At 43.9% G+C, this 115,343-nt stretch carries 98 protein-coding genes (2 of these 98 cut by a window edge); 51 read left to right on the top strand and 47 right to left on the bottom strand.

The features are described from left to right. From fecE to DFP75_RS14245, 9 genes are all read right to left on the bottom strand, one after another. A protein-coding gene (gene fecE, locus DFP75_RS14285; protein ID WP_110576727.1) for a Fe(3+) dicitrate ABC transporter ATP-binding protein FecE crosses the window boundary here: on the bottom strand, positions 1 to 288 show its 5' portion. The gene continues 480 nt to the left of window position 1, outside the view; 288 of the gene's 768 nt are visible here — the first part of the coding sequence; the start codon lies at positions 286 to 288; its stop codon lies beyond the left edge, outside the window. Between the two features lie 3 nt (positions 289 to 291). Further along, a complete protein-coding gene (gene fecD, locus DFP75_RS14280) occupies positions 292 to 1,248 on the bottom strand; it encodes a Fe(3+) dicitrate ABC transporter permease subunit FecD (protein ID WP_110576726.1) in 957 nt (318 codons plus the stop codon). Continuing rightward, positions 1,248 to 2,249 (bottom strand): iron chelate uptake ABC transporter family permease subunit, encoded by a 1,002-nt coding sequence (locus DFP75_RS14275; RefSeq protein WP_110576725.1) that lies wholly within the window; start codon positions 2,247 to 2,249, stop codon positions 1,248 to 1,250. Before DFP75_RS14275 ends, fecD begins: the two co-directional genes overlap by 1 nt. Then, the gene (locus DFP75_RS14270; RefSeq protein WP_110576724.1) at positions 2,246 to 3,139 is read right to left on the bottom strand and encodes a Fe(3+) dicitrate ABC transporter substrate-binding protein; all 894 of its coding nucleotides are present in this window, start codon (positions 3,137 to 3,139) and stop codon (positions 2,246 to 2,248) included. The genes DFP75_RS14275 and DFP75_RS14270 overlap by 4 nt, the downstream gene beginning before the upstream one ends. Before the next feature lie 111 nt (positions 3,140 to 3,250). Further along, positions 3,251 to 4,276, bottom strand: a complete 1,026-nt coding sequence (gene gntR, locus DFP75_RS14265) for a gluconate operon transcriptional repressor GntR (protein ID WP_110576723.1) — start codon at positions 4,274 to 4,276, stop codon at positions 3,251 to 3,253. A 174-nt stretch (positions 4,277 to 4,450) separates the two neighbouring features. Further along, positions 4,451 to 4,942: a gluconokinase gene (locus DFP75_RS14260; protein WP_110576722.1), complete on the bottom strand. Its 492-nt coding sequence runs from the start codon at positions 4,940 to 4,942 to the stop codon at positions 4,451 to 4,453. An 83-nt stretch (positions 4,943 to 5,025) separates the two neighbouring features. Beyond that, positions 5,026 to 6,342: a TRAP transporter large permease gene (locus tag DFP75_RS14255; RefSeq protein ID WP_110576721.1), complete on the bottom strand. Its 1,317-nt coding sequence runs from the start codon at positions 6,340 to 6,342 to the stop codon at positions 5,026 to 5,028. Further along, complete coding sequence (locus DFP75_RS14250; RefSeq protein ID WP_175404964.1) at positions 6,335 to 6,892, bottom strand: TRAP transporter small permease subunit; 558 nt, start codon at positions 6,890 to 6,892, stop codon at positions 6,335 to 6,337. Before DFP75_RS14250 ends, DFP75_RS14255 begins: the two co-directional genes overlap by 8 nt. An 85-nt stretch (positions 6,893 to 6,977) precedes the next feature. Beyond that, entirely contained in the window at positions 6,978 to 7,994 is a 1,017-nt protein-coding gene (locus DFP75_RS14245; RefSeq protein WP_110576719.1) for a TRAP transporter substrate-binding protein, read from the bottom strand. A 331-nt stretch (positions 7,995 to 8,325) separates the two neighbouring features. Here DFP75_RS14245 and DFP75_RS14240 point away from each other — a divergent pair, with 331 nt between their 5' ends. Further along, a complete protein-coding gene (locus tag DFP75_RS14240) occupies positions 8,326 to 10,203 on the top strand; it encodes a DUF294 nucleotidyltransferase-like domain-containing protein (protein ID WP_110576718.1) in 1,878 nt (625 codons plus the stop codon). Further along, entirely contained in the window at positions 10,204 to 10,866 is a 663-nt protein-coding gene (locus DFP75_RS14235; protein ID WP_110576717.1) for a 3'-5' exonuclease, read from the top strand. A gap of 90 nt (positions 10,867 to 10,956) precedes the next feature. Here the strand turns inward: DFP75_RS14235 and DFP75_RS14230 are convergent, their stop codons facing one another. From DFP75_RS14230 to DFP75_RS14215, 4 genes are all read right to left on the bottom strand, one after another. Then, a complete protein-coding gene (locus tag DFP75_RS14230) occupies positions 10,957 to 11,760 on the bottom strand; it encodes a UDP-2,3-diacylglucosamine diphosphatase (protein WP_110576716.1) in 804 nt (267 codons plus the stop codon). An 87-nt stretch (positions 11,761 to 11,847) separates the two neighbouring features. Continuing rightward, entirely contained in the window at positions 11,848 to 13,620 is a 1,773-nt protein-coding gene (locus tag DFP75_RS14225) for a GGDEF domain-containing protein (protein WP_110576715.1), read from the bottom strand. A gap of 301 nt (positions 13,621 to 13,921) precedes the next feature. Continuing rightward, the gene (locus tag DFP75_RS14220) at positions 13,922 to 14,107 is read right to left on the bottom strand and encodes an RSP_7527 family protein (protein ID WP_110576714.1); all 186 of its coding nucleotides are present in this window, start codon (positions 14,105 to 14,107) and stop codon (positions 13,922 to 13,924) included. 106 nt (positions 14,108 to 14,213) lie between these two features. Beyond that, positions 14,214 to 15,110: a helix-turn-helix domain-containing protein gene (locus DFP75_RS14215; protein ID WP_110576713.1), complete on the bottom strand. Its 897-nt coding sequence runs from the start codon at positions 15,108 to 15,110 to the stop codon at positions 14,214 to 14,216. Positions 15,111 to 15,456: 346 nt separating this feature from the next. Between DFP75_RS14215 and pobA the strand changes: the two genes are divergently transcribed. Beyond that, complete coding sequence (gene pobA, locus DFP75_RS14210) at positions 15,457 to 16,659, top strand: 4-hydroxybenzoate 3-monooxygenase (protein WP_110576712.1); 1,203 nt, start codon at positions 15,457 to 15,459, stop codon at positions 16,657 to 16,659. 104 nt (positions 16,660 to 16,763) lie between these two features. On the opposite strand, the gene DFP75_RS14205 is transcribed toward pobA, so the two are convergent. From DFP75_RS14205 to DFP75_RS14165, 9 genes are all read right to left on the bottom strand, one after another. After that, positions 16,764 to 17,096, bottom strand: coding sequence for a PBPRA1643 family SWIM/SEC-C metal-binding motif protein (locus tag DFP75_RS14205; protein WP_110576711.1), 333 nt, complete (start codon positions 17,094 to 17,096; stop codon positions 16,764 to 16,766). 108 nt (positions 17,097 to 17,204) lie between these two features. After that, entirely contained in the window at positions 17,205 to 18,233 is a 1,029-nt protein-coding gene (locus DFP75_RS14200; protein ID WP_110576710.1) for an LPP20 family lipoprotein, read from the bottom strand. A 2-nt stretch (positions 18,234 to 18,235) separates the two neighbouring features. Further along, the gene (locus DFP75_RS14195) at positions 18,236 to 18,862 is read right to left on the bottom strand and encodes a penicillin-binding protein activator LpoB (protein WP_217494976.1); all 627 of its coding nucleotides are present in this window, start codon (positions 18,860 to 18,862) and stop codon (positions 18,236 to 18,238) included. A gap of 64 nt (positions 18,863 to 18,926) precedes the next feature. After that, the gene (locus tag DFP75_RS14190) at positions 18,927 to 20,594 is read right to left on the bottom strand and encodes a COG3014 family protein (RefSeq protein WP_110576709.1); all 1,668 of its coding nucleotides are present in this window, start codon (positions 20,592 to 20,594) and stop codon (positions 18,927 to 18,929) included. 234 nt (positions 20,595 to 20,828) lie between these two features. Continuing rightward, a complete protein-coding gene (gene secB, locus DFP75_RS14185; protein ID WP_110576708.1) occupies positions 20,829 to 21,305 on the bottom strand; it encodes a protein-export chaperone SecB in 477 nt (158 codons plus the stop codon). A 92-nt stretch (positions 21,306 to 21,397) separates the two neighbouring features. Then, entirely contained in the window at positions 21,398 to 21,649 is a 252-nt protein-coding gene (gene grxC, locus DFP75_RS14180) for a glutaredoxin 3 (RefSeq protein WP_110576707.1), read from the bottom strand. Between the two features lie 11 nt (positions 21,650 to 21,660). Beyond that, on the bottom strand, positions 21,661 to 22,080 hold the full coding sequence (locus DFP75_RS14175; RefSeq protein WP_110576706.1) for a rhodanese-like domain-containing protein: 420 nt from the start codon (positions 22,078 to 22,080) through the stop codon (positions 21,661 to 21,663). A 197-nt stretch (positions 22,081 to 22,277) separates the two neighbouring features. After that, positions 22,278 to 23,081 carry a DUF1338 domain-containing protein gene (locus DFP75_RS14170; protein ID WP_110576705.1) on the bottom strand — a complete coding sequence of 268 codons (804 nt, stop codon included), beginning with the start codon at positions 23,079 to 23,081 and terminating at the stop codon, positions 22,278 to 22,280. A 118-nt stretch (positions 23,082 to 23,199) separates the two neighbouring features. Beyond that, positions 23,200 to 24,069 carry a LysR family transcriptional regulator gene (locus DFP75_RS14165; protein WP_110576704.1) on the bottom strand — a complete coding sequence of 290 codons (870 nt, stop codon included), beginning with the start codon at positions 24,067 to 24,069 and terminating at the stop codon, positions 23,200 to 23,202. A 178-nt stretch (positions 24,070 to 24,247) separates the two neighbouring features. Here DFP75_RS14165 and amaB point away from each other — a divergent pair, with 178 nt between their 5' ends. From amaB to DFP75_RS14105, 12 genes are all read left to right on the top strand, one after another. Then, a complete protein-coding gene (gene amaB, locus DFP75_RS14160; protein WP_110576703.1) occupies positions 24,248 to 25,792 on the top strand; it encodes an L-piperidine-6-carboxylate dehydrogenase in 1,545 nt (514 codons plus the stop codon). 46 nt (positions 25,793 to 25,838) lie between these two features. Further along, positions 25,839 to 27,110, top strand: coding sequence for an NAD(P)/FAD-dependent oxidoreductase (locus DFP75_RS14155; RefSeq protein WP_110576702.1), 1,272 nt, complete (start codon positions 25,839 to 25,841; stop codon positions 27,108 to 27,110). 225 nt (positions 27,111 to 27,335) lie between these two features. After that, positions 27,336 to 28,238: a LysR substrate-binding domain-containing protein gene (locus DFP75_RS14150; protein ID WP_110576701.1), complete on the top strand. Its 903-nt coding sequence runs from the start codon at positions 27,336 to 27,338 to the stop codon at positions 28,236 to 28,238. A gap of 111 nt (positions 28,239 to 28,349) precedes the next feature. After that, positions 28,350 to 29,879: a 2,3-bisphosphoglycerate-independent phosphoglycerate mutase gene (gpmI, locus tag DFP75_RS14145; RefSeq protein WP_110576700.1), complete on the top strand. Its 1,530-nt coding sequence runs from the start codon at positions 28,350 to 28,352 to the stop codon at positions 29,877 to 29,879. Between the two features lie 7 nt (positions 29,880 to 29,886). After that, a complete protein-coding gene (locus DFP75_RS14140; RefSeq protein WP_110576699.1) occupies positions 29,887 to 31,026 on the top strand; it encodes a murein hydrolase activator EnvC family protein in 1,140 nt (379 codons plus the stop codon). A gap of 51 nt (positions 31,027 to 31,077) precedes the next feature. Next, entirely contained in the window at positions 31,078 to 32,364 is a 1,287-nt protein-coding gene (locus tag DFP75_RS14135; protein WP_110576698.1) for a S41 family peptidase, read from the top strand. 43 nt (positions 32,365 to 32,407) lie between these two features. Beyond that, on the top strand, positions 32,408 to 33,493 hold the full coding sequence (locus DFP75_RS14130; RefSeq protein WP_245927067.1) for a divergent polysaccharide deacetylase family protein: 1,086 nt from the start codon (positions 32,408 to 32,410) through the stop codon (positions 33,491 to 33,493). Positions 33,494 to 33,924: 431 nt separating this feature from the next. After that, on the top strand, positions 33,925 to 35,037 hold the full coding sequence (locus tag DFP75_RS14125) for a branched-chain amino acid ABC transporter substrate-binding protein (RefSeq protein ID WP_110576696.1): 1,113 nt from the start codon (positions 33,925 to 33,927) through the stop codon (positions 35,035 to 35,037). Positions 35,038 to 35,144: 107 nt separating this feature from the next. Beyond that, positions 35,145 to 36,056 carry an ABC transporter permease subunit gene (locus tag DFP75_RS14120; protein WP_110576695.1) on the top strand — a complete coding sequence of 304 codons (912 nt, stop codon included), beginning with the start codon at positions 35,145 to 35,147 and terminating at the stop codon, positions 36,054 to 36,056. Beyond that, positions 36,057 to 37,328, top strand: coding sequence for a high-affinity branched-chain amino acid ABC transporter permease LivM (livM, locus tag DFP75_RS14115; RefSeq protein ID WP_110576694.1), 1,272 nt, complete (start codon positions 36,057 to 36,059; stop codon positions 37,326 to 37,328). Beyond that, the gene (locus DFP75_RS14110; protein ID WP_110576693.1) at positions 37,325 to 38,206 is read left to right on the top strand and encodes an ABC transporter ATP-binding protein; all 882 of its coding nucleotides are present in this window, start codon (positions 37,325 to 37,327) and stop codon (positions 38,204 to 38,206) included. The genes livM and DFP75_RS14110 overlap by 4 nt, the downstream gene beginning before the upstream one ends. Beyond that, on the top strand, positions 38,203 to 38,916 hold the full coding sequence (locus DFP75_RS14105; protein WP_110576692.1) for an ABC transporter ATP-binding protein: 714 nt from the start codon (positions 38,203 to 38,205) through the stop codon (positions 38,914 to 38,916). Before DFP75_RS14110 ends, DFP75_RS14105 begins: the two co-directional genes overlap by 4 nt. 134 nt (positions 38,917 to 39,050) lie before the next feature. Here DFP75_RS14105 and tsaC read toward each other — a convergent pair whose 3' ends face one another. The 5 genes from tsaC to glnA all read right to left on the bottom strand — a co-directional run bounded on the left by tsaC (position 39,051) and on the right by glnA (position 44,451). Further along, complete coding sequence (gene tsaC / locus DFP75_RS14100; RefSeq protein WP_110576691.1) at positions 39,051 to 39,608, bottom strand: L-threonylcarbamoyladenylate synthase type 1 TsaC; 558 nt, start codon at positions 39,606 to 39,608, stop codon at positions 39,051 to 39,053. 155 nt (positions 39,609 to 39,763) lie between these two features. Beyond that, a complete protein-coding gene (locus tag DFP75_RS14095) occupies positions 39,764 to 40,144 on the bottom strand; it encodes a DUF3461 family protein (RefSeq protein ID WP_110576690.1) in 381 nt (126 codons plus the stop codon). Positions 40,145 to 40,298: 154 nt separating this feature from the next. Further along, complete coding sequence (gene ntrC / locus DFP75_RS14090) at positions 40,299 to 41,732, bottom strand: nitrogen regulation protein NR(I) (protein WP_110576689.1); 1,434 nt, start codon at positions 41,730 to 41,732, stop codon at positions 40,299 to 40,301. After that, on the bottom strand, positions 41,729 to 42,814 hold the full coding sequence (gene glnL / locus DFP75_RS14085; protein WP_110576688.1) for a nitrogen regulation protein NR(II): 1,086 nt from the start codon (positions 42,812 to 42,814) through the stop codon (positions 41,729 to 41,731). Before glnL ends, ntrC begins: the two co-directional genes overlap by 4 nt. 230 nt (positions 42,815 to 43,044) lie before the next feature. Further along, positions 43,045 to 44,451 (bottom strand): glutamate--ammonia ligase, encoded by a 1,407-nt coding sequence (glnA, locus tag DFP75_RS14080; RefSeq protein ID WP_110576687.1) that lies wholly within the window; start codon positions 44,449 to 44,451, stop codon positions 43,045 to 43,047. Between the two features lie 356 nt (positions 44,452 to 44,807). Between glnA and thiI the strand changes: the two genes are divergently transcribed. From thiI to dtd, 3 genes are all read left to right on the top strand, one after another. Further along, positions 44,808 to 46,259, top strand: coding sequence for a tRNA uracil 4-sulfurtransferase ThiI (thiI, locus tag DFP75_RS14075; protein ID WP_110576686.1), 1,452 nt, complete (start codon positions 44,808 to 44,810; stop codon positions 46,257 to 46,259). A 249-nt stretch (positions 46,260 to 46,508) separates the two neighbouring features. Further along, positions 46,509 to 48,329 carry a translational GTPase TypA gene (typA, locus tag DFP75_RS14070; protein ID WP_110576685.1) on the top strand — a complete coding sequence of 607 codons (1,821 nt, stop codon included), beginning with the start codon at positions 46,509 to 46,511 and terminating at the stop codon, positions 48,327 to 48,329. Between the two features lie 141 nt (positions 48,330 to 48,470). Beyond that, complete coding sequence (dtd, locus tag DFP75_RS14065) at positions 48,471 to 48,905, top strand: D-aminoacyl-tRNA deacylase (protein WP_110576684.1); 435 nt, start codon at positions 48,471 to 48,473, stop codon at positions 48,903 to 48,905. 29 nt (positions 48,906 to 48,934) lie between these two features. Here dtd and tatC read toward each other — a convergent pair whose 3' ends face one another. From tatC to DFP75_RS14025, 8 genes are all read right to left on the bottom strand, one after another. Further along, the gene (gene tatC / locus DFP75_RS14060; protein WP_110576683.1) at positions 48,935 to 49,711 is read right to left on the bottom strand and encodes a twin-arginine translocase subunit TatC; all 777 of its coding nucleotides are present in this window, start codon (positions 49,709 to 49,711) and stop codon (positions 48,935 to 48,937) included. A gap of 71 nt (positions 49,712 to 49,782) precedes the next feature. Next, on the bottom strand, positions 49,783 to 50,175 hold the full coding sequence (gene tatB, locus DFP75_RS14055; RefSeq protein WP_245927066.1) for a Sec-independent protein translocase protein TatB: 393 nt from the start codon (positions 50,173 to 50,175) through the stop codon (positions 49,783 to 49,785). A gap of 3 nt (positions 50,176 to 50,178) precedes the next feature. Further along, the gene (gene tatA, locus DFP75_RS14050; RefSeq protein ID WP_110576682.1) at positions 50,179 to 50,391 is read right to left on the bottom strand and encodes a Sec-independent protein translocase subunit TatA; all 213 of its coding nucleotides are present in this window, start codon (positions 50,389 to 50,391) and stop codon (positions 50,179 to 50,181) included. Positions 50,392 to 50,407: 16 nt separating this feature from the next. Next, entirely contained in the window at positions 50,408 to 50,740 is a 333-nt protein-coding gene (locus DFP75_RS14045; RefSeq protein WP_110576681.1) for a phosphoribosyl-ATP diphosphatase, read from the bottom strand. 16 nt (positions 50,741 to 50,756) lie between these two features. Continuing rightward, positions 50,757 to 52,400, bottom strand: a complete 1,644-nt coding sequence (ubiB, locus tag DFP75_RS14040) for a ubiquinone biosynthesis regulatory protein kinase UbiB (RefSeq protein ID WP_110576680.1) — start codon at positions 52,398 to 52,400, stop codon at positions 50,757 to 50,759. A gap of 2 nt (positions 52,401 to 52,402) precedes the next feature. Then, positions 52,403 to 53,158 (bottom strand): bifunctional demethylmenaquinone methyltransferase/2-methoxy-6-polyprenyl-1,4-benzoquinol methylase UbiE, encoded by a 756-nt coding sequence (gene ubiE / locus DFP75_RS14035; RefSeq protein ID WP_110576679.1) that lies wholly within the window; start codon positions 53,156 to 53,158, stop codon positions 52,403 to 52,405. Positions 53,159 to 53,314: 156 nt separating this feature from the next. After that, positions 53,315 to 54,841, bottom strand: coding sequence for a GGDEF domain-containing protein (locus DFP75_RS14030; protein ID WP_110576678.1), 1,527 nt, complete (start codon positions 54,839 to 54,841; stop codon positions 53,315 to 53,317). A gap of 13 nt (positions 54,842 to 54,854) precedes the next feature. After that, a complete protein-coding gene (locus DFP75_RS14025) occupies positions 54,855 to 55,475 on the bottom strand; it encodes a thiol:disulfide interchange protein DsbA/DsbL (RefSeq protein WP_110576677.1) in 621 nt (206 codons plus the stop codon). A gap of 338 nt (positions 55,476 to 55,813) precedes the next feature. Between DFP75_RS14025 and yihA the strand changes: the two genes are divergently transcribed. After that, positions 55,814 to 56,458, top strand: a complete 645-nt coding sequence (yihA, locus tag DFP75_RS14020; RefSeq protein WP_110576676.1) for a ribosome biogenesis GTP-binding protein YihA/YsxC — start codon at positions 55,814 to 55,816, stop codon at positions 56,456 to 56,458. 85 nt (positions 56,459 to 56,543) lie between these two features. On the opposite strand, the gene gshA is transcribed toward yihA, so the two are convergent. The 4 genes from gshA to hisB form a co-directional block, all read right to left on the bottom strand. Further along, entirely contained in the window at positions 56,544 to 58,136 is a 1,593-nt protein-coding gene (gene gshA / locus DFP75_RS14015; RefSeq protein ID WP_110576675.1) for a glutamate--cysteine ligase, read from the bottom strand. A gap of 215 nt (positions 58,137 to 58,351) precedes the next feature. Then, a complete protein-coding gene (gene hisF, locus DFP75_RS14010) occupies positions 58,352 to 59,125 on the bottom strand; it encodes an imidazole glycerol phosphate synthase subunit HisF (RefSeq protein ID WP_110576674.1) in 774 nt (257 codons plus the stop codon). 51 nt (positions 59,126 to 59,176) lie between these two features. Then, on the bottom strand, positions 59,177 to 59,839 hold the full coding sequence (gene hisH, locus DFP75_RS14005) for an imidazole glycerol phosphate synthase subunit HisH (protein ID WP_110576673.1): 663 nt from the start codon (positions 59,837 to 59,839) through the stop codon (positions 59,177 to 59,179). 27 nt (positions 59,840 to 59,866) lie between these two features. Continuing rightward, complete coding sequence (hisB, locus tag DFP75_RS14000) at positions 59,867 to 60,460, bottom strand: imidazoleglycerol-phosphate dehydratase HisB (protein WP_110576672.1); 594 nt, start codon at positions 60,458 to 60,460, stop codon at positions 59,867 to 59,869. A gap of 605 nt (positions 60,461 to 61,065) precedes the next feature. On the opposite strand from hisB, the gene DFP75_RS13995 reads away from it, so the two are divergent. The 4 genes from DFP75_RS13995 to DFP75_RS13980 all read left to right on the top strand — a co-directional run bounded on the left by DFP75_RS13995 (position 61,066) and on the right by DFP75_RS13980 (position 66,771). After that, positions 61,066 to 63,354: an AsmA family protein gene (locus DFP75_RS13995; RefSeq protein ID WP_110576671.1), complete on the top strand. Its 2,289-nt coding sequence runs from the start codon at positions 61,066 to 61,068 to the stop codon at positions 63,352 to 63,354. A 289-nt stretch (positions 63,355 to 63,643) separates the two neighbouring features. After that, positions 63,644 to 64,693: an A/G-specific adenine glycosylase gene (gene mutY / locus DFP75_RS13990; protein ID WP_110576670.1), complete on the top strand. Its 1,050-nt coding sequence runs from the start codon at positions 63,644 to 63,646 to the stop codon at positions 64,691 to 64,693. Between the two features lie 17 nt (positions 64,694 to 64,710). Then, positions 64,711 to 65,886: a chromate efflux transporter gene (gene chrA / locus DFP75_RS13985; RefSeq protein WP_110576669.1), complete on the top strand. Its 1,176-nt coding sequence runs from the start codon at positions 64,711 to 64,713 to the stop codon at positions 65,884 to 65,886. 600 nt (positions 65,887 to 66,486) lie between these two features. After that, positions 66,487 to 66,771, top strand: coding sequence for an oxidative damage protection protein (locus DFP75_RS13980; RefSeq protein WP_110576746.1), 285 nt, complete (start codon positions 66,487 to 66,489; stop codon positions 66,769 to 66,771). Positions 66,772 to 66,877: 106 nt separating this feature from the next. Here DFP75_RS13980 and DFP75_RS13975 read toward each other — a convergent pair whose 3' ends face one another. Then, entirely contained in the window at positions 66,878 to 67,303 is a 426-nt protein-coding gene (locus DFP75_RS13975) for a flagellar basal body-associated FliL family protein (protein WP_110576668.1), read from the bottom strand. A 153-nt stretch (positions 67,304 to 67,456) separates the two neighbouring features. Here DFP75_RS13975 and DFP75_RS13970 point away from each other — a divergent pair, with 153 nt between their 5' ends. From DFP75_RS13970 to trmB, 5 genes are all read left to right on the top strand, one after another. After that, positions 67,457 to 67,960 carry a disulfide bond formation protein B gene (locus DFP75_RS13970; RefSeq protein ID WP_110576667.1) on the top strand — a complete coding sequence of 168 codons (504 nt, stop codon included), beginning with the start codon at positions 67,457 to 67,459 and terminating at the stop codon, positions 67,958 to 67,960. Positions 67,961 to 68,131: 171 nt separating this feature from the next. Beyond that, positions 68,132 to 68,602, top strand: a complete 471-nt coding sequence (gene rsd, locus DFP75_RS13965) for a sigma D regulator (RefSeq protein WP_110576666.1) — start codon at positions 68,132 to 68,134, stop codon at positions 68,600 to 68,602. After that, on the top strand, positions 68,574 to 69,557 hold the full coding sequence (locus DFP75_RS13960; RefSeq protein WP_110576665.1) for a WD40 repeat domain-containing protein: 984 nt from the start codon (positions 68,574 to 68,576) through the stop codon (positions 69,555 to 69,557). The genes rsd and DFP75_RS13960 overlap by 29 nt, the downstream gene beginning before the upstream one ends. Before the next feature lie 31 nt (positions 69,558 to 69,588). After that, entirely contained in the window at positions 69,589 to 70,011 is a 423-nt protein-coding gene (locus tag DFP75_RS13955; protein WP_110576664.1) for a DUF423 domain-containing protein, read from the top strand. Positions 70,012 to 70,153: 142 nt separating this feature from the next. Continuing rightward, positions 70,154 to 70,861 carry a tRNA (guanosine(46)-N7)-methyltransferase TrmB gene (gene trmB / locus DFP75_RS13950; RefSeq protein WP_110576663.1) on the top strand — a complete coding sequence of 236 codons (708 nt, stop codon included), beginning with the start codon at positions 70,154 to 70,156 and terminating at the stop codon, positions 70,859 to 70,861. Between the two features lie 105 nt (positions 70,862 to 70,966). Here the strand turns inward: trmB and DFP75_RS13945 are convergent, their stop codons facing one another. Next, positions 70,967 to 71,365, bottom strand: coding sequence for an H-NS histone family protein (locus DFP75_RS13945; RefSeq protein ID WP_110576662.1), 399 nt, complete (start codon positions 71,363 to 71,365; stop codon positions 70,967 to 70,969). Positions 71,366 to 71,715: 350 nt separating this feature from the next. Here DFP75_RS13945 and DFP75_RS13940 point away from each other — a divergent pair, with 350 nt between their 5' ends. Both DFP75_RS13940 and DFP75_RS18330 read left to right on the top strand, forming a co-directional pair. After that, the gene (locus tag DFP75_RS13940; RefSeq protein ID WP_110576661.1) at positions 71,716 to 73,878 is read left to right on the top strand and encodes a Tex family protein; all 2,163 of its coding nucleotides are present in this window, start codon (positions 71,716 to 71,718) and stop codon (positions 73,876 to 73,878) included. 422 nt (positions 73,879 to 74,300) lie between these two features. After that, entirely contained in the window at positions 74,301 to 74,489 is a 189-nt protein-coding gene (locus DFP75_RS18330) for a hypothetical protein (RefSeq protein WP_146219963.1), read from the top strand. Between the two features lie 70 nt (positions 74,490 to 74,559). Here the strand turns inward: DFP75_RS18330 and DFP75_RS13935 are convergent, their stop codons facing one another. Then, entirely contained in the window at positions 74,560 to 75,153 is a 594-nt protein-coding gene (locus DFP75_RS13935; protein WP_110576660.1) for an FMN-dependent NADH-azoreductase, read from the bottom strand. A gap of 165 nt (positions 75,154 to 75,318) precedes the next feature. Here DFP75_RS13935 and DFP75_RS13930 point away from each other — a divergent pair, with 165 nt between their 5' ends. Beyond that, positions 75,319 to 76,236: a LysR family transcriptional regulator gene (locus tag DFP75_RS13930; protein WP_110576745.1), complete on the top strand. Its 918-nt coding sequence runs from the start codon at positions 75,319 to 75,321 to the stop codon at positions 76,234 to 76,236. Between the two features lie 38 nt (positions 76,237 to 76,274). Here the strand turns inward: DFP75_RS13930 and DFP75_RS13925 are convergent, their stop codons facing one another. Beyond that, positions 76,275 to 76,829: an MSMEG_1061 family FMN-dependent PPOX-type flavoprotein gene (locus DFP75_RS13925; protein WP_110576659.1), complete on the bottom strand. Its 555-nt coding sequence runs from the start codon at positions 76,827 to 76,829 to the stop codon at positions 76,275 to 76,277. A 295-nt stretch (positions 76,830 to 77,124) separates the two neighbouring features. Here DFP75_RS13925 and glmU point away from each other — a divergent pair, with 295 nt between their 5' ends. From glmU to DFP75_RS13860, 11 genes are all read left to right on the top strand, one after another. Beyond that, entirely contained in the window at positions 77,125 to 78,486 is a 1,362-nt protein-coding gene (gene glmU, locus DFP75_RS13915) for a bifunctional UDP-N-acetylglucosamine diphosphorylase/glucosamine-1-phosphate N-acetyltransferase GlmU (RefSeq protein ID WP_110576657.1), read from the top strand. A gap of 348 nt (positions 78,487 to 78,834) precedes the next feature. Next, a complete protein-coding gene (gene glmS, locus DFP75_RS13910; RefSeq protein ID WP_110576656.1) occupies positions 78,835 to 80,661 on the top strand; it encodes a glutamine--fructose-6-phosphate transaminase (isomerizing) in 1,827 nt (608 codons plus the stop codon). Between the two features lie 133 nt (positions 80,662 to 80,794). Further along, the gene (locus DFP75_RS13905) at positions 80,795 to 81,613 is read left to right on the top strand and encodes a TnsA endonuclease N-terminal domain-containing protein (protein WP_110576655.1); all 819 of its coding nucleotides are present in this window, start codon (positions 80,795 to 80,797) and stop codon (positions 81,611 to 81,613) included. Continuing rightward, the gene (locus DFP75_RS13900) at positions 81,603 to 83,669 is read left to right on the top strand and encodes a Mu transposase C-terminal domain-containing protein (RefSeq protein WP_110576654.1); all 2,067 of its coding nucleotides are present in this window, start codon (positions 81,603 to 81,605) and stop codon (positions 83,667 to 83,669) included. Before DFP75_RS13905 ends, DFP75_RS13900 begins: the two co-directional genes overlap by 11 nt. A gap of 14 nt (positions 83,670 to 83,683) precedes the next feature. After that, positions 83,684 to 85,270 carry an ATP-binding protein gene (locus DFP75_RS13895; RefSeq protein WP_110576653.1) on the top strand — a complete coding sequence of 529 codons (1,587 nt, stop codon included), beginning with the start codon at positions 83,684 to 83,686 and terminating at the stop codon, positions 85,268 to 85,270. A 91-nt stretch (positions 85,271 to 85,361) separates the two neighbouring features. Then, positions 85,362 to 88,877 (top strand): type I restriction-modification system endonuclease, encoded by a 3,516-nt coding sequence (gene hsdR, locus DFP75_RS13890; protein ID WP_110576652.1) that lies wholly within the window; start codon positions 85,362 to 85,364, stop codon positions 88,875 to 88,877. Positions 88,878 to 88,916: 39 nt separating this feature from the next. Continuing rightward, a complete protein-coding gene (locus DFP75_RS13885) occupies positions 88,917 to 90,485 on the top strand; it encodes a class I SAM-dependent DNA methyltransferase (protein WP_110576651.1) in 1,569 nt (522 codons plus the stop codon). After that, a complete protein-coding gene (locus DFP75_RS18325) occupies positions 90,485 to 92,017 on the top strand; it encodes a restriction endonuclease subunit S (RefSeq protein WP_146219962.1) in 1,533 nt (510 codons plus the stop codon). Before DFP75_RS13885 ends, DFP75_RS18325 begins: the two co-directional genes overlap by 1 nt. Next, a complete protein-coding gene (locus tag DFP75_RS13870; RefSeq protein WP_110576650.1) occupies positions 92,014 to 92,814 on the top strand; it encodes a DUF3800 domain-containing protein in 801 nt (266 codons plus the stop codon). The genes DFP75_RS18325 and DFP75_RS13870 overlap by 4 nt, the downstream gene beginning before the upstream one ends. Positions 92,815 to 93,021: 207 nt before the next feature. After that, on the top strand, positions 93,022 to 94,740 hold the full coding sequence (locus DFP75_RS13865; RefSeq protein WP_110576744.1) for an AAA family ATPase: 1,719 nt from the start codon (positions 93,022 to 93,024) through the stop codon (positions 94,738 to 94,740). Next, a complete protein-coding gene (locus tag DFP75_RS13860) occupies positions 94,740 to 95,891 on the top strand; it encodes a hypothetical protein (RefSeq protein WP_110576649.1) in 1,152 nt (383 codons plus the stop codon). Before DFP75_RS13865 ends, DFP75_RS13860 begins: the two co-directional genes overlap by 1 nt. 33 nt (positions 95,892 to 95,924) lie before the next feature. On the opposite strand, the gene DFP75_RS13855 is transcribed toward DFP75_RS13860, so the two are convergent. Together DFP75_RS13855 and DFP75_RS13850 are read right to left on the bottom strand one after the other, a co-directional pair. Then, a complete protein-coding gene (locus DFP75_RS13855; protein ID WP_110576648.1) occupies positions 95,925 to 97,292 on the bottom strand; it encodes a DEAD/DEAH box helicase in 1,368 nt (455 codons plus the stop codon). Then, positions 97,286 to 97,822: a hypothetical protein gene (locus DFP75_RS13850; protein WP_110576647.1), complete on the bottom strand. Its 537-nt coding sequence runs from the start codon at positions 97,820 to 97,822 to the stop codon at positions 97,286 to 97,288. Before DFP75_RS13850 ends, DFP75_RS13855 begins: the two co-directional genes overlap by 7 nt. Positions 97,823 to 97,923: 101 nt before the next feature. On the opposite strand from DFP75_RS13850, the gene DFP75_RS13845 reads away from it, so the two are divergent. The 3 genes from DFP75_RS13845 to DFP75_RS13835 are packed head-to-tail and all read left to right on the top strand — an operon-like array spanning position 97,924 to position 101,368. Further along, entirely contained in the window at positions 97,924 to 98,232 is a 309-nt protein-coding gene (locus DFP75_RS13845) for a helix-turn-helix domain-containing protein (protein WP_245927065.1), read from the top strand. A gap of 54 nt (positions 98,233 to 98,286) precedes the next feature. Then, entirely contained in the window at positions 98,287 to 99,861 is a 1,575-nt protein-coding gene (locus DFP75_RS13840) for a TnsD family Tn7-like transposition protein (protein WP_181417035.1), read from the top strand. Then, positions 99,782 to 101,368, top strand: coding sequence for a Tn7-like element transposition protein TnsE (locus DFP75_RS13835; protein ID WP_110576644.1), 1,587 nt, complete (start codon positions 99,782 to 99,784; stop codon positions 101,366 to 101,368). Before DFP75_RS13840 ends, DFP75_RS13835 begins: the two co-directional genes overlap by 80 nt. A gap of 102 nt (positions 101,369 to 101,470) precedes the next feature. On the opposite strand, the gene DFP75_RS18450 is transcribed toward DFP75_RS13835, so the two are convergent. Both DFP75_RS18450 and DFP75_RS18445 read right to left on the bottom strand, forming a co-directional pair. Then, positions 101,471 to 101,608, bottom strand: a complete 138-nt coding sequence (locus tag DFP75_RS18450) for a hypothetical protein (RefSeq protein ID WP_181417034.1) — start codon at positions 101,606 to 101,608, stop codon at positions 101,471 to 101,473. Positions 101,609 to 101,626: 18 nt separating this feature from the next. Next, a complete protein-coding gene (locus tag DFP75_RS18445; protein ID WP_181417033.1) occupies positions 101,627 to 101,770 on the bottom strand; it encodes a hypothetical protein in 144 nt (47 codons plus the stop codon). A 166-nt stretch (positions 101,771 to 101,936) separates the two neighbouring features. On the opposite strand from DFP75_RS18445, the gene DFP75_RS13830 reads away from it, so the two are divergent. From DFP75_RS13830 to xylB, 6 genes are all read left to right on the top strand, one after another. Further along, positions 101,937 to 104,651: an ankyrin repeat domain-containing protein gene (locus tag DFP75_RS13830; RefSeq protein ID WP_110576643.1), complete on the top strand. Its 2,715-nt coding sequence runs from the start codon at positions 101,937 to 101,939 to the stop codon at positions 104,649 to 104,651. 144 nt (positions 104,652 to 104,795) lie between these two features. After that, the gene (locus tag DFP75_RS13825; RefSeq protein ID WP_110576642.1) at positions 104,796 to 108,641 is read left to right on the top strand and encodes an RNA-directed DNA polymerase; all 3,846 of its coding nucleotides are present in this window, start codon (positions 104,796 to 104,798) and stop codon (positions 108,639 to 108,641) included. Between the two features lie 570 nt (positions 108,642 to 109,211). Then, complete coding sequence (gene xylF / locus DFP75_RS13820) at positions 109,212 to 110,213, top strand: D-xylose ABC transporter substrate-binding protein (RefSeq protein WP_110576641.1); 1,002 nt, start codon at positions 109,212 to 109,214, stop codon at positions 110,211 to 110,213. An 80-nt stretch (positions 110,214 to 110,293) separates the two neighbouring features. Continuing rightward, positions 110,294 to 111,823 carry a xylose ABC transporter ATP-binding protein gene (locus DFP75_RS13815; RefSeq protein ID WP_110576640.1) on the top strand — a complete coding sequence of 510 codons (1,530 nt, stop codon included), beginning with the start codon at positions 110,294 to 110,296 and terminating at the stop codon, positions 111,821 to 111,823. Further along, positions 111,816 to 112,946 carry a sugar ABC transporter permease gene (locus DFP75_RS13810; RefSeq protein WP_110576639.1) on the top strand — a complete coding sequence of 377 codons (1,131 nt, stop codon included), beginning with the start codon at positions 111,816 to 111,818 and terminating at the stop codon, positions 112,944 to 112,946. Before DFP75_RS13815 ends, DFP75_RS13810 begins: the two co-directional genes overlap by 8 nt. Positions 112,947 to 114,149: 1,203 nt before the next feature. After that, positions 114,150 to 115,343, top strand: partial view of a xylulokinase gene (gene xylB, locus DFP75_RS13805; protein WP_110576638.1) — the 5' portion only. Its footprint extends 255 nt past the window's final position; only the first 1,194 of its 1,449 coding nucleotides appear in the window; it begins with the start codon at positions 114,150 to 114,152; its stop codon lies beyond the right edge, outside the window.

Raw genomic sequence — 115,343 nt, 5'->3', positions numbered from 1 at the left:
TAAATCTTTTACTTTGATTCCTTCTGGAATCGGTTGGGTTTGTGGCAATAAAGCGAGTTGCTGTGCCAGCTTTTTAGATGCGATGTTGTGAAGATTCTGACCTTGCCAATGAACTTGGCCATCCATTGGAGAAAGAATACGTGCCATGGCCTTTAGCAAAGTGGATTTACCGCAGCCATTTGGGCCAAGTAAGGCGATGATTTTCCCTGCAGGAATGTTTAGGTCGACCTGTTTTACGATGGCTTTATCATGGTAGCCAACAGATAAGTTATGAGTGCTAAGAGACATAAATCATTTCGTCCTAAGGAGTAGCCAAAGAAAATATGGCGCGCCAATAATAGCGGTCATAATACCGGCAGGTAATTCAATTGGTGGATCAATAGTGCGAGCCACAAGATCAGCAAGCAGCAACAAAATTGCGCCTACCAACATGGTGGCAGGCAAAAGGATTTGATGGCGACCGCCAACCAACTTGCGAGTGAGATGAGGCGCAACCAAACCAAGAAAACCAATAGGGCCGCAAATCGCTACACAAGATGCCGTCAGCCCAACAGCAAGGCCCAAGGAAGCTAATCGCAGTTTGTTTGCTTTTATCCCCAGGCTGATCGCGCTGTCATCGCCAAGGTGAATTAGGTTTAAAGGTTTAGCAAGCCAAAGAGCAAAGGGAATCAACAGCAGCCAAGGCAATAACATAGAAAGCTGATTCCAGCCACGTCCCCATAAACTGCCTGTTAGCCACAACAAAGCGTTGTTGATTTCCAGTGGTTTAATCAGCATCAGAAAATCGATGCAGCTGGCGTATAAGGCGGCTAACGCCACACCTGTAATGGCCAGCTTAATGGTGCTGCTGTGTGAACCACATAACCACCACAACATTAACGCTGCCACCAAACTGCCGACTAAGGCGACGGCGGGCAGCCAGCTAATATCGGCATTGGGAAAAAAGGTCATATAAAATACAGCGGCTAATCCAGCGCCATGGCTAACACCAAGTACATCCGGTGACGCCAGAGGATTACGAATCACCCCTTGTACCAAGGCGCCTGCCAGCGCCATCATGGCACCGACTAACATAGCGAGAATGGTACGCGGCAAGCGATATTCATGAATGGTGAAGTGGTGTTCGTTACCGGTTTGTAGGCCATCTAAAATCTGTTTGAAAGGAATGGAAACCGCACCAAACATGAGATTAGCGATCAGCAGTCCTATCATGGCAAGTACTAAAAAAGGCAGCGAGCGCGTGGCCATTATAAGGTTCTCTTACGGACGAGGTAGATGAAAAACGGTGCGCCGATCAAGGCCAAAATAGCGCCAGCCGGGGTTTCTGCAGGGTAGATAATGCCTCGGCTGATGGTATCGGATAAGACAACCAAACAAGCGCCTAATATCATGGCGATCGGCAAGAATTTCCGATGATCTTGACCCGCAAGCATTCGTGCCATGTGCGGTACAAGTAACCCGACAAAGCCAATTGCGCCGACGCTGCTGATGGCGCTCCCGACCAATAATAAGACGAGAAAGCTCCCGCCTAGTTTTACCCACATTAACGACACGCCAAGGTTTCGTGCATTGTCATCGCCAAGCTGTAATAGATTCAGCGTTGGGGCAATTAACATAGCGCCTAATAAGCCAACAAGACACAGAGGCCATAGGGCGTCGAAGGTTTGCCATCTAGCATCGCTTAAACTACCGGCGAGCCAAGTCAGAACGCCAGCGGCTTGGTCTTCAGCAATGATAATGACGGCCTTGGTTAATGCTGCACATAAAGCAGAAATTGCGACACCAGCCAACACCAGTCTGCCGTGTTCATTGCCGCCTCGCCAAGCACTGCCAAGCAACATAACGAAAGCCCATGCAATGCCACCGCCTATCATGGCTGCGATAGAACTGCCAAGTAGACCAAACCAAGGGGCGATTGTGGAAACACTTGCCATTCCAAGTGCTGCACCAGCGTTAATACCTAGCACGGAGGGTGACGCGAGAGGGTTTTGGGTTAGGCCTTGCATGATGACACCAGCCGCCGCGAGGTTGGCGCCCACCATGATGCCCACAAGCATTCTAGGTAGCCTTAAGTCATGAGCAATATGTTGGGCGATACTATCCTGATCCATATTGTATAAGGCCTGCAGAGCGTCGGCTGGCGTGACGGTGATCACGGACCAGCTAAACAAACTGATCCATGAACAGGTCAACAAAAGCAGTAGCAGCAATAGGCACTGTGCACAAAAGGAAAAACGTAACGGGATCATTTTTTCGCGTTGAAGACCTTGATCAGATCTTGCCCCATAGTTTCAGCGGAAATAATGCCGCGACAACGGGACCAGGTATTGGCATTAACCGCATAAATATGGTTATTTTTAGCGGCTTTTAAGATTGACCAAAGTGGCTCACTTTTCCATTTTTCGACGATGCTGGGTGTCACGTAATGACCGACGATAAAGTAATCTGGGTTGACCGTGAGCAGTTGCTCAAGGCTGGTCTGACGGTAAGCATCGTCGTTGCGCCCCGTATTGGCATTTTTTAAGCCTAATGCACGTATCACACCGCCGGCGTAGGAATTTGCGGTATGAAGAAATAATGCATCATCACGGGCAACACCAAATTGTACTTCTTTGCCCTTTGGTAATTGGGCCGCAAGTTCAGCCATCACTTCGTCATGTTTCTTCAGACGCGCTTGCATTTCTTTCTCTTTGCCAATGGCTTTACCAATAATAGCCGTAGCTTGAAGGTTTTCTTCATAGGTGGCTCGGCGGGAAGGCAGAATCAAGGTGGGTGCGATCTTTTGGAGATCTGCATAAACACCTTCATGGCGTGAAATATCGGCAATGATGAGATCTGGTTTTAGCGAAGAAATGGTTTCAAGACTAGGCTGAGAGCGCGTACCAACCGATGTCCAATCGCCAATTTCATCGCGAATTTCTTTCAGTATGCGATTTGAATCTTTGTCATCAGCAATACCGACAGGGCTGACACCAACGGCAGCTAATGCATCGACAAATGAAAACTCCAACACCACGATACGCTTTGGCGTGTAATCGATGCTAAATGTTCCTTTACTGTCTTCTACCGTGACAGCTTGAGCGAGTGAGCATAAACAGAGAGAAAGAGCGGTTAAGGCAAGATAGATCAAGCGTTTCATAAGAATATGTCTTTGTTATTGAAAAGTTTCGATAATAATAACACTTCTCATTTCAGTGTTAAGTGTTTTCTTTCCCATAATGAACTTTTGGCGCTTTTTATCGGCTAATGATTAAACACTCTCGCCCGCTTCAATTTGAAAGGGTAAATCGATAATGGTTTGCGAAACAGGATTGCCCTGTAAACGTGACAAAAGATGTTCGGCAGCAAGGCGTCCCATTTCTTCACGGGGCGTAATGACGGTAGCCAGTCTTGGTATCATGGCGCGGGAGATATCGTGGCCATGAAAGCCGGCGATGCTGATGTCTTGGGGAACCTTGATGCCCGCTTTTTGGCAAGCGTACAGCGCACCAATTGCTAAGTCATCGTTGGTGCAGAATATGCCATCGGTATCGGGTTGTTGCTGCAGGGCGTCGTGTAAAAAAGTGGCCCCTAGGGTGAAAGAAGAGGCGCTATTGGTTTTCAAACACAAAGGGGTTAGGCCATTGTCATGCATGGCGGTTTCGTAACCTTTGATTTTAAACAGAGTTCGCTGATCCATTCGCGCGGCAAAATAGACAATCTTTTGTCGGCCTCGTTTGATCATAAAATCCGTCATTGCATAAGCGGCGGCTTCGTTGTCTATGCCGATGGCTTGCTCGATGGGAGGAGAAACAGAGTCCATGATTTCAATGACAGGAATGCCAGCGACAGCAAGCATCTTTCTAACGCGTTCTGTGTGATAGCTTTCAGAAATGATCAAACCATCAACGTTATAAGACAAGAGTGTGGCGATGCGTGCTTCTTCCGCTTCTTTGCTGTAACCATAGTGAGCTAGCATGGTTTGATAACCAGCAGGCTCTACAATGGATTCGATGCCACGAATGACTTCTGCAAAGACCTGGTTGGTTAAAGAAGGCAGCAAAACACCAATCGCATGGCTTTTTGATTTAGATAAAATATCGGGTGCTCGATTAGGAATATAACCCAGTTCTTCTAATGCGTCGGCGATTTTTGTCTGTAAAGGTACGGAGACTTGATCGGGGTTTCTCAGAAAACGGCTTACTGTCATTTTCGTCACACCGACTAGGTCAGCAACATCTTGTAACGTCGGTCGTTTGTTTTTCATGCTGGGGCTTTTTATATCTGAGCTTTTCATACCAATGACGCATCCATGTTTTGTTACAGGTAACATTATCATAAGCCGTTCATGGCGAGAAAGAAAAAGTCGATGTTTTTTTAGGTAGATACTAACTATTGCAGGTTTTAAATTGGCAGTAAGCGCTTACTTATAATGAAGAGGCGCAATTGTATTATTACGCCTCTTAGATCTTTACTGATTGGCTAAAAGCGTCAGTGCTTCTTTTAATACTTGGTCGGCATCTTGAGAAATGTCGATCACCAGAGCTTCTTCGTCTGTTGGCTCAACCAAGGTGGCAAACTGACTCTCTAGCATTTCACGACCATTAAAATAATGACCGTCTCGCTTTTGATGGCGTTGCCAAATAGTATCGATACTGCCTTTTAGATAGATCATGGCGACATCGTCTAAACCCTTGCGCAGCATGGCGCGATATTCTGGCTTCAACCCTGAACAGGCTATGACCGCCGTTGGATTGTCGATCAAGATAGTGTTTAGAGTCGCCAACCAGTCTTTACGGTCGTCATCAGTAAGCGGTGTGCCCTGACGCATTTTGTCAACGTTTGCTTGGCTATGAAAATCATCGCCATCAAAAAATGGGTAGCCAAGTTCGTCAGCGATGCTTTTACCGATCAAGGATTTACCTGAACCTGATACGCCTAATACTACAATTTTCTTTGTCATCTTCTTAAGTCCTTATCGCCTTGCTGTTTTCAGCAAGGCTGTGTCGTTCAAAAAGCCGTGTTGAACGGCATGGTCTCAATGGGTTATTTCCACCAAAGGGCCAGCTCAGGGAAGAAAATGACCAATGCAAGAACCAAAACTTGTAAGCCAATGAAAGGCATGAGAGAGCTGAATATTTCGCCCAGACTAATGTCTTTTGGTGCCACAGATTTAAGGTAAAACGCCGCAGGACCAAACGGAGGAGATAAGAAAGACACCTGCATGTTCAAACAGAACACCACACCAAACCAGATCGGATCCAAGCCAAGGCCGATGATAATAGGGACGAAAATTGGCATAGTTAGTAGCGCGACACCAACCCAATCCAAGAACATACCTAAGACCAGCAAGATCACCATCATGATCATAATGGTGCCCATCACGCTGCCACCACTTAGGGCAAGAATGGTTTCTTCAACGAAACTGATACCGCCCATGAGGTTGTAAACGCCAACCAATGCTGTGGCACCAATACCGATCCAAATGATCATGCCACAGGTGCTCATGGTGGCTTTGGCACTGTCTATTAGCATAGCGAAATTCAGTTCGCCACGAATCGCCGCACTGATCAGGATACCCACCACACCTAATGCAGAGGCTTCAGTTACAGACGCCACACCAGTATAAATACTACCAAGCACCATCATTACCGTAAGTAACGGGAAGAGTAGGGCTTTGAAATAGTTAACGTCATTGTCCGTTGCCAGCTCTTCGTCGCTTGGCAAGGGTGCGTATTCTGGGTTAAGACGACAAATGATCAGCACATATGCCATGTAAGCGAAGGCAAGAATAAACGCAGGTAAAAACGCCGCTTTAAATAAGTCGCCAATAGACACGCTGGCGGTTAAGCCATAGATAATCAAGACGATACTTGGTGGCAACATGGTGCCCAACGCACCGCCAGCACAGGTAACACCAATGGCCAGTTTGCGGTTGTAACCAAGGCGCAACATTTGCGGCAAGGCCAAGATACCAAGCAACACAGTTTCACCACCGATCACGCCAGACATAGAGGCTAGAACAATAGCAACCAAAAGCGTTTGTACAGCCACGCCACCGCGAAGTTTGCGGCCAAAGACTTTCATGGCATCGAACAGGTCTCGGGCAATCCCCGACCTATCTAGTAGAGCCGCCATGAGAACAAACATGGGGACGGCTAGAAAGACATAGCTGCCAACAAAACTGTACAAACGGCTGGTGATTAAAGGCAACGCGCCCACGCCAAACCAACCAATAGCAAAAACAAGAGCGACTAACGCGGTAACAAAGGCTAATTGCATGCCCGTTAGTAGTAATAAAATCATTGAACCGAGCATGAGAAGGCTGCCGTAGCCTATGCCCATAGCGGATAAATCAAACATCTTTGCGTTTCCTTAAGCCATTTAATTCTTGTATTAAGTGCAAAGAGAACTGCACAAACATGATACAAAGCGTCATGAATATCATGCCTTTTACCAAGGCTGGGAAAGCAGGGTTCCAAGCGGATCCAGAGGTTTCTAAACGGATATCGCCAAAAGGTGTGAACCATGAATCCTGCACCATTTGATAAGCCGCCCAGCTAAGTAGGCCAGAAAACAAAAGCCCCATTAGGTGATGAAAAACATTCAGCCAGCGACGTGTTCGATCAGAAACAATATCGTAGATGAGCACCACTCGAACGTGCTTATTGATGGATAAAGCGTAAATGCCGCCATAGACAAACAAACATCCTCCTAAGAAAGAGGCCGTTTCGTGTACCCAAATGGTTGGGGCGTTAAATACATAGCGCATCAGTACTTCATAAAATGAAATGGCAACCGTAAAAACAAACAGCAAGCTGATGAGATTTCCAAACTTGAAAATCACACGATCTAGACCGTTTCTTGGTTGTTCTGAACTATCGAGAGTGTCTGGATGAATTTCGTCTTTCATGATCATGATCCAATGAAAAGCAGGCGCAGATGCAATAGGAATGCAGTGCGCCTGTTTTGCAGTTTTAAAAGGCTTCTAGGGGAGCTTAAAGAAGGCCATTCGCTTCTAGGTACGTCGTAATAGAGTCGTACACTTTCTGAGCATTGTCTGAACTTTTAGCAAACTCTTCCCACTGTGTACGAGCAATCGCACGGAATTTTTTACGTTCTTCCGCAGACCAATCGTGAATCGTAATGTTCGGATCCGCTTGCGCTGCTTTTACCGCTGCTTGGTCCGCAATACGTAACTGAGTTGTCATGTCTTCCGCAAAGTCACGAACAGAAACCGTTAGGATAGATTGGATATCCGCAGGTAGCTTGTCCCATTTTTTCTTGTTCATTGAAATATCAATCAATGGCAAAGAGTGGAAACCAGGCTGAACTGGGTGTGTTGCAATGTCGTTCATGCCAGCTTTCTGGTTTGTTGAGAAAACAGTGTAGTCGGCTGCGTCGATAACGCCTTTGCTAAGACCGGTGAATACTTCAGAACCCGGTAGGTTAACTGGCGCTGCGCCTGCGGCTGCAAATACGCGTTGAACCAAGCCTTCAGGAGCGCGAAGTTTTAGACCTTTCAGATCGGCAACGCTGTCCAGTGGAACACGAGAAACCAACGATTCAACACCTGTTGTAGAACCACCAATGAACTTCACGCCGTAAGGAGCGTACAGCTCATTCATTAGCTCGTAACCGCCACCGTAATTAACGTATTGCAGAAGTTGTTGAGTATTAGACCAAGCACCTACTGTGTTACCAATTAGGCCGAATGCTGGATCTTTACCAGAGAAAAACTCGGTAGCCGTAATATGGCCATCTAGGATGCCCATTTTGATGCCGTCTAGCGTTTCAGTGTGTTTGAAAATACTGCCAACAGGAAGTAACTCGATATGAACACGGCCGCCCGTCATCGTTTCGACGCGTTTCGTCCATTCTTTTTGAACTTGGAAGTTTTTGTCGCCCGCTGGATCAGAGGATTGGAATTTGAAATTGTAGTCCGCTGCGATTGCAGACGTAGATAGAATGCCAGCCATAGTGGCGGTCATTAGCGTAGTGCTGAATTTACTCATGATATCGCTTCCCGTTGATTATTTTTTTAATAACAGTTTTTAGGAACAGTGCTTTTGCTGATGTTACCGGTAACTAAGGCGGCAATGTTACCGATAACATTTGAATCCCGTCAAGTCCATTTCTAGATAAAATTCTGAGTTAATTATAGATGATTGATATGTAAGGGGATCTTTTTGTGCCTTGTTAGCCTTTGCTGGGCGAAGATAAGCGAATAGTTTGTTTTAGACATTGGTCTAAGAAGCATTTTGTTGTCTATGATAAAAGCGCACACTCTTTTGAATCGATAGACGACTATTCCGTCAATAAACGCACATCAGCGAGAATAATAAAATGGCTGCGATCGACATTCCTGAAGTACATAAATTTATTGAAGCTACTCCGCCTTTTTCCAGCTTAAGTTTACTTGAGCGTAAGCAATTGCTGACGGGCGTTTCTATGCTGTATGTGCGGCAAGGTCAGACCTTAGTGTTGAAAGGCGAGGCCGCTACTGTGCATTTAATTCGTCGTGGTGCTTGCGAAATTCGCACACCAAAAGGTGGGCTGGTGGATCAAATTGCTGATGGTGAATGTTTTGGCGTGTCCAGTGTGATGGCGCAAAACCCGGATGGTTTACAAGTGGTCGCCATGGAAGACAGCTTAGTATACCGCTTCGATAAGAAGCGCTTTATGGAAACCTTGGAAAAGAGCGAAGCCTTTGGGTTGTTTTTTGAGCACACTCAACTCAATCGTCTACGCAAACTATCTCGTAGCCAAAGTAACGAAATGGCGTCTCCCGCCTTGCAACTTTCGACACCTGTTTCGCACATAATGACACGACAGCTGATTCTAGCAACGCCTGAAGAAACCGTTCAGGCGATTGCCATGCGCATGACCGAAGCGCGAGTGAGTTCCATATTAGTGGTAGAGGGCGACAAGCTTTCTGGCATCGTCACGGATCGAGATTTGCGCTCGCGTATTTTAGCCCTTGGCGGCTCGGCAGATTCATTAGTAAAAGAGGTAATGACACGAGCGCCTATTAATTTGAGACCTGATGCCTTGGTGATGCAGGCACAGACTCTGATGAGCGAAAGTAATATACACCATTTGCCTATTGTCGATGAAGAACAAAGAGCCGTCGGCATGTTAACCGCCGCCGATTTGTTGCGACATCAAGAACTGAGCCCTTTGTTATTGATCAATCAAATTCATCGTCAGCAATCGATTGAAGATTTGGCTCGCGTTTGCAAACAATGGCCGACCTTGATTATCAATTTGATTGTGACCGATATGAAACCCGCTGATGTGGGCAAAGTACTGGCGACAGTCAGTGATAATCTGACGCGTCGTGTCATTGAGCTGGCGCTGGATAAATTGGGCAAAGCGCCGATGGCATTCCAATTTCTGGTATTTGGTTCACAAGCGCGACGTGATCAATCGTTGGGCAGTGACCAAGATAATGGTCTGATGTTAGAGCGTGAGCCAAATGCAGAAGAAAGCCAATACTTTGCCGATTTATCCGAATTTATATGCCAAGGCTTGGCGCTTTGTGGTATTCGCCTTTGTCCTGGTGACATCATGGCGAGTAATCCTGAATGGCGAAGAACAACGTCTGGTTGGCAGCAAGCCTTTTCCACTTGGATCAAAAGCAGCGCGCCTAGTGCCTTGCTTCACGCGAGCATCTTTTTCGACATTCGTTGTGTGTATGATTCGGGAAGTAAGCAAGGTGACGCGGTGAATGACCTGATTAAAGCCATGCAGTTAGAGGTGAGCAAAAACAGTGTATTTTTAGCCACCTTGACGCGCACCGCGTTGGCAAGTAAACCGCCACTGGGCTTTTTTCGACATTTTGTATTGGAATCCTCTGGTGAGCATAAAAACCAGCTTGATCTAAAGCACCAAGGCTTGGCGTTAATTAACGATCTAGCACGTTTGTATGGCTTGTCATGTAAGGTTTATCGGGCTGGCACCTTGGATCGAATTGAGCAAGCCATTCGTGAAAAACTTATCAGTGTCGATACTGCTCGAAATTTGATGGACGCTTGGGACAAACTTAATGGTCTGCGTTTGGAAGCCCAAGGACGACATTGGCAAGCAACCGGTAAAGCCAGTGCGTATTTGGATCCGAAAGACTTGAGTTCATTAGAGCGCAAACACCTGAAAACCACTTTTAGCATCATCAACGATGTACAAGACGTGGCGCAGCAGCGTTTTTTAAGGGGCTATAGTTAGATGTCGTTTGACCTTTTTCACAAACTGAATGCTTGGCATATTTCACGTCAATCACTTAAAAAAGCGTGGTCTGAATGGGATTATCTCGTGCTAGACATCGAAACCTCTGGGCTAGACGCGAAACAAGATCATATCGTCAGCTTTGGTTGGGTTTGTATTCATAATGGCGCGATCGCATTGGATACAGCAAGACACATTGTATTGGATAGCGCGCAAATTGGTGACAACGTCGGCATTCACATGATTACCGATTCAGACGTTCAGCAGCAGGGGAAGAAGCAAGAAAGCGTGTTGCGTTACTTACGGCACTTACTACGCGAACGCGTCTTAGTGATGCATCACGCGCCAATGGAGTTGGGATTTTTAAAACAAGCTTGGCAAACCGAAAGCTTACCGACATTCTCGGCTAGCTGGCTAGACACACTTGCTATTGAACGCACCAAAGCCAACCGATCCCAGCAACCCATTCAAGACGGCGGCTTTCGCCTTGGCGCCTGCCGAGAACGCTACGGCTTACCAGAATATCAAGGACACGACGCCTTAACCGACGCCTTGGCCACCGCAGAACTACTACTCGCACAGATCGCCTACCAAGGTAGAGACTGCCGACTACACGACCTAAACCAAATGGGGGGCGGAAGAGTGAGGTTTTCAGTACGTTAGCATATCAAACACGTCATTCCCGCGAAGGCGGGAATGAAGGGCTTATGGTCATCGACAATAATATCTGGCCTTTTTACTTTCCCTTTCTTCCTAACTCCTAGCTGGCAGTGGCGACAATCCCCAATTCTCTTCTTTTGGTTCAGTGGCTAAGACTCTTGGGTTTTCTGACCAATGTATCAGGCTCATTTCCCCTGCGGCGGATTCTGTTAATGCCGTGCAGTGTTCAACCCAGTCTCCGTCGTTGCAATACAGAACATCGTCTTTGAGTTGAAAAGAGGCGAAGTGAATGTGGCCGCAGATGTAGCCGTCGACTTTTTGGTTTTTGGCGGATTTTAGTGCGGCGGTTTCAAAGCGTTCGATAAATTCTTTTGCTTTGCTGATGTGGCTTTTTAAATAGCCTGCCAATGACCAATAAGGTAAGCCAAAAAAGCGTCTGACGCCGTTTATCCATTGATTAAGGGATAACATTAAGCCGTGAGCTTTGTCGCCTATGGCAAGCATGAGTGGGCTGATTTTTACCATTTGATCGAACTCATCTCCATGGCTGACATGGAAGGTGCGACCGTTTGCGGTTTTATGACGAGCGTTGAGTTTTATGTCAATTCCAGAAAGCGTCTGTCCAGCAAACTGACGAAAGAAGGCGTCGTGATTTCCCGGAATATAAATGACTTTAGTGCCAGACTTTGCCATCTCTAGTATGCGCTCGACAACCTGATGATGAGTATCGATAAAGTAAGCGCGATGACGCATTTCTTGTAGGTCGATAATGTCACCAACGAGATACAGGGTATCTGTTTTAATTGTCTGCAAAAAATCCAATAAGTGTATGGCTTGGCAGGATTTTGTGCCGAGGTGTACATCAGAAATAAATACCGAACGAAATGTCGTCTGCATAAGCGCCTCCTAGACTGTCTATTCTTAAGGTAAAGCCGCTATGTGACAGAGTTGTGAGAGCTTTGTGACAGTTAGATCACAGTATGTTTAACAGGCATTGTCTAATAGGTACGACGATGTATTCGGTTGCAAATAAATGTTGTTGCCGCCTTTTTGCTTGGCCGATTTTTTTGCTTGCGCCGCGAGTTCTGCTACTTGGTGATGGTTCTTACATTGTTTTGGATTAGGGTGAACAACGCCAATGGCAAGACTTAAAATTGGATGGAATAGCATCTCGCCTTGACGGTTTTTGGTCCAGACTCCGCCTTCCTCGAGGGTTTCAGCCGAGTAGAATTCTTTCACCTGATTGGCGAACTTTTCTAGGATGTGTTCGCATTGCTGCTGCCAAAGTGGGTCGCCAAAAATAACCACAAAATCATCACCACCGATGTGGCCGATAAAATTGTTATCTGGGTCGACGATGTCTTTGATCAGCGAGCCAACCAGTTGAATGACTGCGTCGCCTTTTGAGTAGCCAAAAAAATCATTAAATGGCTTAAAGTCATTTAAATCGAAATAGGCTACATAAAAGTCTTCATTGGCTAATAAGCGACGACTGACTTCTCGGTGGATCGGAACATTGCCGGGCAATAATGTCAGTGGATTGGAGTAGGTGGCGTTTTGAATTTTTAGTTCCGTGATGCGTTTTAATAGATCCCGTAGATGACCCGTGCCGATGAATTTTCCGTCTCGTACAACAATTATTTCATTGTTGAAGGTTTCCGCTTCTTGATTGGTCATCAAGGTTGAAACACTGGATAAACTGACATTGCTTTCCACCACCAGTATATCACTGCTCAGTAAATTGGTGACGGGTTTGTGCTCGTATAACGCTCGCCCATAGGGCGTGGAGAAAAGTTCGTGCAGCTGATGGCGACGAACAACGCCCACAGGTTCGTTTTTGCTATTGACCACAGGCACAGCGACTAAGTCTGGCTGCTTTTTGAAGTGCTGAGAGGCGTCTTCTAATAGGCTTGTTTCTTGTAAACAAGGCGTTGGTCGGCATAAAGTTTGTACTGTTTCTGCATGGTCGTGCTGAAACTGAGAACGTCTTTGCGCTTGCTTCTTTAAATAGGGATGCGTCGAAAAAGCAGGGTTTTCCACTGGGCGGCCAAGGAAGTAGCCCTGACCTAATGTCACGCCAATTTCGATCAGCTGATCTAGCTCTTGTTGCGTTTCGATGCCTTCTGCAATGAGGGTGCAATTGAGGCGTTGGGCAATGGTTAGAATAGAGCGCACAAACTCACGTTTGATTTCGTCCTTGTCGATTCCTTGAATAAAGTGCTTGTCGACTTTGACTATGTCTGGCTGCAATTCAGACCAAAGCTGTAAACCTGAATAGCCCACGCCAAGGTCATCAATGGCCACCTGAAAGCCCATTTTTCGATAGTGTTCGACACTGCTGCGTGGTAGACCATTATGGTCGTATGGGTGTTGTTCGGACAGTTCGATGACTATATCTTTTTGATCCAACCCAAGCTCATTTAATATCGCTAATGTCATGCCGGATTGATGATCTGGTGAGCCTAATAGTGATGCGCTCACGTTCAAAAAAAGGCGGCCTTTAAGCGATAGCTTGGCGAATTTGGATAACGCTTTTTCACGACACAGTAGTTCTAGTTTGTGCAGTTTTCCTTCTTGCTGAGCGAGAGTAAAAAGAGGGTCTGGAGAAAACAGCGTGGAGTTCATTGGGCCGCGAGAAAGTGCTTCGTGTCCATAAATTTCGCCATTACTTAAATTATAAATAGGCTGGAAATAGGGTGTGATTAACCCATTGGCTAGGATTTTCTCAAGCAAAGTAATGTCGGCTTTTTGGCTCATTGTTCCTCTAATGTATCTTAATCAGACAAGGGAAAGAGGGATTATTTTATGTCACATTTATGACGTTTTAATGACTGGAAAAGTGAGCGAAGTGATTGGAGTCAATAAAGTATGAATGGTTTTTAAGGAAGAGGACCCCGTTACCGGATCGATTTATTATTCTTGCCTTTCGATCATCGGGAACATTGGGTTCTTTAATGGCGGTGTTTATTTGCTACCGCTACGGTTATTATTTTCTCTTTTAATGAGTAATAACGGTGGCAGTCAGTCCAAATAAGCTCGACCAAAAAGTGGTTGTTGCTTAGTGCTGTGGTGTAGATTTCAAAGTACGGTTACTAGTCGTTAGGTTAGCAAAGAATGCTTTTACACTTGCTACAGCACTTTTCATGGCTGCAGATAAGTATGCGCGACGCAATTCATATGCTTTTTCTACGTAATAATCAGCATCAAGGTTACCAAAATCATCATATTTAAGATCGTTTTTCATAGTAAATCTCCTAAAAAGTTAAGTCATATTCGACACTTGTTATTCTAAGATTTGACCAATCATTCAGCAAACGATCAATTTTCAGCTAATAGATTAGATAAATTCATCATATGGTGGGCAGGTTAGTCAGTGCCCTGAATTTACCTGGTGGTATGCCTGTAAAGCGTTTAAAAAAACGGGAGAAGTAACCGGGATCTTTGAAACCTAAGTCGTAACTTATTTCTTCGACTGAGCGAGCAGTATAAATAAGGCTGCGTTTGGCTTCTAGTAACATTCGTCCATGAATTAAGTCGAGTACGCTTTGATTGAAAGCGGCTTTACTGAGCCTATTCAAACGGCTGGTGGATGTGCCTAAGGCATCGGCGTATTGGTGACTCGTCCAGTGTTCTCGGTAGTGATTTTCTATTAATTCTTTTAGTTGATGTGCTTGGCTGGTTTCTGTTTTGTTAGTCGTACTCTGCTCGCCATTCATTTGCTGTCGATGCAGCAATAATAGAATCGCCTTGATCAAGTACTCACTCATTAGGGCGCGTCCTTCGCGTATATATGAGAACTCGCCTTCGAGTTGTTGTATCAGTGGCCAAAGCTCAGACAACATACTGCGTTGGCCATTGAAGTCGATGTAGTAGGCTTTGCTAAGCAGTGGCTGGATATATTTGGCGGCTTTTTCTTTGTAAGCATCTTCGAGTAGCGGTTCAGCAATGGTGATGACTCGCCCATCTGTATCTGGCGCAAAGCGAAAACCATGCACAACACCGGCAGGCACAATAATCGCCCATGCGCCTTGGAGTTTTTGCTGTTGATCATCGAGCTGAACTTTTACCTCACCCGATTTCACAATCAGAATCTGAAAGAGTTGCGCATGTCGATGAGGGTTGATTTTCCAGCCTAACCCTCCGCTGCGGGATTCTATATCTTCTATATGGAAAAATTCTGAGTCATTAATCCAGCTAGATTCACCATATAGCCCAAAGTGTGGGATGTCGGTTTTGTGCTTTTGCATCTTGTTCTTCTTATTTTAAAAGTGACATAAATGTACTTTCCAAGAGTGTTTATCAATTTTTTAAAAAAGTACAAATAAACAGGTATTTACCGATATTTATAGGGGAAGTAGCGAAAAAAGTCACTTTAATTTCAGAAAATAGTAGCTGATAAAAACAATGAGTTTGATCAAAAAGTACAATTTTTTGAGTGAAAATCACCTAACGTCCGCTGTGTTTATCTTCCATTATGTTTGTCACCAAGGGAACTGCGAAAAAGTTCTTCTGTGTCATCAGAGGCATTCGTAGCTTCCCTGCATGTTGATCGCAGAATCGACATCGAAAAATAACAATAAATTGGAGAGAAACATGAAAACGCAAGTTGCCATTATTGGCGCAGGTCCATCCGGTTTATTACTAGGCCAACTATTAGCAAAGCAGGGCATTGATAATGTCATTATCGAGCGTGTCTCTGGCGAATATATTTTAGGGCGAATTCGTGCCGGTGTGCTTGAACAAGGTATGACGGATTTGCTTCGTGAAGCGGGCGTTGGTGAACGAATGGACCGTGAAGGGCAGGTGCACCACGGTGTAGAATTAGCATTTAACAACAAACGTGTGAAGATAGAGTTAGAAAAGCTGACTGGTGGTAGCACTGTGATGGTGTATGGCCAGACGGAAGTGACCCGCGACTTGATGGAAGCTCGCGCTGGTGCAGGTTTAACCACCTATTATGAATCCAGTAATGTGGTTTTACACGATGTGAAAACCGATTCTCCTTACGTTACTTTTGAACAAAATGGCGAGCAACATCGATTGGATTGCGACTACATCGCCGGTTGTGATGGTTTCCATGGTGTCTCACGTCAAACCATTCCTGAGTCATCCCGCAAAGAATTTGAGCGTGTTTATCCGTTCGGTTGGCTAGGCGTGTTGTCTGATACTCCGCCAGTTAATGATGAATTGATTTATTGTAAAACGGACCGTGGTTTTGCCATGACCAGCATGCGTTCAGCTACTCGCTCTCGTTACTATCTTCAGGTGCCTCTTACTGACAAAGTAGAAGATTGGAGTGATGACGACTTCTGGACGGAATTAAAACGCCGTCTGCCTGATGACGTGGCCGCTAAGTTAGTGACAGGACCAAGTATCGAGAAAAGCATCGCACCACTGCGCTCATTTGTTTGTGAACCAATGCAATACGGCAACTTGTTCCTTGTTGGTGATGCGGCTCATATTGTACCGCCAACCGGTGCGAAAGGTTTGAACCTAGCAGCGTCAGATGTGGCGACCTTGTATAAGGTAATGACACGGGTTTACAAAGAAGGCGACAAAGAGTGTATCTCTCAGTATTCGGATATTTGTCTGCGTCGTGTTTGGCACGGAGAGCGCTTCTCATGGTGGATGACCAGTATGTTGCATGACTTTGGTCAAGGTGATGTGCATGACACGGATGCGGCAACTCACGAAAAATTCATGAGTTCTGAGTTGAGTTTTTACACGGATAACGAAGAAGGCCGCCGCATTATTGCGATGCAGTATGTTGGTCTGCCTTATGAAGATCTGGCTTAGCGGTCAAACATGACGTTGCGCTAAAAAAAATAGCGACAATCTAAACTAGATTGTCGCTATTTTTGTCTGATACACACTCAATTAGTCTGAAGTGCTTAGCGTTTTTAGCCGCAGCACTTTTTGTATTTCTTGGTGCTGCCGCATGGGCATGGGTCGTTACGTTGCGGTGTTTTTTCAACGATCTGTGGTGCAGGTTTGTTAAGCACCATGTCCAAAGGCGTAATGTCTTCGGCAGCTTCGCTGTTAATCGTAATCTCTGCAATCAAGTCGTTGGCGACCAAGATAGCGTTTATTTCACGTTCACGCTCAGGCGTCTGTACTTGCAAAATAAGCGGATTTTCTGCGCTGCCCGGTTTTACTTTAGGCTTAGGCTGATAATTACCTAGGTTATGCTTACCCATGATATCGGGTCTACCACGATAAAAGAATTTTGACACAGGTGTTCCTAATGATACGTAAAACCACTCACAGCGAGTGGTTTAATGCCGCGCAGTCTAACAGAATTTAGAGCACATAGCGTATATCTTTCATGACGTTGGAAGGCGTTAATCCAAGCGAGTTAGCCAAGTAAACATGGCTTCGATCGCTTGCTTTGACCAATTGTAAGATGCTTGCTCTTGGGCTTTGCCTAGATTTTTTGCAATACCTCGGGCGCTGACTGTCCATGACGCCAAGCGTGAACCCGATGGGTCGATCAGTTCTAAAGTACCGTCTTCAAAAGCATAAAAACGTCCATCTTGCTCTTCGGTATGTTGGATTGTTTTGCTATTTAGCTTGAAAAGCGAACCGCTTTTAGGGGTTAGGCCAAAATGCGACAGAGCGCTGGCTAATTGGTCAGCTTGTTTTGTTGAGGAAACATCAAAGCCATAATGGCTGAGAGCCAGATTAAGCCGCTTTTCTATTGCTTGGATGTCTGCGTCCGCTTTACCTGCACTGGTGCGCTCAACGGAGTATAGGGTTAGCTCATCGACATAGGATTTGCGTTGGGCAAAATACGGAATAAGCTGCATGTAGGTTTGCCAATCCTGCGGTGCAGGATATTGGTCGTCGGCCGTGCTTAGCAAAGCCGCTTCTTTACGAATCGTCGCGTCTGTGTCGTTTATTGCTACCTTGAGTTTGGCAACAATGCGGCGGCGGTCAATGGATTGCATGGCATAGACGTAGTTTTCCCCAGCAAAGCGTTTTTCATTTTTGGTTTGCTCTAATTCGATCGGGGACGTGGTGACTTGAGTGTAGGCGGTTTGTGTCTTGGAAACTTGTTCTCCGCCTTGTCCAGATCGAACTTGCGTGTCTTGGGTATTAATCTGGCTAACTTGGGTTCGAAGCTGTTGAGCGATTTGAGCATTGCCGTTTTGCTCAGCCTGAGTAAAGGCGAGGGCAATGTTTTCAATACGCGGAGCACTACCGACACCGTAAAGGTGGTTGTTATCCCGAGGCGGAGACAACACCCAGTCAGGTATGGTCTCTGATGCTTGCTCGGATGAGGTCATTAAACCTGCACAGCCCGTTAGGCTGAGTAATAGACCCGTTACCATTATCCAGTTATACGGTGTTGGTAAAGCGGAGAGTTTCATCGTTAGAAAAAGCCTTTGTCTGCCAATTTTTTGATTTTCTTCTGACCGTTCCAAACTTCACGGTTGGTCGTCATATCAATCAATTTAAGGTCAACTTGATAGAAGCTTACACGCTGGTCGCCATTAGAGTCCACTATGGAGTTGATGGTGCCAGATAGAGCGAAGCCTGCACCTTGTTCTAGACCAAATTTAGCAACGGTGTCTGGTGCTGCGTTCAGTTCTTGCTCTTCACGTTCGCTGCGTACTTCATCTCGTTCAGCGCCTGATACCACAAAATCGACTTTACCGGCACGTAACAGGCTGCGTTTAATGTCATTAATGAAGGTATCAACAGGAATGTGTTCAGACGTTTTGTTACGTATGCTTTGTACGATAACCGTTGGGTTGCCTTTATTGCTGAAGTTATAGTTACGGAACCATGGGAAGGTGAGCATATCGTTCATCATTTCTTCTGCAACCAGACGAGAATCTGTGTCATTCCAGCGGTCAGACAGCATGACATCTTCATTGGTATCAAGACGTTTTACACTGCCAGAACAGGCTGTCAGTAATAGGGTCATGGAGAGGGCGACAAGCGCTTTCCACGATAGCGAAATCAGATTCGGCTGTTTAAGAGTTACGATGCGCATAATTTTTTCCTTACGTCCGTTTTAGCCTGATGCCAAGCCGTTAGTATAATCAATTTAATAGAGTCTAATAGGGGTTGCGAAGATTCCAAAGCTTAATTTCATTGGCTTCTAAACTGACCTCACCGAGGGAAAAGGTTTTTTTGTTTACCTTGTAGTCTGGAGTGTAGTCGCCAGGTGGAAGAGGCTCGCGTGTGAGTCTCACTTGTGCTGGCAGTGTGAGCCAATTTCGTGTGTCTGCTGCGGATGAGGCAAACACGGCAACTTGGCCGATTAGGTTTAAAAGCAAAGCGACATTTTGATCCTGCACACTTGATGACGCTTGATAAGCTAGCCAACTGCGAAGTAATTCTCTTACTAGGCCTTCATAAATATCTCGTTGTGCTTGAGCCAGTTGCTCTTGAAAAGCGATGTCGGCAAGGGACGTCATTCGTATCGTGCTCTTAAACGGCGCAATGGATGGCGTATTGACCTCTAGCGTTGGCTGGTGTTGGTCCAGTGTAAAACGTTGATAATAGGGAACAGTAACACGAATGGTTTGTTCTGTTAGTAGTCGATCAATTTTAGCGTCGTATAATTGCCGCCAAACAGGTCGACCAAGAATAACGCGCTTGGTAAAAATACCTGAAAATGTGCCCCATGCGCCGCCGGCTTTGTAGTTGGCGATCAGGTTTAGCGGGTTTATGTCCGCGTATACCATGGTAAACCAGCGAAATGAATCGTTTGCCGCTTGGTTGCCGCCGCCATGAAGAGGTTCAAGCACCAGCGAATAAGCTTGAGGATCGGCGTATAGTAATAGGGTCATTTCGCTTTTATCGGGAATAAAGCCCTGGTGTTCTAGAACCACTAACTCCGCATCGCCTTGCTTGTAATGGGCGAGAATGGCTTGCATGTCTGCAGACAGTTTTGTGTCTATCTTTTGTTGAATTTCGCTTTGACTGAAACCGCCTTTTTGCATCATACGAATGGCATCTAACCAAGCGCGATCAGCGGTTATGTTAGGCAAAGCGTATTGTTTAGCATAACCGTCTTCGTATAACTGGGCCGCTTTTTCGTAGCTGATACGCGCATCGTCGTATTCACCGTCTATCTCATATTGCAGTCCCGCCAAATAACGCGCCCAAGCGTCATCACGGTAAAGGAATTTGTCTGTGTCGCGTCCGCCAGTATAAAAATCACCGAGCCAGCTTAATGCTTTCATGTAAAAGGCTTGGTTTTCTTTGGCGTTTAGGTCTTGGTAGCTTGGGTTTTGCGCACGAATTTCGTTTAGCTTTATGTCTATGCGTCTTACTTCTACCAGAGCGGCATCATTGAGCTGGCGCTTTTTAGAACGGTTCTTTTCTTGTTCAGCCAGAGCGAGGTAGTTTAAAGATTTGAGGTAACTAATATAAACGCGCTCTAGTCCGCTGCCGCGATAGTCGCCTTGCCTTGGGTTGCTGATCAGTGCCCAAGAACGATTCGAAAAATTATCAGGGAAAAAGGTATCGCTTAATTGCTCGGCTTTTTCTAGTAACGTATTGCTGCGTTCGTAATCCCCTTGGTTTTGTGCAAGTGCTCCAATTTCCATGTAATACAGCAAGGCATCCTGCTTGTTGGATAACACCTCTTCGAGCTGTGCTTCCGCTTCTTTCCATTCGCCAGCTTTAGCCAAACTTAAGCCTGCTTCAATATCTTGCTGGTAGGTGGCGCAGCCACTTAACAGGCTCATACTCAGCCAAAGAAGGAGCAACCTCACGTTACATTCCTTTTTCTAAAAACTGGTTTACGACAAGAACGCCAAACAAGGCAAAGCAACCGAGATAGAGAATTAACCAGCGGGCTCTGAGGCAATTAGGACAAGGTTTCTTTTTCTTCTTCATCACAGCTTCCATAATACGGAGAGGTTTATATAGTCTATTATGCAACAAAAAAAGGAAGCGAATCGCCTCCTTTTTTATAACCCTAAACTGCGTATTTCAACCAATAAATATTATTGTGTTGTTTCAGCTTGCTTTTGTAGGCTTTCGACATACAGCGCATCAAAGTTGATTGGCGCAAGCATGATCGCTGGGAAGCTGCCTTTTACCACAATCGCGTCAATGTTTTCACGTGCGTAAGGGAACAAGGTTGCTGGGCAGAAAGCACCTAAAGCGTGGTGTAGTTGCTGATCGTCAAGACCAGAAATAACAAACAGACCGCCTTGTTGAACTTGTACTAAGTAGCCAGTCTCGCCTTTGTTTTTTACCGTTACGGTAATTTCTAGAACAACTTCGTATACACTTTCACCCACTTGGCGGCTTTTCGTGTTTAGCTCTAAGCCAACTTCTGGTTTCCATTCTTCTTGGAAAATCATTGGTGAACGTGGTGATTCAAAAGAAATATCTTTTAAAAACACACGTTGCATGGAAAGTTGTGGTGCTTGCGCTTCTTGTGTTGCTGCTTCTGGCGTTTCCGCTGTCTCGGACATCTTCGTTCCTTTTTTATGATTTCTATGGTTTTGTATAGCGATGGTTATTGCGTTTATTTACTCATATGTTGGCGTAATATTAGCGGCTACTTTTACGCAAGTAAGGCATCTAATTTTTTCTCGCGCTCTAGAGCATATAGATCGTCACAACCACCAATGTGTTGTTCACCAATCCAAATTTGTGGGACGGTGTGACGACCACTTTTTTCCATCATTTCTTGTCTTAACTCACGCTCTCCGTCAACGCGGATTTCGTTAAAAGCAATGTTTTTTGCTGATAACAATTGTTTTGCTCTAACGCAAAACGGGCAGTAATCACTCGAATAGATAGTTACGGTGGTCATAATAGTTACTCTTACCCTTTAACCAGTGGCAGGTTAGATGATTGCCATTCTGCAATGCCACCTTGAAGTTTATATACTTTACTAAAACCTGATTTTTTAAGGTCTTTTGCGCTTGCTCCAGACGTTACGCCAGATTTACAAACTATAATGATGGGGGCATCTTTATGTTTCTCAAGACGTTTTAGATTGTCTTTCATTTTCGTCGCAGGAATATTCATCGCACCTGTAATATGACCAGTGGTGAATTCTTTGGCTGGACGAATATCGACAATCACAGCGTCTTCATTATTCATTAGATTCGTTGCCGCAGAAGGTGTTAGCCCCTGAGCTCCGCCTTTGCTTTCAACGAAAAGTAGTGTGGCAAGGATCGCAAAAAAGACGGCGACCATTTCCCAGTGGTTCATAGAAAATTCAATTAATTGGTTAATCATAATAGTAGGCTCATATTTAAACTGCGAGCATTATACACGCCCTGATGGATCGGTACAGGCTCTCAGGAACTACTTTTGCTTGTCGCATCACATAAAGGTTTTTATCACACAAAAGTGACAAAGGTATGATAATACAAGGCTTAGAATGCAAAAACGAGCCACTTGGGCTCGTTGTGTGATGCGGTTTTTCCTGTCAGTTACTTGGTGTTGGTGGAATCAAATATTTTATCGGCGTTGCCTTCGATAAAACTATCAAACAGCACGCCGTTTGGCATGGTGTGACGACGAGCAAATTCATAGAAGCAGCTTGGGATGGTTTTTTGCTTACCATCAGCAAAGGTGTAATCGATCTTGTCTGCCATGGTAGAAGACTGCTCCAAGAAGGAGTCAGGTGTGCCTTTTACTAAACCACCCACTTGGTTTAAAGCGTAACCCTCTTTTAACAATAGGGCGTTGACGTCTTCAATCGTAGGGAATTTTTGTAAGTGGTTAATGCTAACGGTGAAATGGTTGGCTTGTAGTCCCATGGTCGATAACCACGCAGCGTATTCGCTGTGCTCGGCTAGCGTCAGATACTCCGCTTGCGTGGGTGTTTCCCACAGTTTGCCAGCCCAAAAAATGGCGGGAGATTGAACCGCATCACTGGGGATTTGTGCGACAAACTTCGCAATGATGTCTTGACATTCGGTAGGAAGCTCTTCAACCAGCAATTCAGATAGGAACACTTTTGGGGAATCTGCATCGGTTTTATGCTTATAGCAACGAGCCTTTAAGTGTTTGCTCTCGAAAATAAAGGCGCCGTAGGCTTGGTAGCCAAGGGCTTCAAGTTGAGGCTCTAATTTCTCTAATGACACAGGTGAATTATTGAACGTGCGAAAAGCAACGTGGTCATTGAGAACCGTCTCACCGTGGTCTTTAAACAATTGTTGAATGCGATGTGCTTGTGGCGTGACGTCTGTGTAATGATCCCATAAGGATGCGAAAAAATCGGCGGGCTTCATGGAATGCTCCTGAGTTGGAAAATGTTGAAAGAGGTCATCTCTATCGAATAAGACTTACTCTAATCCACTGCTGACAAAAAATGCAAAAGGTAAAAATGCACTGTGTAATGCATAAAAGTTATGCGAGCCGATTTTCTGGCGTGTTCTTGTTCACCAACAATTGCTGTTTTGCAGTCAAAATTGTGTTTATCAGATGCGCGGGAAAACTGCGCTCTTTTTTATGGGCTAAGCCGACGACACGTTTTAGTTTTACATCATTTAATGGCCGTAAACACAGGTCATTACGCCCCCGCGAGGAGTGTTCAGGAATCAGCGAAATGCCTAAACCTGCCGCCACGAGATCCAACGCATACTCTTCTGTTTTTACCTGAGCACGAACGTCGGTAGTGAGTTCTTGTTTTTGCATTAAGTAGTTCCATGATTCCAAAATGTCGCATGGCGTTCGGGAAATAAAGGGTTGCTTGTCGATCTGTTTAATGGATAGCGAAGGAAAGTCTGCCAACCAATGATCCAATGGCATGGCGATGACATAGTCATCTTCCCAAAGGGGATAAAACACGTCTTCTTCACTGGTGTAGCGATGGCAGGTAAAACGCAAGTCGGCACTTTCTGATTCATCAACCAGTTTTAAAGTCAGTCCATGCACTTCATCAAGCATGGTTTTGATCACCTGACTGATCAGCGCACCCGACAAAAAAGGCGTGAGAGAAATAGACAAGGCAAGTGGGGCGGGTGTGTCTGTAAATAAGCTGCGCATTGCACTGAGATCGCTGACCATTTTACAGGCGTAAGGATAAAGCTGTGAGCCGCTGTCGGTTGGGGAAACACCTTTCGAATGGCGAACAAAGAGTTTGGTATTTAAATCATCTTCTAATTGCGACATCGTGGTCGATATAGACGGTTGTGCCACAAAGCAGCGTTTAGCGGCGGCGCTTAGGCTGCGCTCTTCGTAAACGGCAATAAAATAACGTAATGATCGTATGTCCATCGTTATGCTCTTTTGTGAGTGATCTCAGCGTTCTCCATCAATATACCTATAGAGGAATAATCTTGCCATAGGAAAAAACTAGACCTCCGGCAGAAAAACGGTATTTCTTATTTAGGATTGAGCTGGTTATGGTGTTGGTAGATAGACATCAATACATACATCAATCTTAGAGGTTCATATGTCACTTACTTGCTTAGAAACACTGGGTGTAAATACGTTAAAACAAGGCGACACTTTCTACAGCGTATTAACGGGTAACACCCTTGCTTTGGGGGAAGGCAGTACGTTTTCCGCCCACAGCCCCATTGATGGCGCGACATTGTCTACGTTTAACAATGCGACACCAGCACAGCTAGACAAAGTAAATGCGGAACTAAAAGACGCATTTAAAGTATTGCGTACCATTCCTGCGCCACGTCGTGGTGAACTAGTACGCCGTATTGGCGAAGAAGCGCGTAAGTATAAGCATGAATTGGCGCAAGTGATCTCTTTGGAAGCGGGCAAAATCGTTCCTGAGGCTTTGGGTGAAGTGCAAGAGTGGATTGACGTATGTGATTTCGCCGTTGGTCAATCGCGTATGTTGCATGGTTTGTCCATTGTATCTGAGCGTCCTGGTCACCGCATGATGGAACAATGGCAGCCATTGGGCCCTGTGGCCGTTATTACGGCGTTTAACTTCCCGATGGCGGTTTGGGCGTGGAACACCATGTTGGGTTTGGTTTGTGGTGATCCTGTATTGTTAAAACCTTCTGAAAAAGCGCCATTATGTGCGTTGGCTATGTATCAAATTGCGCAGAATGTGATTGCTGATATGCCTGATATTCCAAAAGCGTCAGTGTCTGTAATGATTGGTGATCGTGATTTAGGTGAAGCGATTTCAGCAAGCGAGACTTTCCCACTGGTGTCTGCGACCGGTTCGACAGCAATGGGGCGCGCGGTTGCTAAAACGGTGGCGGGTCGCCTAGGTCGTTCTTTGCTAGAGCTTGGCGGCAATAATGCGATGATCGTGTCGGATACAGCGGATCTAGATCTTGCGCTACGTGCGATTGTTTTTTCTGCGGCAGGTACGGCTGGTCAACGCTGTACGACACTGCGCCGCTTGATTACCCATGAAGCCATTGTTGATGGTTTGGTCGAACGATTGGCTAAGTCTTATGGCTCCCTGCGTATTGGTAATCCATTAAACGACGGCATCTTAGTTGGGCCTTTGGTTGATGAAGGCAGTTTTAATCGAATGCAAGCGGCGCTAGAAACAGCTAAAACACAAGGTGGGGAAATTATCTGTGGTGGCGAGCGTGTGACGGAAGGCGTTCCTGCTGGTGGCTTTTATGTGCAACCAGCCATTGTTCGTATTGCCCACGATGCGCCAATTGTGCATGAAGAAACCTTTGCTCCTATTTTGTATGTGCTGACTTATAAGACCTTTGACGAAGCCATTGAAATTCAAAACGAAGTGCCACAGGGCCTGTCTTCTGCTGTGTTCACAGAGAGCATGCGCGAAGCAGAATTATTCATGTCTCCAGCGGGTTCAGACTGCGGTATTGCCAATGTGAATATTGGTACATCTGGTGCTGAGATAGGTGGTGCGTTTGGTGGTGAAAAAGAAACCGGTGGCGGTCGTGAGTCTGGTTCTGATGCGTGGCGAAACTACATGCGTCGCACCACCAATACGGTGAATTACGGTGGTGACTTGCCTTTGGCACAGGGAATTGTTTTCGAATAATTTTTAAGGTCTATGGGTTTTGTCTAGTGTCCAATGAGGTCATTTTATGTCTGATAAAGTCTGCAACTCTTTATGGCGTGCCAGTGCTCCTGATGCGCCTTCATTAACGCCTTTAGAGGGTCGTGTCGCTGTTGAGGTAGTGATCGTTGGCGCGGGCTTTACTGGTCTTTCGGCTGCTTTGCATTTGGCTAAATTCGGTGTTTCTGTTGCTGTTGTGGAAGCGCAAGAAGTCGGCTTTGGTGGCTCTGGGCGAAATGTTGGCCTAGCGAATGCCGGTGTTTGGTTAGAGCCAGATCAGTTAGACAAAACCCTTGGTGCCGACGCGGGTAATGTGATGTACAAAGCATTGGCCGCAGCGCCAGACTTTGTCTACAGGCTGATTCAAGAATACGACATCCAATGCGAACCTGTGCGTAACGGCACCTTGCACGCAGGTGTAGGGAAAAGCGGTTTGGCTCAGTTACAGCGCCGTTATGAACAAATGATGAAACGTGGCGCGCCCGTTCAGCTGTTGGGTGCTGCAGAAGCCCAAGCTCGAATTGGCTCCAGTAAATTTAACTCGGCGTTATTTGACCCAAGAGCGGGAACGATTCAGCCTTTGGCTTATGCCCGTGGGTTGGCTGATGCAGCGTTAAAGGAAGGGGCGAAGCTGTTTGATCAGTCGCCTGTGAGCAAAATAGAACCTTCGGAAAATGGTTGGATCTTGTATACAGAGAAAGGGCAGGTGCATGCCGAAAAAGTGATTTTGGCGACCAATGCTTACTCTGAATTTGGGGTGAAGGAGCAAGCCCGCAAATTTGTGCCTATCTTTTATTCTCAATTAGCCAGTAAACCCCTAAGTGATGCCCAATTAGCCAGCGTATTACCAAACAAAGAAGGCGTTTGGGATACTTGTACCGTGATGAGTTCTTTCCGCTTGGATCAACAAGGCCGGTTAGTGTTTGGCGGTATGGGAGGCGAAGGCGGTGCTCATTCAAACTGGGCGACTCAGCGCGTCACCGAATTATTCCCGATTTTGAATAAAGTGGAATGGGATTATTGCTGGGCAGGAAAGATCGCTTACAGTGAAGATCACTTACCTCATTGTCAGCAGCTACAGAAAGGGCTATTTAGTGTGGCGGGCTACAGTGGTCGCGGTATTGGGCCAGGAACTGTGGTCGGCGCAGAGTTGGCTGAATGGCTATCGGGACGAAGAGAACGTTTGTCTATCCCAATGACATTGCTCAGAGATATTTCATTTCGGGAACTGAAGCGTCTGTTTTATGAAGTAGGGGCGCATACTTATCATCTTGGACAGCAGTCGCACGCTTTGGATTAGAATGATTACTGCGCTCGCCACATCATTTGTCTTGGTGTCGTTCGCTACAGGGTAAATGTTTCGGTTAGTTCGGTGATTAAGTAAGTTTACTGTGATGAACTATATACGGCAAAACGCATCTTTATGGTGCGTTTTTTGTTTTTCTGGTTGGGAATCAGTGTGATATGAGATAGAGTTATTCTCTTCTTGTTTTTACTTTCTTTATTGTGAGCGAGCAACGTCTAGATGCGCCGTTATATACCATCGTCAACAGCGTTAAAATGCTTCGAAGCGTCTGTCAGACACTTAAGTTTTACTAAGGCGGCAGAAGAGTTGCACCTTACGCAGAGTGCTGTCAGTCGACAAATCCGTAACCTTGAAGAGTTTTTGTCGCGAGATTTATTTATTCGCCTCAACAAACGCTTGGTGCTAACCGGAACGGGCGCGGCTTATTACAAAGAAGTCGTGCCTTTACTTGATGGTATGGAAAACGCCTGTTTGCGAATGCTGCATCGGGAAGATGAAAAAACCACATTAACGATATCGGCGTTGCCGACCTTGGCCTCCTATTGGTTGATGCCGCTGTTGGCTGAGTTCCAAACCGCCCATCCACAATTTCAAATCAAAGTACGCTCACTGGACGACGCCGCGAAAATAGATCCTGAAAGCATCGATATTATTTTGCATTACGGCGGTGATCATTGGCCTAGAGCGATTTCCCATCAGCTAATGAAGGAAAAAGTCATCGCAGTTTGCTCAACCGAACTATTGAACAGAATGGGTGACAAGCCTTTTGATGCTTGGAAAGTCGAAGACGTGACGACTTTTCCATTTTTGCATTTATCGTCTCGTATTAATGCGTGGCCAGATTGGATGGTTGCCCAAGGTTTGGAAAGTGGTTCTTTTGCCGGTGCTTCTTTTGCACATTTTCACATGTTGCTTGAAGCGGCTAAAAACAGCATGGGTATTGCGATTATGCCAAGTGTATTGGCTGAACGTAGCCTTAAAAATGGCGAGCTGGTGGCGCCTTTTGGTAACGCGGTTTCGACGCCACATGAATACCTTTTATCGTATCCAGTGGATAAAGCCGACCTTGAGCAAGTGGTGGTTTTCCGAGACTGGTTATTAGCTAAGCGAAATCAGCCTTAGCGACTCATTAGTAAAATTAATAGTCTGAATAGTTGTGCTGCTCTGTAATTAAATTACAAGCCTGTGGTAGTATCGAGGCATAGTCATGAGCCATTTACGGGATAGATTAACATGAACAAAAAAACCACCGCTCTCTTTATTCTTGATGGATGGGGATACAGTGAAACGTCTAAATCCAACGCCATTGCTGCTGCGAACACGCCTAACTGGGACGCGCTTTGGAATAATCAGCCACACACTTTGATTAAAACGTCTGGTCTTGCGGTGGGTTTACCCGAAGGCCAAATGGGTAATTCTGAAGTTGGGCACATGAATTTAGGCGCAGGCCGCGTGGTTTACCAAAACTTTACTCGTATCGGTAAAGCCATTGAAGATGGTTCATTTTTTGAAAATGAAGCCCTTGTGAATGCAGTTGATAAAGCGGTTAGTGCGGGCAAAGCTGTGCACGTATTAGGTTTGCTTTCTAATGGTGGTGTGCATAGTCATCATGAGCAGATCATGGCGATGTGTGAACTCGCTGCCAAACGTGGTGCGAAAGCCGTTTATGTCCATGGTTTTACCGATGGTCGTGATACACCGCCTCGTTCCGCTAAAACGCCAGCGGCTGAGCTAGACGCTAAATTGGCTGAACTGGGCGTTGGCAAAATTGCTACCTTAACGGGTCGTTACTACGCCATGGACCGCGATAACCGTTGGGATCGAGTGCAAACAGCTTATGATGCGATCGTTCTAGGTAAGGGTGAATTCCAAGCCAATACAGCGGAAGAGGCGATTCAGGCGGCTTACGATCGTGACGAAAATGACGAGTTTGTAAAAGCCACTATCGTTGGTGAGTCCGCTCCAGTACAAGATGGTGACGCCATTATTTTTGCTAACTTCCGTCCTGACCGCGCTCGTCAATTAACCCGCGCTTTTACTGATGATGGTTTTGATGGCTTCACTCGTGCGGTTTATCCAAAACTGGCGTCTTTTGTGACCTTTACCGAGTTTGCTTCTGATATTAAAGCCGATGTGGCGTTCCCTCCTGTGGCTTTGACAAACACCTTGGGTGAAGTCTTGGCGAAGCATAATAAAAAGCAATTACGTATCGCCGAAACGGAAAAATACGCACATGTGACGTTTTTCTTTAATGGTGGTGAAGAGGCGTTGTTTGAGGGTGAAGAGCGTGAGTTGATCCCATCTCCAAATGTGGCAACTTACGATTTAAAACCAGAAATGAGCGCTCCAGAAGTCACAGACAAGCTGGTAGAAGTGATCGAAGCGGGTAAATACGACACGATCATTTGCAACTTTGCCAATGGCGACATGGTTGGTCACAGTGGTATTTTCGAAGCGGCGGTTAAGGCGGTTGAAGCGGTTGATGCTTGTTTAGGTCGTATTATTGACGCTCTGAAAGTAAACGGTGGCCAATGCTTGATTACTGCCGATCATGGCAACGTTGAGCAAATGTTAAGTGATGATGGCGCTCAGCCGCTGACTTCTCATACGATTGGCCCTGTGCCTTTGGTTTTGTACTCTCCGACTCAAGGCTTGGGCATTAAAGAAGGCGCATTGTGTGACCTTGCTCCGACCTTGCTGGATATGATGGGGATGGAAAAACCTGCTGAGATGACAGGTGTCAGCTTGCTGACACGAGCATGAGGCAAGAATGATTGTATTATTCCGCTATCTTTTTTTGAGCTTATTCCTGTTGTCCAGCGTTAGCTGGGCGGCAGGTGAACCTCAAACGCCAGAAGAAGCCAAACAGCAGATTCAGGCTTTACAGAAAGATCTGAAAAAGCTGAACAACTGGCTAAAAGAGATAAAATCTGAGCGATCAGATGTGGAGAAACAGCTCGAAGGTAAAGAAAAAGAGATCCAAGAGCTGCTGAAAAAGATCCAAAATATCCAAGAAAGTCTCAAAAAAGGTGAGAAACAGCTGGGGGAACTAAGAGTCCAACAGCAGTCACTGCAGCTGAGCATTCAGCAACAAAATGAACAAATAGCCGCCCAATTGAGGGCGGTTTATCGTTCCGGCAATGAAGAAAGTATCAAGCTGCTTCTAAATGGTGACAGTTCAGAAGACTCTCAGCGTTTGGTGCAATACAACCGTTACTTTTCTAACGCTCGACAATCGCTTATTAATGGTTTTGTGACCGAAGTGAGTGATTTAAATTTGGTCGAAAAAAGCATTCGCAGTCATAGAGCCCAACAAGCCAAAGAAGAAGCCGAGCTTGTGGCGGAGCGCAATCGATTGACGAGTCAGCAGGCGGATCGACGCGAATTACTGGCTAAGTTAGACAAAGATTTGGCTACGGGTGATAAACGCGCCAAGCAATTGGTACAAGACCAGAAAAACTTACAAGAAATGTTGCAGCGCTTAGAAGAGGCGCTGGCAGACATTCAGATTCCAGATCAGGATGTGCCTTTCTCATCGCAACGGGGCAAGTTGGTTCGCCCTTTAAAAACACTGTCTGAATTAGCAAGTAATGGCAGCATCAACTTAGGTGGTGTGACATTACGAGCCAAAGAAGGCGAGCCTGTACACGCCATATTCTCCGGTCGAGTTGTTTTCTCTGATTGGATGCGAGGGTTTGGCTTTTTGCTTATTTTAGATCATGGTGACGGTTACATGTCATTATATGGTTACAATCAAAGCCTACTAAAAGAAGTTGGCGAATGGGTTGGCGCTAACGATACTGTGGCGATGGCTGGCAGTACGGGTGGACGACCAGATACCGCATTATTTTTTGCTATTCGACATAACGGCACACCATTAAAACCTCTTTCTTGGGTAAGAGCTGGGTGATTTTTTACACAACAGACAAACGCGCCCTGGTAATCAGTGATAGGAATGATCATGAACAATACTTTGCGTAGACAGGTTTCTTTTATTTTCATCGCGTTATTGGCCCAGCCTGTTTTTGCTGCGCAAACGACTGAACAAAGTCAGAAAGAGTCTAAGCTGCCCAGTGCTGAGATACAGTCTTTTGTCGAAACCTTTGAAACCATCAGAGAAGGTTATGTAGAAGAGATGTCGGATCAAGACATCCTAAATAAAGCCTTAAAAGGAATGGTGTCCGGTCTTGACCCGCATTCTGAGTATTTCACCAAAGAAGAATTGGTCGATTTCAACGAGCTCACGTCTGGTAATTATGCCGGCATTGGTGTTGAGGTCGAAATGAAAGACAAACGTTTGACTATTGTTGCGCCAGTTGACGGTTCAGCAGCCGCAGAAGCAGGTATCTTGCCGGGCGATGTGATCATTAAGATTGATGACACCCTTATTACTGATCTTGGCATGCAGGATATTGTTACCATGATGCGTGGTGAAATCGGCAGCAGTGTAACCCTAGACATTGAGCGTGATGGCGAAATTAAGCACTTTGAACTTGTGCGTCAGCTTGTAGAAGACGCCAGTGTGACGGATAAATGGTTAGGCGATGGTATTGCGTACTTTCGTATTAGCCAATTTCAAGGCGACAGCAGCGAAGAGTTCCAACTTGCTATTGAGAAGCTGAAAAAAGAAAACAAGATTCAGGGTGTGGTTTTAGACTTACGTAATAATCCTGGCGGTGTGTTACAAAGCGCTGTCGGGGTTGTCGATGCTTTTATTGATAAAGGTATGATCGTTTACACCAATGGCCGCCACGACATGTCCAAGAGCCAATTCACGGCAACAGAGAAGAACACCACGTTGGCTAATATTCCGCTTGTGGTGCTGGTAAACGAGGGTTCTGCCTCTGCATCTGAGATTGTCGCTGGCGCCTTACAGGATCATCAGCGGGCGGTGATTATGGGCACAGAAACCTTTGGGAAAGGCTCTGTTCAAACTGTGGTTCCGCTATCAAATGGCGATGCGGTAAAGCTGACCACTGCGCTTTACTACACGCCAAACGGTCGCTCGATTCAAGCTCAAGGCATTACGCCGGATCTAGTCGTACCACAGGCAACTTTGACGTTCGATAAAGGGCAGTTTTTTGTTAAGGAAGCCGAACTAAAAGGCCATTTAGGAAATGGCACTGGTGGCGAAGAGCGTACCAGCTCCGATGTGCAGTCTGATATTGGGGAACTGGCAAAAACAGATTTCCAACTGTATCAGGCCGTCACTATTTTAAAAACGCTACCTAAGCTCTCGCATAAGTAGCCTTTTGTTGTTTTATAAACGTATTTTTTAGGTAATGGTTCGCTTGGTTAATTTTAAGAATATATTGTCTGTGTTGGTTTGTTCATGGGGCTTGTCTGTCTGGGCAAATGATCCGAGTGAGCTTGTGGTCGAAGACGCCGTGTCCGTTGAAAGCCTGCAAGAAACCTTGGGTGCTGAGGAATCGATTATTTTGCCTGAGCATCTGGGGCCTGTTATCAATACAAACGTATTGGCAGAAGGGGTTGCAGAGGAGGTTGATTCGTCTCCAGCGACAGACGACAGTGCTATCTTATTAGACGCTGGGGAGCCTTGGGTTCCTGCTATTGTGCCATTTTTGGATGCGCCGGACAGGGGTGAAGAAAAAGCCGTACTTGAAGATAGTGAATCCAAATCACTTCCAAAAGCATCGACACCATCCAAAATGTTGGCGGTAGATGTACACCCTAAGATGCCACGAATCGCGATACTCATTGATGACCTGGGTTACAACCGTCATGGTATGGACTCGTCTTTGTTGTTGCCGACTGAGGTAGCGTTAGCGATCTTACCGAGCACTCCTTTTGCTATGCAAACGGCAACGTCTGCACAAAAGCAAAAACGTATTACGCTTTTACATGCCCCTATGGAGAATCAACGAGAGTTGAAGCTTGGCCCCGGTGGTTTGTATGCCAAGATGACAGAAGAGGAATTAAAAGCAACGCTGAGCAAAGACCTAGATGGTTTGCCCGGCATCCAAGGGGTGAACAACCACATGGGAAGTTTGTTAACCACTAAGGCGGATTCGATGGCGTGGGTGATGGAAACGCTGAAAAGCCGATCTTTATTTTTTATCGACAGCCTAACCAGTCCGAAAAGCGTTGCTAAGAAAACGGCGCAAGAGTACGGCTTAGCTACCGTGAGCAGAGATGTGTTCTTGGACAACATTCGCACCGAGGCAGCCATTGATAAGCAGTTTACACGCTTACTCAAGCTTGCCAGAAAGCACGGCAGTGCGTTGGCGATTGGGCATCCTTACCCAGAGACTATGTCTTATCTTAAGAAACGACTATCTCATTTGGAGCATGATGGTGTGCTTCTCGTACCGCTGTCTTCTTTGCTAGTGTCTTCTAAGGACACCGCTGACAATTAAATTTTTTTATTTGGTTGGCGTATTGTCGTCATAAATGAAAAGAAAAGGGCGACTTGTTATTACTTCTGCTTTGTATCAGCTATTCGTTATGTGCATATCTGACGCTGTTTTGCTCTCGTTTAGTGCGTCTATTGATCATCTTTTGTTCACCTATAGTGAAAAATCCTTTTCCGATAAAATAATTTAGTGATTAATTTTGCTTATATTTTTTAATTCAGCGTTTAATTCGATATATTTGTACAATTTATGTGCACTACTATTGACCAAAGATTGTGGTGATATTAATGTGTAGCCATATTACGGTGCACATTTTTTGAATAGTTGCCGTATTAAGTTCCATAATTTATTCATTTTCTATAGAAAAAATTGTTGGAACGCTTCTTGCTTTTGAATAATAACGATAAATCACAAAACGAATAGAGGCTTTTCTTATGTCAAATGCGGTTATTAGAAAAACATTGATTTCTCTTGCGGTTGCTGGTGCTGCGACACTGGCTCAAGCGGATGTAGTAATTGGTGTAGCGGGTCCTCATACAGGAGCATACGCAGCGTTCGGTGAGCAATTGTGGAAAGGGGCTGAAAAAGCAGCCATGGATATTAACGCTGCAGGCGGTATCAATGGTGAAATGATTAAGCTTGTAAAAGCGGATGATGCTTGTGAACCAAAGCAAGCCGTTTCTATTGCTAACCGTCTAGTTGACTCTGATGATGCATTGGCTGTAGTTGGGCATTTCTGTTCGTCCTCTTCTATTCCAGCGTCAAAAATCTACGAAGAAGCGGGTGTTATCATGGTAACGCCAGCCTCAACGAACCCAACGCTTACCGATCAAGGATTACCAAACGTTTTCCGTGTATGTGGTCGTGATGACCAACAAGGCGATGTGGCAGCAAGCTATATTGTCGATAAACTAAACGCAAAACGCGTAGCCGTTATTCATGATAAAGACACCTATGGTAAAGGTCTTGCGGATGCCATGAAGGCAACGCTTAACTCATATGGCGTAAAAGAAGTCATGTATGAAGGTTTGACTCGTGGCGAGAAAGACTTCAACGCCTTGATCACTAAGATTCGTTCTGTAGACGCAGATGTTGTCTATTTCGGTGGTCTTCACTCTGAAGCTGGTCCATTAGTTCGCCAGTTACGTGAGCAAGGTTCGAAAGCCATCTTCATTTCTGGTGATGGTATCGTATCCGATGAGTTTGTTTCTGTTGCCGGTTCTCCTGAATACGTAGACGGAGTACTGATGACATTTGGTGCGCCACCAACTTCTTACCCATCAGGCAAAAAAGTTATCCAAGAATTCCGTGACAGCGGTTATGAGCCAGAAGGTTACACTCTGTACTCTTATACAGCGATGCAAGTGGCTGTTGCGGCTCTAGCTAACAACAACTTAGACCCAATCAAGGGAGCTGAGTGGTTGAAATCTCATTCTATCGATACCGTAATGGGTAAGAAAGACTTTGATGATAAAGGCGATTTGACGGTTTCTGATTACGTTATGTATGAGTGGGACGGTCAAGGAAAATATAACGTAGTAGAATAATTTCTATTTCGTTTTTACATTTCAGTAATTACCTACACATGTTTACCGGCCAGGGATCGCGCTGGTAAACATGCTCTCTATATTAAAAATTCCCACGAGGTCTTACGATGGATATCGTTCTCCAGCAGCTGGTAAACGGTCTTACCCTTGGTTCAGTATATGGACTCATTGCGATCGGTTACACCATGGTGTATGGCATTATAGGCATGATTAACTTCGCCCATGGCGATGTATACATGGTGTCGGCTTATATCACCGCTATTGCTATTGCGATTTTAACATTTTTCGGTATCGAATCTTTTCCTATCATTATTGTTGGTACGTTGTTTCTTACCGTTGCTGTAACGGGAGCCTATGGCTGGGTGATCGAACGTATCGCTTATCGTCCATTAAGAAGCTCTAGTCGTTTGGCAGTATTGATTTCCGCAATCGGTATGTCGCTGATCTTGCAAAACTACGTTCAATTGAGTCAGGGGGCGAACCAACAGGGTGTTCCAACTCTATTGACCGGTGCTATCCGCTTTTCAGTCGGTGATGGTTTTGTACAAATCACTTATATGAAATTGTTTATTTTGTTCGTTTCCCTGTTGGGCATGGGCATTTTGACGTATGTGATTCAAAAAACGAAATTAGGCCGTATGTGTCGAGCGACTCAGCAAGACAGAAAGATGGCGTCTATTTTAGGGATCGACACAGACAAGGTGATTTCGACGGTATTCGTTATCGGTGCTGTGATGGCGGCATTAGCGGGTGTCTTGGTGACGCTGGATTATGGCGCATTCGATTTTTACGTTGGCTTTATTATTGGTATCAAGGCTTTTACCGCTGCGGTGCTTGGTGGCATAGGTTCTTTACCTGGCGCTATGTTAGGCGGGTTAATCCTTGGGTTATCTGAAGCTTTGTTTGCTGGGTTGATCAGTTCTGATTATAAAGATGTTTTCTCATTCTCTTTATTAGTTCTCATTTTGATTATTCGCCCAAGTGGCCTTCTAGGCAAACCTGAAGTGGAGAAAGTATAAATGAGCCAAGCAGTTGGAATAAATTTTAAGAAAAGTAGTATTGATGCCTTTATTGCTGGCTTAATGGCATTGGTCTTGTTTGGGCCAATTGTTGGTGTCGTACTAGATGGTTACGGCTTCAATGCTGAGTTTGGGCGAGTCGCCTGGATCGTTGCGATTGTTGCTGTTGGGCGTTTTGTTATGTCCAGTTTTATGCAGACAGAAAAAGGCATAGCTCTGGCTTTTCGTTATGCGAATAACGATGACGGTGTTACGGTTCTACCACCGGGCCATAAATCCAAAATGGTATGGATTATTCCATTGGTCGTTGTAATTGGACTCGTTTTACCTTTTGTCGCATCTAAATACGTATTGACGGTGATTATCCTAGGGTTGATTTACGTCTTGCTGGGCTTGGGTCTCAATATCGTTGTTGGCTTGGCTGGTCTATTGGACTTAGGTTTTGTTGGCTTTTATGCCATCGGTGCTTATGGTCTAGCGCTGGGTTATGAAAACCTTGGGCTTGGCTTTTGGTCAATGTTGCCAATTGCCGCCATAATGGCGGCGGTTGCAGGGGCTATATTGGGTTTTCCTGTACTGCGAATGCATGGCGACTATTTAGCTATTGTGACGCTAGGTTTTGGTGAAATTATTCGTTTGATTTTAACCAACTGGGCTTCTTTCACCCATGGACCAAATGGTGTGTCCGCACCTTTGCCAACCTTCTTTGGTTTGGAGTTTAAGCGTCGATCCAGTGAAGGCACATTCCACGAGTTTTTTAATCTTCCTTATGATTCTGCTTACAAGTACATGTTCATCTACTTGGTGTTGTTCGCAGTAGTATGGGCTGTACTTTTTATCAAGCATCGTCTGGTAAAAATGCCAATTGGCCGTGCATGGGAAGCACTACGTGAAGATGAGATAGCGTGTCGCTCATTAGGTTTAAACCATGTATTGGTGAAGCTTTCTGCTTTCATGATAGGCGCTTCAACAGGTGGTTTAGCCGGTGTATTTTTCGCGACTTACCAAGGTTTTGTGAACCCTTCGTCGTTTACCTTCTTTGAGTCCGCTTTGATTCTAGCGATTGTGGTGTTAGGTGGTATGGGGTCGACATTAGGTGTGGTTATTGCCGCTTTCTGTTTGACAGTATTGCCTGAAATGTTAAGGGAATTCGCAGAATACCGCGTTTTGATGTTTGGTATTCTGATGGTGGTAATGATGATTTGGAAGCCTCGGGGCATTGTTCGTGTAACTAGAACAGGCTTTTCTCCGAAAAAAGGGGTGGCGAAATGAACCAAGAAAATATTTTAGCTGTTGAAAACTTGGTGATGCACTTTGGTGGTATTAAAGCGCTGAATGATGTGACTTTTAATATTAAGCGCGGCTCTGTATCGGCTTTGATTGGGCCGAATGGGGCAGGTAAAACCACAGTGTTTAACTGCCTGACTGGTTTTTATAAAGCCACTGGAGGCAAGATTCAATTGTCTGCTGGCGGTAAAGAAACCAGCATTATTAAAGTGTTGGGTGAACCTTTCAAAGCGACGGACTTTATTTCGCCTGTGGCTTTCGTTTCTCGTCTTAAGTACAAAATGTTCGGCGGATCCCACCTTGTAAATCGTGCAGGCTTGTCGAGAACATTTCAAAATATTCGCTTATTCAAAGAAATGTCAGTGGTTGAGAACTTGTTAGTGGCTCAGCATATGTTAGTGAACCGTAGTTTGGTCGCTGGTATTTTGAATACAAAAGGTTATCAAAAAGCCGAAGAAGAAGCGTTAGAGCGTGCGTTTTATTGGCTGGGTGTTGTAGACCTTGTGGATTCCGCGAACCGCTTGGCGGGTGAGCTTTCATATGGGCAACAGCGTCGCTTAGAAATCGCTCGCGCCATGTGTACGAACCCTGAAATTGTTTGTTTGGATGAGCCAGCAGCGGGTTTGAACCCGTCTGAAACGGAAGCGTTAACTAAGATGATTCGGGTGCTTCGAGACGAGCATAACACGACGGTTCTGTTAATCGAACATGACATGGGGATGGTAATGGACATCTCTGATTACATCGTTGTATTAGACCATGGTGAAGTGATTGCAAAAGGTGGTCCAGATGACATTAAGAGTAATCCAAAAGTTATTGCGGCTTACCTTGGTGCAGAAGAAGGTGAGGAAGTAACACTATGACTACATTGATGCAGTTCAAAGATGTGGATGTTCATTACGGCCCAATTCAAGCGTTAAAAAAAGTTTCATTAACCGTAGATGAAGGTGAAATCGTTACCCTGATTGGTGCGAATGGGGCAGGTAAATCCACTCTGTTGATGTCTATATTTGGGCAGCCTCGAATATCTTCTGGCGAAATCATTTATCGTGGTGAAGATATTTCACAGAAATCAGCGCATTACGTGGCTTCTCATGGTTTGGCGCAATCACCGGAAGGCCGTCGTATTTTCCCTGGCATGACGGTAGAAGAAAACCTATTAATGGGGACCATTCCGATAGGTATGGATCACGCTGAAGAAGACATGCAACGTATGTTTGAGTTGTTCCCTAGGCTGTTGGAGCGTCGTAACCAGCGCGCATCCACTATGTCTGGTGGTGAGCAGCAAATGTTGGCTATTGCACGTGCGCTAATGAGCCGTCCTAAATTGCTTTTATTGGATGAGCCGAGTTTAGGCTTGGCCCCCATTATAGTTAAGCAAATCTTCCAAATTTTGGAAGATGTGGCGAGCACAGGCATGACGATTTTCTTGGTGGAGCAGAATGCCAACCACGCACTAAAACTGGCCAACCGTGGCTATGTTATGGTGAATGGTGAAATTCGTTTAACGGGCACAGGGGCCGAGCTTTTGGTTAACCCTGAAGTGCGTGATGCTTATTTAGGCGGTCATTAAACTCAGTTAAAGTAAGAAAAAAAGCGCGGTGACCAGGTTATAAACAAGGTCACCGCGCTTTTTTATTTTCTATTGTGGATAAAAACTGAGCTTTTACACAATAGATGAGTATATCTATCCGTATTGGGCTTTATTTAAGCTCGAAACAGGGTGTCGGTAAGAATGTCTCTCACTTGTGATGGTTGTGAAGCGCCACCTAATGGCGCGTTGAAAATAGCATCCACTTTGTCACCAAAATACGCATTTACTTCTTCTACGCTCATGGCTGGATCTAGCCCCGCAGGATTAGCCGAAGTCGACACAATGACGCCTTGGTAAGCGGCACACAAACGTTGTACTGGTTGGTGCTGGGAAAGGCGTATGGCCACGCTTTGATGTTCACCTCTCACCCAGTTTGGGGTGATTGTTGTGTCCGGAACCACCCAAGACGTAGGGATCTCGTTCTGGCTGATTAGACGCTCTGATGCGTTGGTATCTAAAGTCTCTAACCACGGTGTGAGTTGGTCTTTTGCGCCAGCGATTAAAATGAGTCCTTTGTATTCTGGACGATCTTTTAGTGTCAGAATTCGCCTGACGGCAGACTCGTTATAAGGATCGCAGCCTAGGCCCCAAACCGCTTCTGTTGGGTAAGCGATGACGCCGCCTTTACGGATAATATCGGCTAATTCTTCGACGCTGTTTATAAGATTCATAGTAATTGGCTTTCGCAAAAGATAAGAGAATAAATAGCGAGAGATTGTAGCGAGATTTTATGAGAGGGGCTAGCTGGTATTGTAATCAAATGGCTGAGCGATAATGAGGTATCACTCAGCCAAAAGAGGGATGTCTGTCAAAGGATCAAGTTGGGTTATTGCATCGACTCGATTTTCACTTTGATTTCGCTAATTTTGCTATTAACGACTTTTTCTAGGTGCTCAAGTTCTTTAATCAGATCTTCTTTTGAAGTCTTGGTTTCGTGTTGTCTACCGACGATTTGCTCAAGCTCTTCCATTGCACGCAATACAATTAAAGACGGTTCTTGTACTTGTCGATAAGTTTGTTGGCCGCCGTCGGCTAATACGGTTTTAGTCGAGCGACCAAATTTGAATTTTTTACTCTTAGGAAGTAACGAACCTTTTTCACGACGGTAATAAATTTTTAAAACATCGTGGCCGCCTTCATAGCGCAAAGTGAATTTTTCAATGTCCTGTATGCTGGTGATACCCATGGACTGAAGTGTTGGATACATAACAGTTTTCCCGTTTATTGATGAACATTTAGTCGTCTTTAATTAGTAGGGGATTGTGTCGGTAAAAGCAAGTCTAAAACACCAGAAAGCTGAGATAATGCAGGCAAATAATAAATCAGTGTGCCTGCATCACTCTTTTCCTAATGAGGATTAATTAATCTTCATCTTGTTCCGCGTGATCAATGTTCAACTCTTTGATTTTTCGGGTTAGCGTATTGCGTCCCCAGCCTAAAAGCAGAGAAGCATCGCGACGGCGGCCGCCAGTATGAGCCAGTGCCGTTTCTATCATAATGCGCTCGAATTTTGGTACGGCTTGATCAAGAATGCCTTTTTGACCCGTTGCGAGCGTGCTGTCTACCCAATTCTTCAGAGCTTCTTCCCATGATGCAAAGGGTTGCTCATGCGGAACCGCTGCGAGCAGTTCAGGTGGTAAGTCTTCTACTAAGACTTCACGTCCTGATGCCATTACAATCAACCAGCGGCAGGTATTTTCTAGCTGTCTAACGTTGCCCGGCCAGTCCAGTTGAGTCAGATAGTTCTCAGTCTCTTTGGTGAGTTGTTTAGGCTCAACGGCAAGCTCTTCAGCAGCACGGCTCAAGAAGTGACGAGCAAGCTTCGGAATGTCTTCTCGACGCTCTGCCAGTTTAGGTAAGTGAATTCGGATGACGTTTAGGCGATGGAACAAATCTTCGCGGAACGACCCTTTCTGTACCAAGCTTTCTAGATTTTGGTGTGTGGCTGCAATAATACGAACATCGACTTTCACTGGGGTGTGTCCACCCACTCGATAGAATTCTCCGTCTGCTAGAACGCGTAATAGGCGCGTTTGAGTTTCCGCTGGCATATCACCAATTTCATCTAGAAACAGAGTACCACCATTGGCTTGTTCAAATCGGCCTCGACGCTGTGTATTAGCGCCGGTAAAGGCGCCTTTTTCATGACCAAATAACTCAGATTCAATTAGGTCATGGGGAATCGCTGCCATGTTTAAGGCGATAAACGGGTTTGCTGCGCGAGGGCTGTGTGTGTGCAGTGCTTGAGCAACCAGCTCTTTACCCGTACCGGATTCACCATTGATCAGCACAGTTATATTAGAATTGGCGAGTCGACCAATCGCACGAAACACTTCCTGCATGGCTGGCGCTTCACCAATAATCTCTTTGTCTACTTGTTGCTCAGCTTCAACTTCCATATCGTCAGTGCTGGGGCGTGCATTGCGGTGATGCAGCATGGCACGTTTGACAAGGCTAACGGCTTCTTCGACATCGAAAGGCTTAGGTAAATATTCAAAAGCGCCACCTTGATATGAGGCCACTGCACTTTCTAAATCTGAATGCGCTGTCATGATAATGACAGGTAAATAAGGGTGGTCTTTCTGAAGCTTTTCAAGCAGCGCCAAACCGTCCATACCCGGCATCCGAATGTCACTGATGATGGCGCTTGGTTGTTCTTTATCGATAAGATTAACGAGGTTTTCAGCAGAATCAAACAAACGACATTGGATTCCTTCTTGTTCTAATGTCTTCTCTAAAACCCAGCGAATAGAGCGATCGTCGTCAACAATCCATACGGTTTCTTCTGGTGTCATGAGTGTTTCTCCTGTTCTTGGACTGTCGTCTCAATGGGTATTAATATATTGAATTCGGTTTTTTGTGGGTAACTGTTGCATTCAATGATCCCGTGATGCTGGTGAATAACGGACTGTGAGATAGACAAGCCTAAACCTGTGCCGTCCGCTCTGCCGCTGACCATGGGATAGAAAAGCGTCTTTAAAATCGCCTCGGGTATACCCGGGCCATTATCGATAATGCTGATTTTGCACACCAAGCGATGGCGCTTGGAACCTATCGTAAATTGTCGCAAAGCACGCGTTACCATATGAATCGTCTTATGGTGATTGTCTTGGTCTTCCATTAGTGCCTGCATGGCGTTGCGAGTGATATTGAGTAACGCTTGTATCAGCTGTGACTCGTCACCGATTAAATCTGGGATACTAGGGTCGTAGTCTCGGATGACTTTAATCTGATTCTCTGTTTCAACCGAAATAAGCTGTCTAACACGCTCAATCACTTTGTGAATGTTGAGAGGTTTGTTTTTTGGCAGCTGTCTTGGCCCTAAGAGACGATCAACGAGATCTCGTAAACGATCAGACTCTTCAATAATGACCTGTGTGTAATCATTTAGAGCTTCATCGGTAAAGGCGCGGCTAATGAGCTGAGCGGCTCCACGAATACCGCCTAAGGGGTTTTTAATTTCATGGGCTAGACCTCGCACAAGCTCTTTACTGCTTTCATGATTCGCAATGAGCTCGTCTTCTTGCGAAATCCGCTTCATTCGATCTCGTGGATATAACTCGATAATCAAGCTTTCTGTATTATTGGTCGTGCCCATAACAGGTGTAACGGTGTAATCGCAGAACAGTTTTTTGTTATTACTGCACTCAATTTCTGCTTCACGTTTTGTGAATGGGTGACCCGATTCAATGGCAGAATACAAAGCTTGAATGCTTTCTTCGTTTTCCCTAAAGGCAACGCTGATGTCGTTGCCATAGATTCGACGACGGCTAACAGCTAACAACATTTCGGCAGCAGGGTTTAAATATTCAATTTGAAGTTGATCGTTTAATTGAACAACAGCAGTGGATAAATGGTCGATTAGTAAACTATACACAGACAGCGCCTCTCTGTTGACTCCTGCTTTTATGACTTTCTTCTAATACAGTTGCAAAAAGCGAACCAACATTGGGCAGCTTTGAGTAGCTTGTTTATTAAGGTTTTTGTCATTTGGATAAAAACATTATGCACCATAATTGTGCGCAATGGTTGTGAGGTTTTTTTTAGGGCAAAAAAAAGCCCTGATTTGTATCAGGGCTTTTCGTATTTTATTAACCGCTATTGCGATTAAACGCTGTAGTAAAGTTCGAACTCAAGTGGGTGAGTTGTCATTGCTACACGCTGCGCTTCGCCAGACTTAAGATCGATGTAAGCGTCGATCATGTCGTCAGAGAATACACCGCCTTGAGTCAAGAATGCACGGTCTTCGTCTAGGCACTTAAGTGCTTCTTCTAGGCTGCCAGCAACCTGTGGGATAGCCAAAGCTTCTTCAGCTGGAAGGTCGTACAAGTCTTTATCTGCTGCATCGCCAGGGTGAATCTTGTTTTTGATACCGTCGATACCAGCCATCAACATTGCTGCGAATGCTAGGTATGGGTTTGCGGTTGGATCAGGGAAACGAGCTTCAATACGTTTGCCTTTAGGGCTTGCAACGTATGGGATACGGATAGAAGCAGAACGGTTGCGTGCAGAGTACGCAAGCATTACAGGTGCTTCGAAGTGAGGGACAAGACGCTTGTAAGAGTTAGTTGAAGCGTTAGTGAACGCGTTCAATGCTTTAGCGTGCTTAATGATACCGCCAATGTAGTAAAGCGCCATTTCAGATAGGCCAGCGTATTGGTCACCAGCGAATTGGTTAGTGCCATCTTTCCAGAAAGATTGGTGAACGTGCATACCAGAACCGTTGTCACCAACGATTGGTTTAGGCATGAACGTCGCTGTTTTACCGTAAGCGTGAGCTACGTTATGAACGCAGTACTTAAGGATTTGAACTTCGTCTGCTTTTTTAACTAGAGTGTTGAATTTAACACCGATTTCGTTTTGACCAGCAGTCGCCACTTCGTGGTGATGAACTTCAACAACCAAGCCCATTGTTTCCATTGCGCCACACATAGCGCTACGAAGGTCGTGGTGAGAGTCTACTGGTGGTACTGGGAAATAGCCGCCTTTAACGAAAGGACGGTGGCCCATGTTGCCGCCTTCAAATTTTTTGTTAGAAGACCAAGCTGCTTCTTCAGAGTTGATTTCTACTGTGCTACCAGACATGTCTGTTTTCCAACGAACATCGTCAAAAATGAAGAACTCTGGCTCTGGACCGAAGAATGCAGTGTCGCCAAGGCCAGTAGATTTAAGGAATTCTTCAGCGCGAAGTGCTACCGAGCGTGGGTCACGGTCGTAGCCTTGCATTGTAGAAGGCTCGATGATGTTACAACGAACAATAACAGTCGCTTCTTCTGTGAAAGGATCGATAATAGCAGTATCGTCCTGAGGCATCATGATCATGTCAGATTCGTTAATGCCTTTCCAACCAGCGATTGATGATCCATCAAACATCTGACCGTTTTCAAAAAACTCTTCATCTACCGTAATAGCTGGAATAGATACGTGTTGTTCTTTACCTTTAAAATCGGTAAAGCGAAGGTCAACCCACTTCGCGTCGTGCTCAGCAATCAAGGCAAGGGTCTTGTTTGACATAGTTGTTCTCCAGTCGTAGTTAAAGCGAAATTGTTTTTCGTTGTAAAAGGCGCTTTATTTAAAATAATACAAAGCACCGTTTGTCGAGTTATTTATCAAACATAAGTAAGCACAACTTGTGCCAGAAATCTGTGCGAGCCAATAAGTCTTTATTTTACAATTAGATAGAGCGTTCCAATTATAAATTGCACTTATTTGTGGCTCGTTAGGAGGGTAAGTAAAACAGTTTTTGCACTTAAAAGGTGCACTTTTTTGGTTTTTTGTATTCTTTTGGTGCGAATTTAGCGTTTTCGTATCGAATGGCTTTTCTTTATACTGTGCGCCTTTATAAATATCCGGTATAAACCACAATCCCTATGAAATTTATTGTTAAGTTCTTTGCAGAAATCACCATCAAAAGTCGCCCTGTTCGAAAAGCTTTTATTAAGCAGCTTCGACATAATGTTAAGTTGGTTCTTAAAAAGCACGATGCTGATGTTGTCGTATCAGGTAACTGGGATTTCATCGAAGTGTTTTCTGATAAAGATGAATTGCGGGAAGAGTTTACAGAAGCGCTTTCTAATATTGCTGGTATAGCGCATTTTCAATTTGTACGTGAATTCCCTTTAGTTGATCTAGATGACATCGTTGAACAAGCCATCACATCATATGGTGATGTCATTAAAGATGCCGTCTTTGCTGTCCGAGTGAAACGAGTGGGTCATCATGACTTTACCTCGGTAGATGCAGAGAGACACATCGGTGGCTGTTTAAAAGCACGTTGTGGTGCTTTGGCAGTGCGCTTAAAAAATCCTGAAGTATTGGTGCCGATCGATATTCGAGACAATCGAGTATGGATGATTGAGCAACGCGTAGAAGGGCTTGGTGGTTACCCACTAGGTTCGCAAGACTGTGTATTGTCTCTAATGTCTGGCGGGTATGACTCAACAGTGAGCTCTTATCTCACAATGAGTCGAGGCTTGAAAACACATTTCTGCTTCTTTAACCTTGGTGGTGATGCTCACGAAATTGGCGTAAAGCAAGTTTCTAATTTTCTTTGGGAGAAATACGGCTCAACTCTGAATGTGAAATTCATCACCGTACCTTTCGAGGCGGTTGTGGGTGAGATTCTTACCAAAGTCGATAACTCTGAAATGGGCGTTATTCTAAAACGCATGATGTTGCGAGCGGCCTCTAAGTTAATGCCTGAGGTAGGCGCAAAGGCGTTGGTAACAGGGGAAAGCGTTGCCCAGGTTTCTAGCCAAACATTGGTGAATTTAAAAGTCATTGACCAAGTAACAGAAGAGCTTGTGCTGCGCCCTCTGATTACTTCAAATAAACAAGAAATTATCGATAAGGCCATTGAGATTGGTACCGCCCCTTTTGCGGCGAGTATGCCAGAGTTTTGTGGTGTTATCTCAGTAAAGCCCACCACACGTGCTAAAATGCATCGTGTAGAGAAACAAGAGTCCAATTTTGACTTTTCAGTATTGGAAAGTGCCATCGAAAACGCACAGATCATGTCCATTCAAAATGTCATGGAGGATGTGTCTAAGCAATATCAGGGCGAAGTGCCTGTTGTGCGTATGCCGGTTGGTGACGAAGTCATTATTGATATTCGCCATCCTGATGAAGCGAGTAATCGACCTTTAAAAGTCAGTGGTCGTCCAGTGAAGGTGATTCCATTTTTTGCACTCGAATCTAATTGGGCTGATTTGGATAAAGATGTAACGCATTTATTGTATTGCGGTAAAGGCGTAATGAGTCGTATGCATGCTTCTTTCCTTTTAGGCAAAGGGCATGAGAACGTAGGTGTTTACCTACCTTAAATAAGTACTAATAAGCGGTAGCATTTTTGTAGTAAATGAATGCTATCGTTTATATTTGAATGCGCATTGTTACTCTATTGAATTATTTTTGTGGACTTTTTTTGTCACTTTAATGGGATATTGATCAATATAAGGGTACAATTGCGCGAATTTTACCCCGCACCAAGATCCGAGACGCTTGAAGAGCATACCTGCCCGTATCAAGCGGCGGTATATCTTTTTGCTCACGCTAAATGCAGAGAACTATAAATGTCTAATGATATCAATAAGTTACGTAACGTAGCTATTATTGCCCACGTTGACCATGGTAAAACTACCTTGGTTGATCAGCTATTAAGCCAATCTGGTACACTGGATCGTAAGGACCTAGGTTCTGAACGAATCATGGACTCGAACGATCAAGAGAAAGAACGTGGTATCACGATTTTGGCGAAAAACACGTCAATCATGTGGAACGACTACCGTATTAATATCGTTGATACACCTGGACACGCCGACTTCGGTGGTGAGGTTGAACGTGTATTGTCTATGGTTGACTCTGTACTTTTGTTGGTTGACGCTGTTGATGGTCCAATGCCACAAACACGTTTCGTAACTTCAAAAGCATTTGAGCGTGGTCTACGTCCGATCGTTGTTATCAACAAAATTGACCGTCCAGGCGCTCGCCCAGATTGGGTTATGGATCAGGTTTTTGACTTGTTCGACAGCCTTGGTGCGACAGAAGACCAGTTAGATTTCCCTGTTATTTATGCTTCTGCTATCAATGGTATTTCTGGCCTAGATCCAGAAGACATGTCAGAAGATATGACACCACTTTACCAAATGATCGTCGACAGCGTGCCTGTTCCAGATGTTGATCCAGAAGGTATGTTCCAAATGCAGGTTTCTGCATTGGACTATGATGCTTATGTTGGTGTTATCGGTATCGGCCGTATTACCCGCGGTAGCTTGTCTCCTAACCAGCAAGTTGTTGTTAAGTCTGCTGATGGCAAAGAACGTAAAGGTAAAGTTCTTAACGTTAAGGGCTACCACGGTCTAGCTCGTGTTGATACGGATAAAGCCGGTGCTGGTGATATCGTTTGTATTAATGGTATTGATGGCCTAAGTATCTCTGACACACTATGTAACCCTGAATGTGTAGAAGCGCTTCCTCCTCTAACGGTAGATGAGCCGACAGTAAGCATGACATTCATGGTTAACGATTCTCCGTTTGCTGGTAAAGAAGGTAAATTCGTTACTTCTCGAAACATCAAAGATCGTCTAGACCAAGAGCTTATCCACAACGTTGCGTTGCGCGTTACTCAAGGCGATGCACCAGATAAGTTTATTGTTTCTGGTCGTGGTGAATTGCACCTTTCTGTATTGATCGAAAACATGCGTCGTGAAGGCTTCGAGATGGGTGTTTCTCGTCCTGAAGTAGTTCAGAAAGAAGTAGACGGCAAAATCCAAGAACCGTTTGAACGCGTTGTTATCGACGTTGAAGAACAGCATCAAGGTTCGATCATGGAAGAGCTTGGCTTGCGTAAAGCTGAGTTAACGAACATGGAACCAGATGGTAAAGGTCGTGTACGTCTTGAGTTCATGTCGCCTTCACGTGGTTTGATTGGTTTCCGTGGCTTGTTCCTAACGCTAACGTCTGGTTCTGGTATCATGACCAGTGTATTTGACCATTACGGACCAGTAAAAGAAGGTGACGTTGGTGGCCGCCAGAATGGTGTATTGATCAGCATGGTTACAGGTAAAACAGCGGCATTCGCTTTGTTTAACCTTCAAAGCCGTGGTCGTCTGTTCTTGGGTCATGCGGTTGAAGTGTACGAAGGTCAGGTTATCGGTATTCACTCACGTGATAACGACTTAACTGTTAACCCAGTTAAAGGTAAGCAGTTAACTAACATGCGTGCCTCTGGTACAGATGAAGCATTGACGTTGACTCCACCGATTCGTCACACACTAGAGCAAGCACTTGAGTTTATCGAAGACGATGAATTGGTAGAAGTAACACCAGAAAGCATCCGTATTCGTAAGAAACTATTGACTGAAAACGAGCGTAAACGCGCTGGTCGTAAGTAATCGCTATTCTATAAAGAGCAGCAGCAAATGAATTCATGCAAATGAATTCGTGAGCGACAGAAGCGCCTTCGGGCGCTTTTGTTTTATCTGGACTTTGCTAAAGTAACAGGCTCGATCCAGCGGAATAAAAAAAGGTAAATCATGAAAGTATTAGTGCAACGGGCATTGGATGCCAGTGTGGTGGTAGATGGGGAAACGATAGGCCAAATTGACCACGGCCAATTAGTATTAGTGGGAATCGAAAAGGGCGACACGGAAGCAGATACCCAGCGTCTAGCGGAGAAGCTTTTAAAGTATCGTATGTTTAGCGATCAGGAAGGCAAAATGAACCTTAATGTCCAGCAGGTTAATGGTGGGATTTTGCTGGTATCGCAGTTTACCCTAGCGGCCGAAACCAAAAAGGGCTTACGTCCAGGATTCTCTAGCGCAGCGGTTCCTGCAGAGGGTGAGCGGTTATTTAATGATTTTGTGAATAAGGTGCGTGCTCAGTACGAGAACGTCGAAACAGGGCGCTTTGGGGCCGATATGAAAGTGTCTTTCACAAACGATGGCCCTGTCACCTTTATGTTGGATTGAGCTGTTTTCGCGTTTTGTAACACGAAGTCTTATTCAGCTCGCTGTGCTTTTGTCTCTTCTTCATTCTCTTCGCTGCCATCAACGACGACTTTTACCGTGCGCCCAGCAATAAGCCCAAGTTCAAACAGCATCCACATAGGGATAGCAAGCAAAGTCTGAGAAAAGATATCAGGTGGTGTGATTAGCATTCCAATGACAAAACAACCCAAGAAAATATAAGGGCGTTTTTTTGATAACGCTGCCACTGTCGTAACGCCAGCTTTAATCAGTAGATAGGTAGCGACAGGGATTTCGAAGGTGACACCAAAAGCAAAAAACAGCTTCAGAACGAAGTTTAGGTAGTTGTTAATGTCCGTCATCACCGTCACTTCACCTGGCCCTACGGTGGTAAAAAAGCCAAAAATGAGTGGTAGCACAACAAAGTAAGCAAACAAGACCCCAGCATAAAACAGAAAGATACTGGAAATTAACAGGGGAATGGCGATCTGTTTTTCGTTTTTATACAGAGCCGGTGCGATAAAAGACCATGCTTGGAATAACGTATAAGGAACAGAAATAAGAACCGATACAGCAAATGTGAGCTTGAGCGGTGCAAGAAATGGAGACGCAACCTCGGTGGCAATCAGTGAACTGCCAGGGGGCAGTAATAAACGCAACGGCTCAGAGACGATCAAATATAAATCGTTGGCAAACGCGTATAAACCAACAAAAAGAATCAGTATGGCCACAACGCATTTTAATAAACGATTTCTCAGCTCAACTAGGTGAGCAACCAATGGGGCTTGATTTGATGAATCCGTGCTCATAATGCGTTTTATATCCACCGTGTTGTGAAAAGTATGAAGAAGATACTCGATTTAAAATGATCAAGAAGCCACTAACGTTGATTTGTCGTATCCGCTGTCATGTCAGTTGGATCTGTTTTTTTGTGTTCTGACGTATCGCTTTGTGCTTCTGCTGTCGCCTCTAGTGGCTGTGTTTCAGAAACGACGCCATCTTTCGCCTTATAGCCTTCTGGATAAGGTGTGATGGTGTTTTGAATGGCTTGGCCTTCTTTTAGCAGGCGTTGATTGGTTTCGTTAATCTTTTGCTGCAGCTCTTCATGGTCCAATTGGGCATTAATTTCTCTTTGCACAGAGCTAATGCTGCGGCGAATTTTACGAACCCAGAGCCCCGCTGTTTTGGCAGCATGGGGCAAACGTTCAGGCCCAAGAATAAGCAGGCCTACAACAAAGACAACAAGAAGTTCTGAAAAACCAATATCGAACACAGTTTAGGCGCTCTTGTCGTCTTTTTTGGTTTCAGCATCGATAACTTTATGCTGTGCGTTTTTTTCTTCGTCATCGTCTTTGTCGACAGCTTCTTTGAAGCCTTTTACTGCACCACCTAGGTCAGAACCTAGATTTTTCAATTTCTTGGTGCCGAAAATAAGTACCAAAATTGCCAAGACAATAAGTAATTGCCAAATACTAATACCACCGAACATAGATTACTCCTGTTATTTAGTTACTTCTGTTGGCTTTTTCGTCAAGCCCAGACAAGTTAAAACGACGAGCTAACTCATCAAGAATCGCATCTGGGCCAATGTCTAGGTGAGATAACATAACAAGCGTATGGAACCAAAGGTCTGCGGTTTCATAAATCAGATCCGATTTATCACCCGAGATAGCAGCGTCTTTTGCTGCAATAATGGTTTCAATGCTTTCTTCGCCGACTTTTTCTAGGATCTTATTTAATCCTTTTGCGTGTAGGCTGGCAACATAAGATGAGTCAGCTGCTGCGGTTTTACGTTCTTCTAGAGTGGCTGCTAATTCAGCCAATACATCAGATTTCATTATAGTCTCTCGAATGTTACGGTTTTAAGACAAGTAAGTACAGGCCGACTAGAAACAGCCCAAGGCTAGTAAAGTCGGCAATCTCTAAATGCTTTAAAGATACTGGATCGGTAATAAACCAAGCCGCCCCGATGCTTAATGCACCAAGTAATCGGAAAGGTAAACTTTGTCTGCTGCTTTTCAGTTCTTTACCGAGTTGTGCGATGGCATCGGTTTGCGCTTGCATACGCTCTTCTTGATGGGACATTTGCGACAATGCGGTAAATACTAAGTTTGGAATCTGTGGCAGCTGACCTGCCCATTGAGGAGCTTGCTTGCGAAGCTCTTCCATTACGCGCTTTGGCCCTATCTGCTCGCGCATCCAGCGCTCTAAGAAAGGTTTAGCGGTGACCCAAAGGTCTAAATCAGGATAAAGCTGACGGCCTAAGCCTTCGATATTTAGCAATGTTTTTTCTAGCAAAACCAACTGTGGCTGCACTTCCATATTAAAGCGTCGTGCGGTTTGGAATAAACCAATAAGGACCTGACCAAAAGAGATGTCCTTAAGGGGTTTGGCAAACATGGGTTCGCAAACACTACGAATAGCCGATTCAAACGCATGCACTGGCGTGCCTTTCGGAACCCAGCCACTTTCTACGTGCAGTTCCGCCACCATGCGATAGTCGCGCTGGAAAAAAGCCAATAAATTGCGTGCTAAGTAATTTTTATCCGCATCATCTAGGCTACCCATAATCGCACAGTCGATGGCAATGTATTTAGGCTTTTGCGGGTTACTCACATCCACGAATATATTGCCTGGATGCATATCCGCATGGAAAAAACTATGGGAGAAAACTTGTGTGAAGAATATTTCAACGCCACGTTCAGCTAAGCATTTCATATCGACATTGGCTTTGTTCAAAGCAGCAATGTCTGCCACAGGAATGCCAGATATGCGTTCCACCACCATCACATTGCGGTGGCAGTAATCCCAATAAACCTGAGGGACATACAGCAGTTCAGAATTGGTGAAGTTGCGCTGCAATAACCCGGTATTGGCGGCTTCTTTTGCTAAATCAAGTTCGTCTAGAATGGTGTATTCATAATCGGTCACCACTTCAACGGGTCTTAAGCGTTTACCGTCGTCACTCATATTAGCGACAAGGTGGGCTAGGGTATAAAGCAGACCAATGTCTTTACTAATGGTTTTTTCGATTTTTGGGCGAATAACCTTTACCACAACCTCTTCACCGCTGTGTAGCTTCGCTGTGTGTACTTGTGCAATAGAAGCCGACGCCAGTGGTGTTACATCGAATTCAGCGAATAGTTGATCGACAGGAGCCTTAAGGTCTCTTTCAATAATGGCTTGAGCGATGTGTCCTGGAAACGCTGGGACTTTATCTTGAAGCTTGGCAAGTTCATCGGCGATTTCGTCATCAAGCAGATCACGTCTTGTTGAAAGGATTTGCCCGAATTTAACAAATATTGGACCAAGCGACTCTAGCGCAAGGCGCAGTCGTTCACCTCTTTTTTTTCTGGCGCGTTTACGTCCGATTGAGCACACCGCCCCCAATGTATAGCGTATATACCAAGGCAAAAGAGCAAAGGGAATAAACACATCAAGGCGGAAGCGCACAACCGTCAATAGTATGCGAAGTAAGCGAAAAGCACTGGTTAACATGGTTAGAATTTAAATCCTTTATGGAGCGCAACAATACCGCCAGTTAAATTTTGGTAGTTCGCTCGTTCAAAACCAACCTCTTCCATCATGCCTTTCAGTGTTTCTTGGTCAGGATGCATACGAATAGACTCCGCAAGGTAGCGGTAACTATCGGCATCGTTGGCAATCAGTTTTCCCATTGCAGGTAATAGGCGGAAAGAATATTGATCGTAAACTTGTGAAAGAAGCTCTGATTCAGGTTTCGAAAACTCTAATACCAATAAACGACCACCTGGTTTTAATACGCGATACATAGACGCCAGTGCTTTGGATTTGTCAGTGACGTTGCGCAAGCCAAACGCAATGGTGATGCAGTCGAATGTATCATCAGGGAAGGGAAGTGCTTCGGCATTCGCCTGAACGAATTTTACATTGCCAACGATGCCTTGGTTTGCCAGTTTGTCTCGGCCTACTTTTAGCATTGAGTCATTGATGTCCGCTAGGATAACTTGTCCTTGGCTACCAACTAGGCGTGAAAATTTAAGGGTCAAATCCCCTGTGCCGCCGGCGATATCTAGCACACAGTTTCCTGCGCGAACACCTGATTGGCTAATAGTATGACGCTTCCATAGACGATGAATGCCGCCAGACATTAGGTCGTTCATAATGTCGTATTTTGCAGCTACGGAATGGAAAACTTGCGCGACGGCTTGTACTTTTTCATCGGTGGGGATTTCTTTAAAACCAAAGTCGGTGGTTTTTTTCTGATCGTCTTGCATAAACTACTTCATCCTAATGGCGGCGTCGCACGCCTATATCTAGTTTCTGCCCTATTTACGTTTCTATAGGGTGTAAATAGTCACTTGGTGACAGTGCTGTTGTGTATCTGGTTATTGTAACCTTGACGGCAAGGCTCTGGTACTGCTTTGTCCTTTCTATTTGTTTGCCATGACGCGATTTCGGCCGGATTCTTTGGCTAAATAAAGCTGCTTATCGGCACGGGCAAATAAAGATTCTGGATCTTCTTGTGGTTTAAGTTCTGCTACACCAATTGATACCGAAATTGAGACAGGCTCACCTTGCATGTTAAAAGGGGCTTTTTCAACAGCAAGACGTATGGCTTCAGCGCGTTGGATAGCTTGCTCCATGTTTGTTTCGGGAAAAATGATGACGAACTCTTCACCGCCATAACGAAATATGTGATCTTGTTTTAATAAGATGCTGCGTATTTGCTTGGGCACAAGGCGCAGTACTTTGTCGCCAGCAAGGTGTCCCCAAGTGTCATTGACCTTTTTAAAATGATCGATATCGCAAACCGCTAAACAAAGTGGCTTTTGTGTTTTTTGCATGATTTTGCAAAGAGGCAAAATGGCATCTTGATACGCGGTGCGATTGGGTAAGTCTGTTAATGAATCTGTCATCGCCTGAGCCAGCTTTTCTTGTAACAAAGAGCGCAATGAGGCCGTGTCTTTTTCCATTCTTGTGACTTTGTTTTTAAGCTGGGTAATAGACTGATTGGCGTGCTTCTCTTGTTCCAGCATTTGAGTACGGTATTCTGTCATGGTACTTGAAATGGTCGCCATCTTATCGTTGATAAGCGCTTTCAGGCTGTCTAAATCGCTGGCATTTTGTACTGCTTGGGAGGTGTCTGTGACTTGTGTTTGTAGTTTTGAGTTAAAGCCTTCACGGCTTTCCGATAAGTTCTTTTGGGAGTGATAACTGATGCTTATCGAGTCATTGATACTGGCAAGTTGTTTATTTAGCTGATTTAGATAATTGGTTAAATTCTCTTGGGTTTTTCCTATGGCGACCATGATTAAGTTGATGATTTCATCAAGCAGCGCCGGTAGTTGCTGTAGGTTCTTGTTGCCTAGTAGTGCTTTTTTGAGGTCAGCAATATCATCATCGTAATGGCTTGGAAGCATTAAGTTGTTTATTAAGCCTGCAAGAGTATGGCTTATTTGCCCCATGACTTCGTTGTCGTTTTTTGAGGTAGCGGCATTTTTCTTAGCGTTAAAAAGCGTCTTTAAGAATGAGCTTTTCGGCTGATTGGAATCTTTTTGTGATAAGGTTTTTTCGGCTAAAGACAAATAGCTTTTTAATAGCCCAGGCCATTGTGACGAGGCTTGCCAATGCATGCGTATTTGGGCTTCTAGCTGCTTTTTTTCATTTTGCGGAACGCTTTTTTGTTCTTGTTGCTCAAGAAGATCGATCAGCTCTTGTAAGCAACTTCGAACTTGTTTTGCTCTCGTTAACTGAGCCTCATCACTCTGAATGAGTAGAGGCTCGGCATCACTTAGGACGGTTTGTATTTCGTCGGCATTGGCACCCTTGGTGATTGCCAAACGAATTTGGCGTACAACGGAATCCAGTTTTGGGTCGTTTCCTTCTGCCAGCATGCTGGTTCTGGAAACAGCTTTGCGTAAAACTTCTATCAGTTTTTCACTTGATGATTCCGTCATATCGCCTCATATATTATTTTTGACGTTCTTTCTCGATAAGAAAATCAACGACTTTGAAAATATTTTCGTTACCGTTTGCTGTTTGGGCACTAACCAAATATTTACCGTTTACAATGATTCCAGGAACACCGCGGGCTCCATAAGCGCGAATTTTCGCATCCGCTTGTTTCAGGCGACTATTAACCGCAAAAGAATCGTACTGTTTGCGAAATTCATCTTCACTCACACCATAGTTAGCGAAAAAGCTAGCCAATGCATCTTCAGAGTTTAGATTACGACGTTCCACATGGATAGTATTAAAAATATCGGCACGAACTTTATCTTCCATGCCTAATAGATCAGCTACGTAGAAGGCTTTGGCGTGTGCTAACCAGCCACGACCAAAAACAGCAGGTAGGAACTTAAAGTCGACATCGCTAGGAAGATCTTTTTTCCAAGCCTGAACAAGCGGTTCTAGTTGGTAGCAATGTGGGCAGCCGTACCAAAATATTTCGGTTACCTCTATTTTGCTAGGGTCACTAGTTCGAACGGGAGTTTTAATTGTGGTGTAGCCATTGCCATCACTGTAGTCAGCCGCATTTGCACTGAGTGAGACAAATAAGGAAAGTATTAGCGCTGAAAACAGCTTTATCATGAGTTGCTCCTGATCGTATTCAATCGTTTTATTAATATCTTATTAGGGTATGCGTATATCATGCATAGAATTACATAGAATACGATTATTTCAACCAAGGAAGGTTCTGCTTTTCCAGTAAGTTTACATAAAGCTTACAAAATTAAAGCGGATTGATCGATAGTTTTCCTGTGTTTATAGCGAAATCTTGTGTTTCATCAATGTTGCTCCCTTAGATTCTCTTTGTTTACCCTTGCTGGCAGAGTTTAACATGGCATCTTATACTGATTGCTGGCATTATATACAGCAATTGAAACAACGCTGAATGCAAATCCGAATCTACTGACGAATATCAACTTATGACCCCTTTTGACTCCACTTTCCAATCCGCGCATTTTATTAAAAGTGCAGAGAAGCTTTCCCAATGTCCTTTAGACCAAGGTGTCGAAGTCGCATTTGCAGGTCGCTCTAATGCTGGTAAATCCACTGCGTTAAATACCCTTACGAATCAGAAAAAATTAGCGCGCACATCTAAAACACCAGGTCGAACTCAGTTGATTAACTGCTTTGGCCTAAATGTGGATGATCGCCGCCTGATTGACCTTCCAGGTTATGGCTTTGCAAAAGTGCCGATTGCCATGAAAAAAGTCTGGCAAGCACACATGCAAGATTATTTGATGAACCGTCGCTCTTTGGCGGGGGTTGTATTGGTGATGGATATCCGTCATCCATTAAAAGAGTTTGATGAAATGATGCTGGATTGGGCAAAATCCAATCGCATGAAAGTTCATGTTTTGCTAACTAAGTCTGACAAGCTAAAGCGTGGCCCTGCTAAATCGACCATGTTGGCAGTGAAGAAGGTACTAAAAACACTCGGTGTGGATGGTTCCGTACAGACTTTCTCATCGTTAAGTGGTGATGGTGTGGATGATCTACGCACCAAGTTGGCCGAGTGGCTTGTGTTAGATAATTTGGAAGAGATTCCAGTGTCGCCAAACGCATAATCAAAAGCCTTTGTGTGACGGATCTTAATAGACGAAAAAAGCCTCGAAAGAGGCTTTTTTTATGGTGACGGGTTATCTCAGTGTTTTATTGCGGGGTTAAGTAATCCACCAAGAAAGTATCGAAGTCAACTTCGTCTGCCGCTTCAATCGCAGCTTGATCCTGTAAGGAACGCTCTGCTTTCAAAGCAAATTCATTCGTCAGTTCCGCAGATAAAGGGCGGGACATCCATTCTGCTTGTTGCTTTTTCGACAGCGCCAACATGGCGTTCTGATAACCTTGGTGTGCTTTACTTAGCTCCAATAGCTGAGCTGAAGGCAGTTTAGATTCATCGCTTAACTTTTCGCGTTGCAGCTCAACAGCGTCTGTGTAAGCTGGGTTGCCAGTTTTATTAGATAAAAACGCCGCAACTTCTGCGAGAGAATTCAGCATATCTTCTGCCTTGGTACGTAGCTTCGTTGGGCCTTGGCCAAAATCGAAGTCCATATCCAAATCGCGGCCATGAGAGGCAATTTCTTGCTGCATAACGCGAAGCTGGCTGCATTCAGCGCTGCCTAAATGTTCATCACCACGTAACATGCAGTAGAGCAAGAACACATCAATGAAATACAGGGTTGAAGACTGCATGCCAATGGGTGAGCTTGGGTCCAAGTCCATGATGCGAACTTCAATGTATTCGACGCCTCTGGCGTGCAAGGCTGCACTTGGATGCTCACCAGGTTGAGTAACACGTTTTGGACGAATGTCGCTGTAATACTCGTTTTCAATCTGCAGCAAGTTGCTGTTCAACTGTCGGTATTGGCCATCCACTTTTACACCAATATCTTGGTAACGCTGATAGGGCGTACGTAGTGCTTTTTTGATCGTGCTGATGTAGGTGTCTACTTCGTTGTAGCACACGTATAAATCTGCTTGGGCTTTATTCTGATAACCAAGGTCGCTCATACGAAGTGATGTGGCTTTAGGGCCGAACCAAGTATTTTCTTTAAGCTCTTCAAGGCTTTCAGGCTTTTTAGGTAAAAAGCTTTCATCGATCGCAGGGGAAGCGCCAAACAGCAAAGACAACATCCAAGAGCTACGGCGGAAGTTACGGATCAATGCAAAATAGCTGTCCGATTGAAAGGCTTGTTTCTCCAAACCGGATAAATTCGATTTGCCTTTATAGTTTTCTAAGAAAGACCAGAAGTCTTTATCAAAGGAGAAGTTGTAGTGCATACCAGCAATACATTGCATGATACGGCCATAGCGATTTGACAATCCTTCACGGTAGGCGCGTTTTAGTTTGCCAGTATTGGACTCACCATAATAGGCAATAGGCACATCGTCATTGCCGTTTAAATAACATGGCATGCTGGCAGGCCACAAACATTCATCTTGCTTGAATAGCTCATGGTTTACTAAGTTATGAATGTCTTCTAGCTCTTGAATGACACCTTCAACGCTTGGGTGAACGTCAGTAATAAACTCCATCAAGGATTCGGAATAATCTGTCGTAATCGAGCTGTGCGTCAAAGCGGAGCCTAGGCTTTTAGGATGAGGCTTGTGTGATATGCGGCCTTTAGAGTGTTCAACTCGTAGTGCTTCGCGCTCCACACCACGATGAAACGTTAATGCAGAAGTCGTGGCAGCTTGTTGGCAATACGCAGCCAGCGCTTGCAAGGCATCGGTTAAGGTGGTCAAGAAGTCTTCCTTGTATTAAATAAGGCAAAATTAAATTGTAAGAATTGTACTCGGCAGTGCTTATTCACAGCAAGCAGCAGTTGCCTCGTGCACAAAAAATGCTGACTTTCCGAATATAATAGATAAAAGGAACGTGTCGTGCCAAAGAACGACCTACATTTAGCTTATTTATCTGTAGCGCGATCTTTAGGCCGACAATGTTCACTAATAATGGATTACAGACGCATTTCGATGCCAGCATCGGTCATACGTTGTTTAGCTTCTTGAATGCTATATTCACCAAAATGGAAAATGCTGGCCGCTAAAACCGCATCGGCTTTGCCTTCAATGACGCCGTCGACCAGGTGATCCAAATTACCCACACCACCAGAAGCGATAACGGGCACATGAACCGCTTCACTGATGGCTCGCGTCACACCTAGGTCGAAACCATTTTTGGTACCGTCACGATCCATACTGGTTAGCAATATTTCTCCCGCACCGTACTCAACCATTTTTTTCGCCCACTCAACCGCATCTAAGCCAGTTGGTTTGCGTCCGCCATGGGTGAATATTTCCCATTTATCGGTTTCGCCTTCAGCACTGACTTTTTTCGCATCAATAGCCACAACAATACATTGCGAGCCAAAGCGCTGAGCCGCTTCACGAACAAATTCAGGGTTAAATACCGCCGCGGTATTGATGCCCACTTTGTCTGCACCAGCATTTAGCATGCGACGAATATCTTCGCAGGTACGAATGCCGCCACCCACAGTGAGAGGAATAAACACTTGGCTGGCAATGGCTTCGACCATATGCACGGTGGTTTCACGATCGTCTGAACTGGCGGTGATGTCTAAAAAAGTAATCTCATCCGCACCTTGCTCATTGTAACGCTTGGCGACTTCTACAGGGTCGCCAGCGTCACGAATATCAACAAACTGAACGCCTTTAACCACGCGGCCATTGTCCACATCAAGGCAAGGAATAATACGTTTTGCTAAGCCCATATAATGGCGCTCCTAGAATCTAATATGCTTCTATAACTCGATGGCTCACTGTTATGGTTTGCCGTCCCAGTGAAGGAAGTTTTTGTATAACTGAAGACCATCTTTATGGCTTTTTTCTGGGTGAAATTGCACGGCGAATACATTGTCGCGGGCGATCGCTACACAGAACTCTAAACCATAGTCACAGGTGCCAGCCACTTCGCTTTTGTTCTCAGGCACAACATAAAAACTGTGCACAAAGTAAAAACGAGCGTTATCAGGAATATCTTTCCACAGTGGATGAGCCATGGTTTGTTTAACCTGATTCCAGCCCATGTGTGGCACTTTAAGTTTGCTGCCGTCATGGTCTGTGTGTTTTTCACCAAAGAAGAGGGCATTGCCTTGGAAATGATTCAAGCAATCAACGCCGCCATTTTCTTCACTGTGTGACATCAAAGACTGAATGCCAACACATATAGCCAAGAACGGCTTTTCTGCCATGGCTTTTTTAATGCTAGGCACAAGCCCAGCATTGTGCATTTCACCAATGCAATCACGAATAGCGCCAACCCCAGGCAGTAAAACTCTATCTGCGGCATCAATGACCTTAGGGTCACTAGTGACAATAATCGAGGTATTTTCATCTGCCGCGTGTTCTAGGGCTTTGGCAACCGAGTGCAGGTTGCCCATGCCGTAATCAATAACCGCGACAGTGGATTTTTTCATCTCACTCATATTCTTACTACTCATTCCAAGAGAATCTTACAAAGAACCTTTAGTGGAAGGCATTTGCCCAGCCATACGTTCATCAGCTTCTAGTGCCATACGCAATGCGCGGCCAAATGCTTTAAAGATGGTTTCCGCTTGGTGGTGAGTGTTTTTACCGCGAAGATTGTCCAAATGCAGCGTGACTTTGGCGTGGTTAATAAAGCCGTGGAAGAATTCAGAGAATAAATCGACGTCAAAACCACCAACAGAAGCACGGCTGAACGGTACGTGCATTTCTAGGCCTGGACGACCAGAAAAGTCGATAACAACACGAGACAAGGCTTCATCTAGAGGGACATATGCGTGGCCGTAGCGTTTGATGCCTTTTTTGTCACCTACCGCAATGTCAAACGCTTGCCCTAAGGTGATTCCCAAATCTTCGACTGTGTGGTGAGCGTCAATGTGAAGGTCGCCAACTGCATGGATGTCTAAGTCAATCAGGCCATGACGTGCAACTTGTTCAAGCATATGATCAAGGAAAGGGACGCCCGTGACGCAGTTGAATTTACCGGTACCGTCTAAGTTAATCGACACCTTGATCTGAGTTTCAAGCGTATTACGCTCGACACTGGCAATGCGATCTGACATTAATTGGTTTCTCCACAGTGATGGTGACGAACAGTCGTCACGTTTTTATATAATATGAGCATGACATAATTTCCCCATTATAGAACGTGGGCTCTTTGGCTTCTATGCCTTGTCTAGGTGTTTTTTAATGAGTTGTCGCTATTGCATCGATAAACACTAAGTTCGAGTGCTATGATAGGTCGATATTTTATTCCTTACCTTGAAGATAAGGGGAAGGAACAAAAAACGAACTTAGCTCCTCCCCCTGTTAAGGGGGAGGCTGGGAGGGGGTAATAAAGTTAACAACCCCATCCTAACCTTCCCCTTGAAGATAAGGGGAAGGAACAAAAACGAACTTAGCTCCTCCCCCTGTTAAGGGGGAGGCTGGGAGGGGGTAATAAAGTTAACAACCCCATCCTAACCTTCCCCTTGAAGATAAGGGGAAGGAACAAAAAACGAACTTAGCTCCTCCCCCTGTTAAGGGGGAGGCTGGGAGGGGGTAATAAAGTTAACAACCCCATCCTAACCTTCCCCTTGAAGATAAGGGGAAGGAACAAAAAACGAACTTAACTCCTCTCCCTGTTAAGGGGGAGGTTTGGAAGGGGCAATTTATTGAGGAGTTTGCCATGGTTTGGATAAAGCGACTTTCACTTTTATTGGCAGCGGTCTTTGCCATTATTGCTATTTTGTTGGCGTACGTAATGTTGTTCGTCAATCCAAACGACTTTAAAGACGAACTCAAAAGCGTCGCGCAGGAAAAAGCCAATGTTACTTTGCGTTTAGACGGTGATATTAGCTGGTCGTTTTTTCCTTGGTTAGGTCTAAGCTTAGAAGACATTGGCGTGGCGCTCGGCACGGATGCAGAAATAGTGCAATTCGACCGTGCTGAATTTGGCTTGGCCATATTGCCGCTATTGGAGCAAAAAATTCAGGTCAACAAGGTCAGCCTTGTGAATGTAAAAGCACGCTTAAACAAAGACGCCCAAGGCCAAGGTAATTGGCAGTTAGAAACGGCTGACGGTTTGAATGCTTCAGGCTCCACAGCTTCTGCGTCATCTGATACAACAATACCTGCAAGCTCTGCGCAGACTAACGATCAAAATGATGCCATCAATAAAAAGCTACCAGACATTCAGCTTGATGAACTACGAATCGAGAACGCCCAAGTTGAATACCGTGACGAACAAGCCAATCAGCTTATTAATGCCACGTTAAACGTGCAACTTAACGACGTTCAGTGGGATAAAGCATGGCCAATGGTGATGGATATCGCGGTCACACAAAGTGACTTGCAAGGACAGTCTCCCATTAAGGCCAAAGCCAGCCTTAATGCCAATCTAGCGGTTTTCCCAGAAAGAGAGTTTCTATCATTGGATTCTTTGGTTCTGTCCGCTGACGTAGAAAGTGCCGCGTTACCAACCAGTCCAATGAATGCCAAACTGAGCGCTGTAAAAGTGGATGTTGATTTGCCGCAAGAAAACGTCCTGATCGATGGCTTGAATTTGAGTTCTTTTGGCGTCAATTTGGACGCTAAAATACAAGCTTATCAAGTCCTCAGTGAGCCGCAATTCTCTGCCGTATTGTCAGTAGGAGAGTTTAATCCTCGTTATCTACTGACACGTTTAAAACTTCCTCTGCCAGAGATGTCAGACGAAACGGCAATGACCAAAGCAAGGGCAAATATCACCGTAGAAGGGGATATGAACTCGATTACCGCACAGCCTATTTCCATCGTGTTGGATGACACCAGTATTGAAGCAAACGCCGTGGTAGATTTGTCACCGTTGCGCTGGGATGTAAAGGTGGCGGGTAAAAATATGAATCTTGACCGTTATTTACCTACGCCTATAGAAGCTAATGAAAATGGTTCAAAAGAAGCCATAACGGACGCGCAAATTGAAGAGCAAGTCGAAACTGACGCGAGTGATTTGATTCCAGTTGAACTGATTCGTGGTTTAAATGGTCATGTCGGTATGACATTTGAAGGATTGACTGTTAAAAAATTAAAGATTGATAAAATCAGCTTGGACTCCTCTCAGCAAAATGGCTTGGTGACGGTGTCTCCTTTGAATGTAGCCTTGTATAAGGGAACGGTATCGTCAAAAGCCAGTCTAGATGTTCGTGGAAAAACGCCCATATTAGATGTGTCGCCAGCAATTGATGGTGTACAGATTCAGCCACTGTTAGTGGACTTTATGGAAATGGATAAAATTGCTGGGGCAACCTACCTAGATGGCGATCTTAGAGCCAAAGGGAATCGCATTGATGACTTGATGTCGTCTTTACAAGGGGATCTTCTGGTAGAGATTAAACAAGGGGCTTTGGTTGGAACGAATCTAACAAAGACAGTGTGTGAAGGCATTGCTGCGGTCAATAAGGACCAGCTCAACGCTGAGCAATTCGGCCCAGATACACCGTTTGAAACCATGCGTTTTCCTGCCCATATCGTGAATGGTCGGGTCTCCACACCAGGTTTGAAAATTAGCTCAGCTGGTATTCAAGTCACAGGTGATGGCGTGGTGTCATTACCAGATTCGTCACTGAATTATCAGGCTAATGTGAGTGTCGCGGGCAGTGCATTAGACAAAGCATGTCGGGTGAATGAAAAATTGACTCGGTTAGCTTTCCCCATTGTTTGTAAGGGGCAATTCAGTGATGACCCAGCGGGACTCTGTCGCCCGGATCTAAAAGGCTTTGCTTCCCTCTTTGCCAATATCGCGAAAGAAGAGCTAACGCTCAAATTAGATAAAGAAAAAGCTGAGTTAAAAGCAAAAGCCGAGGCGGAAAAAGCGCGTCTACAAGAGAAAGCAGACGCTGAAAAAGCCCGTTTGAAAGCCGAGCTGGAAGAAAAGCGTAAGGCGGAAGAAGAAAGAGCAAAAGAAAAGCTAAAAGAAAAACTAAAGAACTTGTTTTAATCTCTTTGGGTGTAATTCTTCGCCGCTCGCGGCGCTAATAATTATAACCAATTGTCATTCCCGCGAAGGCGGGAAACCAGGGGGGTTGTCTAAATAGGGTTATTTTTGATGACGATAAGTGATTGATTCCCGCCTTCGCTGGAATGACGGAGAGTTCGGAAATGACCTATGAACAAAGTTTAGCATTGTTCGAATGATATACTGATACCTCGCCTCCTGGGGCGGGGTGGTTCATTCATTGCCTGATTGAAAAGTAGATAGATTAAAACGCCGTAAACGTGAGAAATAAATGCAACCAGTTGAAAACTTTGCGCCCCGTGTTCTAGCGTGGTTTGATGAACACGGGCGTAAAAACTTGCCCTGGCAAGAGAGTAAAACACCTTATCGTGTATGGATTTCAGAAATCATGTTGCAGCAAACGCAAGTGACGACAGTGATTCCTTATTACCAAAAATTCATGACATCTTTTCCAACAGTAGAAGCCTTAGCGGACGCCGAACAGGACGAAGTGCTCGCCCACTGGAGTGGGTTGGGTTATTACGCCCGCGCTCGTAATATGCATAAGGCTGCAAAAATGCTGGTGGACGAATTCGACAGTGAATTTCCTCAGACAGTTGAAGGTGTGTGTGAATTGCCTGGCATTGGCCGTTCTACAGCGGCGGCGATTTTATCTATTTCCCGTGGCGTTCAAGCGGCGATTTTAGATGGTAACGTAAAACGAGTGTTGGCACGTTTTCATGCGGTACCCACTTGGCCTGGTGAAAAGAAAACAGAGAATGCCATGTGGGAACTGGCTGAGCATTATATGCCCAGCGAACGTTGTGGTGATTACACGCAAGCTATGATGGATTTGGGGGCGACGCTTTGTACGCGCTCTAAACCGCAATGTTTGCTTTGCCCACTACAAAGTGACTGCCAAGCGCGCCTTAGCCAAGACCCTACGCAATTTCCTATTCGTAAACCGAAAAAAGCAGCTAAGCCAGAGAAGAGTATTCAGCTTTTGGTGTTGGTGAATCAGCAAGGCCAATGCTTGCTAGAAAAACGTCCTTCCACAGGAATTTGGGGTGGTCTTTGGAGCCTGCCAGAGTTAGCTTCTGACGAATCTGTGGTGCTGCATATTGAGCAACGATTTGCGACGCAAGTTTCTGCTGTAACACCCTTGTCACCTTTTAGACATACGTTTAGTCATTATCACTTGGATATTTCGCCCAGTAAAATTGAGATTGCCGATACAAAACAGGTAATGGAAGGTGAAAAATATCAGTGGTTCAATCAACAAGATGCCATGGCTCAGGGCTTACCCGCGCCTGTTAGAAGTATTTTGGAACAACTAAACTAACTAGGAAAAGAACCACAATGACAGACAAAAACCTCTCTTATTTAAAGCGTATATCAGAGGTATTTTTCTCTTTCTTATTGCTAGGCTTCACCAGCTTTGGTGGGCCTGCTGCCCACCTTGGTTATTTCAATCAAACTTTCATAAAACGTAAGCAATGGGCCAGTGAAGCTCAATATGCTCAATGGATCGCCTTGAGTCAGATTATCCCAGGGCCCGGATCGAGCCAGGTAGGTTTTGCGTTAGGTTATCATCGCTCAGGGGTGCTGGGGGCAATTGCAGCCTTTGTCGCGTTTACTTTACCGTCTTTTATCGTCATGGTGTTGTTGGCGCAATTTGGTCACCATTGGCAAGGTAATGTTTGGTTTGATGCGGTGGTTCATGCTTTGAAGCTATTGGCGGTGGTCGTCGTGGCTGATGCCTGCGTGAGTATGTGGCGGTCATTTTGTCAGAGTAAAACCATGGCGGGCGTCGCGGTTTTTAGCGCTGCATTGGTTATCTGGTCGCCATTCGGTTTTGCTAGCTTAGCGGTTTTGCTCATTGCTCTGTGTTTTGGTGTGATAACGCGACATTCCGCAGGTGCCACAGTCACGGAGTCTTTACCTAAGGTGCGTTGTGCGTGGGCCTTCTTTGGGATCGCCGTGGTCGTATTTTTGGCGAGTTTTTTACTCGCTGGAGGCATGGCGGGTTTGTTCGCAGATTTTTACCGAGCTGGGGCTTTGGTGTTCGGGGGCGGGCATGTCGTTTTGCCTATGTTAGCGACGTTTGTGCCTGCGTCTGAATCGGACTTGTTGTTAGGCTATGCCGCGGCTCAAGCTGTTCCAGGGCCTATGTTTACCATGGCGAGTTTTCTGGGGGCATCTGCGACGCCAGCGGGTGCTAATGTTTGGTTATGGGCTGGCATGGCAACCTTGGCGGTCTTTTTGTCTGGTTTGTTATTAATGTTGAGTGCTCAAGGAGCATGGCAAGGCTTATCTCGTCATGTTCAGTTTCGCTCCGCGGTGGCCAGTTTAAATGCCGCTGTGGTGGGGATTCTATTAGCAGCGTTATATCATCCTATTGGAACATCAAGCTTGCTAAGTGTTTGGGATATCGCCATTGTTGGCTTAGGGTTTATTTGGCTAATATCTAAGCGTCCGTCGATTTTTGTGCTGATTCTGATGTTTGTACTGGTTGGCTTGGCGAGAAGCCTTTAAGGTTCACCCCCTCCCAGCCTCCCCCTTAGCAGGGGGAGGAGCTAATAGACTTTTTGTTCCCTCCCCTTATCTTCAAGGGGAGGGTTAGGGTGGGGTTGTTAATTGAGGCAGCTGTTTCAGCCCCTCCCAGCCTCCCCCTTAGCAGGGGGAGGAGCTAATAGGCTTTTTGTTCCCTCCCCTTATTTTCAAGGGGAGTGTTAGAGTGGGGTTGTTAATTGAGGCAGCTGTTTCACCCCCTCCCAGCCTCCCCCTTAGCAGGGGGAGGAGCTAATAGGCTTTTTGTACCCTCCCCTTATCTTCAAGGGGAGGGTTAGGGTGGGGTTGTTAATTGAGGCAGCTGTATCACCCCTCCCAGCTTTCCTCTAAGCAGGGGGAGGAGCTAATAGGTTTTTTTGTTCCCTCCCCTTATCTTCAAGGGGAGGGTTAGGGTGGGGTTGTTAATTGAGGCAGCTGTTTCACCCCCTCCCAGCCTCCCCCTTAGCAGGGGGAGGAGCGAATAGTTTTTTATCTCGTTTCATGACTTATTTCTATCATGCCTTGAATTCTGTACGCTTAACGCCATTATTCAACTTATACATTTTTATTAGACGGGTAGCTTCTATGGCGAACACAGTTTTTTGTAAAAAATTTCAAAAAGAAATGGAGGCGTTAGATCGAGCGCCGTTACCAGGAGCCAAAGGCCAAGAAATTCTGCAAAACGTGTCTAAACAGGCTTGGCAAGAATGGCAGTTGCTGCAAACCATGATGATCAATGAAAAGCAGTTGAATTTAATGCAGCCTGAGTCTCGTCAATATGTGATGGAGCAGATGGACAAGTTTTTTAATAACGAAGCGACGGACAAATTGTCAGGTTATGTTGATCCGGATGAGATTAAAGAGCTTTAACCAATCCTGAATACGTTAAGTTACTGTAAAAAAATGCCGCTTGTTTACGACATAAACAAGCGGCATTTTTTTGAATCCAATTATAGCGTCGAATCAGTGACAAAGCTTATTGGGTAACAAAGCTAGCAAATAAAATGTCTTTAACCGGCTCGAGTCCGGTTTCTTCTTTTAGAGCGGTGTTTACTGCCAAAGCCGCTTCTGCACGAGTTTCCTCGCGAGCGATAGCGCCAGTAACTTGCTCTGTCGTACGAGAGCTTAGAAACATCACTAAGGCATCCCTGATCAATGGCATATTGGCTTCAATAAGCTCTGTGTGGGATGCGTCGGTACGAATACTGATGCTGGTTTTGATGTATTTCAAACGATCTTCGTTGCCAACATGATTAACAACAAAGTTTGGTTTCAATTCAACATAAGCTGGCTGCGACGTCGTTTCATCTTCTTCAGCATAAGCTGTCAGGCTAGTCGTGCATAAAAGCAGCAATAGTCCAAAGATTCGTGATTTACTGTTTAGGGACATCATCAATGACATTTGGTACTCTCGTATTCATTCCAATAGACAGTATACTAACTGCCATTAATGTTTTCTGCAGTAGGAATTTCGCACTTTTGGATTTCCTAACTGTCATAACGTTTATATTTGCTTTGAATTACTCTTAATTAGTCAGTTTAGGAACCCTTGTATATGTTTGCGTTTTTATCCGCTCGTCGTTTTCATGGTTTGGTTGCGTTTGCCGCGTTTGCGCTTTTAGCGGTGGCATTCTACATGGAATATCAAATGGGTTTAGAGCCTTGTCCTTTATGTATGTTGCAACGCATCGTTTTTTTCTGTGTTGGTATTGTGTCATTGGGCTCGGCTTTGTCTGCAAAGGTTTGTGTTCGAAAAGGCTGCGCTTGGCTGGTTGTTGTGTTATCTGTCATGGGAGCAGCACTGGCTATTCGCCATTTATACCTGCAAAGCTTGCCTATGGATGAGTTACCAGCATGTTTGCCTGGGTTGAGTTACATGTTTGAAGTGTTTCCATGGCAGGAAATTATGCAAGCTATGATTATGGGCACTGGCGAATGTGGTGACGTGGTTTGGACTTTTCTTGGTTTGAGTATCCCAGGTTGGACCTTAGTCGCATTTACAGGCATGGCCGTGATTAATATTGTTATTGCATTAAGAGTTAACAAAAAAATACGTTAATAAACGAGTATTTTGGCGCTGATTTTAGCAAAGTGATGGTGGGGACAGTCATGCTATTCCCACCTTTAAAAGGTTACAAATCCTTCTGACTATCGTATTGCAGGGGGTTGTGTATCGGAATATGCTTGAGAAAAGATAGTAATAATAATTAACGCCTAATGGAGTCTGCATATGTTAGAAGGTTGTAAAACAGCCCAAGAGCGATGGGGCGGAGTTCATGTCATTATTGATCGCTGGTTAGCTCAGCGTCGACAGCTGCTGGAGATGGGAGTGTATTTGCGAGAGCGTGGAGATTTAACGCCAACCGATACGCCAAAGATCCAATCCTTTTGTGAGTTGCTGGTGGATTATGTTTCCGCGGGTCACTTTACCGTCTATGAACAACTGGCTATAGAAGCGAAAGAGTTTCACGATGATAGCGCTGTAGTATTGTTGCGTGAACTACTGCCTAAGATCGACAGTACGACTGAGATCGCCATTGAGTTTAACGACAAATACGACACCAAAGAGCATTGTAACGAGCAGCTGGAAGCCTTGCCTTTTTCACTGCAGGCGTTGGCTTTGGTTATGGCTGAACGATTCGAATACGAAGATCAGTTGATCAAGGAATTGCATGAAGCGCACAGTGAAAAAAACGCTTGAGCTTGGTGTCATCGTATTCAGCTCAATAGCACTTTTATCCTGCTCGGCAGAAGCACCCACTCGAACGGCAAAATACGCTGTGCAGGGATTGCATGCTGCGGTCTTGAGCGATGATGGCTCGGCCGCTTTAATTGGTTCCATTCAGCATGGGGGCAGTTATTGGGTAAACGCAATTAACGAGCGTCGCTTTAACTGGAACCATGCGCCAAACGAATATACGACCCTGTTGGGAGTCGACATTGATCCTAGCGGGCAATTTGCCGCAACGGGTGGTGGTCGTTCGTTGGTGTTGTGGAGTACAACAACCGGTAAGTCTGATGGCTTTTGGACGACACCTGGTGACATTCAATCATTAAAACTGACCCAAAACGGTAACTATGCGCTGGTTGGCTTAAATGACCAAACGGCGCGTTTTTTTGATATCAAACAAGGTGGCATCCGACAAACATTGCGTACGGGGACAACCGTTCGTGCTGTTGATGTCACAGCAGATGGCTTGTTAGGCATCACCGGCGATGACTTTTCAAAAGTGATCCTATGGGATATGCAAACTGGCGAGAAAAAATTCGAGTGGCCTTTAGATAATGCGATTGCTAGCGTGGCGTTATCGGCAGACGGTAAGTACGCCTTTGGTGCTGCTCAACTTGGTAGTGCTAAAATTTGGTCGACAAGAACAGGGCAAGAGTTGACGAAAATAGACACTGGGGCGTTAAAGTATCGTAATGTTACGATCAGTCAGGCCGCTTTTTCTCCAGACGACCGATCTATTCTTCTGGGGGAAGTAACAGGGCGCGTGTCTTTGGTTCAGGTCAGTACGGGTGAGGTACAAAAAGAATGGGACGTTATTCAAGAAAACGCCCGACTCACCGGTTCTAGTGTCCTAGCGCTGGCGCATGGTTCGGGTAATCGCTACTACGCAATTGGCAGCAATGGTTACTTGAACGTATTAGAATAATCCCTTCATTTAAACGATAAGTACGCGAGTCATGACGGATAAAAACAGACCTGAAGTTTCCCCTATTACTCAAAAAACCTTATCCAAGTGGGCGGCTTTGTTTGCTATTCAGGCGGCTCTTTCTGTTGCTGCTGGTGCGTTTGGTGCGCATGCCTTAACGGCGATACTAGATGCCAAAGCCCTTGGCTGGTGGCACACAGCGAGCCAATATTTAATGTATCACGCCTTGGCTGGTCTGTTGGTTGTTGCGCTGTCTTCCCTTGTATCATCTTGTAAGCGCATACTGATATTACTTTCTTTAGGAAATCTGTTTTTTGCTGGAAGCTTATATACTATGGCATTGACAGGTTATACCTACCTAGGAGCCATAACGCCAATAGGTGGCTTTTGCTATTTGCTGGCTTGGTGTTATTTGGCTTTATGTTTATGGCGGTCAACGCGGCATCAAGGCTAATTTTTGATCTGACAAAGCAGGACAGGTTTAGGGTTTTCGGGTAGTATTGCGTCCAAAATTTACAGTGGGTGTTTTGTATTATCAAATATTGATTAATACGCTCATTCAAATCGAACATATTTAAGCTAAGCGATACGAAATCATGCAAGAGCAAGATACAGAAATACAAGAACCGAGTCATAAACGTACCATTAGAAGCTTTGTAGTACGTGGTGGTCGTATGACTGAAGGCCAACAAAAGAACTATGACGCAAACTGGGCGGTATACGGTTTAAATCTCCCTGATGGTCGCATTGACTACAAAACCGTGTTTGGTCGTGAAGCTGATGTAGTGATCGAAGTGGGTTTTGGCATGGGAGCATCCCTTGTTGAAATGGCAAAGAATGCACCAGAGAAAGACTTTATCGGTATTGAAGTACACCCGCCAGGCGTTGCTAAGCTGATGATGCTAGCGAAAGAAGAAGGTGTGACGAATTTACGTGTGTATTGTGATGACGCCATTGAAGTAATGGCAAATTGCTTACCACAACACAAGGCGAGTGGCTTTCAGCTATTTTTCCCAGACCCTTGGCACAAAAAGAAACACAACAAGCGTCGTATCGTACAGCCATTGTTTGCTCAGCAAGTGGCAAATGTCCTAAAAGAGGGTGGCCTTTTCCATATGGCGACCGACTGGGAACCTTATGCCGAACATATGATGGAAGTGATGGAAGCACAAGAAGGCTATCAAAATGCGGCTGGCAAAGGGCAGTATCATCCGCGTCCAGAATGGCGACCTTTGACTAAGTTTGAACAACGCGGCGAGCGTTTGGGGCATGGCGTTTGGGATTTGATTTATTCTAAAGTCTAAATCAAATCATGAGAACGCTAAATTAGCATTCCATGTCTAATATCGAGTTAATAAAAAAGCGACCTTGGGTCGCTTTTTTATTATTCGAAAGATGAGCATCAAATATTATTTGATTTCTACGCTTTCACGGCTGTTGCCAGCGTCAAAGTATTCTTGGAATACTTTTGGTGTGCGGCCACGGCCAGTCCATTCGTGTGTTTGACCATCAACAACTAGACGGTATTTAGGTTCTACTGTTTTGCCTTTTGTAGCGCCCGCTTTTGGCGTAGTCAAAAGGGCAACTTCTTCCATTGTTAAGCCGCTTTTAGCGATAAGATTAGCAATTTCTTCTGCGCGAGCAGATTTTAATGCTTGCTCTGCTTCACGTGCCGCTTCTTCTTCTTTCGCTTTCTCAAGCGCATTAGTGAAGCCTGCGATTAGGTTTTCAAGCTGTGCAACGCTTAATTCTTTACCAGCAGCGCGAGCTTTCGCTTTATTGCCTGCTAATTCAACTAATAAACTCATTGGTGTCCCCTATCTATCTGTTAAGAACGAATTGTGTGGTCCTGCATTAAAAAAGAGATCCATCTATTACACACAGTGGTGTGGTAAAATCGTTAGTCAAAGCATGTTACTTTTTAATAATCAGCTTCGTTTACTCTTGTTCATGAATTGAAATTCAGATAAGAGATGACTTTCAATCTTCTAATGATACTAATTCAATATTTAAGAAGATGTTGAATTACTGTCATTATATTTTGGTGTGATTCTATACTATTTCAAGTTTGTGTGTGGATTTTAATAAAAAATAACCTAACATGCTAATAAAATAATGTTCGTAGACTGTTATAAAAGTGTAAATAATAGGGTAATAAATGAATTCTATACCAGATAACTTAAGCGCAGAATTTTCTATATTAAAAAAGTACAGCAATAACATCATTAAGTTATTTGAAGAAGGAGCCACGGTACCTTTCATTGCTCGCTATAGAAAAGAAAGCACGGGTGGTATGAGTGATATGGATTTGCGTGCCTTTTTTGATAGATGGCAATATTTAGTCGAATTAAACAAACGCAAAGAAAGCATACTGTCTTTATTAGCTAATGATACAAATGTCACCGATACAGTTAGACAGAAAATACAAAGTGCGACGTCTAAAAACGAATTAGAAGATCTATATGCCCCCTTCAAAAAAGCGCGCAAAACAAAAGCGGATGAAGCAAGAGAGCAAGGCTTGCTGCCTTTGGCGTGTTTGATATGGTCAGGTGAAAGGTCTGACAGTGTATCCGCAATCGAGGCTTGGATAAGACAAAACAATATTGCAATATCGGCTGAATCGGCACTGGACGGTGTCATTGAGATATTGAGTGACGCTATTTCAAATGACAGTGAGGTTCTAAAAAAAGGGCGTACAGAGTTGCTTAAGAACGGTCGATTAGTCAGCCGAGTATTGCGAGGAAAAAAAGAAATCGGCGAAAAATTCCGAGACTATTTTGATTACCAAGAAGACATAAATAAAGTACCCGCCCACAGACTATTGGCACTATTTCGAGGAAAAAAAGAGGCTATATTAAAGTTAAGCATGGCTTTAAAGAGCGGAGGTTTTTATCCAGAGAACTTAATGTTTCCTCATTTAAACCAATTGCTTGATGATCAACAAACAGAAACTCATCGACTAACTTCTGTACAGCGGCGTTATTTAAACATCGCCTGGGAGAAGAAACTGCTTACTAAGTTAGAAAGCGATGTATTAACACAACTGAAAGAACGGGCAGAAGAAGGGGCGATTCAGGTATTTGCTGATAACTTGCAAGACTTACTTATGGCCGCGCCAGCGGGGGCACATAGAGTGTTGGGTGTTGATCCTGGTTTCCGTAACGGCGTCAAGCTGGCTGTAATCGATGAGCAAGGAAATGTGCTGGATCACGGTGTGATTTATCCCCACGGCCCACAAAATAAGACACAAGAGGCCAACGCTCGACTCCTAGCGCTAATCAATAAATACTGCATTACTTGGGTAGCGATTGGTAATGGAACCGCCTCACGTGAGACTGAGTCTTTACTAAAGGCTTTGATAGCGGAGCAGGGCTTAGACTGCCGTGCCGTTGTTGTCAGTGAAGCGGGAGCTTCTGTGTATTCCGCATCGCCCATTGCGATTCAAGAATTCCCTGATTTAGACGTCACCATTCGTGGCGCGGTGTCGATTGCGCGACGTTTTCAGGATCCCTTAGCCGAGCTAGTTAAAATTGATCCTCAAGCCATAGGCGTTGGGCAATATCAGCACGACGTTAAAGCCTCTCTGCTCTCAAAGTCCCTCGCTAATGTCGTGGAGGATTGTGTGAACCGCGTTGGGGTGGATATCAATCTCGCATCGGTGTCTTTGCTGTCTTATGTTTCGGGTCTAACCAATCGACTAGCGCAAAACATCGTTGAGTATCGACAGAAAAAAGGTCGCATCGAGTCCCGAGCCGAATTGTTGAAAATAAAAGGGGTAGGCGATAAGTGTTTTGAGCAATGTGCCGGATTCTTAAGGATCTTGAACGGCAAAGAGCCGCTGGATCAGTCCGGTGTTCACCCGGAATCTTATCCTTTGGTGAAGAAAATGGCTGAGCAAGTTTCTCTCAAAGCGAATGACCTTTTAAACAACGTCCAAGCTTTACAGCAATTAAAACAGCTGGCACCCAGTGTTGCGCAAGCGGGTGATTTTACCTATTCTGACATTTTGGCAGAGCTTGCCAAGCCTGGTCGAGATCCACGTCCAGAATTTCGTTACGCGTCTTTTGATCACAGTATTCAGAAGCTTGAAGATGTACAGGAAGGTATGACCTTAGAAGGCGTTGTGACCAATGTGGCGGCGTTTGGTGCCTTTGTCGACCTTGGGGTGCATCAAGATGGTCTGATTCACATTTCGCAGCTTGCTAACCGATTTGTGAAAGACCCAAGAGAGTTGGTGCGCGTGGGACAAGTCGTCAATGTTACTGTGATAGAAGTGGATATACAGCGTAAGCGAATCGCGCTGAAAGCCAATGGGCTTTAAGAGAGAGGCTTATGGACGTCAGATCACGCCTCGTCTCATCAGACCTAGGGAGCGTCTCATTTATGATGTTATTGTAGGTTGGATGAGGGAGGCACGACCGTGATCCAACACTGTCAGATCACGTCTCATCCGACCTACGGTTTTGTGGGTGCGATGTCTTTGTTGGAATGTCGGATCACGCCTCGTACCTCGTCTCATCCGACCTACGGGTTGGTGGGTGCGATGTCTTTGCTGGGATGTCGGATCACGCCTCGTGCCTCGTCTCATCCGACCTACGGTTTTGTGGGTGCGATGTCTTTGTTGGGATGTCGGATCACGCCTCGTGCCTCGTCTCATCCGACCTACGGTTTTGTGGGTGCGATGTCTTTGCCGGAATATCGGATCGCGCCTCGTCTCATCCGACCTACGGTTTTGTGGGTGCGATGTCTTTGCTGGAATGTCGGATCACGCCTCGTGCCTCGACTCATCCGACCTACGTTTTTGTGGGTACGATGTTTTTGTTGGAATGTCGTATCACGCCTCGTGCCTTGTCTCATCCGACCTACGGTCTTGTGGGCGCGATGTCTTTGCTGGAATGTCGGATCACGCCTCGTTTATGGGTGGTGATTTGAATCTAAGCAAAAAAAACCGATTAGAAAATTCTAATCGGTTTTTTTAAAGGGAAAACGCGAGGCTAATAAATTAAGCCGCAGAAGCGATTTTTGCTTTTGCTTGGTTGAAAGATTCTTCGCCAGGCTCGCCAAGTGCTTGGCCACCAGCAATGAAAGTTTCTTTTACAGTGATACCAACAAAACCTAAGAAAGTGTTTAGGTAAGGTACTTGGTGGTCCATTGGTGTTTCTGCCAAGAAGCTACCGCTTGCAACGAAAACGTAAGCGTCTTTGTTAAGCATACCAACCGGGCCAGTTTCCGTGTATTGGAAAGTACGACCAGCGCGAGCAATGTAATCAAAGTAAGACTTCAAAGTAGAAGGGATACCAAAGTTATACATAGGCGCAGAAACAGTGACAACGTCAGCCGCTTCGATTTCGCTAATCAGTTCATCACCAATCGCAACAATTGCTTTTTGCTCAGCAGTGCGGTCTTCTTCTGGTGTGAATAGTGCGCCCAAAGTTTCACTTGTAAAGTGTGGTAGTGGGTTCGCATCAACATCACGAACAACCACTTTGCCATCTGGGTTTTTTGCTAACCAGTTTTGAACAAATTCATTTGCTAGTTGACGTGATTTTGAATTTTCGCCAGAAGCACTAGAGTCGATACGTAATAATGTAGCCATGTTTGATTCTCCGTAATAAAGGGGTTAGAGCCTTTAAGGCGCTATGTATTGATTAATGTCCATCATAATATAACCAACATATTCGATAAAAAAGTGACATTTTTTGGGGATATTGATCGAAAAATACGATACATTGTTTCTTCTTATTTTATAGCGAGAATGATCTTGAAAGCTCCGAGAGTAACCCTAGAACAATGGCGAGTCTTGCAATCAGTGGTTGATAAAGGCGGCTTTGCCCAAGCAGCGGAAGCCCTACACAAAAGCCAGTCGTCGGTGAGTTACACGGTTGCTAAGCTGCAAGAACAGCTTGGATATCCGCTATTGATCATTGAAGGTCGAAAAGCCAAATTAACGGAACGGGGCGAAGTGCTCTTACGCCGGTCTCGGCATTTAATAAAAGAAGCGGTAGACCTAGAAGAACTGGCTCATACGCTGGGGCAAGGCTGGGAGCCAGAACTTGAATTAGTAGTGGATCAAGCGTTTCCCACACCCGCTCTATTGAGGGCGCTGCAAGCATTCGAACCGCAAAGCCAAGGCACGCAAGTTCAGCTAAAAGAAGCGGTATTGAGCGGAGGCGAAGAAGCCCTGCGAAAAGGTAGCCCAGATTTAGTGCTCAGTAGCATTGTCCCGAAAGGCTATCTGGCGGATCCCATTGTGGAAGTAGAAATGATCGCTGTCGCAGCGAGCAGCCATCCATTGCTACAAGAAGCCGAGCCTATTAATAATGAGCGACTGAGCCGAGAGCTACAAATTGTCATTCGAGACTCTGCCTCTGAAACGTCTGTTGATGCGGGTTGGTTAGGCACGGATCGTCGTTGGACGGTATCGAGCGTGCAATCCGCACTGGAAATAGTGACCAGCGGTATTGGTTTTGCTTGGTTGCCTAAGGCCGACCTAGATTACGCCCTGCAAAGTGGAAAATTGAAAAAGCTGAAATTGATCTCTGGCAGTGAACGAAATTTCCATATGTATGCCATCTTCGGCAAAGGCGAACGAACAGGGCCGGCAACTAGGCTACTGGTTGAGCTGCTTCAGGCGGAATGCAATGCCTGCCCAAGTCGTAAAACCTCGACATTATCGTGAGAACCCCTCGCATTAGAATGACGCTAATCAAGTCTCAATTACTCAGAGACTTGATCTTGAATGATAGCCAATAATGAAGGCAAGAAAGAGCGCTCTACTTTGTTCTCTTCGCTCCAAAGCTTAGCAACCGCAATGGCTTTAGGGCAGTGAAAGAGTAATTTATGCACTTGTATTTTCACGACTAACTTAGGGGGCTTGTTGTCCTCAGCGAACAGCTCAAGTGTGTCCTTGTCGGTGTGCAGGCTTGCTGTGCCTTTTACACGCACCACTTCACCAATGCCAGGAATCATAAACAGCAGCCCAACTTCGGGGCGTTCCACAATGTTTCTTAGGCTGTCCAGGCGATTGTTACCAGGAAGGTCTGAAAAAGCCAGCGTATTAGCATCCACAACTTTGACAAATCCAGCGTCTCCTCCACGAGGAGACACATCAGCAAAGCCGTTTTCGTCCGACGTCGACATGATCATAAAAGGGCAGTGCTTAATAAATGTGATGGCGTGTTGTTCTAGGGCATCAATCTCTTTTTTTAACGCTAAAGGGTGCGCCTCTTTATAAAGTGCATCAAGTTGCTGTGGCTCGCTGAGTTTACTCATGCTCATCCTTTGTTGTGGGTGGAGCAGTAACCACTGATAATGGTTACTATTAATATTGAACGGTATTTTATACTGCAAACGCCCTAATGTAACCACTCGCCTTTAGATTGCTCATTCTCTGACAATATAGATTTGTGTCTCGCTTAGAAGTGTTGAAAATCATTGATTTACTATTTTTTAGATAAATTGTCATTTTTTTTGTGACAATTTGGGTTGTGGCGTTTTTGGCAAAAAGGTCTAATAGCTTACATTCCAAATTATTCATTGCATAAAGACGCCAACACAAGGACGCTTCATGACTCAGGACATCGTAATTCTTGCTGCCGGAAAAGGCAGCCGAATGAAATCCGCCTTTTCCAAAGTACTGCACAAAGTAGGCGGTATCGCCATGGTCAGAAGAGTGCTGACAACGGCAAGTACACTGGAAAACGCCAATTTACATCTTGTGGTCGGTCATCAAGGCGAGCAAGTCGAAGCAAATTGTCAGGATTTTTCAGCCAATATTGTTTGGCAGAATGATCCACAAGGTACGGGCGATGCGTTACGTCGCGTTGCGCCTTTTTTACAAGCAGACGGCGCAACCTTAACCTTGTACGGTGATGTGCCGCTTATCCGTGCTAGCACATTGCAAAAAATGACGGCGCTATCAAATTCTAACACCTTGGTTTTATTGACGATTTCTCTTGATAATCCAACGGGTTACGGGCGTATCGTACGTGACGAGCAAGGTAAAGTTACCGCTATCGTAGAGCAAAAAGACGCCTCGGCAAGTGAACTTGCTATCAAAGAAGTGAACACTGGCATTCTATTAGCACCAAATGCACACCTTCAAGCATGGCTTGCCGCTTTAAAAAACAACAATGCCCAAGGTGAATATTACCTAACGGACGTGATTGCCATGGCGGCACGTGATGGCGTTGATATCGTTACGGTTAATCCAGAAAACGAAGCCGAAGTCGCGGGTGTGAATGATCGTGTGCAGCTGGCGGCGTTAGAGCGAGAGCTACAAAATCAGCAAGCCATTCGTCTAATGCAAAATGGCGCCACTTTATTGGACCCATCTCGCATTGATGTGCGTGGTGAACTCGTCACTGGTAATGACGTGATCATCGATGTGAACTGTGTATTTGAAGGTAAGGTCACATTAGGTGCAGGTGTAGAAATTGGGCCAAACTGCCACCTCAAAAACTGTACCGTGGGCGATAATACCATCATCAAAAGCAACACGCTGATCGAAGACAGCCAAGTTGGAGAATCTTGTGATATCGGGCCATTTGCACGCTTACGCCCAGGCACGCAACTTGCCAACAAAGCCAAAATTGGCAACTTTGTTGAAACCAAAAAAGCCATTATTGGTGAAGGCAGTAAAGTGAACCACTTGAGCTACATTGGTGACACGGAAATGGGCGCCAACGTCAACGTGGGCGCAGGCACCATTACTTGCAATTATGACGGTGTGAATAAACATAAGACGCAAGTGGCCGATAACGTATTTATTGGTTCTAACTCATCGTTAGTTGCTCCCGTACAAATAGAAGAAGGCGCAACGATCGCCGCAGGGTCTACTATTACGAAACAAGTTGGCGAGAAACAATTGGCGTTCGCCAGAGCGCGACAAACCAACAAAGACAATTGGCCACGACCCACTAAAAAATAACGTTTCAGCTTTTAAGCTCTTTGGATGTAATTCCTCGGCGCTAATAATCATAGCCACGATTGTCATTCCCGCGAAGGCGGGAAGCCAGTGGTATTGTCTAAATAGGGTTATTTCCGATGACCATAAGTGATTGATTCCCGCCTTCGCGGGAATGACGGAATAGAAATGACGGAATAGGAATGACGGAATAGAAATGACGGAATAGGAATGACGGAATAGAAATGACGGAATAGAAATGACGGAATAGAAAAGGGGTCAGATCCCTTTTACAGAACATTCGTAATTAGACTATTTATTATTAAATTTAAGGGGGCAGACCCCTTTTGCAGACTCAAAGAAGGATTCTCCATGTGCGGAATAGTTGGCGCCATTGCACGTCGTAACGTATCAAAGATTTTAATCGAAGGCCTAAGCCGTCTTGAATACCGTGGTTATGACTCTTCCGGTGTTGCGATTAACAACGATGAAGGTGTGTTTTCACACCGTGCCGTTGGTAAGGTTCAGGCATTAAAAGACAAATTCGCAGCAGAACCATTGGATGGCAAAATGGGCATCGCACATACTCGTTGGGCGACCCATGGCAAGCCAACGGAAGCCAACGCACACCCTCACTTCTCTGGTGATGACCTTGCTCTAGTGCACAACGGCATTATTGAAAACCACGAGCCTTTGCGTCGTGAATTAAAAGCCAAAGGTTATGAGTTTAAATCCGAAACAGACACCGAAGTCATCGTTCACCTTATTCACGATGCCATGAAAACACAGCCAGACTTGCTTAAAGCCGTTCAAGCTGCGTTAACAAAACTGCATGGTGCTTTTGCGATAGGTGTGGTGCAAAAAGACGATAACGAACGCTTTATCGCGGCCCGAAAAGGCAGCCCGCTTGTTGTTGGGGTTGGTATTGAAGAAAATTTTGTCGCCTCTGATCAGCTTGCTCTGTTGCACGTTACAGACCAATTCATCTTCTTAGAAGAAGGCGATGTGGCGGAAGTAAGCCGTGATCAAGTATCTATTTATGATGCAAAAGGCGAATTGCAAGACCGTCCAATCAGCGTCTTTAACCACAACGTCGATGCCACAGACAAAGGCGAATTTCGTCATTACATGATGAAAGAAATCTACGAACAACCAAAAGTGATTAGCGCGTGTTTAGAAGGCCGCATCAGCGAAACGAAAGTGCTGACTAGCTGCTTTGGTGCTGACTCTGGCTTTTTAAAAGAAGTGGAAAATGTTCATATCGTTGCTTGTGGCACCAGCTACCATGCAGGCATGGTGGCCAAATACTGGATCGAAGATTTGGCTGGACTGCCATGTACCGTTGAAGTGGCCAGCGAATACCGCTACCGCAAAGTAGCCGTGCCTAAGAAAACCTTGTTCTTAACCTTGTCCCAGTCAGGTGAAACAGCGGATACCTTGGCAGCGTTACGCATGGCAAAAGAACTCGGTTATTTGACCACCTTGGCTATTTGTAACGTGCCATCTAGCACGCTAGTGCGTGAGTCAGCGCTTACTTTGTTGACCAATGCTGGCCCTGAAATTGGTGTGGCATCCACCAAAGCCTTTACCACTCAGCTAACCGCACTATTGATCACCAGTGTCGCCATTGCGGTTGAAAACGGTTTGTCCGCAGAGAAAGAAAAAGAGCTTGTACAAGCCATGCGTTCTTTGCCTGCCCATGTGAATGATGCGTTATTGGCTGACACTCATATTAAAAAAGTAGCCGATCAATTTGCTAATAAAACCAACGCGTTATTTTTGGGGCGTGGCACCATGTTCCCAATCGCGCTAGAAGGTTCATTGAAGCTGAAAGAGATTTCTTATATTCATGCGGAAGCTTACCCGGCAGGTGAACTGAAGCACGGGCCATTGGCATTGGTTGATGAAGACATGCCGATTATAGCTTTGGTTCCACATAACGACATGTTGGACAAACTTAAGTCAAACCTACAAGAAGTCGCCGCCCGCGGTGGTGAATTGTTCGTCTTTGCAGACAAAGACACAGATCTTCATAATGAAGAAAACATCACCTTCACAGAAGTGCCAAAAGTAGACAGCATCCTAGAGCCGATTGTGCATACCATTCCGCTGCAGTTGTTGTCTTACCACGTTGCTGTAGTAAAAGGCACAGACGTGGATCAGCCGCGTAACCTAGCGAAATCCGTTACCGTTGAATAGTTTTCATAAGAACTAAGCAGTAGATGTACGACTATAATAAAGTTTGATAATTTATAATATAGTTTGATTTTTTATAATATAGTTTGATATTTTTTGCCCCCCTGCTATCCTCAGATAGACAGGGGGGCAATTTATGTATGATTCGGAAAGATCACTAGATCCAAAAGATGAAAAACGACTAAAAACCAGAGGTATTGGATCTGGACGTAAGTATGAACCTTTCATCAAAGTCCATGAAATTAGTAGTAAAGGTGAAAGCTATCGAATCTTTGGCCGAAACTCATCACGCCCCCACCATCTCCTATCTCGTTTAGAATTATCTGCCTTTCTTATTTTTGATCGCTATTACCTTACCGTCGATATTAAGGAGCAATACCCACTTCCTATAGTAGACACCCTCAGTATTTGTGAGCGATTGGGTATTAAGCACCCTCAAATATTAGGAAAGCTAAAAGTCGTTACAACGGATTTAGTAATAGAACTAAAGAACAAAAACGGTTTAGCTGTTGCTGTTAAATATGCAGAAGATCTGAATGACATGCGAACGGTTGAAAAACTTCAGATTGAGAAGGTGTTTTGGGAGCAGCAAGGCTATGAATGGAAGCTTTTTACGGAACAAGAAATTAGTGCAGCTATTAAAGAAAATTTAGAATGGCTTCATGCCGCCCATCAAAATTCAAACGATCTTTATACAGAATTATCTCTTAGTGATATCCAGTTGGTTTATCAGAGATTTACAGGCTCTGAAAAGAGGCTGTCGACAGTTTGTTCTGCGTTAGATGATGAGTACTCTTGTGAGCCAGGCTTTCATATTGGAGTAACTCGCAAGGCAATTGCGGCCAACCTAATAGATGTGCCTCTAGGCAAGGTATTCAGGCAGTGGTCTTGTTCAGACCTTTCACTCACGCATAGCCTCACTCTGATTGAAGGATATGCCTTAGATGTATCTTAATCGAGTCTATTTGGATCCCCATTCCACCCCAGCATCGCAACTACGTGTGGTTCTTGAACAAGTTGATTTCTTGATGTTGATTGATATCAATGATGATAAGGCATGGCCATTTCGCATAGGAACATCTGAAATAGATTCATTAGGGCTGGAGTTAATACCTGATCCTATTGAGTTAACAGTACTTGGTCTAGGCTCAAAAGCTGAGGAAGCTAGAGATCGAGCGTATAGCGCTATTGCCCCCTTACTTGAGCATAATGTCGAATTATTTGATAAAACACTACGAAATAAACATATCAAAGCATTACTTGAAAATACGGACGAGAAAAGACTCTACATTACGCGTCAGCTAAGACGGTATTGGCAACGAGGGATGACTCCTGATGCCTTGGCTCTCGATTACTCAAACTGCGGAGCCCCAGGCGAAGTACGAAGAAGCGTTACTAGTAAATTAGGACGAAAACGTTCCGTTACACCTGGAAAAGGGATGATTGTTACGGATGAAATTGCTGGCTTTTTTCGTCTCTCTATAGAAGCTTTTTACCTTTTAAGAGAGGACATTGATCTTCCTAAAGCTCGGACTAAGGCGATTGGCTATATAAAATCAAAATACCCCAAAATACACGAAAGCGATTTGCCAACAGACATGCAGTTTCGTTACTTTTTTGAAAGAAACTACAGTAGACCGGATGTTGTTAGGGCAAGGGCTTCAAGCATTGAGTATGAAAAAGATATAGCCCCCTTAAAAAGTACCTCAGTTACAAACAACTTTGGTCCAGGAGCTAGATATGAGATTGATGCCACCATTGCTGATGTGTTTTTGATTTCTGCGTTAGATCCAGATCGGATTATTGGACGCCCCATAATTTATAAAGTTAAAGATGTGTTTAGTCGAATGACAGTTGGATTATATGTTGGGTTAGAAAATCCTTCATGGGCTACTGCATCGATCGCTTTAGCTAATGCTTTCTGTGACAAAGTTGAATATTGCCGACGCTTTGGTATTGAGATTACTTATAATGATTGGCCAAGTGTAGGGACTCCTGCAGTAGTAACGGCCGACCGTGGTGAGCTATTGGGTAAGCATGGCGATATTTTGGTTAATCGCTTTGGCATCACGCTATCCAATACTCGAGCATATCATGGGGATGATAAGGGAATCGTTGAGCGATCGTTTAAGACGATGCATGCAGATATATTGCCCTATGTACAAGGGAAAGTAGAACCAATTAATGGCAAAAAAAAAGCAGGCAAACGGTATGAGTTATCTGCTGATTTAACTCTATATGACTTTACAAGAATGGTGATCATATCTGAGATTAACCGTAACACAACAGGAGTACTAAGCGGTTATGATTTTGAGTCAGATATGCCTACAGACCTTGCACCTGTTCCTGTTGATTTATGGAATTGGGGAGTTCGCAACCGCACAGGTGTGCTACGTGAGGTTGATGAAATGTTAACTTTTATTAATTTTTTACCTCATGAAAAAGCGACTGTCTCGGTTTTGGGAATCTGTTTTAAAGGACTTTATTACACATGCTCTGAAGCTGTGAGCTTAGGCTGGTTTCATAAAAATAAAGCAGCGCCTAGACCCAAAAGCTTAGAGATAGCTTATGATCCACTTGATACCAATTCTATTTATATTAGACCGGATAGCCAATTTAATAGTGTATGGAAATGTTCGTTAGAGTCTCGAAGCCGTAGATATAAGGATATGAGTTTCACTGAGGCGGTAAGCATTCTGAGAGAAAGCAGAACAGCTATAGCGGCAAGCAAGCAAAGGGCTGATTACAAAGCACCTGATCTACAAAACGAAATTGAAGAAATTGCCCTTCAAGCTGCCAAGCGTAAAAAGAATACCGATTTATCCATTAAAAGTGAAAGACTCCGAGGGATTCGGGATAATCGACAGCAAGAAAAGGAGTCAGAACGGCAAAAAGAAAGAAGCAGTAGCCGTAAGTCATTAAATGTATCTCAAAAAGCGACAGTAACGCCTATTAACTTAGAAATAATATCTGAGCCTGATTTTGACTTTCCTGATCTAGATGATTTTTAGCGGAGTTGTATTGAATGGAACATTTTAAGGCTGAGTATTTACCTGCCGAATTAAGTGATTATGAAGGACACCCGCTGATCAATGCATTGCCACCAATTAACTCACCTGAGCAAACAGCGAAACTGATTCGACGTAAACCTGAGGTAAGAGCCGAAGAGATTGCCCTTCCTGCACATATTAGGCGACATGCCATGCTAAGAATAATGGATGGTTTTTTGTATCCAACTAAAGCTCATTTACAGCTTGAGCAAAGCATCTCATCTATGATTCGGCAGGGGTATTTGAGTCGTAATATCGCGAATAAAAGTTACCAAGAAACGCTCAATAAAACACGAAATATGCCACTACAATCAACCATTAGAAATGCAGGAAATGAAGCTCTTGTCAGTTCTGTAATAGGTTGCTCTGGCGCAGGGAAAACGACGGCAGTAGAAGCTATTTTAGCTGGTTACCCGCAGACTATTATTCATACCGAATATCAACATGTTCAGCTTGTGTGGCTAAAGGTTGAAAGCCCCCATGATGCATCAGTGAAAAGTCTTTGTATTAACTTTTTTCGTGCGTTGGATGTTGCTCTAGATAACGATGGCGAATACGAAAAGCAGTATGTAAGGTCTCGTTCTAATGTCGATATGTTGTTAGGTGACTTTGCAAGAGTAGCTGCGTTGCACTCTATAGGTTTGTTGGTAATAGATGAAATCCAACATTTAGATCGCTCTAAGTCTGGAGTGTCTGAGAAAATCCTACGATTTTTCGTTCAACTAACAAATACAATAAAACTTCCAATACTCTTTGTTGGTACGCCAAAGGCGTATGATTTATTTTCTCCAAGCATGCGTTCAGCAAGGCGTGCATCACAGTTTGGAAGTATTAATTGGAGTCGTTTCAATACCGCATCCAGAGCCGGTAAAAATAGCGAGTGGGATCGTTTTTTTGACCAGCTATGGTCACTTCAGTGGTTCAAGTCTCCTCAGCCAATGACAGAAAATATCCGAAGTCTTTTTTGGGACTATTCACAGGGGATTGCGCATGTAGCGGTAACGCTGTTTTATCTTTGTCAGACGAGGGCTGTAACAATTGGGCGTGAAATCATTGACAAAAAATTAGTGGATATCGTTTTTAACGAAGAGCTTCACATGATTCGACCTATGATTAGAGCACTTCAAAGTGGTCGAGAAGAAGAAATTCAAAAATATGCAGATTTGGAAATTCCTAGGTCAAATCTTATTCAAAGCTCCATAGTGCAAAGCTCTTCTGTTGAAGTGTTTGAATCTCAACCAACCGTAATTCGAGAGGACTCTAAGTTTTATCAACTAGTGAATATGCTAGAACAAATGGGAGTGGGTTCTGATATCGCACCTACCGTCGCAGAACAAGCGATTGAGGAACTTCCTAATGGTACTTTGTTTGATTTGGTTGCACACATTCGAAATTTAGAAGAAAAAGAGCCTTTAAAACGAGAAGAGAATAAACCTAAAGTTGTTAAGTTAACGCCAAAATATGTGGAAAATGATCTAAGGTTGATGGTGAATAGCAAAGGGGCTTCTTATAAAACGATGAAGCAAGAAGGTGTTATAGTGAACCTGCTTGATTACTTGTAAAGTTGAAACTGTTTAAACGATCTTTATAGGATCGAAACTTTCGATTACCCCCTGTTTTGATTATTGGATAAAGAACGGAAGCGATATAACAATGAAAACAACATCAAATTTTGCTTTTCTGGAAGAACATGATCCACTTTTTGTAGAGTTAGCAACGGGGGCTGAGCGCGTATTCTCTAGTGATCCTAACACTACCTTGATTAAACTTCGCCAATTGGGTGAAGCGATAGCACAGCACATAGCCTCATTGGTTGGCGTTGAATTTGACGAACAAACATCACAAGCCGACTTATTGTACCGACTGAACCGTGAGTTACAGTTCGAATCGGTAACTCGAGAATTGTTTCATACACTTCGTATTGAAGGTAATAAGGCTACTCACCAATTTAGAACCCAGCATAAAGAAGCTCTTGATGGGCTTAAAGTCGCTCGTGCATTGGCTGTGTGGTTCCATCAGTCCTTTGGCAAGCAAGGGGTCAATTTCAAGCCTGGTCCGTTTCTCCTACCTAACGACCCTAGTAGCCAGCTTCGTCAACTGCAAATAGAGATTGAAAATTTAAAGAATGACCTTTCCAAGGCGAATGTTGAACTAGATTCCAGCAAGCAGCTAAACGACTTAATTAATCAAGAAAAGTCTGAGTACGAAGCTTTGGCAGTGGCAATGGATGAAGAATCAAAGCAATTAGCTGACTTAGCAAAAAACCATGAGCAGGCTCTTACAGAGCAACGGAAAGAATATGAGTCTAAACTCCAGTCTTTACAGCAGCAGCTGAAACAACAGGATGAAAAGATTTCAACTCAGCAAAAGCAGCAAGTTTCAAATAAAACAAGAAGTGCAAGTCAGCAAATTATACTTAGCGAAGAACTTACTAGAATCCTAATAGATCAGCAGCTCACTGAATCTGGTTGGGTCGTCGACAGTCAAGACATTACTTATCAAAGTGGTGCTCGGCCAGAGAAAAACATTAATAAGGCCATTGCTGAATGGCCAACGAAATATAATGGTGAGAATGGTCGTGCAGACTACGTTTTGTTTATAGGTCTCACTCCAGTAGCGGTAGTTGAGGCTAAGAAAGAAAATACTAATGTTGCAGGTAAAATTGCTCAGGCGGAGCGTTATAGTAAAGGTTTTGTTGTTGAAGAAACCATGCGAGGGGCTTGGGAAGTCTCTGGACTAACAATAGCTTGGCCAGATGATTACGATGGCCATTATAAAGTACCGTTTGTATATTCTTGCAATGGACGCCCATATATTCCTCAGCTTGCCGAGAAATCCGGCACATGGTTTAGAGATGTTCGTGACCACAGTAATACAAAGCGAGCTTTACCTAAGTTTCATACGCCGATCGGTTTAATGGATCTGCTAAAGCGAAGTAAGACAGAAGCAGAGCAGACTCTTAGTAACGAAGGATTCTCTTATTTGAGACTAAGGGACTACCAAGAAAAAGCAATTTTATCTGTAGAAGCTGCCCTTTCTCAAAATGCGCGCGAAGCACTCCTTGCCATGGCAACAGGTACGGGGAAGACTCGTACCATTATTGGCCTGATGTACCGCTTTCTAAAATCCGAAAGGTTCAAGCGCATTTTGTTTCTAGTAGATCGGACAGCGTTGGGGCAGCAAGCAATCGATGCTTTTAACGAAGCGCCTCTCGAACAAAATCATACCCTGTCAAAAATTTATAATGTAGCCGAACTTGGAGATATGGCAGCTGAAGCGGAGACTCGAGTTCAGGTTGCAACGGTTCAGGCAATGGTGAAACGGGTCTTTATGTCTGATACGCCACCGCCGATTGATCAATTTGACTGTATAATTATTGATGAAGCCCATCGTGGTTATACACTTGACCAAGAAATGACTGAAGGTGAACTAGCAACAAGAGATGCTAGCCAATATTTATCTAGTTATCGTCGAGTATTAGAATATTTTGATGCGGTGAAAGTGGGTTTAACCGCTACCCCCGCTAAGCACACTAGTGAAATCTTTGGAAAGCCAGTATTTACTTATTCTTATCGGGAGGCCGTAGCTGAAGACTGGTTAATCGATCATGAGCCTCCAAAGCGATATGAAACTGAGCTAACTCAAAAAGGTATTAAGTTCGAAAAAGGAGCGACTGTTTCATCAGTTAATACCCAAACTGGGAAATTAGACTCATCTGAATTAGAGGATGAAATTAATTTCGAAGTTGATGCTTTCAATCGAAGAGTGATTAATGAAAACTTTAATCGAGTGATCTGCGAGGAACTTGTCCTCCAAGAGTTAGACCCCTTTGGTGATGAAAAGACCTTGATCTTTTGTGCTACAGATCTTCATGCCGATATGGTCAAACGTTTATTGGATGATGAGTTTAAAGCTACTTACAATGGCGATTACAACCAAGCTGCAGTCGCGAAGATAACAGGCCAAAGTGACAAAGTAGACCAGCTTATACGTCAGTATAAGAACGAACGTTACCCAAATATTGCCATTACAGTTGATCTACTGACAACAGGCATCGATGTTCCAAAAATATGTAACCTTGTATTTTTACGTAGGGTAAAATCGCGCATCTTATTTGAGCAGATGATAGGTCGAGCCACTCGTCGTTGTGATGACATTGGTAAAACAGTATTTCGCATCTACGACCCAGTTGATATTTATGCTGCGCTCAATGAAGTAAATACGATGAAGCCGTTAGTAAAAGATCCAAATGTTAGTGTAGAGCAATTGGTCGATGAATTAACGGATCCTGAGGTTCTTGGGCGAGCACTCAGTTCACCTGGCGAACAACAAGGCGAATCCCATGCAGACGTTATATTAAATCATCTTAGCCAGAAACTTATGCGAGTTTTGCGTAAAGCAGAGAAAGAGTCTGAATCTAAACCGGCCTTAAAGGAGAAACTAGAAGAATTAGAGCAGCTTTGGGGAGTTGAACCAAAATCCTTACATAAACATTTACGTGATTTAGGTCCTCAGCAGGCAGCTAATTTTGTGACTCAACACAGGGGCTTATTAAATCAATTGGCTGATGTAGCTTTATTGGTTGGTACTGACCGAATGCCTATCATTTCTGAGCATGATGATGAGATACGAGAGAGGGCGCAAAACTATGGTGCTCATAAACGACCAGAAGATTACTTAGATAGCTTCAATCACTTTATTAAGGAGCAACTCAACCAAAATACTGCACTTTCAGTTGTAGTCAAAAGGCCTAGGGACTTAACTCGCGAACAGTTGAAAGATATCAAACTTTTACTTGATGGTGCCGGATATTCAGAAGCAAACCTTCAATCCGCTGTTCGGAACCAGACGAATAAAGATATTGCCGCGAGTATTGTCGGCCATATACGCCGCGCCGCTTTTGGAGAGCCTTTAATTCCATTTGAACAGCGAGTCGCACAAGCAATGGATCGAATTTATGCTAGCCATCAATGGTCAGTGCCGCAGCGCAAGTGGCTAGATCGCTTAGCTAAGCAGTTAGTTCATGAAGTGATTATTGATAGAGAATTTGTTAATAGTCGTTTTTCTGATTACGGTGGAGCCAGACAATTTGATAAAATACTAAGTAATCAACTAGATACAGTCTTGGATGAGCTCAGTGACGCAATTTGGCCACAACAAAGTGCCTAAGCTTTTCCAATACTCAAGAAATTAACTAAGAGAACACTAATGACCAATAACGATATTGTACAGAAACTCTGGAACTTGTGTGACGTGCTACGTGATGACGGTATTAACTACAGTGACTACGTAACAGAACTAGTGCTACTGCTGTTTATAAAAATGGTGCATGAAAACACCGAGGCAGGCACGATTAAAAAGCACCCGTTACCTGAGGGCTGTCGCTGGACAGATGTAAGTGAGAAGTCAGGTATTAACTTGTTAAACGATTACAAACGCATTCTGTTAAGCCTTTCTACTGGCAAAGATGCCGATGGTAACGCTGTACATGACGATCAATTAATCAGCGCTATTTATGCGGACGCACAAACTCGTCTACGCGAGCCGCGTCATTTAGAGCAAATGATTAAAACCCTAGACCAAATTGATTGGTTTAGTGCAGCAAAAGATGGCCTTGGGGATTTGTATGAAGGTTTGCTTGAGAAAAATGCTTCCGAGACTAAGTCAGGAGCTGGTCAGTACTTTACTCCGCGAGCCCTAATTAACAGTATGGTACGTTGTATCAAACCGCAGGTTGGCGAAATTATTCAAGACCCCGCTGTCGGTACCGCCGGATTTTTGGTCGCTGCAGACCAGTATATGCGTGAGCAAACAGATGACTACATGGATTTAAGCGCCAAAGAAGCCGACTTTCAGAAAAACAAAGCTTTTATTGGAGTTGAGCTGGTTCCAAATACTCGACGCTTGGCCTTAATGAACTGCTTATTACACGGCATGGAAGGCGATGACGAAGGTGTTGTGCATTTGGGCAACGCCTTGGGTGATGCAGGAAAAGCTTTGAAATCTGCTGATATTATCCTTGCCAATCCACCCTTTGGTACCAGTAAAGGCGGTGAAGCCAGCAACACTCGTGAATTCACCTATAAAACCAGCAATAAACAACTGGCATTTTTGCAGCATATTTACCGCAACTTGAAAGCCGGTGGTCGCGCCGCCGTAGTCTTGCCCGATAACGTACTGTTTGAAGGCGGTGTTGGTACCGAAGTACGCCGCGACTTAATGAACAAATGCAACTTGCATACAATCCTGCGTTTGCCTACCGGTATCTTCTATGCTCAAGGCGTAAAAACCAATGTGCTGTTTTTTACAAAGGGATCAGCCAAAGACAAACACCAAGAAGAAAATTGTACCGAAAATGTCTGGGTTTACGACCTGCGTACCAATATGTCCAATTTTGGTAAACGAACTCCATTTGGTGACAACCATTTAGCGCCTTTCGAAGTGGTTTATGGCGAAAACGCTGATGGTACTAGTGTTCGTACTGAGGGCGAATATAGCTTTGGCGCTGAACAAATTGCGGTAGACAAACAAGCCGCAGTTGAAAACGAAAATGTTGACGACAAGCTATTGCATTCAAGATGGCGCTGTTTTAGCCGTGACTGGATCGCCGACACTAAAGGCGACTCGTTAGACATCAGTTGGTTAAAAGACAAAGACAGCGTGGATGCGGCTGATTTGCCTGAACCTGCGATATTGGCCATCGAAGCCAAAGACGAGCTCTCCGCCGCGTTAAGTGAAATTGATGAACTGCTAGCGGCGTTGGAAGGGGCGAATTGATGAGTGCTTTTAATTGTCCTGAAGGGTGGGTTTTAGTTGAGATTGAGAGTGTTCTTGCAGCTCAATCTGACGGTAAATTCGTTCATCAAGGGTGGAGTCCTCAATGTGATCGTGAATCTGCTGCTGAAAATGAGTGGGGCGTTTTAAAAACAACGGCTATTCAAGATGGATTTTATCTCGACTATGAAAATAAGCGCCTTCCTAAAGATAAAGAGCCAAAACATCGAATCGAAGTCAAAAAAGGTGATCTGCTAATCACAAATGCTGGTCCTCGTAATAGATGTGGCGTCATTTGTTATGTTAAAAATACCCGTAGTAAGTTAATGCTTTCTGGAAAAATGTATCGCTTGAGGTTTCCAGAGGAAGTTATATGTCCAGAGTATATAGAGTCTTGGCTTCGTACTTCGTTAATTCAAAAAGAGTTAGATGATCGAAAAACAGGTATTAGTGAAAGCGGTTTAAATATGACCCAGGCAAGGTTTTTAACTTTGCCAATTATGTTAGCCCCTCTAGCCGAGCAAAAAGTCATCGCCGATGATCTCGATACCCTGCTAGCAAAGGTGGAAACTACTAAAGCCCGCCTCGACCGCATCCCCAACATTCTAAAAAACTTCCGCCAATCCGTCCTTGCCGCAGCCGTGAGTGGGAAGTTGACAGAGGAATGGCGGGAAAGAAATAATCCAATTAACGTGACATTTAATCACATCAACGATGTAAAGCAGGCTCTAATTAAATCCAAGGTAATAAAAAAGGATTTAGATGTGGTGAAATCAGAGTCGGCAATTGGTTCACCAAATGATTGGTTGAATCTAAAACTGAAATCAATCGCTTCAAAAATCACAGATGGTGAGCATAAAACACCTAAAAGAGAAGATACAGGCCGATACTTATTATCGGCAAGAAATGTTCAAGATGGGTATATTTCTACTTCAAATGTTGATTTTGTAGGTGAAGGAGAGTTTCAGAAACTACGAAAGCGATGTGATCCAAATAAGGGAGATATATTGATTTCATGTTCAGGATCTGTCGGCAGAGTTTGTTTAGTGGATGAAGATGATAAATATGTAATGGTAAGAAGCGCTGCTCTAGTGAAATTTATGGATGAATTTATCCAGGGTAAATACTTAATGTATTACCTGCAATCTCCAGTTTCTCAAAAAGATATTGAGGAAAGCTCAAAATCAACGGCACAGGCTAATCTATTTTTAGGCCCGATAAAAGATTTAACTGTTGCCCTCCCTTCTCTTTCGGAACAAACCGAAATTGTCCGCCGCGTAGAAGAGCTCTTCGCCTTTGCCGATACCATCGAACAAAAAACCAATGCCGCATTAGAGCGAGTTAATAACCTTACTCAATCTATTTTAGCCAAAGCCTTCCGCGGAGAACTAACCGCCGAGTGGCGCGCTGCTAACCCTGATTTAATTACGGGTGACAATTCTGCCGAAGCCTTGCTGGAAAAAATCAAAGCCGAGCGTGATGCAATAAAAAAACAAACTAAGAAAAAGACCCAAGTAAAGAAGGCGAAGGTATGACAAGCTGCCCGCCACAAAAAGAGCAAACAGAATCGATTGGCCGGCAACGCGGGTTCAGTGATTTTGTGGTGTATGTGGATGAAAGTGGCGATCACAGTCTTACCTCTATTGATCAGGATTACCCGGTATTCGTATTGGCGTTTTGCATTTTCTACAAAGGGCACTATTTCTCACACGTTGTTCCTCAGCTTCAGCAACTTAAGTTTGACTACTTTGGTCACGACTTGGTGATTTTGCATGAGCATGAAATCCGTAAGGAAAAAGGGGAATTCACCACGTTCAAAAATAGAGTGGATAAAAATCAGTTCTTGGGGCGTTTGAGTGAAATAATTGATGGCAGTAATTTCATTCTTGCTTCCTGTGTGATTGAGAAGAATAAGATACGTAACCCAGATGAAGTGGGTAATCCTTATCATATAGCGCTCAAGCACTGCTTAGAAACCTTGTATGATCTGATTATAGAAAAGGGCCAGCAAGATCTGGAAACCCATGTCATTGTTGAGTGCCGAGGTAAGAAAGAAGACAACGAGCTCGAACTGGAGTTTCGCCGTATCTGTGATGGTGAAAACAAATATCAGAGAGATTTGCCTTTTAAGATTCGTATGGCATCAAAAACATCGAACTCGGCTGGATTGCAATTAGCTGATTTGGTCGCTAGGCCAATTGGTAGGTATGTGATCAATCCTGAACAAGCAAATCAAGCATTCAATATTTTGCAGAAGAAGTTTTACTGTGAAGGAGGAAGGTGTGCTGTTGGCAAACTTTATGATCAGTGGGGGCTAAAGCACTTTCCATAGGGCTCACTGACACTTAGAGTCAAATTTACTAAGCTTTAGATAGCGAAAAACCCCGATGATACTCACCGAGGTTTGAACGCCGACCGGGTACTCCCAATCCACTTGTGGCTAGTATAGTGGACAGTACGTGACCCATTCAAGAAGTTTTTAATATCATTTTGATATCAGAAATTTGAAATGTTCATCAGAAAAACTAGGACGTTGTTTGTGAAGTTACTCTCTTTCAAGTTAAGTGGACAGTACAAAGGGCTGAAAGATCAATCCTTTGATTTCTCACATGCTCAAGGCAATATCATTGCCTTAATTGGGCTAAATGGCTCAGGGAAATCACAGCTACTTGAAGTGATTGCGGAGTCTTTTGCTTTTTTGGAGCGTTTCAAGCGAGATGACTTCCTAGTGAAGACTTCACTAAGGTTTGGTTTTGAGCTTGTATACCAGTTAGATGAGAATACAAACCATAATATTGGTAGTGCTGGAATGCAATGTGGAGGAATAACTGCTGTTGTCGGAGGCGTTTCAAACCCTAAATTTAAGGTTACATTAGACGCGGGGTCTAAAGAACCTACGATGTCTATTTTTTATCCAAATAGTTGGTCTATCATTAGCTCAAAAGTATTAGAGCTCCCCTATGTTGTTGGGTATTCATCAGGTCAAAACGAAAATCTGCAGCGTAGTTTTATGAAAAATGCAGTTCAGTATTTTGAAATCCAGAGGTTGCGCCTGAAACATCGTAAACAGATGTCAGGGAAATTAGAGAGTAGCGAACGTGCGAAAATTAACCAATCATATTTAGATAAATACCCACACATTTTTTCTACTTCAGCTGCTGATGAGTTTGAGGTAGGAAATAGCCTTTCATTAAAAGAAGCAGCAACTCCTATTAGTAAATCGGTTTACTTAGACTATGACAGTGCAGGACTAATAGTGGCTTCACTGGCGATTATCCCTCATGATGAAATTAACTATCTGTTGAATGAAGTCACATTTAAGTATCCCACAAAAGTGGTTTTGCGTTATGACTTCTTAGGTGGCGTGACCGAAGAGGACGCAATAAAAGATGTTAAAATGTTCATGGACATTGCAGGCGTTCAAAATGTTCATTCAATTGGACAAAAAACCACAGATGAGCAATACGAAGTCTATTCCTTGGATTATTTAGCTGGGGAGATAGTTCTTGATTTAACCGACGATTCTGTATTGAGTGAACTTCGAGAACGGAACTATAGAGACCCATTCACACTATTTCAGCGTTTGTATAAGCTACAGCAGCTAGGAGTGAAAAATTGGCAGTATGCATCTCGCTTGAGTCTAAAGAAAGATGACTTTATTGGTACTGTAAAAAAGCCCCTCAAGACAAAACTACCTATTTTAGTTTCTGAGCTTATTTTATCAGATGGGAATGGTAGGTCTGTTTGTATGGATGACCTATCTGACGGAGAAGCTCAACTTATCGAAATACTTGCTACATCAAGAATTTTTTCATCTAAGGACACATTATTCTTATATGATGAGCCTGAAACACATCTGAACCCATCATGGAGAACATATTTTCACAGTCATCTAAGCAAGGCGATAGCGCCTAAGGAAGATGGCGAAACTCAGTCACAAGTGTTTTTATCAACGCACTCACCATTTATGGTGTCTTCTCTTAAGAAGGAAAATGTATTGTTCTTTAATCGTGATGATGAAGGGGTAATACATATGGGGCCTGTTGATAGTCAAACATATGGAGCCTCGTTTGAAGTTTTAATTAAACAACACTTTGGGTTGAAGTCGCTTATATCGCAGACAGTTGTTGAAGCTGTGAAAGAGTACCTTTCTCAGCATTCTGGACCAGAGGAGGAAGCTTTGACGATTGAATGGATTAAAGGGAATTTAGGTGACTCAATGGAGAAGGCGTATTTACTAAGGAAGTTACAAAGCTAATGTTGTTCCCATTGAATCCAAATACTCCTACTTGCAATGTATTTACTGTTTTAAATAATGAACTTCTTCATTTTCTAGAAGCAAGTATTCAAGCTAATGAATTTAGTGAAATGCTGTTTTCTCATTATCAGCATAATGGTCAACGATGCCGAAGTGTATGTTGGACAAACTCACCAACCAGAGAAAAATTTCGGGCACTCTGGAATGCTTTACCGATATGTCAACAAGGGAAGCAGGAACTATATGATCTTATTAATGGCTCTCAAGATATACAGGTTTACTTTAATGATTTAACCATTCAACTACCTACATTAGGGAGTGAAGACCTTTTCGAAGCTTTTAAGACGCTGACAAGTTACTTATTCACTGACACCATTAAGCGAAAAAGTGCACGTGACGAGGCAAACAGTAATATCCATCAGCACTTTCAAGAATACAAAAGAGTTAATTCAGATAGTCAGTTATGTTATCTGTGTGGTACAGCGCTATTGTCTCATGATAGAAGCGGCTTGATGGATCATACTCAGTGGCGAGGAGACTATGACCATATTCTTTGTCAAGATAAATACCCGATTTATTCTATTCATCCTGGAAATTTCATTCCCACTTGTCATATTTGTAATAGCAAAGCAAAAGGAGCTAAAGATGTTCTAAGGTGTGATGCAGGGCGTCGCAGAACAGCCTTCTACCCTTTGCCACCATCGCAAGAATCTTGCTATCAGTATACAAGTATAGAACCAACCTTTAGACAGTTGACTGAACTTCACGACGGGGAGTGGCAAGACCCAATAGCAGCAGCTTCAATTATGTTTACAGGTGCATCAGTTGATATCGCTGCAAAAATTAATGTTTGGAAGGAAGTGTATCAAGTGCCAGGTCGTGTTGAGAACCATGTTATAACCCATTTTTGTGAGCGAATTGCCTCTGACCTGATGCCTCGAGATTTTAATGACTTTTGTAATCAACTAACTCGGTATGCACAACAAATACCTCTTGACCTTAAAAAGTCAGAATGGCGATGCTGGTGGTATCGTGTATATGAATCACTAACAAATTTAGACCAAGAGCAACTACGTGATGTATGGTCACTTATTGAATGGAAGTTAGAAGCGGCTGATCAGCAAAACATGCGAGACTCTTTTGGTATTTGAGTAATACTTCTAAGCGTTTGATTTGATCACTTTTTATAAATGATATGAAATAATTCTCGATTTAAATGAGTTCATCGAAATCTCTGTCAAAGCTGAATACTCGATAATTTCTTGATTATCGTTCGATATGAAATTGTTGATATCTATTTCTGGAGTAAGCAGCGGAGCATTATTATTATGTGTGTCTTGATTCCCCTCTATCGTATCCGAAATATCCACGCTATCGATCAGGCTTTCGGTTTTTTTGTAGTTATAAGATCCTGGAATAGCTTCGTTAAGACATTCTGCGTACTCGACTAAGCTGGGCTCAGCCAGGATAAACATATACCCAATATCTGTTTGGTGGTTAGTCATTCTGAGAATACGTCCGAGGATTTGGCGAAAGTAGAGCTCTGTCGTGACATCGGTAAGGTTGCAACAAACTTGCAGTCTTGGAATATCAGTACCTTCGCTGATCATAGCGATACTAATGATCCATTCGCTGGTATCTTCGCGAAAGTGATTAATAAGTTCAGGTGAATCATCCAGCCTATAGGAAACTATCGTGGCTTCTTTACCAAAGTGACCGTATAAAATCGATTGGATTTGTAAGGCGTGTTGGTATGACGAAGCGACAATAAGACCACCAGTATTCGGACTGTTGATTCTAAGTTTGTCGAGCTTCTGAATGCTAAGAGAAAGCATATGTGTAATGATTTCTGGTTGTTTCAAAATCATACGGTAGCTGACATCGCCACTTTCTAGTAATTCTGTAATGCTTCGATATGTATTGGTCTCTTTACGTTTCCGTACCATCACTTGGTCTGTATCAATCGCAGTAATGAATGGAGCACGACACACCATGTCACGTATTGCCTCTTTAAGGCCATAAGAGAAATCACATTGAATGTTGCCTTCAGGGTCAGAATAACGAGCGAGAGGAATTGGGAGCGTGTCTGTACGCCATGGTGTTCCAGTTAACGATAACGTATAAGTGGCTAGCTTTTGGATGGTAGAGAGCAGCTGAAAGCCCCATGTGTTAGATAGAGAGAAACCGTCACCTGCGCAATGATGTATTTCATCAAAGATAACGAGTACTCGACTCATACTCAGGTTATTAATCAGTTCATTGATATTTGCCATAGAATGATAAGTCCGAGATGTACCCAGAGCCCCTAGTTGCCCATTAAAAGGTCTTTCTAGGATGTGTCTGAATGTCTTTTGGATACTATGGCTGACAACTTTAGAGGGTGAGAAGCAGATAACGTAATCGACCTTTCTCTCATCTAGCAAAGACTTGGCTACATAGCTTGCCATGATTGTTTTACCTGACCCTGGTGTAGCAAGTACTAATGCATCTGATTGGTGCTGATATAGCTCCAAGACCTTTGTAATACAGCGTTTTTGCCATTCTCTTAGCATGACTTAGCGCTCTCAATATTAGTTGCCTGTATGACTTTCTTTAGTGCGTTCAAGCGACCATAAAGTTGAGTCGACTGTTCTTTGGCTTCGTGTAGTAATCTTTGAATGATCTGACGGCTAGCCGGATATTTAGAAAGAAAATCTCTGTAAGCCTCAATTTCTCCAAGTATCATCTTTAGTTCTGCGCTAGTTTTCACTTCCTCTATCTTGAGTGATGATTCTTGGTTGCTAGTTTCAATCTCAGTGTTGCTATCGGTGAGTTTCAAATTGCAGACTTCTGGATTAAGTAACATAAGTAATGAATTTGTGAAGTGGTAGGTTCGAGCATTTCGCTCCCCACTGGCTCTGATTAGGCTCTTATTCGTCAATCTATTAATGTTTCTCGCGACAAATCGTGTTGATTGGACCGAATTTAATCCGGTCGTAGTTGTCGCTAATTGAATGAGCTCTTTTCGTTTGATGCTGGTTCCTTCCACGCGTTGTAAGAGTTCTTTGAACTGTTTATTCAAAGAAAATGGTTTAGATGTCATGTTTATGTCTCAAAAAACTGAAAACTTAGGATTGCTAAGTATACAGAAATAAGTAAAACTTAGACAATCTAAGTATGTGAGACTTTAAAGATGAAACCATTTTGTCAGATAACCCAATACCACTGCGACTTAAACAAGCTCGCAAAAAGATCGGCATTTCCCAGAAAGAACTTGGGATCAAAATAGGCATGGACGCGAGTTCTGCTAGTGGCCGTATGAATCACTATGAGAAAGGCAGGCATGTACCTGATGTAGATATACTTCGTAAGATTGCAGAGGAGCTCAATGTCCCTTTGAACTATTTCTTCTGCGAAGATGATTTAAGTGCTGAGTTGGCGTGCCTTGTGTCCAAGTTGGATGATGAATCTAAACAGCATTTAATCTTGGAATTGAAAAAGCTAAAAGAGTAGCGCCATTAACCACAGTGAATTCATTTTCACTTCCTAGTGAGGTGCTACATGATAATGGACTTCCCTGTTGCTCATGAAAACGAATTGCTAGGCAGTGTGCTTGCGAGGTTTATTGGCAGGCACGGTTTACGTGACGATAAAGTTGCCTTAGACATTCTTTTTGGTTCTCGAAATATAGTCCCATCAACGCTTCTACAGGGTCACATCAACTTATTATTAGAACGAGTCGGCCATTTATGGTCCATTTCTAGTGAAGAAGTGATCTCAAAGCACACAATCCTACCAATATATCAGTCGTTTATTGATCCAGAGCGGTATCAGAGCGTGTATGCAGAGCTTGCTGATAGCGTGAAAAGTCATTCGATGTTGCGAGTTGGAATTAATGCCTCAAGCTTAGTATTCAATAGATACTATCGTTATTGTCCTTTGTGTCTGCGAGAAGACTTCCAGAAGTATGCCTATTCTTATTGGAGGCGTCATTTTCAGCTACCAGGTGTCTTAGTCTGCCCTAAACATAATTGTTTTCTAATAGAGTCTCCTTTTGAGCTAAAGCCTTCACGTCGCCATATGTTTGTTAACGCCTCAGATTCAGTGTTGTTTGGTAGTTCCTCTGTGGTTGTAGTCAGTGAAAGTAAACCTTTGATTCAGCTTTCAAAATCAATAACGGGTTTGCTTAATAGTAATATGGCTTATATAACGCCGAATCAATGGAGCATGTTCTATGGAAGGTTATTGGTTGAGGCTGGCCTTAAAGAGTCAAGAGGCATTCCGCACAATGAGATTAAATATCGTATTGAACAATTTTGGGGTAAGGAGCAGCTAGGCATATTTGGATTAAATATTGTCGGTGATACCTCTTGGTTACATTCTTTTTTTAGGAAGCAGCGAAAACACTTTACCTACCTCCATCATCTGGTTTGTCTACAAGCACTGTTTCCTAATTATTCACTCAAAGAAGCTATAATCCAAGCGTCAAATGTTCGGGTGAATTTTAATCGTAAGCAGTACTTTTCCTCGAACGCTGAAAAGCGAGCAGAAGAGTATCGATCAATTTGGAATGGGTTATGTCTTCAATTCACTGTCCTTAAAGAAATTCGATCGACCAAAGAGGGAGCGCGAGTTTACTCATGGTTATATCGATTTGATAACGCATGGTTATTGAAAAATCTTCCAAAGCGATTTCAAAACCGTATTAGTAGTTTAGTTGACTGGCCTAAGCGAGATCGTAGCCTTGTAAAATCACTTCTGAAAATAATGCATCGTGTTGAGGATGATTTGAATTTGCCGAGAAAATCGATCAGTTGGTTCATAAACCAGACTGGGGAATCGTGGGGGGTCCAAAAAAAACTAAGCAAATTACCTCTATGTTATAGTTTCTTTTCGAAATATAGTGAAACTATCGAGGAGTACCAAATTAGACGTGTTCTCGCTATTATCGTTGATTCCATCAACTGTAAAGAAATAATTCCAAAACCATATGAAATCGAACGCCTTGCTGGACTCAGCAAAGCGCGTATACGGGAACCTGCGCGCATCATTATCCGAGATTATGTTTCAATTCTTTCCACCAGAACGATTTTTCGAGAAAAAATCAAAGATCCTAAATATTCATGGTATCGCAAAATCTAATCGAATTAAGTTGAGGAGAAACACTCATATTGCGATTGAGTGGGATAATGGAAAGCAGTCATCTGTTCCTATTGAAGTTGCAAACTTAATCGCACGAGGTCGCCGCTATGATGGTAAAGATCCATTCAGTGACGATACTTTAGAAGAACTGACTTGCACAATAGATAGCTTAGTAAAGCATGTGTCTAATCGCTCTGCTGGACAACATATTTTCTCAACCAATCGCGGTCTTATCAGGATTCAAGATTTTGAGTTGGCGCGTACCTTCTTTTTTCATAATCAACATTTAACAAGAGCAGCTTTTAGGGCTAATGGACTTGGTGAAATAGCTTATGTAGAAGGTAGTCATCAGCAACATATTCTGTTTTTTCCACCGAGTACCAAATACCCAGTTAGCAACCTGAGCTCTATAGCATCACGTAAGCATTTAGCCTGGATTTTCATTGATCAAGCCGCAAGAAAAAGTTTCTTTAGTATTTATACTTATTTTATTGAAGCTCATAAAAATAGAGAGCTTGGTTTTATGTTTGATGCGCCAGACATAACAGGTTGGCACCTGAAGCTCCTTGGGCGCCTTGGTGATGATGGCGTTTTTGATGTTTATGAAATTGATAGTGTGAGGACACATCTAAAGAATAGAGTTGGAAACGTTGAGTTTGATCACCCTAAATTTAAAGAAAAGGCCCCCAGTGACAAAAAGTCTATTAAACAGGGGAATGGGGAAATGCCACCTGTGGATATAGATCCGGAATTAGATATGGGTGAAGTCCCAAGTATGGGTGGGCGAATAGATAAAAAGCGCCAAAAAGGCTTTTCTTTTAATGTTGATAATATTGGAACGACTACTCTCAAGAAAGACACTAAAAAGAAGTCTAAAACGTCAGTGAAACCTGCTAAAGATGAAGCACCAGAGAAAGAGTTGTCTAGTGTAGGCTTACCTGAATCTGAGGGAACAGCACAAGAGTTTGATCCTGTTATCAATCAAGATGAAACTTATGATCTTGAAGATGTTCCAGAGACCCAAAAATTCCTAGTTTTTCGTCAGTTGATGAATGAGCTGTCTAGAGAAGAGCGTTATCCATTAGATGAGTTAAAGTGTTGTCTGTTTCCGGTTCCTACTAATAAAAGTAAGGCAATTTATGAAACTAAAGATGGTCTGCGTCTTCGTTTTTTTATTGCTAAGTTCTCTTTTAAAAAAGCAAACATTATCTTGATTGAAGCAGATACTGATAGCTCAACAAAGGACAAAAAAGCAAGTACGCTGATTTTGGGGTTTGATGCAGAACCGGAGCGCAGTTTGTTTGAAATCGTTCAGTCGTTTTCAAACAAGGGGGGGAGTTGGGATACCGCTTATATTCAGTCCCGTACAAGCCATTTTGAACGTTGTAATCACTTATCGAAAATGAAAGATGGAGAAAACGTTAGTGAGTCAGATTACCTTTCGGAATGGAAAAAGCTTTTAAAAAAGAAACTTGATAAGCTCAATCAAGACGACGAAACCGTCTAAACCTAGAAAGTAATAGTCTAAAAAATCGTTGAAAGGCTAAAAACTTTTAAAAAGTAATGGCTATAGGAGATAAATCTGCTATAGCCATTGTACTAACCATAATTACTTTTTCTGATTAGGGTTAAGCTGAGTTCCACGGTTGCCCTGAGCTTTATCGTAAGCAGTATTTGTGCCGCTAGAACCTTTGTTACCATTTTGTTGGTTAGAGCTATTGTTTTGTGGGGATGTTTTTTTAGACATTGTGATCTCCTGATTGAGTTAAGCTGGTTTTTTTTGGTTTGGGTTTAATTGTTTTCCACGGTTACCCTGATTTTTGTCATAGGCAATGTTAGTTCCATTAGAACCTTTGTTAGGATTCTGTTGGTTGGCGCTGTTGTTCTGAGGTGATGTTTTGTTAGTCATTGTGAGCTCCAAAATTTATTTATATAAAATTGATGTCTTCATGCTTGAGGACAGCTAAAGTATGTGAAAATCGCTTTTACCGCGAAATGAAAAGTAACGTCCCCCCCCTAAAAACGGTGTCTGCAAACAATTAGGGGCATAAAACACCTAAGGAAAAGGATAATCTTTGGCTACTTTCCCAACTTTCGAATCAGTAATTCTCCACATTGCTAAAGCATTTGGTGTCAATAGCAATATGTCTTCAAAATCGAAATCTAAGTTCCGTAATGCGGATATGTCTATGGCTAACCTGAATGAAACATGGGCAACACTATTGGCCGGTATAGCGGACGTTCTTAAACTTGATGAACACGCTAAAAGCGATTTGATCTCCAATATTTTTGTTGATCACAATATGCATAAGTCTATTGAACTTGGTGTTTTCACTTCAAAAGCTTCAGAAAGAAAAGTTGTCTGGCAATATTTGGCAAGGATTGCTGTTCCACTTCTAGCAAGACACTCTGTGTTTTGGCATATGGATTCAAAATTTGATGGGGGCATGCCTGGTGGTAGCTTCTGGTACCTTCCCTCATTTGACTCACCGTGCGAACCTACTCAGCTTCATCTTCCAATTCCACAAGTTTTAAATTGGTTAATTGATTTGATTCAGGACTCTAATGCAAACATTGCTAAAGGACTTGAAAGGGATCTTCGCATTTATGAGGGCACCAATGTCGTATTAAGGAATCTTTACAATTGGAGAAAAGCTAAGAGTACTCCCGAAATATCAAGTATCAACAATACATTTCCTGATGAAGTTAACATACAGTTTCAAGGGTGCTTTGAGCCAACTGATGAGTTTTCGAAATTTGAACAAGCGTTAACCTTTGTGAAAAAGAAAGGGCTGCCACCGTCTGTTTTGCAACATGAGATAGCAATCAATGAAGATGACTTAAAGCGAATTTTTATTGGAGACTGCTCATTAGATGAGCAATATGATTTTGTAGTAAAGGTCATGCTTCGTTACCAAGCTCCGTGTGCAAGAACAATACGCCTTCGATTGTTGACGGCGAGAGCTGTTCAGGAAGGGTATGAGCAGCTGGTCAAATTTTTAACCCCCTCTGTTGATAAGTTATGCATCGACTTAGACAAGAATAAAACACTTCAACTTATTCAGCTTTATATGGACCTCTACAATCGTACACTCGAGGCTCATCTAGAAAAAAGACACTTAGGAGAGACAGCAGAAAATAAATATTTCACAGAACGGCTTCCGCCTTTTCTACGGTACGATCTATTGCGCTTAGTTAGCTATGATCATGATCAGCATGCTTCAGTGGTCTCTGATAGGCTGAATAGCATTTTCAGTCGATCTGGAGAAGAAAATGATTTAAATAAGATTTTGCCTTCGTCTGAAGATGATATGAAGCAGATAATGCAGGTAATAATAGATGAAGGAGAGCATTCTAATAATTATTTAATTCAGCTGGAAGCACTTATAGATAAGCTAGTGCAAAATAAAGCGCCTTTTAAGCAGCTTAAAAATATAGCTGACTTTGAATTGGTATCTGGAACAATAAATTACACTTATCCTAATCCTAATGTTAGAACAATGATTTTAGATAGATTGAAGGAATTAGAGTCAACACCTTTACAGTCTCTAAAGCGCATAACGTTTGAACTTGAAGAGAAGCTGCTTGTTAAAAAATTTGATTCAAAAACAGAAAATGAAGTTTGCTATTTATTAAATGAAGCAAAAAATAATGAAGAGTATGAATTTTCAAAATCACGAATACTACAGCTAGAGGCTTTTCATTTTATCGCTCAGAATAAACTTCCCGAAGCGGAAAAAAATCTCAATTTGGCTATCGAAGAATGTAAGAAATATAGCTTTGGAAATCTTCGAGGAAACTTAGCAAGGGATGCATTTTCTTTAGCCATAGCCAATCAAAAACTCATTCCTAATAATCATGAAAAGTATTTCAGGGATATGTTTAATTGGGGAGGCTTTAAGGGAAGCCATAAAGATCCTTCGAAAATCAATATCTATGACGCCTCACGTAGCTTGCATGAGTACTTTTGGGAAGACCTTTACAAATGTTACCCTAGCTACCCCCCTTTATTTTCATCTTCTCGGGCTGAATTCGCGGTGTTTGCTCGAGATATAACTCTTTGTGTGAAAAATCAACAGTCTATTCCCTTAGTTCTTAAAAAGCATAAGTCTCTCAAGAATAAGCAATTGCGGTACCCACAGGCAGATAGTGCCATCATTTTATTGATGAAGATGGGCTATGGAATGTTAGCTAAGCTAAGTGATTATGATGGCGTTATACCTGCTGATATTGAGGCTGAAATTAAAGGTGCTTTGACTGTAGTGCTTAATACAGTTGTGGAAGTGGTTCAGGAATGGCCTGAGATTGTGAATATTTCTGATTTCAAACAACAAACACCATTGATGCTTGCTGCTCATCAAAAAGATTATGAGATGGTAGAAGTATTACTAAAGGCAAAGGCAGATCCTAACCTAAAAGATTTTACAGGTAGAACCGCACTTCATTCAGCCGCAGCAAGCCGATGCTTAGAATCTGCCCAACTACTGCTTGAATATGGTTGTGACGAGAAGATAACTATGCAAGAAGGTACAACCGCCTTACATACTGCAACTCGTATGGGTGAGCTTCCAATAGTTAAGTTGCTAGTGAAGAAATCGCCAGATTTGCTTCTTGTTAAAGACTCAAATGGTATCACTCCTCAAGAACTTGCTAAGTCAATTTCCGAAGACATTGGTCTGTATGAATATCTTAAAGGATATCTTTTGTCCGAAAATAGAACGATTGTGAGTCGCAAGAGATATCTGGAACTGAACAATTATTTTCAAGAAAAGCAGTTAAGTTCTTATTGATATTTCCAGTTTGATTTTCATTAATTGTTAAAAAAAGAGCTATGACAAATTCTACACTTTTTTGCAGTGTCGTCGTTATCTAAGTTTGGATGCAGAGAGTGACGTTATCCAATAAATATAAAGAATATATAAGGAATACTAGTTATGCCAGTCGTTAATAAACACTATGAAGAAATATCTCTTAAAGACGAACATTTGAGAGATTCATTGTTAATGGCGTTGGCATGGAAGAAATGTCATCAATATATCCGTACGACCAACTGGTATGCAGACAATTTCGAATTAGATTTATCGGCTCTTAATTTAGTCCAGTATTGTAATAAATGGGTAGATAGCCTTGCACAACCGATGGAGTTCTCGAAACTAGAGTTGGTGCCTGCCCCTAAAACCAGTCAATGGGAATTTGTCGAGACAAAGTTATTTGACGATATTGATCAACAGGCCCAACCTAAAAAACATAATTTAACTTGGCAACCTAAGTCGGATGAAAAAAATCATAGTACAGAGTCGCTATTAAAAATTAGGCCGCTAGCGCATATACCTATTCGTGAACAGTCGTTGATGACATTGCTAATGATGGGGCTAGCAAACAAAGTCGAAACGGCCCAAGGCAACCCAGATACGCCTTTCAATGATGTCCATGAAAAAGGGGTTGTGAGTTATGGTAATCGTTTGTATTGCCAATACCAAGAAAATGGGCAAGCTAGTCATAGTTATGGCGCGACGACAATATATAGCAAATACTTTGTTGATTATCGGCGTTTTTTAGAGAGACCTTACTATTTTGCAACGCAGCAGCTTGATGAAATATCCCGTGATGAACGTGTATATCTTATAGAGCTTGATTTATCTAAGTTTTTTGATTTGATCAAACGAGATCTACTCATTACAAAAATTAAGGGGTTAATTGAGTGCACTGACCATAATAGTGAATTTAAGTGTTTAGATAATTTATTATCTGCGTTTCAGCATTGGGAATGGACAGAGGATGGAGCTCACGCTTACAAGGACCTTTGTAAATCAGATAATGTACCAATCGCGCCAAAAGGGTTGCCACAAGGGCTAGTTGCTGCTGGTTTCTTATCAAATGTATATATGCTTGAGTTTGATGGTCAATTTCAAAAGTATATCGGTGAATGCTTTTCAGAGAATAGTTTACGACTAGTTGATTATTGTCGTTATGTTGACGACATTCGTTTGGTGGTCGTAGGGCCTAAAAGTTTTAATGGTCAAGACCGAATAAGCATCGTAACTAAGGATGTTAACAAATTAGTGGAAAGCCTGGATTGTTGGAAATTGTTAAAACTCGAATTAAACAGTGAAAAAACTAAGGTTGAGATTTTTCATGGTCGCAAGGTTGGTGTTTCCAAAAACATAGAAGAGATCCAAAGCCGATTGAGTGGTCCAATCTCACTTGATGAAGCAGAGAATCAAATAGGACAGCTTGAATCTTTGTTGTCACTTTCAAACGAAGTGTTAGTAAAAGCTAAAGACAGTAGTTTCCCAGTTAATTTACTCGCCAATATTGAAAATAAGCGTTTTGATGTTAGGGAAGATACATTGAAACGCTTTGCGGCAAATAAGTTGGTAAAGGTGCTAAATGAAATGCGGCACTTTACCACTCAAGAGCCTGATGACAACGGTCACTTACAGCCAGGTGATTGGGACTATTTGCAGGAACGTATTGCTAGGCGCTTTATTGTTTGCTGGAGTTATGATCCAGCATTAGTTTTGTTGCTTAAAAAAGGTTTAGAGCTTTTTCCTTGCACTAAGCTACTTGAGCCAGTGTTACAGCAGCTTGATACGGTAATGGCGCGCAAGAGTGAAGCAAAGCAAATAGCGGTTGCTGAATACTGCTTGTCCGAAGTGTATCGTCATGCTGCGACTACGATCCACAAAAAAGAGAAGCTAGCTATTCCTGCACATGCAAATGTGGACGACTTTTTTGAACTATTGCAAGCGACAGCAGCTAAACACTGCCAGCTCAAAGGCGACAATAAATTCAGTCTTTTGAGTGAGCAAGCACGCTTTTTGCTGTTAGTTCGTGGTGATGCGAAGCTGGCTACGGATTTTGGCGATGAGAAATATGATCTTATCATTAAACTCCAGCGAGGGTTTAGAGATATACCGTTGAATGATGGGGTTGCTGGTGAAGACATAGCTGTATCCGTTTTAATGGCAAGCCAAATTTGCGGGTTAAGTAAAGAATTTATACGGGCGACATCTTGCTTACTCGAGAAACTAAAAAGTTTGCCTATTTTTAGCGATTGTATTGGATTGCTTATTGGCCAAGACAAACATCTCGCACTAAGTCTAATTAGGCATGCGAGGGGAGTTAAGCAATCATGGCATCAAGCGAGTTGTGTTGTTGAATTGACTAAATCATTGAATATCGACACTAAGCCATTGGCTAAATCTCTAGATAAAATAGAAACTAAAGTTAGTCTGTTGGGCCTTATAATTCGCGATGATAATCCATTTTCCAATGAAATTATGGCATTAAAACTAATGCAGGCAGCTTTAAAAAATGTAGATGTTTTGAGGAAGAATGCTGAAAGATCAATTGATCTTGCTGATACAAAAGTTAAGTTTCTGCATTTTTCTCCGGTAGTTAAGAAAGAAGCTTTTGATGCAGATCTTGAGCTTACTTTCAAGTTTAAGTCAAAAAGTAAGCTAGACCAAATGTGGGGGACTTTTAGCTCAACTGTTGATGATGACATTGAAATATTGAGATCTTTGGGTGAATTTATACGAGCAGCATTAGTTGGCAGTCAAGATTGGACTGCTTTTGGTCAGACTTTTCACTCGAGAATAGGCTATAGAGGTATTCGTACAAGTGCTTTTAAACGACAGATAGGCTTAATGACTACACCGGAATCTATTTCAGGTGTAGGGGCGCAAGTATCAGGCTGGTTAACGGGTTTAATTTCAAAATTGTTGAAATGGCCTGGAATGAGTGTAAATGATCATGGATATAAATGGCCAGTATTGTGGACTGTTGATGCAGTGGCTAAGCTAGTCGATGAGCGATTAGCCATACTGAAACAAGCATATTGCACATTATCTGGCATGCCCAGTTTACTTGAGAAGCAAACTTTAGACTGGTCAAAAGATAAAAAAACGTTATCTGTGGTGATGGTGCAGTCAAAAATGCCACTTAAAAAAGATTTCTCTGAATTTGGTCTAATGTTGGACGATTATAAATATCGTTCGAAACACAGAAGGCATATTGCGTCTGTTGCTGAGTTAGTTCTAAAGCACCTTGAAGCACAAAACACAGATGAAAACAAAAAGTTTAAAAAACACTGCGCTGATCTTATTGTTTGGCCTGAACTAGCTATCCATAATGATGATTTAGATGTGTTGGTGGCGCTATCAAGAAAGACTAAAGCGATTGTGTTTGCTGGCATAGGCTTTATTACGCAAGCAGGTATAAAGGGCCCAAATAATTGTGCTGTGTGGATAGTGCCGACTAAGCATCAAACAAGTCAACGGGAAATTATACGTTTGCAGGGTAAACATAACATGATGGAGGACGAGGTGCGTAGTAAGGTAGAACCTTGGCGACCATACCAATTATTACTTGAACTAGTTCATCCAGCTTTTAAAGACGAAAAAGGCTTCGTCTTGACAGGGTCTGTTTGTTACGACGCAACGGATATAGCTCTAAATGCTGACCTGAGGGATAAGTCTAATGCTTATTTGGTCAGTGCTCTTAACAAAGATGTAAATACTTTCGATTCAATGGTAGAGGCCCTTCACTATCACATGTACCAGCATGTGATATTGGTTAATTCAGGTGAATTTGGAGGCTCGTTTGCAAAAGCACCTTACAAGGATGCTCATCAACGACTTATTGCACATGTCCATGGCAATAACCATATTTCAATTAATACTTTTGAAATGAACATGTTTGACTTTAGGAGAGATGGTGTGGGTAAAAGTATGCAATCAAAATTGGACAAAAAGGCAGCACCAGCCGGAGTGTAAAGACTTTAGCATTGACGATCTTAGGTTGCGTTCAATGGTGATTCTCAAATGCATACTAAAATTATCAAACTTTATTATCAGCCCCAAGCATCCTTGACTGAAAAAAATATCAAACTTTAGGTGTTTGATGTACCAGAAATAGCTGTTTTTTTATCAAACTTTATTATGGTCGTACACCAGAGAAGCAATGGGTTATAAATAGCCTTTGCTTCTCTCAGCTGATTTTCCATCCGCTTCGGCCTTTAATAGGCTGTAAATTTGTCAACTAGCAATAAGATGTAATGATAAAAATTTCATTGCTTGAAGCATGGTCAGATAAAAGAACATAGTCAAAAATCCCCCCTTGTAAGCAAGCTTCTGTCGCTCAACATAGCTAAGTAAAAGAGAGCCATTGTTGGCTGATCATGAGAGAAAACTCACACATATTTTTACTTCACTAGTGTGATTTTTTTATAAAAAACGCTACACGCAAACAAAAAAAGATAATACCGCTTCTTAAACCATCACTTTACATTTATCCCACTCCATATAGGAGATCGTTCACTTATAAAAATAACAAGGGATGAAAAAATGAAAAAAATAATGTCTATGAGTTTGCTGGCAACCCTCTGTGCAGCAACGTCTCTTCCTGCTCTAGCTGATGGCGAGAAAATTGGTTTGTTGATGTCAGACCTACGTTTAGAGCGCTGGCAGAAAGACCGAGACTTATTTACTTCTGCGGCGGAAGCCATGGGGGCAAAAGTCTATACCCAATCTGCTAACGGTGATGTCACCACGCAAATATCCCAAATCGAAAACATGATTTCTCGTGGCGTTGATGTGCTGGTTATCGTGCCTGAAAACGGTGAAGTATTAGGTAACGTACTGGCTGAAGCGAAAGCGGAAGGCATCAAAGTCTTGGCTTATGACCGATTAATCAAATTTGCAGACATCGATTTGTATGTGTCCTTTGACAACATTCGCGTGGGTGAAATGCAAGCCGAAGCCCTGCTTAAGCGTAAACCAACGGGCAATTACTTCTTAATGGGCGGATCGCCTACCGATAACAACGCAAAAATGTTCCGTCAGGGGCAAATGAACGTGCTTCAACCGGCCATTGATTCTAAAAAAATTAAAGTGGTTGGTGATCAATGGGCTATGGGCTGGTCTGCAGAAGCCGCATTGAACATCATGGAAAACGGTCTAACGGCGAACGCCAATAAAATCGATGCGGTGGTTGCTTCTAACGACTCAACGGCGGGTGGCGCGGTACAAGCGCTAGCGGCACAAGGCTTGAGTGGCAAAGTGGTTATTTCTGGTCAAGATGCAGACCTTGCAGCAGTGCGCCGTATTGTCGCTGGAACACAAACCATGACGGTGTACAAACCGATTTCTAAGCTGGCGACAACCAGTGCGGAAATGGCCGTTAAGCTGGCTCGTGGTGAAAGCATCAAGGTGAATGGTCAGGTTAACAACGGCAAAAAAGAGGTTGATGCTGTGTTGTTGACGCCTATTTCTGTCAATAAAGACAACCTAGATTCCACCGTAATTGCCGATGGTTATCACTCACGTAGCGCTGTTTACAACCCTTAGTACATTCCTATAAACAGCACCCGAAAAGGGTGCTGTTTGCTTTTCTGGTTTAAAAAAGAGATGTAGAAAGAGGCGTAAACATGAAGCAACCCTTATTGGACATGCGTGGGATCATAAAAAGTTTTTCCGGTGTCCGTGCATTAAACGGCGTCAGCATTCAGCTAGAACCTGGTGAAGTCTTGTCTATTTGTGGTGAGAATGGTTCAGGCAAATCCACCTTGATGAAAGTATTAAGCGGTGTCTGGCCGTTTGGCTCTTACGAAGGTGAGATTTATTTTGAAGGGGATCTTGTTAAGGCATCCAGCATTCGAGATACCGAAGCCTTGGGGATTGTCATTATTCACCAAGAACTGGCACTCGTTAAAGAAATGACCGTCTTAGAAAATATCTTTCTCGGCAATGAACTGGGTTCATTCGCAAGGCTGAATGATGAAGAAATGCACCGTCGTACGTCGGAACTGCTGGCGCGAGTCAAGTTGGATATTTTGCCAGATACACCAATCCGCGAGCTTGGTGTGGGCCAGCAGCAACTGGTCGAGATTGCCAAAGCCTTAAACAAAAACGTAAAACTATTAATACTGGACGAGCCAACGTCTTCTCTGACCACCACAGAAATCGAAATCCTATTGAATATTGTCAGCGAGCTGAAACAACAGGGCATTGCTTGCATCTATATTTCCCATAAATTGGAAGAAGTATTGGCTTTGTCCAATTGGGTTACAGTCATTCGTGATGGCGATCATATAGACACTCGATCCGTCGAAAATCTAACGCAAAATGACATTATCAGCATGATGGTTGGTCGTGAACTAGATGAACTCTTCCCAAGAGAAGATCACGACATTGGTGATCTTGTATTAAAAGTAAATCATGCGACAGCAAAACAGGCCGGTGCCGCGCGAGCTCAGGTTGACGACGTGAGTTTTGAGTTACGCCAAGGAGAAATTCTAGGTATCGCAGGTTTGATTGGCTCTGGTCGAACGGAACTGATGCAATGTTTGTACGGATCGTACGACGGACATTATGAGGCCGACATTGAACTGCATGGTAAGCCGTTAATGATTCGCTCTCAGCGCACGGCGTTGGAAGCGGGCATTGCTATGGTGCCAGAAGACCGAAAACGCCACGGTATCGTGCCCATTATGAGTGTTGGGCGGAACATTACTTTATCGGTATTGAAGCAATACTCTTCTTGGTTTGGCACAGTGAATGAAGATAAAGAAAGCCAAGATATTGATCATTATATTGCTCAGCTGAAGGTAAAAACAGCGTCCCCTGACTTGTCTATTAAAAACCTGAGCGGCGGTAATCAACAAAAAGCCATTATCGCTAAATGCTTATTAACACACCCGAAAATTTTAATACTCGATGAGCCGACTCGTGGCATTGATGTGGGCGCGAAATACGAAATTTATAAGCTGATGTTTGCACTCGTCAAACAGGGCGTGTCCATCATCATGGTGTCGTCTGAACTATCAGAAGTTATTGGTATCAGTGACCGCGTCCTAGTCATGCACGAAGGGCGACTAAAAGGGCAATTTGACCATCAAGGATTGACCCAAGAAATGATAATGAATTGCGCGATAAAAGAGGATACAGCGAATGTTTAAAACAATAAAAACCAGTCAACTACAACTGTTTGCCATGTTGGCCGCCATGTTGTTAATCGTCGTGTTCTTTTCCTTTGCGACAGACGGTGCCTTTGTGTCACCGCGAAATATTTCTAACTTAATTCGTCAAACGGCCATTGTAGGCGTGCTCGCCATTGGCATGGTGTTCGTGATTATCAGCGCGGAAATCGATTTGTCCGTTGGCTCTATGATGGGCTTATTGGGTGGTGTGGCCGCGATTTTGGATGTTTGGTTTCACTTTCCTATTATGCTCACCGTTTTAATCACGGTCGCTGCGGGTTTGGTGTTGGGCTTGTTTAACGGCTGGTGGGTCGCTTATCAAAAGGTGCCGTCTTTTATTGTCACCTTGGCAGGCATGTTGGCGTTTCGTGGGATTTTAGTGGGCTTAACCAACGGTGCGACGGTTGCGCCTACCTCTAGTTCGCTGGCGATTGTGGGGCAAAGTTACATTCCGTCTGGTTGGGGTATCAGTGTTGTGTCCTTGCTATGCCTTGGCTTGGTAGCTAAAGTTTATGCCCGACGCAAAGCAAGACATAAGCACGGCGTGGAAAATCAGTCGGCTAAGTTTGAATACGCCAAAGCAACGATTGCCGTTGCCGTGTTAATGGGCTTGTTGTTTATCTTGGAAAGTTACCGCGGTATTCCAACGCCAATCTTGATCATGGGCGGGCTGATTCTAATCGCCACTTATGTAGCAAAAAGAACATCGTTTGGTCGTCGAATTTACGCGATTGGTGGCAACATCGAAGCGACTCGCATGTCGGGAGTTAACGTTGAACGCACTAAAATGTTGGTGTTTGGCTTCAATGGCATGATGGTCGCCGTGGCCGCTTTAATACTCACATCTCGACTTGGAGCGGGCTCCCCTGCTGCGGGAAACATGGCAGAGCTGGATGCTATCGCAGCCTGTGTTATTGGCGGCGCCAGTTTGGCTGGCGGGGTTGGGGCGGTAGTTGGTGCCATCATGGGGGCACTGATTATGGCGAGCTTGGACAATGGCATGAGCATGTTGGATGTGCCGACCTTCTGGCAATTAATCGTAAAAGGCATGATTTTATTGCTCGCCGTTTGGTTAGACGTGAAAACCAAGAAAGCGCAGTAAAACTTCGTGCGCGAAGGTTGGATAGGTTTTGTAGGTCGTGGCTTTAGCCCGACAAGACCTAATTGGGTGTCGCATGGCTTTTTTTGTCGGCATAAATGCACGACCTACACTTTTTTCTGTAGGTCGCGGCTTTAGCCCGACAAGACCTAATTGGGTGTTGTATGGCTTTTTGTCGGCATAAATGCACGACCTACACTTTTCTCTGTAGGTCGTGGCTTTAGCCCGACAAGACCTAATTGGGTGTCGCATGGCTTTTTTTGTCGGCATAAATGCACGACCTACACTTTTTTCTGTAGGTCGCGGCTTTAGCCCGACAAGACCTAATTGGATGCCACATAACTTTGTGTCGGCATAAATGCACGACCTACACTTTTCTCTGTAGGTCGTGGCTTTAGCCCGACAAGACCTAATTGGGTGCCACATAACGTTTTGTCAGCATAAATGCACGACCTACACTTTTCGCTGTGGGTCGCGGCTTTAGCCGGACAAAACCTAATTGGATGCCGCATGGCTTTTTGTCGGCATAAATGCACGACCTACACTTTTCTCTGTAGGTCGCGGCTTTAGCCCGACAAGATCTAATTGGATGCCGCATGGCTTTTTGTCGGCATAAATGCACGACCTACACTTTTTTCTGTAGGTCGCGGCTTTAGCCCGACAAGACCTAATTGGATGCCGCATGGCTTTTTGTCGGCATAAATGCACGACCTACACTTTTCTCTGTAGGTCGTGGCTTTAGCCCGACAAGACCTAATTGGATGCCGCATGGCTTTTTGTCGGCATAAATGCACGACTTACACTTCTCTTTGTAGGTCGCGGCTTTAGCCCGACAAGACCTAATTGGATGCCACATGGCTTTTTTGTCGGCATAAATGCACGACCTACACTTTGTAGGTCGCGGCTTTAGCCCGACAAGACCTAATTGGGTGCCACATGGCTTTTTTGTCGGCATAAATGCACGACTTACACTTTGTAGGTCGTGGCTTTAGCCCGACAAGACCTAATAGGGTGTCGTATGGTTTTTTTGTCGGCATAAATGCACGACTTACACTTTGTAGGTCGCGGCTTTAGCCCGACAAGACCTAATTGGATGCCACATAACTTTGTGTCGGCATAAATGCACGACCTACAAGATCGACAGAAGTCGTTTATTGATAGCCTCACGCGCGAGGATGACGATTAACAAGATAAAGGATATTTTTCATGTATATAGGCATTGACCTCGGTACCTCAGGCGTCAAAGTAATTCTTATGGATAAAAGCGGAAGCGTAGCGGCAAGCTGTTCGTCGCCTCTTTCGGTGTCGCGCCCTTTTGATCTTTGGTCGGAGCAAAACCCAGAAGACTGGTGGCAAGCAACTGACTTAGCAATGTTGCAGCTGGCTACAGAGCATAATCTACAAGATGTAAAAGCTATTGGACTATCAGGGCAAATGCATGGTGCGACCTTGCTGGGCAAGCAGGGGGAAGTATTACGCCCTGCGGTCCTTTGGAATGATGGCCGCTCCCATGAAGAGTGCCTGCTATTGCAACGGCGCTGCCCAGAAGTGCAAGCCATTACGGGAAACCTAGTGATGCCAGGTTTTACTGCCCCTAAATTGCTTTGGGTAAAGCAACACGAACCAGATGTTTTCGCACAAATAGACAAGGTGCTGTTACCCAAAGATTACCTACGTTTTCGCCTGACAGGCGAGTTTGCGACCGATGTGTCAGATGCTTCAGGTACGCTTTGGTTGAACATGGAGCAACGCGCTTGGAGCGAGACCATGCTGCAAGCAACAGGCTTAAATAAACAGCAAATGCCAAAGGTATACGAAGGTTCAGAAATCACTGGAACGATTGCTGAAACATTGGCGAAACGTTGGTCAATACCTGTTGTGCCTGTTGTTGCTGGTGGTGGGGATAATGCCGCGGGTGCGGTTGGTATGGGCATAATCTCACCTGAACAAACTATGCTATCACTGGGTACATCTGGGGTGATTTTTGCGGTAAGTGATGGCTTCACTGCGAACCCAGCTGCGGCCTTGCATAGTTTTGGTCATGCGATTCCAAATACTTGGCACACTATGTCGGTGATGTTGAGCGCCGCCAGTTGTATTGATTGGGTCACGAAATTGGCACAGTTTAGCAGTGTGGAGCAGGCTTTATTAGCGGCGGAGAATCGTGTCGATTATGATAGCAAGCTGACTTTTTTGCCTTATCTAAGCGGAGAAAGAACACCGCACAATGATGCCAATGCAAAAGGCGTTTTTTGGGGAATGAGCCACGAAACGACGTCAGCAGACCTGGTTCATGCGGTACTTGAAGGGGTGAGCTTTGCCTTGCTGGATGGCTTAGATGCGGTGCGTTCAGCACAAAGTATCAGTGAAGGGATAGACGTGATTGGTGGCGGAGCCAAA

The sequence above is a fragment of the Marinomonas alcarazii genome (genome assembly GCF_003208215.1).
Lineage (GTDB): Bacteria > Pseudomonadota > Gammaproteobacteria > Pseudomonadales > Marinomonadaceae > Marinomonas > Marinomonas alcarazii.
Note: the sequence above shows the minus strand (reverse complement) of the source record. Positions and strands in the feature narration are given on the sequence as shown.

Bases quoted from the DNA above. Each gene is read 5' to 3' on its own strand.
- fecD (WP_110576726.1), bottom strand. From the start codon at position 1,248: ATGGCCACGCGCTCGCTGCCTTTTTTAGTACTTGCCATGATAGGACTG.
- DFP75_RS14275 (WP_110576725.1), bottom strand. From the start codon at position 2,249: ATGATCCCGTTACGTTTTTCCTTTTGTGCACAGTGCCTATTGCTGCTA.
- DFP75_RS14270 (WP_110576724.1), bottom strand. From the start codon at position 3,139: ATGAAACGCTTGATCTATCTTGCCTTAACCGCTCTTTCTCTCTGTTTA.
- gntR (WP_110576723.1), bottom strand. From the start codon at position 4,276: ATGAAAAGCTCAGATATAAAAAGCCCCAGCATGAAAAACAAACGACCG.
- DFP75_RS14260 (WP_110576722.1), bottom strand. From the start codon at position 4,942: ATGACAAAGAAAATTGTAGTATTAGGCGTATCAGGTTCAGGTAAATCC.
- DFP75_RS14255 (WP_110576721.1), bottom strand. From the start codon at position 6,342: ATGTTTGATTTATCCGCTATGGGCATAGGCTACGGCAGCCTTCTCATG.
- DFP75_RS14250 (WP_175404964.1), bottom strand. From the start codon at position 6,892: ATGAAAGACGAAATTCATCCAGACACTCTCGATAGTTCAGAACAACCA.
- DFP75_RS14245 (WP_110576719.1), bottom strand. From the start codon at position 7,994: ATGAGTAAATTCAGCACTACGCTAATGACCGCCACTATGGCTGGCATT.
- DFP75_RS14240 (WP_110576718.1), top strand. From the start codon at position 8,326: ATGGCTGCGATCGACATTCCTGAAGTACATAAATTTATTGAAGCTACT.
- DFP75_RS14235 (WP_110576717.1), top strand. From the start codon at position 10,204: ATGTCGTTTGACCTTTTTCACAAACTGAATGCTTGGCATATTTCACGT.
- DFP75_RS14230 (WP_110576716.1), bottom strand. From the start codon at position 11,760: ATGCAGACGACATTTCGTTCGGTATTTATTTCTGATGTACACCTCGGC.
- DFP75_RS14225 (WP_110576715.1), bottom strand. From the start codon at position 13,620: ATGAGCCAAAAAGCCGACATTACTTTGCTTGAGAAAATCCTAGCCAAT.
- DFP75_RS14220 (WP_110576714.1), bottom strand. From the start codon at position 14,107: ATGAAAAACGATCTTAAATATGATGATTTTGGTAACCTTGATGCTGAT.
- DFP75_RS14215 (WP_110576713.1), bottom strand. From the start codon at position 15,110: ATGCAAAAGCACAAAACCGACATCCCACACTTTGGGCTATATGGTGAA.
- pobA (WP_110576712.1), top strand. From the start codon at position 15,457: ATGAAAACGCAAGTTGCCATTATTGGCGCAGGTCCATCCGGTTTATTA.
- DFP75_RS14200 (WP_110576710.1), bottom strand. From the start codon at position 18,233: ATGAAACTCTCCGCTTTACCAACACCGTATAACTGGATAATGGTAACG.
- DFP75_RS14195 (WP_217494976.1), bottom strand. From the start codon at position 18,862: ATGCGCATCGTAACTCTTAAACAGCCGAATCTGATTTCGCTATCGTGG.
- secB (WP_110576708.1), bottom strand. From the start codon at position 21,305: ATGTCCGAGACAGCGGAAACGCCAGAAGCAGCAACACAAGAAGCGCAA.
- grxC (WP_110576707.1), bottom strand. From the start codon at position 21,649: ATGACCACCGTAACTATCTATTCGAGTGATTACTGCCCGTTTTGCGTT.
- DFP75_RS14175 (WP_110576706.1), bottom strand. From the start codon at position 22,080: ATGATTAACCAATTAATTGAATTTTCTATGAACCACTGGGAAATGGTC.
- DFP75_RS14170 (WP_110576705.1), bottom strand. From the start codon at position 23,081: ATGAAGCCCGCCGATTTTTTCGCATCCTTATGGGATCATTACACAGAC.
- DFP75_RS14165 (WP_110576704.1), bottom strand. From the start codon at position 24,069: ATGGACATACGATCATTACGTTATTTTATTGCCGTTTACGAAGAGCGC.
- amaB (WP_110576703.1), top strand. From the start codon at position 24,248: ATGTCACTTACTTGCTTAGAAACACTGGGTGTAAATACGTTAAAACAA.
- DFP75_RS14155 (WP_110576702.1), top strand. From the start codon at position 25,839: ATGTCTGATAAAGTCTGCAACTCTTTATGGCGTGCCAGTGCTCCTGAT.
- DFP75_RS14150 (WP_110576701.1), top strand. From the start codon at position 27,336: ATGCGCCGTTATATACCATCGTCAACAGCGTTAAAATGCTTCGAAGCG.
- gpmI (WP_110576700.1), top strand. From the start codon at position 28,350: ATGAACAAAAAAACCACCGCTCTCTTTATTCTTGATGGATGGGGATAC.
- DFP75_RS14140 (WP_110576699.1), top strand. From the start codon at position 29,887: ATGATTGTATTATTCCGCTATCTTTTTTTGAGCTTATTCCTGTTGTCC.
- DFP75_RS14135 (WP_110576698.1), top strand. From the start codon at position 31,078: ATGAACAATACTTTGCGTAGACAGGTTTCTTTTATTTTCATCGCGTTA.
- DFP75_RS14125 (WP_110576696.1), top strand. From the start codon at position 33,925: ATGTCAAATGCGGTTATTAGAAAAACATTGATTTCTCTTGCGGTTGCT.
- DFP75_RS14120 (WP_110576695.1), top strand. From the start codon at position 35,145: ATGGATATCGTTCTCCAGCAGCTGGTAAACGGTCTTACCCTTGGTTCA.
- livM (WP_110576694.1), top strand. From the start codon at position 36,057: ATGAGCCAAGCAGTTGGAATAAATTTTAAGAAAAGTAGTATTGATGCC.
- DFP75_RS14110 (WP_110576693.1), top strand. From the start codon at position 37,325: ATGAACCAAGAAAATATTTTAGCTGTTGAAAACTTGGTGATGCACTTT.
- DFP75_RS14105 (WP_110576692.1), top strand. From the start codon at position 38,203: ATGACTACATTGATGCAGTTCAAAGATGTGGATGTTCATTACGGCCCA.
- tsaC (WP_110576691.1), bottom strand. From the start codon at position 39,608: ATGAATCTTATAAACAGCGTCGAAGAATTAGCCGATATTATCCGTAAA.
- DFP75_RS14095 (WP_110576690.1), bottom strand. From the start codon at position 40,144: ATGTATCCAACACTTCAGTCCATGGGTATCACCAGCATACAGGACATT.
- ntrC (WP_110576689.1), bottom strand. From the start codon at position 41,732: ATGACACCAGAAGAAACCGTATGGATTGTTGACGACGATCGCTCTATT.
- glnA (WP_110576687.1), bottom strand. From the start codon at position 44,451: ATGTCAAACAAGACCCTTGCCTTGATTGCTGAGCACGACGCGAAGTGG.
- thiI (WP_110576686.1), top strand. From the start codon at position 44,808: ATGAAATTTATTGTTAAGTTCTTTGCAGAAATCACCATCAAAAGTCGC.
- typA (WP_110576685.1), top strand. From the start codon at position 46,509: ATGTCTAATGATATCAATAAGTTACGTAACGTAGCTATTATTGCCCAC.
- dtd (WP_110576684.1), top strand. From the start codon at position 48,471: ATGAAAGTATTAGTGCAACGGGCATTGGATGCCAGTGTGGTGGTAGAT.
- tatC (WP_110576683.1), bottom strand. From the start codon at position 49,711: ATGAGCACGGATTCATCAAATCAAGCCCCATTGGTTGCTCACCTAGTT.
- tatA (WP_110576682.1), bottom strand. From the start codon at position 50,391: ATGTTCGGTGGTATTAGTATTTGGCAATTACTTATTGTCTTGGCAATT.
- DFP75_RS14045 (WP_110576681.1), bottom strand. From the start codon at position 50,740: ATGAAATCTGATGTATTGGCTGAATTAGCAGCCACTCTAGAAGAACGT.
- ubiB (WP_110576680.1), bottom strand. From the start codon at position 52,400: ATGTTAACCAGTGCTTTTCGCTTACTTCGCATACTATTGACGGTTGTG.
- ubiE (WP_110576679.1), bottom strand. From the start codon at position 53,158: ATGCAAGACGATCAGAAAAAAACCACCGACTTTGGTTTTAAAGAAATC.
- DFP75_RS14030 (WP_110576678.1), bottom strand. From the start codon at position 54,841: ATGACGGAATCATCAAGTGAAAAACTGATAGAAGTTTTACGCAAAGCT.
- DFP75_RS14025 (WP_110576677.1), bottom strand. From the start codon at position 55,475: ATGATAAAGCTGTTTTCAGCGCTAATACTTTCCTTATTTGTCTCACTC.
- yihA (WP_110576676.1), top strand. From the start codon at position 55,814: ATGACCCCTTTTGACTCCACTTTCCAATCCGCGCATTTTATTAAAAGT.
- hisF (WP_110576674.1), bottom strand. From the start codon at position 59,125: ATGGGCTTAGCAAAACGTATTATTCCTTGCCTTGATGTGGACAATGGC.
- hisH (WP_110576673.1), bottom strand. From the start codon at position 59,839: ATGAGTGAGATGAAAAAATCCACTGTCGCGGTTATTGATTACGGCATG.
- hisB (WP_110576672.1), bottom strand. From the start codon at position 60,460: ATGTCAGATCGCATTGCCAGTGTCGAGCGTAATACGCTTGAAACTCAG.
- DFP75_RS13995 (WP_110576671.1), top strand. From the start codon at position 61,066: ATGGTTTGGATAAAGCGACTTTCACTTTTATTGGCAGCGGTCTTTGCC.
- mutY (WP_110576670.1), top strand. From the start codon at position 63,644: ATGCAACCAGTTGAAAACTTTGCGCCCCGTGTTCTAGCGTGGTTTGAT.
- chrA (WP_110576669.1), top strand. From the start codon at position 64,711: ATGACAGACAAAAACCTCTCTTATTTAAAGCGTATATCAGAGGTATTT.
- DFP75_RS13980 (WP_110576746.1), top strand. From the start codon at position 66,487: ATGGCGAACACAGTTTTTTGTAAAAAATTTCAAAAAGAAATGGAGGCG.
- DFP75_RS13975 (WP_110576668.1), bottom strand. From the start codon at position 67,303: ATGTCATTGATGATGTCCCTAAACAGTAAATCACGAATCTTTGGACTA.
- DFP75_RS13970 (WP_110576667.1), top strand. From the start codon at position 67,457: ATGTTTGCGTTTTTATCCGCTCGTCGTTTTCATGGTTTGGTTGCGTTT.
- rsd (WP_110576666.1), top strand. From the start codon at position 68,132: ATGTTAGAAGGTTGTAAAACAGCCCAAGAGCGATGGGGCGGAGTTCAT.
- DFP75_RS13960 (WP_110576665.1), top strand. From the start codon at position 68,574: ATGAAGCGCACAGTGAAAAAAACGCTTGAGCTTGGTGTCATCGTATTC.
- DFP75_RS13955 (WP_110576664.1), top strand. From the start codon at position 69,589: ATGACGGATAAAAACAGACCTGAAGTTTCCCCTATTACTCAAAAAACC.
- trmB (WP_110576663.1), top strand. From the start codon at position 70,154: ATGCAAGAGCAAGATACAGAAATACAAGAACCGAGTCATAAACGTACC.
- DFP75_RS13945 (WP_110576662.1), bottom strand. From the start codon at position 71,365: ATGAGTTTATTAGTTGAATTAGCAGGCAATAAAGCGAAAGCTCGCGCT.
- DFP75_RS13940 (WP_110576661.1), top strand. From the start codon at position 71,716: ATGAATTCTATACCAGATAACTTAAGCGCAGAATTTTCTATATTAAAA.
- DFP75_RS18330 (WP_146219963.1), top strand. From the start codon at position 74,301: ATGTCTTTGCTGGAATGTCGGATCACGCCTCGTGCCTCGACTCATCCG.
- DFP75_RS13935 (WP_110576660.1), bottom strand. From the start codon at position 75,153: ATGGCTACATTATTACGTATCGACTCTAGTGCTTCTGGCGAAAATTCA.
- DFP75_RS13925 (WP_110576659.1), bottom strand. From the start codon at position 76,829: ATGAGTAAACTCAGCGAGCCACAGCAACTTGATGCACTTTATAAAGAG.
- glmU (WP_110576657.1), top strand. From the start codon at position 77,125: ATGACTCAGGACATCGTAATTCTTGCTGCCGGAAAAGGCAGCCGAATG.
- glmS (WP_110576656.1), top strand. From the start codon at position 78,835: ATGTGCGGAATAGTTGGCGCCATTGCACGTCGTAACGTATCAAAGATT.
- DFP75_RS13905 (WP_110576655.1), top strand. From the start codon at position 80,795: ATGTATGATTCGGAAAGATCACTAGATCCAAAAGATGAAAAACGACTA.
- DFP75_RS13900 (WP_110576654.1), top strand. From the start codon at position 81,603: ATGTATCTTAATCGAGTCTATTTGGATCCCCATTCCACCCCAGCATCG.
- DFP75_RS13895 (WP_110576653.1), top strand. From the start codon at position 83,684: ATGGAACATTTTAAGGCTGAGTATTTACCTGCCGAATTAAGTGATTAT.
- hsdR (WP_110576652.1), top strand. From the start codon at position 85,362: ATGAAAACAACATCAAATTTTGCTTTTCTGGAAGAACATGATCCACTT.
- DFP75_RS13885 (WP_110576651.1), top strand. From the start codon at position 88,917: ATGACCAATAACGATATTGTACAGAAACTCTGGAACTTGTGTGACGTG.
- DFP75_RS18325 (WP_146219962.1), top strand. From the start codon at position 90,485: ATGAGTGCTTTTAATTGTCCTGAAGGGTGGGTTTTAGTTGAGATTGAG.
- DFP75_RS13870 (WP_110576650.1), top strand. From the start codon at position 92,014: ATGACAAGCTGCCCGCCACAAAAAGAGCAAACAGAATCGATTGGCCGG.
- DFP75_RS13860 (WP_110576649.1), top strand. From the start codon at position 94,740: ATGTTGTTCCCATTGAATCCAAATACTCCTACTTGCAATGTATTTACT.
- DFP75_RS13855 (WP_110576648.1), bottom strand. From the start codon at position 97,292: ATGCTAAGAGAATGGCAAAAACGCTGTATTACAAAGGTCTTGGAGCTA.
- DFP75_RS13850 (WP_110576647.1), bottom strand. From the start codon at position 97,822: ATGACATCTAAACCATTTTCTTTGAATAAACAGTTCAAAGAACTCTTA.
- DFP75_RS13840 (WP_181417035.1), top strand. From the start codon at position 98,287: ATGGACTTCCCTGTTGCTCATGAAAACGAATTGCTAGGCAGTGTGCTT.
- DFP75_RS13835 (WP_110576644.1), top strand. From the start codon at position 99,782: ATGTTTCAATTCTTTCCACCAGAACGATTTTTCGAGAAAAAATCAAAG.
- DFP75_RS18450 (WP_181417034.1), bottom strand. From the start codon at position 101,608: ATGTCTAAAAAAACATCCCCACAAAACAATAGCTCTAACCAACAAAAT.
- DFP75_RS18445 (WP_181417033.1), bottom strand. From the start codon at position 101,770: ATGACTAACAAAACATCACCTCAGAACAACAGCGCCAACCAACAGAAT.
- DFP75_RS13825 (WP_110576642.1), top strand. From the start codon at position 104,796: ATGCCAGTCGTTAATAAACACTATGAAGAAATATCTCTTAAAGACGAA.
- xylF (WP_110576641.1), top strand. From the start codon at position 109,212: ATGAAAAAAATAATGTCTATGAGTTTGCTGGCAACCCTCTGTGCAGCA.
- DFP75_RS13815 (WP_110576640.1), top strand. From the start codon at position 110,294: ATGAAGCAACCCTTATTGGACATGCGTGGGATCATAAAAAGTTTTTCC.
- DFP75_RS13810 (WP_110576639.1), top strand. From the start codon at position 111,816: ATGTTTAAAACAATAAAAACCAGTCAACTACAACTGTTTGCCATGTTG.